The sequence below is a fragment of the Pilosibacter sp. NGB245 genome (assembly GCF_057397225.1).
Genome location: NZ_CM171584.1, coordinates 395,686 through 511,028 on the forward strand (window position 1 = coordinate 395,686; position 115,343 = coordinate 511,028).

Below are 115,343 nucleotides of genomic sequence, written 5' to 3' on the forward strand. Positions count from 1 at the left end.
GATCGGCGTGGCCGTTCTGGATACCGGGATCTTTCTTCACCGGGATTTTGACAGCCGGGTGACCGGTTTCGCGGATATGGTGAACCGGCGGAATTTTGCGTATGATGACTGCGGGCATGGGACGCATATCTGCGGGATCATCGGCGGCAGCGGGCGAATGTCCGGCGGGCGGTACAGCGGGATCGCACCGGGGTGTAATCTTATCATGGTGAAAGTCCTGGACCGAAAAGGAAATGGCTATTCTTCGGATGTTCTGGCGGGGATCTCCTGGGTTCTGGAGAGAAAGGAACAGCTTGGCATCCGGATCTTAAATATATCGGTGGGCGCCTGCTCGAAACGCGGGATGAGTGAGAATTCCGCCCTCGTGAAAGGCGTGAACCGGGCATGGGACGCCGGGCTTGTGGTCGTGGTGGCGGCCGGAAACAATGGGCCGCGGACCATGAGCATCACGACGCCGGGGATCAGCCGGAAGGTGATCACGGTCGGCTGTTCGGACGATGACCGGGAGGTACTGGTCGGTGGAAACCGGATGGTGGATTATTCCGGCCGCGGCCCCACGGCGGCCTGCATCTGCAAACCGGATCTCGTTGCACCGGGCTGCAGCGTTGTGAGCTGCTCCAGCAGAGCCGACAAGTATACGATCAAGAGCGGCACTTCCATGAGCACACCGATCGTCTCCGGAGCTGTCGCTCTTTTATTGGAACGCTTTCCGGACATGTCAAATAAGGATGTGAAACTGAGACTGCGGGAAAGTTCGGTGGATATCGGATTGCCGAGAAACCAGCAGGGATGGGGACTGTTGGATGTGGGGAAAATGCTTGAGAGATAAAGATAGCAAACGAAAACATATTGAAATGTTGTTGCGAGTATGTTATATTGTTTATAAAGAGGTGTCACCGATAGACGGGTGATCCTAGACATTAAGTAAAAAAATAACCGTTCGATTTGCTAGGTCGGGGCGGTTATTTTTTTGCATTTACAGTATCTTTTCCAAGCGTATACCCCAGTCCGAAACAAGCAAGACCGAAGCTCACGACCGCAATGAAATCAATAATGCTCATGGCATCCCCTCCTTTCCATAAGATTCCTTTACAGGTTCTATGTAATTCGGGGACCAACCGCCTACCGTTATGGTGACACCATGAGAAAATTCTACCATAATCTACAGATTCTATCAATCGACTCCAGTATAAAAACATCTCATTTTTTAAACACAATTTTACACAGATTTTACATAATCCCTGTCAAGCATTTTACATTTCCTTGATATTCTGATACATGGTAAGAAAGAAATGTAAAAAGTTAATGAATGATCAAAATTTTGAAGAGGGGAATTTTATGGACTTTTTTGGAGTATTGACGATGCTTGGCGGGCTCGCGCTGTTCCTTTACGGAATGGAGACCATGGGAAATGGTCTCGAAAAGCTTTCCGGCGGCAGACTGGAAAGAATTCTTGAAAAACTGACATCAAATCCGATCAAGGCGGTCCTTTTAGGTGCCGGAGTCACAGCGGTGATCCAGTCATCTTCCGCGACTACCGTCATGGTCGTAGGTTTTGTAAACTCGGGTATCATGAAGCTGACGCAGGCGGTCGGCATCATCATGGGCGCCAACATCGGAACGACTGCTACTTCCTGGCTCCTGAGCCTTACAGGAATTGAGAGCGGAAACTTTTTTGTACGTCTTTTAAAACCGACATCGTTCTCACCGGCCCTTGCACTCATCGGTGTCTGCCTTATCATGTTCTCCAAAAAGGAGAAGAAGAAAGATGCTGGAACGATCATGATCGGCTTCGCGATCCTGATGACCGGAATGGAGACCATGAGCGGTGCTGTAAAACCGCTTGCGAATGTACCGGAATTCACAGGGATCCTGACCATGTTCTCAAATCCGGTCCTTGGAATGATCGCCGGAGCTGTCCTCACTGCGATCATCCAGAGCTCTTCCGCATCGGTCGGAATTCTTCAGGCGTTATGTGCAACGGGAGCAGTCAACTTCGGCACGGCTCTTCCGATCATCATGGGACAGAATATCGGAACATGTGTGACTGCAATGCTTTCCGGTATCGGCGCCTCCAAAAATGCGAGACGTGCAGCGCTTGTTCACCTGTACTTTAATATTATTGGCACCGTGATCTTTATGATCGTCTTTTACACGATCAATGCGGTCGTTCATTTTTCGTTCCTCGATACAGCGGCAAATGCGATGGGGATCGCAGTGATCCACAGCAGCTTCAACATTGCGGCGACAATCCTGCTCCTTCCGTTTGGCAACGGACTTGTAAAACTGGCATGTCTCACGATCCCGGATGAGCAGAAGAAGGAAGTTCCTGTCGCAGAGCAGGAAAAGAGTGCGTTCCGTCTTCTCGACCCGCGTTTCCTCGACACTCCTGGTTTCGCAGTAGAGCAGTGCCGTCAGACAACGATCCAGATGGCAAAGCTGGCGAAGGAATGCTTCTTTACATCAGTAGAACTTTTAAAGGAATTTTCAGAAGAAAAGGCAGAGCGCGTGGAGGCGCTGGAGAACCTTGTAGACCGTTATGAGGATGAACTCGGAACCTATATGGTAAAGCTCGGCGGAAAAAATCTGTCCAGAAACGACAGCCATACGGTATCCCTGCTCCTTCACTGCATCGGTGATTTTGAGCGTATTTCCGATCATGGCATGAATTTAAAGGATTCCGCGAAGGAGATGCAAGAGAAAGAGATGCATTTTTCAAGCAAGGCAGACAAAGAGCTGGAAATCTTTTTAGATGCCGTCAAGGAGATCCTGGACATGTCCATTGATGCGTTCGAGACGAATAATACGGATGAGGCGTCAAAGGTGGAGCCGTTAGAGGAAGTCATCGACGATATCAATACCGTGGTGAAGGCAAATCACATCAAGAGACTCCAGAAGGGAAAATGTACGATCGAGCAGGGCTTTGTCCTCTCTGACATTTCTATGAATCTGGAGCGTGTTTCCGATCACTGTTCCAATATCGCGATCAGCGTGATCGAGATCGAGCGCGATGGTTTTGATGCCCACGGATATCTGGAAAATTTAAAGAGAGACGGAGATCCGCAGTTTGCGGCGATGGTGGAACAGTATCGTGATAAATACGCGCTTCCAGTCTAGGAAAATGTGTAGTAAGATAGTAGGAGAAAAGGGCGGTATGCCGTGGGAACGCATAGCTGCCCGGCACTATGGATCGTGAAATAAAAATCATGATCTGAATCAGGCCGATGACGGAAAATGACAGAAATTAAGACAGGAGGAGAAGAACATGGCTCTGATCTATGCAGTGGAAGATGATAAAAATATTCTGGAAATTGAGATGTTCGCACTGAAAAACAGCGGATATCAGGTAGAGGGCTTTGAGTGCGCTCATGATTTTTATAAAAAGCTGGAAGAGAAGCAGCCGGATCTTGTCCTCCTGGACATCATGCTGCCGGATGAGGACGGACTGGAGATCGTAGCGAAGCTCCGCCGCCGCCCGGAGACGAAGAAACTTCCGGTGATCATGGTGACGGCAAAGAGCACCGAGATCGACAAGGTGAAGGGACTCGATGTCGGCGCGGATGATTATCTGACAAAGCCGTTCGGTGTGATGGAGCTTATCGCGAGAGTGAAGGCGGTGCTCAGAAGAACGATGGAGGAGGACAAGTTCCTGACCCTGGGGGATATCTTCCTGGATGATGAGAAGCACATGGTGTATGTGAAGGATGCCCCATGCAGCCTGACCTTCAAGGAATATGAACTCTTAAAGCTGCTGCTCCACAATGCCGGGATCGTTGTGACGCGTGAGATCATCCTGGAGCGTGTCTGGGGCATCGATTTTGAAGGAGAGTCGAGAACTCTGGATATGCATATCCGGACGCTCAGACAGAAACTCGGCGAGGCGGGTTCCATGATCCGTACAGTGAGAAATGTGGGGTACATGATCGAATGAAAAGAAAAATCCATATAGAACTTCTTGCCACGGCAGTGTTTTCAATCTTGTTGACACTGCTGTGTGTTTTATTCGTTTTTTACGGGGTCTATCAGAAACAGGTGATCGGGGATCTGAAGGCGGATGCACTTGTCATGAAAAATATGCATATCTTTGACAGTATCTCGGATCTGCACCCGGATGCCTATGATCTGAATCCCGATACGCTGCGCATCACGGTGATCAACGCCAGCGGAAATGTGATCTTTGACAGCAATGCGGACTTTACCGCGATGGAGAACCATGAGGACCGTCCGGAGATCCATATGGCGCTGGAAAACGGGGAAGGAAGCGATACCCGCCGCTCGACCACACTGGATAAAAACATGTTCTATTACGCGATCCGTCTGGACAATGGCCGGATCCTGCGGATCGCAAGGGAAGGCGACAATATTTTTGCTCTGACCCAGAACATGATGCTGACAGTTGTCGGCGTGTTTGTGCTCCTGTTCTTCTTCTGTATCCTGATGTCCAATTACTTTACGAAGAATCTGGTGGCACCGATCGAGAAGATGGCGGAGAATCTCTCGGAACCCGGGACGCAGGCTGCCTACAAGGAGCTGGTCCCGTTTATGAACAAGATCCGGCAGCAGCATGAGGATATCTTAAAAAGTTCCCAGGTGCGCCAGGAATTCACGGCAAATGTTTCTCACGAGTTAAAGACGCCGCTCACGGCAATCTCCGGATACGCGGAGCTCATCGAACATGGGATGGCCGGGGACAACGCAGAGCGGTTCGCCGCGGAGATCCACAAGAATGCATCGAGACTACTCTCACTGATCAACGATATCATCCAGCTTTCCCAGCTCGATGGCGGGAAAAAGGATGTGGAGTATAAAGATCTGGATCTGTTCCCGCTTGCAAAGGAATGCGTGGACATGCTCCAGATGAACGCGAAGAAGCAGAATGTGACGATCAGCGTCCGCGGCGGGGCTGCCCCTGTCTTTGCGGACCGGCAGCTTATGGAGGAACTGATCTACAACCTGTGCGACAATGCGATCCGTTATAACAAGAAGGACGGATCGGTGACGGTGACGACGGGAACGGAGAACGGACATACCTTCCTCTCTGTAAAGGATACCGGGATCGGGATCTCGCCGGAGCATCAGGAGCGGATTTTTGAGCGTTTCTACCGTGTTGATAAGAGCCGCTCGAAGGCGACCGGCGGTACGGGACTTGGCCTTGCGATCGTCAAACATATCGTGGCACAGCACGGTGCGAAGCTTTCCCTGGAGAGCGAGGCAGGAAAAGGAACGGAGATCCGGGTGGATTTTTCGGAGACTTTGAAGCAGCAGGAGCTTGAGAAAGAAAGGCAGCAGGAAGAACAGAAGGAAAATACGGAAGAGTGAGAACTTGATCAGTTGCCGTGCGCGTGCAGTGAGTGTCCGCGTACGGCAACTTTTTATGATTTACGCGAACAACGAGCCAAAGTCCGCGCTTGCGCGAGAACCTGGCGACTGCCGCGATAACAAGGGGAAACTCGAGAAACGTGTTTTCACTTGTTCCCGGACGATGTCTGTGATCAGTGTGCAGGCCGGGTGAGAGTGATTGGAATCCCGTTCTCCGGCTGAAGGAAACGCAGCTGATCCGGGATCGTGCAGCTGAGAGATGTTGAATCCGGGCTGCACAGGAGATGAGGAGGCGAAGCGAAATCCACATTCGTCAGATTGCAGGAAATCACTTTTGATTTCTGCCATCATTGCATCACTTTTTACAAAAATTACAAAATTCATTAGTTTAGCTTAAAAATACGTTGATGTATAGAAGAAATTGTGATAGGATGTTATGCATAAGTGCAGTCCAGACGGACAAACGTCCGCATGGACACTCTGGAGAGTCTCCGAATGGAGCGCCGAAGGTGTAAGACCGGTTCATGTCCATGGTACCGGTTGATCTCTCAGGCAAAAGGACAGGGCATACAAATAACCACAATGGGGAAAATCCCCGTTGTATGCAAATGTTCTACTCTTTGGAGAGCTGATATCTTATCAGCTCTTATTTTTTGCGCGTGAGCCCGGGGAATTGATTGCAGGGGCCGCGGCTATGATCATGAAAGAGGAGGATAACAAAAATGGACACACTGATGCAGCTTGTAACAAAAGGAAATGATTTTCTGTGGAGCTTTCTCCTGATCATTCTCCTATGCGGAACAGGGCTTTACTACACGATCCGCTTAAGATTCATCCAGGTCAGAAAGTTCGTGGAAGGCGTCCGCCAGGTATTCGGACATTTCAGCATGAACGGCGAAAAGCACGAGAAAGGTGAGATGACCCCGTTCCAGTCCATCGCCACGGCGATCGCTGCCCAGGTAGGAACCGGAAACCTCGCAGGAGCGGCGACAGCCCTCATCGGAGGCGGACCTGGTGCGATCTTCTGGATGTGGGTCAGCGCATTCCTCGGAATGGCGACGATCTATGCGGAGGCAGTTCTGGCACAGACATATAAGACAGAGGTAAACGGCGAGGTGACAGGAGGCCCTGTCTACTACATCAAGGCGGCGTTCAAGGGCACATTTGGAAAAGTGCTCTCCACTCTGTTCGCGGTATTTATTATTCTTGCTCTGGGCTTTATGGGAAACATGGTTCAGTCCAATTCCGTCGGGGCAGCGTTTGTGGAAGCATTTCAGGTATTCCATGTGGAACTTTCGCCGGTGATCGTCGGCATTGTTGTCGCAGTGATCGCAGCGGTGATCTTCCTTGGAGGAACAAAGAGTCTGGCAACGGTAGTTGAGAAGATCGTTCCGATCATGGCCGGTGTTTATATCGTCGGCAGCCTGATTCTGATCTGCATGAACATCACGGCTCTTCCGGCAGCGTTCCTTTCCATTATTGAGGGGGCGTTTGCACCGGAAGCAGTTCTCGGCGCAGGCGCGGGAATCACAGTGCGCGAGGCGATCCGCTATGGTGTTGCCCGCGGCCTTTTCTCCAACGAGGCCGGTATGGGTTCCACACCGCACGCACATGCGAGAGCAAAAGCGGAATCCCCGCATCATCAGGGACTCTGCGCGATGGTCAGCGTCTTCATCGACACATTTATCGTCCTGAACCTGACTGTATTTTCCGTTCTCACGACAGGCGTTATGAGCAGCGGAAAGGACGGCACAGCGCTCACACAGGCGGCATTCATGAAAGGATTCGGCAGCGCCGGCATCATCTTCGTCGCGGTGTGCCTGTTCTTCTTCGCATTTTCCACGATCTTAAGCTGGCATTTCTTCGGACTTGTCAACGTGAAGTACCTGTTCGGTGAGAAAGCGTCAAAGCTTTACTCCATGATTGTTGTTGTCTGCATCGTGATCGGTTCCTGCCTGAAGCTGGAGCTTGTATGGTCTTTAGCAGACTTCTTCAACGGTCTGATGGTCATCCCGAACGTCCTTGCACTGCTGGCACTCAGCGGGCTCGTGGTGAGAGCATCGAAGGAGCGGTAGACGCAGAAGTCTTTTAAAATGAAATATTGACAGCCGGAAAGGCTGAGCGTAAGGCGGCAGACTGTGTATTGTGGGCATGGGCTGCCGTCTTTTTGATTTACGCGAACAAAGAGCCAAAGTCCGCGCTTGCGCGAGGCCTTGGCATTGTCGCGATAACAAGTGGTACATGTAAAAAAATCTCCCCGGAATTTGTGAAGGATGCCGATTGACAGCCGGATGGAAATCCGATATAGTACCCATATCTGAAATCTTTCCGGAGTTTATCCGGATCACCGATCTGATATAGTGAGCACGAAAAAATATGTGCTGCAGATCGTCACACCGGCGGGTCGCCGAAAGAATCGTGGAAAGCCAAATGAATAAAACGAAAGGAGACGGGAGGGAAGTATACTGCTTCGCAATGCGAAGAAACAACAAGAAATGGTTGACTTTTTACAGGGATTATATTATGATTAACGAGTACAGAACACTTGTTCGCGTCTAATGACTGATCGGGCGGCATCTGCGTTGATCCTGCAGATTTTACGGGAGACCGCCTGGATTCTGATCGATTTTGTTATCCGGAAAATAAAAAGTGCAGTTCCGGATTTTGGAGGAAAAATATGAATAAAGATGATAAATTAAAAGCCCTTGATGCGGCTCTCACACAGATCGAAAAAGCTTACGGAAAAGGTTCCGTTATGAAACTCGGAGATTCCGGCGCAAATATGAATATCGAGACGGTTCCGACCGGTTCTCTGAGCCTTGATATCGCTCTCGGCCTCGGCGGAGTCCCGAAGGGACGTGTTGTAGAGATCTACGGGCCGGAGTCCAGTGGTAAGACGACGGTCGCTCTCCATATGGTAGCGGAAGTACAGAAACGCGGCGGTATCGCTGGATTTATCGACGCGGAGCACGCACTTGATCCGGTATACGCGAAAAATATCGGCGTTGATATCGATAACCTCTATATCTCCCAGCCGGATAACGGCGAGCAGGCGCTGGAGATCACGGAAACAATGGTGCGCTCCGGTGCCGTCGATATCGTGATCGTGGACTCCGTAGCGGCGCTTGTTCCGAAAGCAGAGATCGACGGCGATATGGGTGACTCCCACGTCGGCTTACAGGCCCGTTTAATGTCCCAGGCGTTAAGAAAACTGACCGCGATCATCAGCAAGACAAACTGTATCGTGATCTTTATCAACCAGCTCCGTGAGAAGGTTGGCGTCATGTTCGGAAATCCGGAGACAACGACCGGCGGACGTGCGTTAAAGTTCTATTCCTCCGTCCGTCTCGATGTGAGAAGAACCGAGTCCTTAAAGCAGAGCGGAGAGGTGATCGGAAACCATGTCCGTGTAAAGGTCGTAAAGAACAAGATCGCGCCGCCATTTAAAGAAGCCGAGTTTGACATTATGTTCGGAAAAGGAATCTCCCGTGAGGGTGATGTCCTTGATCTCGCTGCCGATGCGAATATTGTTGAGAAGAGCGGTTCCTGGTATGCATACAAGGGCGCAAAGATCGGTCAGGGACGTGAAAACGCAAAGAATTATCTGCTGCAGAATCCGCTGATCTGTGAGGAGATCGAAAACCAGGTGAGAGAGCTCCACGGACTGGAAGCACAGCACGTTGTCCCGGGTGAGATGGCTGCAGAGACAGCTCCGGAGGAGACACTGGCGGCGGAGACAGAGGCAGACGAGTAAAAAGCAGGAACAGCGTTACCTTTCACGGAACGTCAGAAACAGCATTCCTGCAGACAGTACAGGGACTTCTCTGAATAACAGGGAGAAGAATAACTGTAGATAGAAAGATACAGGAAACACACGGATGAGAGAGTGGATACAGGAAGAACACCGGGAACATAAAATGTATGCCGGTGCAGATGGGGAGGCGATCCCGGAGGAGTTTCGGGAAGCCCGAAATAAGGGACTCTACTATCTCCAGTTTTCCGGAAAAACAGAAAATGAGATGCGTAAGAAGCTGGCGGAACAGGAGCTTTCGCCAGCCTCTGTTGAAGATGCGATCCTTTTTCTGAAACATTACCGGTATCTGGATGATGAGGACTATGCAAGGCGGTATGTAGAGAAAAACGGACATAAAAAGAGTATCCGCCAGATGAAATTTGACCTCCGCCAGAAAGGTGTCAGCGATGATCTGGTGGAAATGATATTCGAGGATATGGAAGTTGACGAGTCTGCCCAGATCCTCGGACTGCTGAGAAAGAAAAACTACGATCTGGAGGAACCGGACCCGGCAAAGCGTCAGAAGATCTACGCGTTCCTGGCGAGAAAAGGCTTTTCTTATGACGCGATCAACAGTGCGATGAAACAGTGGGAGTGAGAAGCTGTTTTTGATCGGTGAACAGGAACTGCAGTGCTGCTTTTCAGAGGCTGAGAGAGCCCGCGGACTGCAGTTCGACAACCTTCGTGGGGATGCACAGAAGTCCCCGGAATGCGGGCATTATACTTGACATAATGCATAAAACAGTTTAGAATTGAAGTGTTGTAATTAGTACAATGAAAACTAAATAAAGGAGGTGCTCCTGTGTCACCAATAATCAGCATGTTGATAGCAGCAATTATTGTGGCTCCTATTACCTGGAAGATAGCTGTGGCTCACCATAAAAAAAGTTACGAGAGTAAGATCGGAAGCGCAGAGGAAAAATCCAGAGAAATAATAGATGAAGCATTGAAGGTCGCCGAGACGAAGAAGAAAGAAGCTCTCCTGGAAGCGAAGGAAGAGAATTTAAAAGCGAAAAACGAGCTTGAAAAGGAAACCAGAGAACGGAGAGCCGAGATCCAGCGTTATGAGCGCCGCGTACTGAGCAAAGAGGAAAACCTTGACAAAAAATCTGAGGCAATGGAGAGAAAAGAATCCAGTCTTGCCGCGAAGGAAGAAACTTTAAGAAAACGTTCTTCCGAGGTCGAGGAATTATTTGCTAAGGAGCAGGAAGAACTGGAGAAGATCTCCGGACTTACCAGCGAACAGGCGAAAGAATATCTTCTGAAATCTGTTGAGGAAGATGTAAAACACGACACTGCAAAGCTTATCAAGGAATTAGAAGCCAAGGCAAAAGAAGAAGCAGACAAGAAAGCAAAGGAATACGTGGTTACAGCGATCCAGAGATGTGCTGCTGACCATGTTGCAGAGACAACAGTTTCTGTTGTACAGCTCCCGAGCGACGAGATGAAAGGCCGCATCATTGGACGAGAGGGACGTAATATCCGTACTCTTGAGACAATGACAGGTGTGGAACTCATCATCGATGATACACCGGAAGCTGTCGTATTATCCGGTTTTGATCCGGTAAGACGTGAAGTCGCAAGAATTGCTCTTGAGAGACTGATCGTGGATGGACGTATCCATCCGGCGAGAATTGAAGAGATGGTGGAGAAAGCGCAGAAGGAAGTTGAAAACATGATGCGCGAGGAAGGTGAAGCTGCGATCCTTGAGGTCGGCATTCACAATATCCATCCGGAGCTCGTCAAGCTCCTCGGCAAGATGAAGTTCAGGACCAGCTATGGTCAGAACGCATTGAAGCATTCCATCGAGGTCGCACAGTTATCCGGTTTACTGGCAGCCGAGATCGGTGTGGACGTCAGAATGGCAAAGCGTGCCGGCTTATTACATGACATTGGAAAATCCGTTGACCATGAGATGGAAGGTTCCCATGTACAGCTCGGATCGGAACTGTGTAAGAAATACAAAGAATCCCCGATCGTTATCAATGCTGTGGAATCTCACCATGGCGATGTTGAGCCGACGAACCTTATTTCCTGCATCGTTCAGGCAGCAGATACGATTTCCGCTGCAAGACCGGGCGCAAGAAGAGAGACGTTGGAGACATACACGAACCGCTTAAAGCAGCTTGAGGATATTACAAACTCCTTCAAGGGAGTTGATAAGTCCTTTGCGATCCAGGCGGGACGCGAAGTGCGCATTATGGTAGTGCCGGAGCAGATCAGCGATGACGATATGGTTCTTCTCGCAAGAGACATATCCAAGAAGATCGAAGAAAGCCTGGAATATCCGGGACAGATCAAAGTCAACGTGATCCGCGAGTCCAGAGTTACCGATTACGCGAAATAAAATTGAAAGCCGTTGCTGTGCAGAGAGGATCTGTATGGCTGCGGCTTTTTTATTTACGCGAACAACGAGCCAAAGTCCGCGCTTGCGCGAGACCTTGGTGACTGTCGCGATAACAAACAGGCACTGCGTGCCTAAGATGCGCACTCGCGCGAAGATGAGGATTGTCGCAAGCGACCGCGCTCGGCGCGAGAATGTGTCGAGATACATTTTTAGGAGGAAATTTCATATGGCAAAAATTGGTTTTATCGGCATGGGAAATATGGGAACCGCGATCATGCGGGGACTTTTAAAGACATATCAGCCGGAGGAGCTGCTTTTTACGAGCGCTCATGAAGCGAAGATGCAGAAGATCACAGAGGAGACGGGCGTTGCCCACGTTTTCACAGCAACCGAGTGCGCAGAGCAGGTAAAATATCTGGTCCTCGCGGTAAAACCTCAGGTTCTTCCGACTGTGTTTAAAGAATTAAACGGAAAGATCCGTAAAAATCAGGTTGTGATCTCCATCGCGGCCGGATATGCGATCGCGGATCTTCAGGCAGGACTCGGAGACGAGGCGAGAATTGTCCGCTCGATGCCGAACACCCCGGCGATGGTCGGCGAGGGAATGTCCGGTGTGAGCTATGATGAGAACCTGTTTACGGACGAGGAAAAACAGGTGATCGACGGTTTCTTCACTTCTTTCGGAAAGATGGAGAAGGTGGACGAGAAGCTGATGGATGTTGTGGGAAGCGCCAGCGGCTGTTCACCGGCATATGTATACATGTTCATCGAGGCGCTGGCTGACGGCTGCGTGAAGAACGGACTTCCTCGCCAGGCTGCCTACAAGATGGTTGCCCAGGCGGTGCTCGGCAGCGCGAAGATGGTCCTTGAGACAGGAAAACATCCGGGCGAATTAAAGGATATGGTATGCTCTCCGGGCGGAACAACGATCGAAGGACTTGCCGCCCTGGAAGAGAATGGATTCCGCGGTGCGATCATCAAGGCCTGCGATGCGAACTTTGAGAAGAATAAGAAATTAAAGGGCTGATTGCTGTAAAAAGAATTCTCCTATTATTCACAGATAATGAGATAAATTGCGAACAAGAAGCAAATCGCAGACAGTTCTATGCAGACATGTCGGATTTTGTGAAATGATTGACTGTGGATCAGAACAAAGCATAAAGTGAGAGGAAATGAAAGAAATATGGAAAAGACAATTCGTTTAAAACGTGAACTTGCCTATACAGGAATGATCTTAAAGATCTACCGGGACACCGTCGTTGCGAACGGGATCGAGGAGGTCTATGACTATATCCATCATGACGGCGCTGCCGCTGTTCTTCCGGTGACAAAGGACGGAAAGATCCTGATGGTGCGCCAGTACCGGAACGCCCTGGACCGCTTTACTCTGGAAATCCCGGCGGGAAAGCTGGATGCGCCGGATGAGCCGAAGATCGAGTGTGCAGCGAGAGAACTTGAGGAGGAGACGGGATTCCGCAGTGAAAATCTGGAATTCCTGATGACGGTCAATACAACGGTGGCATTCTGTGACGAGCGTATCGGTGTCTATATCGCGAAAGATCTGATCCCGTCGAAACAGCACCTCGACGCAGACGAGAGTATCGACGTGGAGGAGTGGGAAGTGAAGGACCTTCTGGATCTGATCTACAGCGGGAAGATGACGGACGCAAAGACGATCGCGGCGATCCTTGCGTATGCCCAGAAGGAAGGAATCCGGTAAGAGCCGGTACTGGAAGACTAAAAAATCAGAAACAATATTGTGGATAAAGCATGGGACTGTGCGCATACACTGTGAAAAAGGAACAGGGGCGGCAGCGCTATGACTGGGATCCGCAGACACCGGAGACTATTGGACAGTCAGTTGTTCTGGCTGTCCTTTTTTTTATTTGTTGGGACTGCAGCGGGAACGATTTTTTGCAATCACATGAGCATGGAGATGAAGAATACGCTGGAACAATGGTTTGCGGGGATCTTTGCGCCTGCGGAGCTGTCGTCAGTGGATTATTACAGCCTGTTCGCAGGCATTCTGAAGAAGCGCTTTGTGTGGATCCTGGTGGGGATCCTGATCTGCCAGACGTCGCTGTCCGGGATCATCTGCTATGCGTCGGCAGTCTGCGTATCGTTTCAGGCGTCAGTGATCGTCTGTGCCCTGACGATGCACAGCGGATTCAGCGGGATCCTGCTCTTTTTTGGGCTGGTCTTTCCACAGGGGATCTTTTATGCGCTGGCGGCGTATCTCTTGTGGATCGTGGTCCGGGAACCGGTGCGGGGGAATGAGCAATCCCGGATCTTGAGTATGATCTTATTGACAGCACTCGGAATCGCAGCAGAGACTTTGATCAATCCGGAAGTTTCAGCAGGAGTTTTTCGGTTCTTTTCGTAGACACAAGTGAGGATGAAGGCACGGAACTGCTGCAAAAAGGTACTGAAAAAGGTTTCCGGGCTGCATGAGTTCCCTGCAAAGGGATTCAAGTGGGAAAAATCCGTTTGATTTTGCCATAAAATGGGGATATAATGTAGAAAAATATTGGTTTTGCCGGGGAAAATAAGGGAACAGTGGATTACAGTGGCCGCAAATGAACGGGGAAAAGGTATGAGAGAGGAAATTCAGACCTTCATCCATTATATGGAGGAGGAAAAGCAAGCGTCAAAAAATACAACGCTTTCTTATCAGAGGGATCTTCTGAAGATGGCGGATTATCTGGAAGAGAACGGGATCACGGAGTGCGGAAAGGTAACAAAGACCGCGCTGAATTCTTATCTCCTTTTTCAGGGAAAAGAGGGAAAGGCGGCATCGACGGTCTCAAGGTCCCTGGCGTCCGCAAAGTCATTTTTCGGCTGGATGCATAGGAGAGGAATGATCCGGAGGGATCCTGCAGAATCGATCCATGCACCGAAGATCGAAAAGAAGGTGCCAGTGATCCTCACAGTAGATGAGGTGACGAGACTTCTGGACCAGCCGTCCTGTGCGAATCCGAAAGAGATCCGTGATAAGGCGATGCTGGAGCTTTTATATGCGACCGGGATCCGTGTGACGGAGCTTGTAAGCCTGAAGCTTTCAGACGTGAATATGGCGGTCGGCTTTATCACCTGCCGGGATGAGCATAAAGAGCGGATGATCCCGTTCGGCCATGCGGCGAAAAATGCGCTGGCGAAGTATCTGGAGGCCTCGCGGGAGACGTTCTTAAAGGGAATGAGTTCGGAACTTCTCTTTACAAACTGCAGCGGAGGAGTCATGAGCCGTCAGGGCTTCTGGAAGCTGATCAAATATTATGGGGAGCGGGCCGGGATCGAGGAGGACATCACACCGCACACCCTGCGCCACTCTTTTGCGGTCCATCTTTTGAGCAACGGCGCTGACATGCGCGCTGTTCAGACCATGATGGGGCATTCCGACCTGGCATCCACGCAGATGTATACGGCATATGCGACGGAAAATACAGTCCGGGAGGCGTACCAGGGGGCACATCCGAGAAAGTGAAAAAACATTTTGCGAATATACACATTCTTCGCAGACAATATACCGATATCGATCGAAACAAACGGCAGAGAACGGAGCCTTTGAGAAAATTTGTCGGCCTGCGCTGACTGGAACACAGAGGCTGAACTCGAATTGAACTAAGAAAAAGAGCACCTATCGTGTTACTGTACACGGTAGGAATTTTCTGAACTGAAAATTCCGTACAATACAGTTGTGGCAGCAGATTTTGCCGATTCGGAATGCGAAGCATCGGCAAAATCCTGTTACAGTGCGCGGGCATGGAGTGCCCGTGTACTGTAACCCTATCATCACAATGTCAGAAAGAAAAATCCCTGAAACATTGATCGTAAGGTGCTCTTTTTATCATTTATTTCTGATCCATTCTCGCCAAGATACTTCTCGCAACGGAAAGTCCATTCGCGGATGCCTGCTGAAGTCCGCGGGTTACGGACGCGCCGTCACCGATGGCGCGGAGACCGTGGATGTTTGTCTCAAAGTCCTTATCGACAACGACCTTGTTGGAATAGAATTTAACTTCCACGCCGTAAAGCAGTGTCTCGTCACTGGCGATACCCGGAGTTACCTTGTCCAGAGCTTTTAACATCTCCTTGATGTCGACCATGATGCGGTGCGGGAGAACTAAGGAAAGGTCGCCCGGAACAGCATCCTTTAAGGTCGGGATGATATTGTTTCTGCAGAGACGCTCCTCTGTGGTGCGGCGGCCTCTCTGGAAGTCTCCGAAGGTCTGGACGAGGATCTTTCCGTCGCAGAGCATGTTGGAGAGCTGGGCGATGTGTTTACCATACTCGATCGGGGTCTTGAACGGTTTTGTGAAGTTCTTGGATACCAGGATCGCGAAGTTGGTGTTGTTTGTCTTGTATTCTTTTGATTTATAAGCATGACCGTTTACGACAGCCAGACCGTTTTCGTAATACTCGGTCGCAACCTCACCGGACGGGTTCGTACAGAAGGTGCGGACTTTATCGTCGAAGGTCGGTGTGTAGTATACGAGTTTTGCCTCGTATAGGTTCTTGTTGAGGAATTCCATGACCTCGTCGCGGACCTCGACACGGACACCGATATCAACGGTGCCGACCTCGGTATCGATTCCGTGGTCGTCACAGATGTGGGAGAACCAGTCGGAACCTTCGCGACCGATGGCGGAGACGATCTCGTCTGCGTAGTATGCCTCGTCTTTATCGGTAATGACACCTTTTGCAGCTCCGTTTTCGATGATGATATCTTTTACCATCGTGTTGAATTCCATGTGGATGCCGTTTGCGAGGAGGTGATCCTGCAGGCGGGTATAAATCTTGTAGCCTTCCTCGGTTCCGAGGTGACGGATCGGGCATTCGATCAGTTTTAAGTTTGCATTGATGGCCTTTTTACGGATCTTGCGGATCTCCTGCTGTTTGTCAACACCGTATACGTTCTGATCAGCGCCGAACTGCAGATAGATATCGTCGGATTCCCTGATGAGCTCTGTCGCCTTATCGTATCCTAAGATCTCCGGCAGATTTCCTCCGACATCCGGGGAAAGGGAGAGTTTTCCGTCGGAGAAAGCTCCGGCTCCTGCAAAGCCTGTGGTGATGGAACATGGTTTGCAGCCAACGCATACTTTTGTTTTTCTCTTCGGACAGACACGTTTCTCGATCGGTCTTCCTTTTTCAATCATCAGAATGTTTAATTCTGGCTTTTCTTTGATCAGCTCATACGCGCAGAAGATTCCGGACGGGCCTGCGCCGATGATGATCACGTCAAAATGTTCTCCGGATTTCATATCACAAGTCTCCTTTCGGGTGAGCATATACGGACACCAGGACAGGGAGCGTTCCTTGCACACCATTCTTTATCGTATCATAGTTCTCCCCGACACGCAAGATGAGAGAAACGAAAATCAGATCATTGATATGGGAAAGAATACCGGCAAAATTGTCTAAAAATTAACGTTAAACAAAAGATTATTAAGTAAAGCACATAAAAGACTTGATTTATTTAATAATTACGTGATAGAATCGACAATATGTTAAGAAACAAATTCAATAAGCCATAGAGGGGAAAGCAGGCATACCTGCGTGAGCAGGTGTGACCGATGAAAAAATTGCAGAGGAGTGAATCATATGAGCAGATTGGAGATCATGTCCCCGACCCGCGCGCGGATCGTGATGGAGGGACTTTATAAAGATCTGGAGAGAAGAATTGAATCGAGCCCGCCTGGGCTCTGTCCTGTTGATATGGCGAGAGCGTTTCTGGAGCTCTGCCACGCGCAGACATGCGGAAAATGCGTTCCGTGCCGGATCGGTCTCGGGCAGTTAAACCAGCTGATCCGTGACGTATTAAACGGAAAAGCGACGATGGATACGCTGGATCTCATGGAGAAGACGGCGCTTTCCATCATGGATTCCGCGGACTGTGCGATCGGCTATGAGGCGGCGAACATGGTCTATAAGGGGCTGATCGGCTACCGCGATGACTATGTGGAGCACATCAAGAAAGGCCGCTGTACCTGTACATACAACCAACCGGTCCCGTGTGTCGCGATCTGTCCGGCCCATGTGGACATTCCGGGTTATGTGGCGCTCGTGGAAGAAGGAAGATATGCCGATGCGATCCGCCTGATCCGGAAGGACAACCCGTTCCCGACGACCTGCGGTTTTATCTGTGAGCATCCGTGTGAGGCGAGATGCCGGAGAAACATGGTCGACGATGCGGTCAATATCCGGGGACTGAAACGGTTCGCGGCAGATTACGCGGGTGTTGTGGATCCGCCGAAATGTGCTCCGTCGACCGGGAAAAAGGTCGCTGTCCTCGGCGGCGGTCCGGGAGGTTTAAGTGCTGCTTACTACTTACAGCTCATGGGACATCAGACGACCGTGTACGAGATGCTGCCGAAGCTCGGCGGTATGCTGCGGTACGGGATCCCGAACTATCGTCTCCCGAAAGATCGGCTGGATGACGATATCAACGCGATCTTAAAGACCGGCGTGGAAGTAAAATATGGCTTAAAGATCGGTGTGGATATCACGATCCAGGAACTGCGGGAACAGTATGACGCGGTGCTCATCACGATCGGCGCCAGCACGGATAAGAAGCTTGGACTTCCGGGTGAGGACGCGGACGGCGTTCTCTCCGCGGTACAGTTCCTGCGGAGTGTCGGAAAAGACGAGATCATCGACCTGACTGGAAAGAAAGTCGTTGTCATCGGCGGCGGAAACGTGTCCATGGATGCAGTCCGCACGGCAAAACGACTTGGAGCGAAGAAAGTCAGTATTTTATATAGAAGACGGAGAATCGATATGACGGCGCTGCCGGGTGAGATCGAGGGCGCGATCGCGGAGGGGATCGAGATCGTGACCTTAAAGGCTCCAGCGTCCTTAGATGTCGGGGAAGACCACAAGATCCATGGCATCTACGCGACCCCGCAGATGATCAGCGCGATCAGGGACGGCCGCGCCAGCGTGAAGCCGACCGGAGAGCCGGATGTCTACATTCCATGTGATGTCCTGATCAAGGCGATCGGACAGGATATCGAGTCCGGACATTTCGAGAAAGCCGGGATCCCGGTATCCCGCGGAAAGATCGTGACCTTAAAGAGCGGTGCATTTGAAAACATGCCGGGCGTCTTCGCGGGCGGCGACTGCTCAAGCGGTCCGGCATCTGTAATTAAAGCGATCGCAGCAGCGAAGGTTGTTGCGGCGAACATCGATGAATACCTGGGTTACCACCACGAGATCACGAGCGGAGTGGAAATTCCGGAGGCGAGCTTAAAGGACAAGACTCCGTGCGGACGTGTGAACTTAATGGAGCGGGAAGCAGGCGAGCGTGTCTGTGATTTCGAGGCAGTCGAGAAGTGCATGACCGAGAAGGAGGCGAAGCAGGAAGCCGGACGGTGCCTGCGCTGTGATCATTTCGGATACGGAATCTTTAAAGGAGGCAGGAGTACATTATGGTAAATATTACGATCGACGGAAAAAAGATTTCGGCAGAGGAAAATATTACGATCATGGAAGCTGCCGAGAAGAACGGGATCCCGATCCCGAAGCTCTGCTATTTAAAGGGGATCAACGAGATCGCGGCCTGCAGAGTCTGTGTTGTGGAGCTGGAAGGAAAGGAAAAACTGATCACCTCCTGCAACAACCTCGTGAAGGAAGGCATGGTCATCCATACGAACAGCCCGAAGGTCCGGAATCACAGAAGAAATACGGTCCAGCTGCTGCTGTCCCAGCATGATAACCGCTGCGTGGTCTGTCCGAGAAACGGAAACTGTGGTCTGCAGCAGGTGGCATATGATCTGAATATTCTGGAAATCCCGTTTAAGCAGGAACCGGAATATCAGCCGTGGGATAAGAATTTCCCGCTGGTCCGTAATTCCGCGAAGTGCATCAAGTGCATGCGCTGTGTTCAGGTCTGTGATAAGATCCAGGGACTCGGGATCTGGGATGTGGAAGGAACCGGTTCCAGAACGACCGTGAATGTCGCAGGACATAAGACGATCGGGGAAGCGAACTGCGCTCTCTGCGGTCAGTGTATCACCCACTGTCCGGTCGGCGCCCTCTCGGAGCGCGACGATACGGAAAAAGTCTGGGAAGCGATCGAAAATAAAGAGAAGATCGTTGTGGCGCAGGTTGCCCCGGCGGTGCGTGCGGCCTGGGGCGAGGAACTTGGACTCTCCGGCGCGGACGCTCCGGTCGGAAAGATCTTCGACGCATTAAAGAGAATGGGCGTCGATTACGCGTTTGATACGGTATTTTCCGCGGATCTCACGATCATGGAGGAGAGCACGGAGTTTATCAGCCGTTTCACAAGCGGCGAACTGAAAGACCGTCCGATGTTCACCTCATGCTGCCCTGGCTGGGTTCGATTTGCGAAGAGCCAGTTTCCGTATATGGTGAACTACCTCTCCACGGCGAAATCCCCGCAGCAGATGTTCGGTGCGGTCATGAAGACATATTTTGCGGAAAAACTCGGAGTTTCTCCGGATCAGATCTTTACGCTCTCCATCATGCCGTGCGTGGCAAAGAAAGGCGAGCGTGAGATGGACCTGTTCTACGGGGAGTATGCCGGACATGATGTCGATGCGGTCCTCACGACGCGAGAACTCGTGAAGATGATCCGCTCCGCCCATATCCGTCCGGATACGCTCGTTGAAATCCCCAGTGACAGTCCGATGCATGGGGGAACCGGAGCGGGCGTGATCTTTGGAGCGACCGGCGGCGTTATGGAAGCGGCCCTGCGCACCGCATATTTCACCTTAAAGGGCGAGAACCCGCCTGCAGACGCGTTCCGTGCGGTCCGCAGTGAAGGATTCCAGGAAAACGCAGGAGTCCAGGAAGCGGAGTTTGAGATCGGAGACATTAAGCTGCGCACGGCGGCAGTCAGCGGCCTTGGAAATACACGGAGACTGCTGCAGCAGATCGAGCGCGGGGAAGTCCACTACGACTTTGTCGAAGTCATGGCCTGCCCGGGCGGCTGCGTCGGCGGCGGCGGACAGCCGATCCACGACGGCGAGGAGCGGGCGTTTACGAGAGGCAGAAAGCTCTATGCGCTGGACGCAAAAGCAAAATTGCGCTACTCCCATGAGAACCCGGATATCAGGGAGATCTACAGCGATTTCTTTGGAAAGCCGATGTCCCATAAGGCGCATATGTTATTGCATACGGAGCATTGGAAAAATAATTAAAGTGTCAGTTAAATTACGGATATAGGAAAAGCACGCAGATGCAAAAACGTCTGCGTGCTTTTCCTGTATCGAAAGATCTTGGATGCTATGCCTTTTGGCGGCTCATGAATGAATATGCGGAGTTTATTTGGCTGCGCTCTGAAATACAGCGTTTATTGACTGAGCAGCCAATCTATGAGATTTTCGGATCTGATGCCGTCATAGGAAGCATCAAGCCCTGGTTCAAGCGATAAAACGATTTTTTCGTAGTTATCACGGATGTTTTGCAGCGGTGTAAGTTCCCGATTGCGTACATCCTCACTCATCATAGATTCTGTCACCTGGATATACTTTTTAGCATCGGCTTTCGTTGCAATAAAGTCTACTTCGGCGCTGCCGATCTTGCCGATCGCTACATCATAACCCCTGCGAAGCAATTCAAAGTAAACGACATTTTCGATGGCATGACCGCTGTCACGATTACGGAAGCCCAGCAGATAATTGCGAAGGCCGATGTCAACGATATAGTATTTTCCCAACGTGCGGAGGTATGCCTTTCCCTTGATGTCAAAGCGCTTGATCTCATAGAAAAAATAGCTTTCCAGAAGTGCATTCACATATGCCTGCACAGTATGTGCGCTAGGAGCGCCCTTGCGTTTACCATCATCAAGGAGCCCTTCGTTTATCAAAGTGTTGCCTATGGAGGAAATGGATACGCTGGAGCCGATATTGTCGGCAAGGAACAGGATGATCTTGCGCAGAAGCGTGGGGTCTGTGATCTGTTTTTGCCCCCTGCGTTTTTCACGTTCCAAAATATCACGGATGACTACCGTGGAATAGATACCGTCAAGAAGAGACAGTGCTTTTTCCTGATCCAGACCGACATCGGCGATTCCCGGCATTCCGCCGAATCTTATATAGGCATCAAATACCTCACGCAATTCATAATGTTCCCCGTTTTTGTCGAATACCTGTTTGCGGAGTCCCCCGAGCGCGCTTTGTATTTCATGTACTTCAAAGCCGTGAAAATCAAGAAATTCATGGAATGAGAGCGGCAGCATTCTGATTTCTACACACCGCCCGGAGAGGTAGGTGGAATACTCCGAAGAAAGAAGGTAAGCGTTTGATCCAGTAACATAGATGTCACAGTCAAAATCTACACGGAAGGCGTTTACCGCGTCCTCCCATGCTTCGATCCTCTGCAGCTCATCAAAGAAGAGATACATCCGCTTTCCGGGAACAATACGTTCTTTTACATAGCGATAAATATCGTCGGCATTCATCCTGCGAAAATCAAAGGATTCAAAATTCATTTCAAGGATCTGTTCCGGAAGAACACCGGTATTTTTCAAATGTTGAACCATCAGCTTTAACAGACTGGACTTTCCGCAGCGGCGAATACCAGTAATCACTTTGACCGGTTCTGTATCTTGAAAACCTATCAGCTTATTCAGGTAACTGTCACGCTGCCTGAGTTCATGGGAACCTATCATGTCTATCACCTCCTGCAGTATTAGTATGGCATAAACTGGTGAAATAATCAAGTAATTGCATTATAGTGCAAAAAACTTTTTACTTTCGACAGTTTTTGCAAACATAAACAAATAATAAAAAGATCCGGCAGGATATCTGGACAATATATCCTGCCGGAGAGAGGGGGATGAGCGAAAATTACTGCTTCTGTTTTTTAGTGAGTACGTTTTTTAAAACAGGAACCATTGCGAAACCAATGATTACAAGCAGGATGATGATTGCAATCGGGCGGGAGAAGAAATACGGGATGAGTCCGCCCTTCGGTGCAGCCATGATCAAGGTTCTGCGGAAGTTGGATTCCAGAATATCGGCAAGGACAACGCCGAGAACCAGAGGTGCCGGTTCAAATCCGTAGATTTTCATAAGGTATCCGATGAGACCGAACACGAGCATGATGATAACTTCGTACATGCTGTTACTCAGTGCATAAGTACCGATGCAGGATAATGCAACGATGATCGGAACGAGAACAGAGTTTGGAACGAGGCAGACTCTTGCCATCTGTCTTGCCATGGAAACTCCGATGATTCCCATCAGCACATTCGCGAAAAGGAAACCAAGGAAGATCGCATAAGTAGTTGGAGCCTTAGAACCTGTAAACAGGTCACTGCCAGGCTGTAAGCCATGCATGAGAAGCGCTCCGTAAAGGATTGCTGTGACCGGGCTTCCAGGAATACCTAAAGTGAAAAGTGGGATCATGGCACCGCCGCAGGCTGCGTTGTTTGCGGCCTCAGAGGCAGCAATTCCGACAATGGAACCTTTTCCGTATTCTTCCGGATTTTTAGAAGTCCGTTTGGAAAGACCATAACTGATCCATGCGGCGATGGAACAGCCGGCAGCAGGGATAAATCCGATAAATGCACCGATAACAGAACTTTTTAACATGGTAGGAGTTAATAGACCGGCATTGCCTTTTTCCCAACGCTTTCCCTTTAAGGCAGCTGCCGGGTCGTCAACAATGGTTGCACCGGTTCCTGTCATCAGCTTTTCAACGAGGATGAGAACCTGGGAGATTGAGAATAATCCGATCAGGATCGGTGTGGAGTCAAGACCATCCTCAAGCCAGAGCTGTCCGAACGTGAATCGAGACACACCGCTGATGGAGTCCATGCCGATGCAGCCGATCAGAAGACCTAACAGAGCGGCGAAGATTCCTTTTGCCTGGTTATCTCCTGTGAGTCCGGCAACGACGAGAACACCGAAGCAGGCAACGAGGAAATACTCAAGGCAGGAGAACATCTGACTGATTCTTCCGAGTGCCGGGGCAAATAAGATCAGGCAGATGGCACCAATGATACCACCGACAACGGATGCGATGGTTACGACGGACACGGCCTCCATGCCGCGGCCTTTTTTCGTCATTTCATAGCCATCCTGTGTGGTCGCCGCAGATGCCGCGGTACCTGGTGTATGGCACAAAACAGCAGTGATGGATCCGCCGTACACACCGGTTGTGTACATTGCGGTCATCATGACAAGGGCAGCTGTGGGACTCATGGAAAATGAGATCGGCAGCAGCAGGGCAATACCGACGGACGGTCCCAATCCGGGAATAATTCCGATGATCATTCCGCCTACAACACCGACGAGCAGTCCGAGAAAGACATCAATGGAGAGGAACGAACTCAATGCGAGTGATAAATATTCTGCCATTTTATAAGCTCCTTTCCTTAAATATAACGGAACAGTTGTCCGAGAATGCCGACTTTATAGATCGGGAGATGAAGAATGATAACGAAAACAACATAACAGATCAGGGTGTAGAGAACGGTGATCACAATGTTTACTTTCCAGGACTTCAGCTTTAAATATTTCATGGAAAGCAGCATAAAGATCGGTGTCGCGATCCAGTATGTGATATAGCGTAAGCCAAGGAAATAGATAAAAATAAAAAACATGAACAGGAATGCGTATTTACTGCTCTTTATAGTCATGGAGTAGTGGAAATCCCCATCCTGCTCCTTGGTGAGCCGGAGACCTTTCAGAATAATAAATACAGAACATAATCCCATTAACAGGGACAGAGTGATCGGAAGATAGGAAGCCTGTCCAGGAATCTGTACCGCAGTAAAGAACACTGCGATACAGAAGATGAGAAGAACGGTTCCTACCCATACGTCGCGATGAAACTTTTTTGCCATATGGATAAACTCCTTTTCTTATGTGGGAATGATCAGTTACTGTACGTTCCAGATCATTTTTCTGGTTTCAACCTGGCTCTCAAGAAGTTCTTTGAAGTCCTCACCGGAGGTATTGTCGAGCTGAAGACCAAGAGCAGCCATATTTTCGATATAGTCAGGATCTTCCATTGCTTTTAATAATGCGTCAGTGGTCGTGTCGACGATATCCTGTGGAACACCATTCGGATAGAAGTATCCGCGAGCTGCGAATGCGACAAAGTCTTCACCGGTTGCCTCTTTGATCGTAGGAACATCCGGTATGAAGTCACTGCGTTCGTCGGAAAAAATGCATGCAACCTTCATCTCACCAGACTGATAGGAAGCCATGACATCAGAGATGGATGCAAAAAAGATATCTGTGTCACCGGATAAGAACATTCCGCGGCTGTCGGAAGCTCCGTCTACCGGAACAACGGTGATCTGGGTTCCGAAGGTCTTGTTGAACCATTCAGCAGTTGTTGCGTCTCCGTCGGTAATTCCTGTTGCCTGGGCGGAAACGAGAACAGGATTGGATTTGGCGTACTCGATAAAGCTGTCAATATCGGAGAACCGTGTGTCATTAGAACGGATCGCCATGACATTGTAGTCGAGAGCCTGGTTTGCAAGGACAGTGATGTCATCGAGATTATATTTTCTAGGGTTATCCGGATCAAGCTCACCCATCGCATAGTTATGGTTGATCAGACCGATCGTATAACCGTCTTTGTAATCGCCCTGGATCAGATCGGTCCATGCGACCCATCCGCCAGATCCTGTCTGGTTTTCAACGACAACATTGACTCCCATTACTTTAGAAAGAGCCTGTGCAAGATTGCGGGCACCAATGTCGGTTCCGCCGCCGGCTGAGAACGGGCAGACGAGAGTGATCGTTTCGCTTGGGAAAGAACCATCGTTTTTGGCGGCTGCAGTATCAGTGGAATCAGCAGATTTTGTTGTGGTGTCTGTTGTCTGCTGGCTGGAAGCTTGGCATGCGCTAAGAGATAATGCTAAAGCTCCTGCGGTCATAAGTGCAAATATTTTTTTCATGTGAGATCCTCCTTTTATAGTAGAACTAAAAAATTTTGTCGTCATAATAGACTGGTCCAGCAAGAAACGCGTTTGCTTTTGTTACATTCATTCTAGTGAATTTTATGTCAGAAAACAAACAGCTTTTCCGTGTTATATCACAATATAATGACTGTAAAATGGATAAAAAAGAAAAAAATGAACAAAAAACATACCGAATTACAACTGAATGATTGTGAATAAAAGAACAAAACTTGTTAGACATTTGTAATCTGAATTCTTATACTGGCATCGAAAACAAAAACGTGAACGGCTAAAGGAGGTCGCTATATGATGACAAAGAAAGAGAGAATTCAGGCAGCTATTGCAGGGGAAAAACCGGACAAACTTCCATATTCATTCTGGACCCATCTTCCGGGAATCGATCTGAATCCGGAACTTTTAGCGGAAAAGACATATGAGTTTTATAAAAAGTATGATATCGACTTTATAAAGACTATGAATAACGGAATGTACGCCATCGAAGACTTCGGTTGTGAGATTGATTATTCAGATATTGCGAAAGGCGGAGTGGCGAAAGTCACAAAAACACCGATCCACGAAGCGAAGGACTGGTATGAACTGAAACCGTGTTCTGTAAAGGAAGGAAGTCTTGCGAGAGAATTAAAAGGATTGAAACTTGTTCTCGATAAGGTAAAGAATGAGGATGTGCCAGTCATTTTCACGATATTCAGCCCGTTGACAACAGCGAATAAATTGTCCGGAAATACACTTCTTCAGTATCTGGAAAATGGTGACGGGGATGCAGTTCATCATGCGCTGAAAGTGATTACGGAGACGACCTGCAATATGGCTCGGGCAGCGCTGGAAGCCGGTGCGGACGGAATCTTTTTTGCGGCGCAGAGCAGTACTTATAATTTTATGACTGCAGAACAGTATAAGGAATTTGGCGTTCCTTATGACTTGGAGGTCCTGAATGCGGCGAAAGATGGATGGATGAACACACTGCATGCCCATGGAAGTAATATCATGATGGAAATATTGAAGGATTATCCGGTACAGGTCTTCAACTGGCATGCATGGGAGACATATCCGTCAGTGGATGAGGCGGCGCTTGAGTCTGGAAAATGCCTTATGGGCGGACTAAACCGCACCGATATCACAAAAGATGACCGCAATGCCATCCATCATCAGATTTATGAGTGTTTTAAACTGATGGGTGGCTGCGGTCAGATCTTAACACCGGGTTGTGTGATCCGCTATCCGTTAAATGAGGAAACTTTAAAATTTATCCGCAAAGCGAAAGATGATGTGGAGGCGAAGATCCATCCGATCTACGCTTAGCAGGAAAACTTTTCCTGTGCCATCCGGATGAATTCATCGGCGGCTCGGCTGAGATAGTGGTCTTTCATGTAAGCGATTGTGATCGGCCGGTAGCCCGCCGGATAGTTTAACGGAAAGACAGACACCTGTTCTTTCCAGTCGAAGGAATTCCAGAATGTCATACGGCGGCTGACGAAGATTTCGGGAAGCACGATGGCACCGATTCCGGAAGAACAGAGGGAAACCATGGTGGACATACTGGTGGTCTCGAGGAGGATTTCCGGTTCAATGTTGTAGCTTTCACAACATTTTTCAAACATTTCGCCCAGCCAGGTCTGTTTCGGCATTTTGATAAACGGGCAGTCGGCAAAAATGTTGAAACTTTGAACAGAACCCGGAATCAAAGTGGAGTCTATCTTCAGATAGCGCGGCAAAAATGAGTTTGGAATAACGCAGACGAGAGATTCTGTATGGAGCAGTTCCTCGTGTACTTTTTCTGGATCATTGATCGCAAAACCGATGCAGAGATCTGCCCGTCCTTCAAACAATGCCTGGTTGATCTCTTTTGTTGTACCTTCTACAAGATTTAGTTTGATCTGGGGAAAGGCAGAGCGGAATTCTGGAAGTATCTTTGGAAGCATGACAGCTCCGCGGGAGGTACTGATTCCGAGAGTCAGTTCACCTTTTCGGAAGTCCCGGATATCCTGCATGCTTTTTTCAATCTGTTCTTTCTGATGAAGCAGAACCTTGGAACTTGCATAGAGGGATTTTCCGGCTTCGGTGAGTGTGATCGGTTGGGTACGGTTAAAAAGGATCACACCGAATTCGTTTTCCAGGCGGGAAATGTGGTTGCTGAGGGATTGCTGGGATATAAATAAACGCTTGGCAGCATTTGTGAAACTGAGTTCTTCAGCGGCCACGCGAAAGTAGTAGAGATTTAAAAAGTTCATAGTGTGCTCCTTAAATTTTTTCTGCAGTAACATTGATGAAAGATATGAATTATTATAGCAAAAATAATCGAAAAAGAAAGAACAGAAGGAGAAAAAGCGCTAAGAAACTGTTAAAAATATCATGAGGAAAAATAAAAAATGGACCAGAAATTATACACAAACCATCTTGAAATATTAAAAGACGAACTGATTATGGCGCTCGGCTGCACGGAACCGATCGCAATCGCCTACGCGGCAGCAAAAGCGCGGAAACTGTTAGGTCAGATGCCGGAGAAATGCGTAGTGTCCTGCAGCGGAAATATCGTTAAAAATGTCATGGGAGTGACGGTACCGAACTCCGGCGGATTAAAAGGAATCGATGTGGCAGCGGTACTGGGAATCGTGGGCGGAGATCCAGATATGGATCTGGCAGTGCTTGAGAGTGTGACAAAAGAGGATCAGGAGAAGACAAAAGAGCTTTTAAATCAGAAATTTTGTACCTGTAAACTGATCGAAGGCGTGGCGACTCTTTACATTGTAGTGGAACTGCGCGCCGGAGAGCATACGGCGCTGGTCGAGATTCAGAAGACCCATAAAAATATCACCCGGATGGAAAAAGATGGGATGAGTGTTCTGAAAAAGACTGAGGCAGATGAGGAAAATGGTCATAAGGCAGGTGACAAACAGCTTCTCACAGTGAAAAATATTCTGGAGTTTGCGGATAAAGTAAAAATTGAGGATGTTGAAGAGATCCTGAATCGCCAGATCGAGTGCAATATGGCGATCTGCCGGGAAGGCCTGGAACATCCGTATGGAGCAGAGGTTGGAAGAATCCTGATCGACGGAAACGAAAAGCCGACGGTGGGTCTGAAGGCACGTGCATTTGCGGCCGCAGGTTCGGATGCCAGAATGAACGGCTGTCCGATGCCGGTGGTCATCAATTCCGGAAGTGGTAATCAGGGGATCACGGTCAGCGTGCCGGTCATTGTTTACGCGAAGGAGAAAAACATCGAAAAAGAAAAACTTTTGCGTGGACTTGTAGTTTCGAATCTGATCGCAGTTCATCAGAAAAAATATATCGGAAGTCTGTCTGCATACTGTGGCGTTGTGAGTGCCGCATGCGGAGCAGCCTGTGGTATCTGCTACATGCTTGGATATCCATATGAAGTGGTCTGTGAGACAATTACCAACACCATCGCAACTGTTGGAGGTATGGTGTGTGATGGCGCGAAATCATCCTGCGCAGCTAAAATTTCGACAGCCCTTCAAACTGCGCTTCTTGGAATGAAAATGGGATTACATGACAGGGCATTCCAGCCAGGTGAAGGTCTGGTGGAGGATGATGTTGAAGAAACAATCCGAAGTATCGGACGCATGGGACGAGATGGTATGCACTCCACGGATTTGGAAATTTTGAATATTATGCTTGGAAATTAAAAAAGAGGATCTGCCAGCGGACATTGACTTCTGGTAGGTCCTCTTTTTTATGAAAAGTCTGATCCCTCAGCTATGCTGAGGAGAATGGAATCAGTGCAGATAGTAATAGTATATGCGATACCGTTCTTTGGGACGGGTAGTTCGGACTTCCGGGCGAGGACGCGGACGGCGTGCTCTCCGCAGTACAGTTCTTAAGAAGTGTTGGAAAAGACGAGATCATCGATCTGACCGGAAAAGAAGTCGTTGTCATCGGAGGCGGAAACGTGTCCATGGATGCGGTCCGAACGGCGAAGAGACTGGGTGCGAAGAAAGTCAGCATTTTATATAGAAGACGAAGAAACGATATGACAGCGCTGGCGGCGATCGATCCGGATCCGGCTCAGTATGAGGTTGTGGAGGACAGGGACAGCTTTGATTATATTTATTCCGGGGAGGAGATGCGTCTTCTTCCCGGAAGGAAATATTCAAAAATGAAAAACAGGATCTCCAGATTCCAGAGGGACTATGGAGACCGGGCAGAGTTTGTTCTTCTTGGACCGGAGGATGAACCGGAGATTTTACAGTTTCTGGATCGCTGGTCATCGAAAAAGGAAAGTGATGATGCTCTGAACCGTTTGGACAGTGAGGAGACCGGGATACGGGAAGCAATCCGATTCTGCCGGGAAGCGGAGATCACGATTGCCGGTGTTCGTGTGAACGGGATCCTGGAGGCATTTTCCATGGGAACGGAGTGTAAGGAGACCGATATGACGGTGACACATGTGGAAAAGGCAGATACTGAGCTTCGTGGTCTGTACAATTATCTGGAAAAAGAGTTTTTGCTCCATTCATATCCGGAGACAGGACTGGTGAACCGGGAAGATGATATGGGACTGGAAAATCTGAGACGGACGAAAGAGAGCATGCATCCGGTACGGATGGAGAAGAAATATACGATCCTGGAGCGGGAGAGAAATTAAAGTTTGTTAAAAAATATACAGACAAATTCCGAAAAAGCATACATATGACACATAAAACCCTGTATTTAATGGAATTGATTGCATTATATGAAGAAATATGATAAGCTATGGAGTATGAAATTCCGTACAACCGAATGGATGCTGGAGATAATGCGAAAGCATGATCCGGGGAAATGTACGGACGGTACTTAGGGGGTACCTGCCGGAGTATGAAAAGGTGAGTATATCACATAAAAACTGCCGTCAGCAGAGACGTTCCGGGAGATCAAGGGCGTGTCTGGTGGCGGCAGTTTTTGCTTACCGGCGAGTTCTTGTGGAACTTCCCGGCAAATAAAAGGAGCCGAAATCCTGCTCGTGTGTGGCGGCAGGATCTTTTTATGATGTGGCCAAGTTCAGCCTTGCGCAGACAAGGCAAAGCTGATAAAATGGAAAAACCGGGGGGACTGAAAAATCCCCCTTAAGTGCGTTGCAGAAAGAAACGAATGAAAGAATGGTAACTGCGAAGATATGGAACAGTTACGAACAGCGATAAAAACTTACTGCCGCGGAGAGCGGAGAAAAAAAGGAGATAAAAATGTTAATAATTGCAGGTCTCGGAAACCCGGGAAAGGAATATGAAAATACAAGACACAATGCAGGTTTTATGGTGATGGATGCTCTGGCGGAGAAGATCGGGGCGGACATCTCTGAGAAGAAGCACAAGGCGCTCTGCGGAAAAGGCGTGATCGGCGGGGAGAAAGTGATCCTCATGAAGCCGCAGACGTATATGAACTCCAGTGGGGAGAGTATCCGCGCGGCGGCCGATTATTATAAGGTGGATCCGGAAGATATCCTGATCGTGTACGATGATATCAGTCTGGCTCCGGGTCAGTTAAGGATCCGCGCAAAGGGAAGTGCCGGCGGTCACAACGGAATCAAGAGCATCATCGCACATCTCGGAACACAGGAATTCCCGCGCGTGAAGGTCGGAGTCGGTGAGAAACCGGCGAGAATGGATCTTGCAGATTATGTGCTCGGACACTTCTCAAAGGAAGAGCAGGCGACGATGGATGACGCCGTGAAGGAAGCGGCCGACGCAGTCTGCGAGATCGTGAATGTCGGAATCGCGCAGGCGATGAATGATCATAACCGGAAGAAAGAAGAAAAATAAAAGAAGTATTGGCAAAATTTTGCCGCAGTGTGCGTGCGGAGAATGCCTATGCACACTAACTGGAATAGAATCAGAAATATGATCGGACAGGAAACGAATAAAAACAGGAGGAACCATGGCTGAAGTTTTTGCAAATCCGCTCGCGGAGCTGGCGGAGTATACCGATATGAAACAGGATATGGATAAAGGAAAAGGTCCGATCCAGGTCAGCGGCGTGACGGATTCCCAGAAAGTTCATGTCATGCATGAACTCTCGAAGGAACATCCGTGGCGCCTTGTCGTGACGTACGATGACAACCGGGCGAAGGAAATCTATGATGATTTCAGCTATTTTGAGCCGAATACCTGGCTGTACCCGGCGAGAGACCTTCTGTTTTACAGCTCTGATATCCACGGAAATCTCCTGACAAGACAGCGGATGCAGGTGTTTAAACATCTTTTGGAGGACGAAGGCGGCGTTGTCGTGACGACCGTGGACGGTCTCATGGATCATCTTCTGCCGCTTTCCATGATCAGGGAGAGCTGCCTGAACATCATGGCGGGACAGACACTCGATATCGAGGAGATCAAGACACAGCTCACGAACATGGGCTATGAGCGGATGGGACAGGTCGATGGAATGGGGCAGTTTTCGGTCCGCGGCGGAATTCTTGATGTCTTTCCGCTCACGGAGGAGGTTCCGGTCCGGATCGAACTCTGGGGAGACGAGGTGGACTCGATCCGCTCGTTTGACGCCGAGAGCCAGCGCTCGATCCAGCAGATGGACGAGGTCACGATCTATCCGGCAGCAGAACTGATCCTCACGAAGGAACATATCGAGGACGGGATCCTGCGCCTGGAAGCGGAGGGAAAGAAGCAGGAAAAGACCTTCCGCGACCAGAAAAAGCCGGAGGAGGCGACGCGGATCAGGCGGGCGGTCGGGGAGCTTGTGGAATCCTTAAAAGAGGGCTTTGATGTCCAAATGCTGGATGCGTATATCAGGTATTTCTGTAAAGATACGGTTTCATTTCTTGACTATATGAAAGAAGTCGGCGCTAAGGTCACTTTGGTGTCTTCTGCGACAGAAACAGGAAAACAGGCGGAAGTGGGAGTTATTGAAACTGAAGCTGAAGAGGCAGGAAAGAAGACAGTAGAATCAGGCGGGAACGTAGATCAGAGTGATACTGGGACAGCTGGGACGAAGACATCAGGAAAGAAAACGGCAAGGGCGGCCGGAAAAACGGCCGAAAAGAAACAGGCATCTGGCCTGGCATTAATTTTAGATGAACCCCAGCGGATGAAGGAAAAAGCGGAGACCGTCGAGACGGAATTCCGGGAGAGTATGTCCCACCGTCTGGAGCAGGGCTATATCCTGCCGGGGCAGGCGGACCTCCTGTTTTCCTCGAAAACGATCCTGGCGGACGCGCACACGCCGCACACGATCTTCATGACAGGACTCGACCAGAGACTCCCCGGCATGACTCCGAAGGCGAAGTACAGCCTGACCGGAAAGAACTTAAATTCCTACCAGAACAGCTTCGAGATCCTGATCAAGGACCTGACGAGATGGAAGAAGGACGGATACCGCGTTGTCCTCCTCTCCGCGTCAAGGACCAGAGCGAGCCGCCTCGCAGGAGATTTAAGGGAGTATGACCTGCGGGCATTCTGTCCGGAAGACCCGGGACAGCCGGTCGCTCCGGGGGAGATCATGGTTACCTACGGAAAACTCCATAAGGGCTTTGAGTACCCGCTGATCAAGTTCGTCGTCATCACTGAGGGCGACATGTTCGGCGTGGAAAAGCGGAAGAAAAAGCGAAAAAAATATAATTACGAAGGAAAGAAGATCAGCAGCTTCTCCGAACTCTCTGTCGGCGACTACGTGGTGCATGAGAGTCATGGTCTCGGCATCTATAAGGGAATCGAGAAGATCGAGCAGGACCATGTCATCAAAGACTACATCAAGGTCGAGTACGGGGATGGCGGAAACCTCTATCTCCCGGCGACCCGTCTGGAGGGGATCCAGAAGTATGCGGGGGCTGACGCGAAGGTTCCGAAGTTAAACAAGCTCGGCGGGACCGAGTGGACGAAGACGAAGACGAAGGTCCGCACGGCAGTCCGCGAGATCGCGAAGGAGCTCGTGCAGCTCTATGCGGCGAGACAGGATGCGGAAGGATTCCAGTACGGGCCGGATACGGTGTGGCAGAAGGAATTCGAGGAGATGTTCCCCTATGATGAGACGGATGACCAGCTCACTGCGATCGACGATACGAAGCGGGACATGGAGAGCAAGAAGATCATGGACCGCCTGATCTGCGGGGATGTGGGATACGGAAAGACGGAGATCGCACTCCGCGCGGCGTTCAAGGCGGTGCAGGAAGGAAAACAGGTCGTGTACCTGGTCCCGACAACGATCCTGGCGCAGCAGATCTACAATACGTTCGTCCAGAGAATGAAGGATTTCCCGGTCCGCGTGGACATGATGTCGCGGTTCCGGACGCCCGGAGAGATGAAAAAGACGATCGAAGGTCTGAAAAAAGGATATGTGGACATCGTGGTCGGCACGCACCGGGTGCTTTCCAAGGATGTGCAGTTCAAGAGTCTGGGACTTCTGATCGTCGATGAGGAGCAGCGGTTCGGCGTGACACACAAGGAGAAGATCAAGCAGATGAAGCAGAACGTGGATGTTCTGACTCTGACGGCGACGCCGATCCCGAGAACGCTGCACATGAGTCTCATCGGGATCCGCGATATGAGTGTTCTCGAGGAGCCGCCGGTGGACCGTGTTCCGATCCAGACGTACGTCATGGAGTACAACGACGAGATGATCCGCGAGGCGATCCACAGAGAGTTAGGACGCGGCGGGCAGGTGTACTATGTATACAATCGTGTCAACAACATCGACGAGGTGGCAAACCATGTGGCGTCGCTCGTTCCGGAGGCAAATGTGGCATTCGCCCATGGTCAGATGAATGAGCACCAGCTCGAGAAGATCATGCTGGATTTCATCAACGGTGATATCGATGTGCTCGTCTCCACGACGATCATCGAGACGGGACTCGATATCCCGAATGCCAACACGATGATCATTCAGGATGCGGACCGGCTGGGCCTCTCCCAGCTTTACCAGATCCGCGGGCGGATCGGGCGTTCGAACCGGACATCCTATGCGTTCCTCATGTACAAGCGCGATAAGATGCTGAAGGAGGACGCGGAAAAGCGTCTCCAGGCGATCCGCGAGTTTACAGAGCTCGGCTCCGGCATCAAGATCGCGATGCGGGACCTTGAGATCCGCGGCGCGGGAAATATCCTCGGTGCGGAGCAGCACGGACATATGGAGGCGGTCGGATACGACCTCTACTGCAAGATGCTCAATGAGGCAGTCATCGCTCTGAAGGGCGGACAGGAGGAAGAGGAGACGTTTGAGACGGTCGTGGACTGCGATATCGACGCGTTTATTCCGGACGGATACATCAAGAACGAGTATCTGAAACTGGATGTGTATAAGAGAATTTCTGCCATCGAGACGGATGACGAGTACATGGATATGCAGGATGAACTGATCGACCGCTTCGGCGATATCCCGAAATCCGTCGACAATCTGCTCCGGGTTGCGGAGTTAAAGGCCATGGCACATCGGGCGTATGTGACCGAGGTGGATATCAATACCCAGGAAATCCGGATCGAGCTTTACCCGAAGGCGAAGCTCGATGTCACAAAGATCCCGGCGCTGATCGCGGAGTACAAGACTGCGCTCCGCTTCGCCCAGGGCGGCGAGAAACCGGTCCTGTTCTACCAGGAAAAAGGAAAGAAAAACAAGAACTGCGAACCGATGATCGAGAAGGCGAAGGAGATTCTTGGGAAGCTTGGGGAGCTGGCAGAGAGCAGAAAATAAAAGCATATGGTAAAAATAGCGCATTAAATATAATGCGCTATTTTTATAGGTAAATGCTCTTCATGTTGCTGGACTGGTTGGTGTATAATATAAATGTAAGTGAACATTATGATAAGTGTTATTGAAAAGAGGTGTTTCGAGAGAAGTAAAAAAGATGCAAAGAATAAACGACAACATATTGACAGCATGGTATGAAGTGGATTCTGGTAGATACATTGACACGAAACATAACATCTGATATATTTTACATTATAAATAATGTTATATTTTGGAGAAGCGACATGAAAAATTTGATTAAAAAAATCAGGTTTTATTTGAACATGAGTCAGACCGAGTTCGCAGAGCATATGAATGTGTCTTTTGCAACCGTGAACCGTTGGGAAAACGGCCGGGCTGTTCCTAATAAACTGGCGCAGATGAGATTGCATGAGCTGTGTAAGGCACGGGCAGTTCCGGTTTATGATATGACGTTGGAGAAAATTGCGGAGGCGGCAAAAAAAATAGAAGCTGTTCACGGAAAGGTGCTGCTTTATCATGGATCGAAATCCGGCATAGAAGGAGTTATTGAGCCGAAGAGCCGGAAACAGTGTGATTTTGGCAGAGGCTTTTATATGGAAACAGATCCAGGTCAGGCGTTGACACTGATTTGTGACTATGAAAAATCAAAATTTTATATCGTTTCTGTCGATGTGAATGAGCTTAAATTGCTGAATGTACCAGCAGATATTGAGTGGGCAATGCTTGTAGCATATAACAGGGGAAGAATGGAGAGCATAAAGGATACTGAATTTTATAACAAGTATCGAAATATGGCAGCCGGAAAAGATCTGCTTATTGGAAGCATTGCAAATGACAGGATGTTTTATGTGATTGATAATTTCTTTATTGGAAATATCACAGATGCAGCATTGGTACACAGTCTTTATGCATTGCAATTGGGAAGTCAGTATGTTGCGGTGTCACAAAGAGGATGTGATGCAATCCATATTGAAACGGAAATAGAGCTTTCATATTTGGAGAGAGCATTTATTAAGGAGGTTGCAGAGGAAAATCGTGCACGGGGAGTTTCTCTTGCAAACGATATCTGTAAGAATTATCGCCGTGAGGGACTATTTTTTGATGAAATTCTGGATAACGCCAAAGCCGGAGGAAAACAATGAATGAGATAGCTTTAAAACTCTGTGACATACAGGGAAGACTTTTCGAACTGTCAGCTGATCATAATTACAGTAGTATGGAATTTATTAAATTGTTCATGAATTCTGAGACGGCAAAAGCATTGGATTCTGAGTATAATCGTATGCAATGGGCAGGAGAAGAGTATCTTTTAGATGAGGTCATCGGAAATTCCAAGACAGAGAGTTTAGTTGGCGGAGAAGTATATTCAAAAGATGTTCTGTATTGGATCGGTTATATTTACCGTTATTGGCATTATTACAGCGGTGAGGACAGCAGAAAGATATATAAACAAGCGCCGGTCGAAGTTATGAAACGAAATTACATGATGTTTCATACGATGGATCCGGTTCTTGCGATTGAGAATCTGGAGGAAATTTATAATCAGAAAAGATAAAAGAAATACGTGAACAGCGAGCCAAAGTCCGCGCTTGCGCGGGACCTTGGCGACTGTCGCGATAACAAGGGGAAACTCGCAAAGCGTGTTTTCACTTGTTATGTGAGCAATAGTCAAAGCCTGTGTTTGCATGAGAGCTTGACGCTGACGGGAATCAAAGGCATTTGGTTGGAAAAACTTATTTCTGACACCCCAGGATTTCTTCCGCCCGCTTCACAGACTCTGCCGTCGGCGGCTCCACATCTTTCAAGGTGTAGGGGATTCCGAGAGTTTCCCACTTGTAGATCCCGAGCGTGTGGTACGGAAGAACTTCCACTTTTTTCACGTTGGAGAGTGTGTCTAAAAATGCGCGGATGCCGCGAAGATTCTCATCATCGTCGGTCACGCCGGGAACGAGGACATGGCGGATCCACATGGGTTTGCCGATTTCGTTTAAGTATCTGGCGAAGTCCAGGATGTTCTCGTTGGTGTGGCCGGTGAGCGCACGGTGTTTTTCCGGATCGATGTGTTTTAAGTCGAGCATCACAAGGTCCGTGTTCTCCATGAGAGACGAAAGTTTTGAGAAAAATGGTTCTGTTCTTGTAAACGGCTGTCCCGCGGTGTCAAGCACCGTGCCGACGCCGTTTTCTTTTGCCAGGCGGAAAAGCTCCGTCATGAAATCCAGCTGTAAGAGCGGTTCACCGCCGCTGACCGTGATGCCGCCCTCTTTGCCCCAGTAGCGCTTGTAGCGGAGCGCCTGCTTTAAAAGGGCGGACGGGGTGCTCTCTTTGTAATTGCAGCCGGAAGAGACGGAGTCAGGGCGGGTTTCTGACGCAGCGGAATTGTTCCCATGGGCAGCTTCTGAGGTCTGCGGACAGGCCGCAGCAGGATTCCCTGCCAGCTTCCACGTATCCGGATTATGACAGTACCGGCACCGCATATGGCAGCCCTGAAGAAAAGTCACAAAGCGGACGCCGGGTCCGTCTACGGAACCAAAACTGTCGATGGAGTGAACGTAGCCTGTTGTTTCCATATAAAAGTTTCCCTTCTCCCGGAATCTGTCGGGGATAAAAATAAAGATAAAATGAGCAGTGCGGTGCAAAAGTGCAAACATTAAAACCCTAATGCCAAGCCAGAAAAAACCCTCATAATTTAGACTCAGCCGGGAACAAACAACATTCCCGGCTGATTTTTAAATGGATAAATTTACATTGCCTCGTGGCAGGTTCTTGCGATGACATCAAGCTGCTGCTCTCTTGTCAGGTCGATAAACTTAACCGCATAACCGGAAACACGGATCGTGAAGTTCGCATACTCCGGTTTCTCCGGATGTTCCATCGCGTCTTTCAGCTTGTCGAGACCAAACACGTTCACGTTGAGATGATGAGCGCCCTGGTCAAAGTATCCGTCGAGAACATGAACGAGGTTGTTCTTTCTCTCGTCCTCGGAGTGTCCGAGTGCACCAGGAGCGATCGTCTCGGTGTTGGAGATTCCGTCGAGTGCGTACTCATACGGAAGCTTTGCGACAGAGTTTAAGGAAGCGAGAAGTCCGCTCTGCTCTGCACCGTAGGACGGGGTCGCGCCCGGGGCAAATGGAGTGAACGCTGCACGTCCGTCCGGAAGAGCGCCAGTTGCCTTACCGTAAACCACGTTGGAAGTGATCGTAAGGATGGAAGTTGTCGCCTCGGAGTTCCGGTAGGTATGGTACTTTTTCACTTTCTTTAAGAAAGTCTTTAACAGCCAAACTGCGATATCGTCGGCGCGGTCATCATCGTTTCCGTAGCGCGGGAAGTCACCCTCTGTGATGAAGCTGGACGCCATGCCGTTCTCGTCGCGGACAACCTTGACCTTTGCGTACTTGATCGCGGAGAGGGAATCCACCACATGGGAGAAACCTGCGATGCCGGTCGCGAAGGTGCGGCGCACGTCGGTGTCGATGAGAGCCATCTCGGCTGCCTCGTAGTAATATTTATCGTGCATGTACTGGATCAGGTTCAGGATATTCACATAGATTCCTGCAAGCCAGTCCATCATGAGATCATATTTGTGCATGACCTCGTCGTAGTCGAGATACTCGGAAGTGATCGGTGCATACTCCGGACCAACCTGCATCGGTTTGCCGTCTTTTGTCATGTACTTCTCGTCCTTACCGCCGTTGATCGCGTAGAGCAGGCACTTTGCAAGGTTTGCGCGGGCACCGAAGAACTGCATCTCCTTACCTGTCTGGGTAGCGGATACGCAGCAGCAGATGCTGTAGTCGTCGCCCCATACCGGACGCATCACGTCATCGTTCTCGTACTGGATGGAAGAAGTGTCAACGGAGATCTTCGCTGCGTACTTCTTGAAGTTTTCCGGAAGGCGGGAAGAGTAGAGCACGGTCAGGTTCGGCTCCGGGGACGGTCCCATGTTCTCTAAAGTATGGAGGAAACGGTAGTCGGTCTTTGTGACCATGTGGCGTCCGTCCTGTCCGAGACCTGCAACCTCGAGAGTCGCCCAAACCGGGTCACCGGAGAAGAGCTGGTTGTAGGACGGAATTCTCGCGAACTTCACCATACGGAATTTCATGGTCATATGGTCGATCAGTTCCTGTGCCTGGGACTCAGTGAGAGTTCCCTCTTCCAGATCACGGTTTACATAAATATCAATAAAGGTGGAGATACGTCCAACGCTCATCGCAGCGCCGTTCTGGGTCTTGACTGCTGCGAGGTAGCCGAAGTACAGCCACTGGATTGCCTCTTTTGCGTTTGTCGCCGGGCCGGAGATATCGTAGCCGTAGATCTTTGCCATCTCCTTCATGCCCTTTAACGCGCGGATCTGCTCTGCGATCTCTTCTCTCTGGCGGATGATCTCATCGTACATCGCACCGTTTCCGCAGAGATCCAGGTCTTTTTTCTTCTCCTCGATCAGGAAATCGATTCCATAGAGAGCCACACGGCGGTAGTCACCGACAATTCTTCCACGGCCGTAAGTGTCCGGAAGACCGGTTACGATATGGCAGTGGCGGGCAGCTTTCATCTCCGGAGTGTAGGCGTCAAAGACAGCCTGGTTGTGTGTCTTATGGTATTCGGTGAAGATTTTGTGGAATTTCTCGTTTACTTTATATCCGTAAGTCTCAGCGGCTTCCTCCGCCATCTTGATCCCGCCGTAAGGCATGAATGCACGCTTTAACGGCTTGTCCGTCTGGAGGCCGACGATGGTCTCGAGCTCTTTTAAGCTCTCGTCGATGTAGCCAGGACCGTAGGAAGTCAGGCTGGATACGACCTCAGTCTCGCACTCTAAAACGCCGCCTTTTTTGCGCTCCTCTTTCTGGAGTTCCTGAAGACGACCCCAGAGCTTATCGGTCGCCTCGGTCGGAGCGGCGAGGAAATCCTCGTTTCCGTCATACTGGGTATAGTTATTCTGGATGAATTCGCGGACATTGACCTCATCGGTCCATTTTGCACCCTGGAATCCTCTCCAGGCTTTTTTGAAAAGGTCAGCAGTACCGTTCGGGGTATTCTGTTCAGACATGATGGTTCCTCCTTATATGTTTCAATCTCATGTGCTGCGGAAATCCTGTGGTTGTCAGGGATTCCGGTTTCCCGGTCCGGGAAAAGCAGGTGATCATTCACCAGTACATTTTGTCGGATCGGATAAATTTTGAAATCTTCCGTTGTGAAGAAATGCTTTGCCATTATAACAGAGGGAAAAAAGAAAAACAATAGATCATATGAGAATGATTATCAAAATCATTTTCATAAGAAATTTTCTCATTACCTTGTATTTTTTAAAATACACGTGACTGTTCAGTACCTTCACATTTACAGGAACCTCCCCCGGAGCTTCCCTTCGGATACATGGCAGGTTACGAGCAAAAATCCATTCCAGATCGGCTTCGTCGATGGGATTTTTACCTTCAAGTCTGTGTTTTATGAGGCGGCGAGATCACTTTGGAAAATTTCGCTGTTACAGAATCACAGCGCGGTGCGAGAGACGTCGATAGACTGAAAAAGGGTAAAAAAATAACCCACAGTCTGCGCTATGATCGCCCAGACGGTCGGCTTTCTTCGATCATACTTCACGTGGTTCACCACTTATCCGTCAGTCATATGATCGGTATGACATATATATACCAGATGTTGTGGTATGTGTCAAGTGGGAAATAATGGTCAGACCAGATGTGGGGAAAGAGAATGCAGTACTTTTTTGGCAGACTTCAGCCGAAAAGCGTGAAGAGCGTCGCTTCATACCGGTTGACGGAATCATGCCCGGCGGGGTACAATAACCTTAATATGACTTTGGGGGAAACAGGGGGGAACGAGGATGTTAAAGGTACTGATCGCGGATGATGAGAGCAAGGTCTGCCAGCTGATCGAAAAGCTGGTGGACTGGGATGCTCTTGATATGGAGGTCGGAGCGGTCGCGGAGAACGGGATCGATGCGCTGGAAAAGATAAAGGAAGTTCATCCGGATATCGTGATCACGGACATCCGGATGCCGGGATATGATGGGCTGGACCTGATCCGGCTCGGAAAAGAGGAAGCTCCGAATGCGGAGTTTGTGATCATCAGCGGCTACCGCCATTTTGAGTATGCGCAGATGGCGATCCGGTACGGGGTGAATGCGTATCTCTTAAAGCCGATAAAAAAGGACGAGCTGACGGAGACATTAAAACGCCTCAGCACCCGTTTCCGGGCGCAGACGGAACAGCTGAGCCAGGAGGAGAAGACCAGACTGGCGATCAGGAGCGACGAGAAGAACCTGAGACAGGCCTTTTTACAGGATCTTGTGGGGAGAAGAAATAAGGAGACCCTGTCGCAGCCGCTTTTGGAGATCAACCGGGAATTTCACTATCGTTTTGAGCCGGGGGAATTCTGCATCGCCATCTTAAAACTGGATGGGCGTGTCTGCGATGAGGAGCAGAATGTCCAGTTTATGGCGGAGAAAGTCCAGTCTGCGGCGGAAAGATTTTTAAAAGACTATGTCATGGAGACAGAGAATACGGAGCTCAACGGATTCCATTTCTTTCTGCTGAACTATGACGCAGAGGACCGGATGCAGATCCGGAGACAGATGAAAGCCCTGCTCTCGGAGATCCGGGTCCAGGGGGATATTTTAAAGAACCTGTCGGTGACGCTGGCACTCGGCGAGGGTGTGGTGAGTCTCCCGGAGATCGGCAGTTCCTTAAAAAATGCCAGACTCCTCATCGAGGAGCGGCTGCTCGCAGGAACGGGAAAGCTGATGGAAGGAAAGATCGAAAGCGGGGAGTCCTTTGCGGACAGTGAGATCTTTGCAAAGTTTAATGACCGGATCGCCCACACGCTGGAGAGTCTGGATTCCTTTGCAGTGCGGGAAGAACTGATCTATCTGAAGACGAAAATGCTGGCTGAGAAGGAGATCAGCGGTCATGAGATCCTTCAGATGACGAAGGAGATCTGCAACCAGTACCTGTTTTTCATGAAAAAGTACCGTCTTCCGGTGGAAGAGAACTTTATGGAGAACTTCAGCGTCAGCGCCGACAACTGTGCAGATGCGGCGGAGCTTTTCGATTATCTGACGAGACGGATCACGATTTCCTACGAGAAGGCAGCAAGGTTAAAGCGGCAGGATGAAAACCGTCCGATCCGCGTGGTGAAAAAGTATGTGGAAGAACATTTTGGAGAGCCGCTGACGCTGGAAGAACTCAGTCGGGTTGTGGATCTCTCCCCGACGTACCTCAGCACGATCTTTAAGAAGGATACGGGGATGACGTTTCTGGAATACCTCTCGAAGGTTCGCATGGACATGGCAAAAAAGCTCTTAAAGGAGACAAATGACACGGTGGCCGATATATGCGGGAAGGTCGGCTACAGCGATGTGCGGTATTTCACGAAGACCTTTACAAAATATGCGGGCTTAAAGCCCAAGGAATACAGAAAGCTGTACTCATGATGGAGAAGAAACATACCGATGATAAAAATTACCTGTCCGTTCGGATCAAATGGTGCGCACTTCTCGCAGCCGGGCTGGTCGGGGCATTCCTCGTGAGAATGTGGGTGGTGTGCATCCGGGAAATGCAGTCCCTGATGGTCCCGGCTGTATTTACGGCGCTTTCCGCTGCTCTGGCGGTGATCGTTTACCGGACGGTGCTGATCCCATACCGGGAGACTCGGAAGATCTATGAGCAGTTTGTCATGGGCTATGTCATGGAGGACCTTTTTAAGGTCCGCTATCCGTTTTCACCGGAGAGCGAGCAGGCAGTCCTGCGCCTGAACGAGATCATCGACCGGAACAACCTGATCGCGATCTCGAAGAAACAGGCGGAGTATCTGGCGCTTCAGAACCAGATCAATCCCCATTTCCTCTACAACACGCTGGAGGGGATCCGGAGTGAGGCGCTGATCGCGGGGCTGGACAGCATCGCGGAGATGACGGAGGCGCTGGCGACCTTCTTCCGCTACACGATCTCAAACCTGGAAAATCTCGTGACGCTGGAGGACGAACTTGCCAATATCGAGAATTATTACTATATTCAACAGTTCCGATTCGGTTCTAAACTGGACCTGAAGATCCAGTATGACCGGGATCCGGACGACGATTTCACGGAGATGGATTTTCTGCAGTGCAAACTTCCGAAGCTGACACTGCAGCCGATCGTGGAAAATTCCATCTACCACGGGATCGAGCGAAAGATCGGAAAAGGTCATCTTGTGATCCGGATCAGTGCGAGTGAGGAACGGCTCTACATCAGGATTTCCGATGATGGGCGCGGAATGACGGACGAAAAACTGAAGGAACTGAATGAAAAACTGCGCCGTCTTGATGTGGAGACAGATGTCCCGGAAAAAGAGGAGGAGAAGAAGCCGGCCCGCGGCGGGATCGCGGTGGTGAACGTGAACAGGCGGATCAAGCTCCTCTTCGGCGAGGAGTACGGAATCCATGTCTACAGCAAAGAGGGGATCGGAACTGATGTCATAGTGGAGCTTCCGCTGGTGCGCGACGGGGATCGTCAGGGAGGATGGCGATGAGAAAAGAACTTCTTCGGATATCGCATGTTGATCTTGAACGGGACGGAGAGCTGCTCCTGGATGATCTGGAATTCCAGATGTTTGCCGGGGAGATCGTTGGCCTGGTGGCGCGGAACCGGAAAGGCCAGAAAGAGATGGTGGATCTGATCTGCCGGAACGATCCGATCAGCCTGGGATCCGTGTGGTATGACGGAAACGTTGTAAATAGCTACGCCTACAGCAGCGGGGCGTCCAATAAGGTGGCGCTCATCGAACAGAAGAGCCATCTCGTGCAGGGCTTAAGCGTTGTGGACAACCTTTTTATCCTGCGGGAAGGTTTCCGGAAATATTTTATCAATGAGCAGGTGATCTTCAGCCAGGCGATCCGCTTTTTTGAGGAAAAAGGGCTGAAAGTGGACCTGGAAAAGAGAGTGGAGAACCTGACAGAGCTTGAGAGATGCTTTGTGGAGCTCGGAAAGGCGCTGCTTTCGGGCTGTCATCTCATTATCGTGGACAACCCGGCGAACTATCTGAGCCAGTATGAGCTCTTCGAGTTCCAGCAGATGTTAAAGAAGATCCGGAAAGAGGGGATCTCCGTGCTCTATGTGGGAAACCACCACCAAGAGCTCTTTAAGATCGCGGACCGGACCGCACTTTTTTCGGACGGTCACATCTACAAGGTCTTTGAGCGGGATGAGATGACGGACGAAAAGATGGCACCGTACATCTCAGAATGGAAGATCATGTCCACGGAGAATGATCAGGATGCCGAGGATGACGGGATCCTGCACTTTCACACCGTGGGAGTCGGAAATTTAAATGGTATTCGCTTCATCCTGCACCGCGGTGAGTGTATGACGATCCTCGACAAGGAAAATAAGATCGCAGGGGACATGATGGATCTGATGACCGGAAAAAAGCGGTGCAGATCAGGATGGATCACGGTGGACCATGTGACCTACACACAGAAAAAAGCGGCGGATTATCTCGATGAGGGGATCGCCGTGATCCCGGCGGACGGGGTGAACCGGCTGCTGTTTCTGGATGAGAGCTACATGGAGAACCTGACATTTCTCCTGGACCGGAAACTCAGAAAAAGCCTGATCCCGCGGAAAATCTACAGGAGTATCCATTCAGAATATCTGCCGCTCGTGGGACCGGTGATCGATGCGCCCTGTGTGCGCGACATTCCGCAGGAAGACCAGTTTGCCCTGCTCTATCATAAGATGAATCTTCTGCGCCCGCGGATCATGGTCTGCATCCAGCCGCTCGCAAAGGGCGACATGTTCTGCCGGATGAGGATCTTAAATGTGCTGCGCCAGATCCAGAAACAGGGGACGGCGATACTCATGATCACCGCGAGTATCTCCGATACGCTTGATATCTCGGACCGCCTGCTCGTCGTGGAGCAGGGGAAGGTGGCGGCAGTATATGAGAAGAGTGAGTTTAAGAGAATTGTGAGGTAGGATTGGAGCTGCCCCGTCCTGTTGTATACATCAAAATATTGTCCCCCATAACCGTAGGATTGTCCTCTGTTATGGGGGACATTTTTCATGTAAGATGGAACTAACAGGGGAGGTCTATATGAACGAGTACATAGGAATCGATATCGGCGGGACGAAAACAGCCATCGTTCGTGGAGACGAGAACGGAACAATCCTTGAAAAGAAGCGATTCGCAACGACAACGAAGGAAGAAACTCTGGAAATGATCTTTCAGAGCGTTGCGGATCTGAAAACAGATCAGACGAAAGCAATCGGCGTCAGCTGCGGCGGGCCGTTAAACAGCAGGACGGGCGTGATCCTGGGACCTCCGAATCTTCCGGGATGGGACGAAGTTCCGATCACGGATATGCTGACGGAGCGGTTCGGACTTCCGGCATATTTAAGAAATGATGCGGATGCCTGTGCCGTGGCGGAATGGCAGTTCGGAGCCGGAAAAGGCGCGGAGAACATGATCTTTCTTACCTTCGGAACCGGGATCGGCGCGGGGCTGATCTTAAACGGAAAGCTTTACGAAGGAACATGCGGGATGGCCGGGGAGATCGGTCATGTACGGCTTTTTGAGGATGGACACGTTGGCTACGGAAAGTCCGGCTCGTACGAAGGATATGTGAGCGGCGGCGGGATCGCCCAGTACGGAAAAGGAACCGCGGCGGAGCTCGGAAAGCGGGCGGAAGAAGGAGATCCGGAGGCGCAAAAGATCTGGGCGCAGACAGGAGAACATCTTGGAAGCATGCTGTCGATCCTGATCGATCTGTTAAATCCGGAGGTGATCGTCATCGGAAGTATTTTCGTCCGGGCGGAGAAGTATCTGAGAGCTTCCATGGAAGAAAAGATCCGGAAAGAGGCACTGAAATCTGGCGCAGAGATCTGCCGGATCGTTCCGGCGGGACTCGGGGAATCGATCGGAGATATCGCGGCACTCTGTGTCGCTATGCATCCGTAAAAGGATGTGCAGGACACATTTTCGCACACATAAAAAATGAACCGGGAGACCGGATCAAAATAGAACTGGAAAGCGGGGGAGAAGATGGGCGAAGTAATTGTTTCAATGAAAGACATCGTCAAGACATTCCCGGGTGTCAAAGCCCTGGATCATGTAAATTTCGAACTCCGGTCGGGAGAGGTCATGGCGCTTCTCGGGGAGAACGGAGCAGGAAAATCTACACTGATGAAGATCTTAAGCGGTGTTTATACAAAAGACAGCGGAACGATGACCATATTCGGAACGGAATATGACAATCTGACACCGAAGCAGGCACAGGACGTCGGCGTTGCGATCATCCACCAGGAGTTAAACATGTGCCGCCACTTATCGGTTGCGGAAAACATGTTCCTCGGAAGAGAGAAGGTCAACGGGATCGTCTTAAATGACCGGGAGATGGAGGCAGAGGCGGCAAAGATCCTCGGAGATCTGAAGATCGACATCGACCCGAGACAGACCGTCGGCGATCTTCCGGTATCCAAACAGCAGATGGTCGAGATCGCGAAGGCACTTTCGATCCACGCGAAGATCCTGATCATGGATGAGCCGACTTCTTCCCTGACAGCGAAAGAGATCGAGGAGCTCTTCCGGATCATCCGCCAGTTAAAGGCAGACGGCTGCGGAATCGTCTATATCTCCCACCGCCTGGAGGAGCTGAAGGCTATCGTGGACCGGGTAACGATCATGCGTGACGGTCAGTATATCACAGATGGAAATTTCGCGGATATGACGATGGATCAGATCATCGCGAATATGGTCGGCCGTGAGATCAAAGAACAGTTCCCGAGAGTCTCCTGCCCGAAAGGAAAGAAGATCTTCGAGGTGAAAAACTTAAATGCCGGACATCTCGTCCGCGACATCAATTTCTCCCTCTATGAGGGCGAGATCGTCGGATTCGCGGGACTGATGGGAGCGGGACGTACCGAGACAACGAGAGCGATCTTCGGAGTTGACCCGAAGACCAGCGGGGAGATCTGGCTGGACGGAAAAGAAGTGAAAATCACCTGTCCGATGGACGCGATCAAAGCCGGGATCGTACTGGCGCCGGAGGACCGGAAAAAAGACGGTCTCTGCACGAAACTCAGCATCCGTCATAACCTGGCACTCCCGAACCTGGACCTCATCTGCAGCAAGCTCGGCGTGATCAGCAGTAAAAAGGAGGACGACCTCTGCGAGAAGGCGGTGAAGGACCTCCTGATCAAGACCCCGACGGTGGAGGTCAACGCGGGCAATCTTTCCGGAGGAAACCAGCAGAAAGTGGTTGTTGGAAAGTGGCTGGCGAGAAATTCCAGAGTCGTGATCTTCGATGAGCCGACACGAGGCATCGATGTAGGAGCGAAGGTCGAGATCTACAACCTGATGAACCAGTTAAAGAAGCAGGGCATTGCCGTTATGTTCGTCTCCTCAGAGATGCCGGAAGTCCTGGGGATCGCGGACCGCGTCATCGTCATGTGCGACGGAAAGATCACCGGCGAAGTCATGGCGAAGGAGACAAGCCAGAATGAGGTTCTGAAGTTCGCTACCGAATTTGAGAAGAAACAACAGGTTAGCTGAGGGAGGACAGGGGAATGAATGAAAAGAAGCACAGTACAGTAAAGCGGATCCTGGGGACACGCGGAATGGGCGCGGTCATCACGGCATTCGCGGGACTGATCATCATCTATGTAGCATTCGGTCTCATCGACCGTAAAGTATTTGCCGGACAGAACGTCATGAACCTTCTGCGTTCCATGTCAAAGTACCTTCTGATCGGCGTCGGACAGAGCTATCTTCTGATCACCGGAAACATCGATCTCTCGATCGGTTCCATGGTCGGAATGAGCGCCATGATCTCGGCAACCCTGATGGCGATGGGCGTCAATCCGTTCGTTGCGATGGCGGTTGCGATGGCGTGCTGCCTGGTTACCGGAGTGATCAACGGAATGTTAGTCGGAAAGTTCAAGCTTCCGCCGTTCATCGCGACACTCGGAACCATGTTCGTGACACGAGGCGTTGCCTACATGGTCAACAACAACCGAAACACGGACGCGATCGCGACCGGTATAGGAAAAGAGGCTGGCGATAAGTTCCAGAACTTCTTCTACTATGGAAAGACACTCGGTGTTTACAACACCTTCTGGATCGCGCTTGTGATCTTTCTGATCTTCTTCTTCCTGCTTTCCAAGACCCGCACAGGAAGACATATCTACGCGATCGGTTCCAACGTGGACGCTGCGAAATTATCCGGTGTCAATGTTGTAAATACAACAATTAAAGCGTACCTGGTCAGCGCTGTCTGCGCATGTGTCGTTGGTTACATCCTCTGCGCACAGGCCGGTATGGGCAACATGGAAGCAGGAAACATGTACGAGATGTACGGCGTTGCAGCCGGCGTTATCGGCGGCATCTCCCCGCTCGGCGGAACAGGACTTCTGCTCGGAACCTTTGCCGGTGCGGCTGTATGGCAGACACTGGAGAATGGTCTGAACATGATCGGTGCACAGGTCGGCATCCAGAGACTTGTCATCGGTATCATCGTTGTATTCTCTGTACTTCTTGATGTTGTCGTTCGTTCCGGAAACTTCGGAAAGAAAGCATCCAAATAAGACAGAAAAAAAAACTGTTTTGTGTCTGCGGCATTTTGCAGCAACAGTCGGTCCGCGGTCCTGCATGAGAATAAGCAGGACGCTGGTCCGGAAATATCGTTACATGGATATCTAACTCCTATGGTATACGGGGGTTACATATAAGAAATCTTAAGGAGGATTTTTATGAAAAAGAGATTGTTCGCACTGTTAAGCTGTGCAGCCCTTGCGGCAGCCAGCATCACCGGCTGTTCCAGCCAGAAACCGGCAGAATCCGCAGCAGCCAGCGCGGAAGCCACAGAGACTACAGGAGCTCCGTCCAAGGAGGTCGGCGACTGGAAGATCGCGCTGATCACGATGGACTCCATCGACCAGCACTGGGTAACCTTAAATGAGGGCGCTCAGGAAGCTGCAAAGGAACTTGGAGTAACCGTAAGTTTCATGTCCCCGAACACAAAGGACGATGCACAGCAGATCGAGTGCGTGAACAACGCAGTTGCAGGCGGTTACCAGGCGATCATCGTAGCGGCAAACGGTCCGGATGCGATCTCTTCCTCCCTGAAGGAAGCGAAGGACGCAGGTGTTAAGATCGTTTATGTTGACTCTCCGGCAAACGTGGAGGCAGAGGCAACCTTCTCTACCGATAACGAGGCAGCTGGTGAGACAGCCGGTAAAGAGATGCTCAAAGCTCTTGAAGAGTCCGGCATCACATCCGGTAAGATCGGTATCGTAAATGTAAACGCAGCAACAGACTCCACAGTCAAGAGAGAAGCCGGATTCCGTAAGGCATTCGAAGGAAAAGGCTTTGAGCTCATGGAGACCCAGTACGGCGAAGGCGATGCAGCGAAGTCCCAGACGATCGCTGAGAACTACATCACACAGGGCGTTGTCGGCATCTTCGGCTGTAACGAAGGTTCCACGACCGGTACCGGTAATGCGATCAAGGCATCCGGCAAGACTGATATCATCGGAGTCGGTTTCGATAAATCCGATGCGATCATGAACCTCATCAACGATGGATATCTCCTCTGCACAATGGCTCAGAACCCGGATCTCATGGGTAAAGACGGTGTTGATGCAGCAGTCAGAGCTCTTCAGGGTGAGACACTCGGCGGCTTAACAACAGACACAGGCGTTTCTGTCATCAAAGCAGACAATGCGGAAGATGCAGCAGGCACAACAGATGTGACAGCAACAAAAGACTGGAAAATCGCACTGATCACAATGGACTCCATCGACCAGCACTGGGTAACCTTAAATGAGGGCGCTCAGGCAGAGGCAAAGGCACTCGGCGTTACCGTAAGCTTCATGTCCCCGAACACAAAGGACGATGCACAGCAGATCGAGTGCGTGAACAACGCAGTTGCAGGCGGCTATGAGGCGATCATCGTAGCGGCAAACGGCCCGGACGCGATCTCTTCCGCATTAAAGGAAGCCGCTTCCACAGGCGTGAAGATCGTGTATGTTGACTCTCCGGCAAACGTAGAGGCAGAGGCAACCTTCTCCACAGACAACGAGGCAGCTGGTAAGACAGCAGGCGATGAGATGATCAAGGCTCTCGAGGCAGCAGGCATCACATCCGGTAAGATCGGTATCGTAAACGTAAACGCAGCAACAGACTCCACCGTTAAGAGAGAAGCAGGCTTCCGCTCTGCATTCGAAGGAAAGGGCTATGAGCTTATGGAAACTCAGTACGGCGAAGGTGATGCAGCGAAGTCCCAGACCATCGCTGAAAACTACATCACACAGGGCGTTGTCGGCATCTTCGGCTGCAACGAAGGTTCCACGACTGGTACCGGTAATGCGATCAAGGCATCCGGAAAGACAGATATCGTAGGCGTTGGCTTCGATAAATCCGATGCGATCATGAACCTCATCAATGACGGATATCTCCTCTGCACAATGGCTCAGAACCCTGATATTATGGGTAAAGAGGGCGTAAAGGCAGCTGTCAGAGCGTTAGAGGGCGAAGAGCTCGGCGGCGCTGTCAGCGATACAGGCGTATCTGTTCTGAAGAAGAATTAAGATCAGTGGTAACTGTGAAGGTACTGAACAGTTACGATCAGTGAAAATAAACTGTAACTAACTGAAAAAATGAATTAAAATAATGGCAGTTGGAAAGAAAACGGCTGCTGGACATGCAGGATCAGGGAACGCCGGGCCGAAAGGATCGGCGTTCCCTGCATATCAAGGACAGGAGGAATTTTTCATGAAACGCAGTGAGATCAACGCAGCTTTAAAAGAAATGGAACAGATGATTAGGGAGTATCGCTTCGCGATCCCGCCATTCTGCAATTTCACACCGGAAGAGTGGAAGGAAAAAGGCCATGATTACGATGAGATCCGCGACAACATGTTAGGATGGGATATCACGGACTACGGTCTCGGGGACTTCGATAAGGTCGGATTTTCCCTGATCACGATCCGCAACGGCAACCTGAAGATGAAGGACAAATACACAAAGACATATGCGGAAAAACTCCTGTACATCAAAGAGGGACAGTACTCCCCGATGCACTTCCACTGGTCAAAGATGGAGGACATCATCAACCGCGGTGGCGGAAATGTCCTGATCCGTGTATATAATTCGACAAAGGATGAGGACCTTGACAAGGTGAACGATGTCCATGTCCATGTGGATGGCAGAGAGATGGTCGTTCCGGCCGGCACCCAGGTGCGCCTGACTCCTGGCGAGAGCATCTCCATCTACCCGTACATGTACCATGATTTCGAGGTGGAAGAGGGCAGCGGCCCGGTTCTCTTAGGCGAGGTCAGCCAGTGCAACGATGACAACGTGGACAACCGCTTCTACGAGAAAATGGGAAGATTCCCGAAGATCGAGGAGGATGAGGCGCCGTACCGCCTGCTCTGCAACGAGTATCCGGAGGCAAAATAGATGGCGGATCAGAGAACACTGATGGCGGTCTGCGGGAACATGGAGCAGATCGCCGGAGTCCGCCGGATCGAATTTCAGGACGGGCGGGCGTCGGGACTCCGCTGTGCGCTTGTGGAAAACGGACCGGTGGAGATGTCGTTAATGATAGATAAATGCCTGGATCCGGCGTGGATCCGGTATAAGGGGATCAATTTAAGTCTTCTCACAAAACCGGGACTTCAGGGGCGGAATCCCTACGATACGGCGGGGGATGAGGCGGTGCGCTCGATCATGGGCGGTGCGATGTTTACCTGCGGTCTCGGGAACGTCCACGGAAACCGCGTGGTGGACGGTGTGGAATATCCGACGCATGGGAGAATGCGGACGACTCCGGCCGAGAAGGTGTCCATGGACGCATTCTGGGAGAACGGAACGTATAAGATCCGGGTGTCCGGGGAGATGCGGGAGGCGCGGATCTTCGGAGAAAATCTCGTGCTGAGGAGAACAGTGGAGACGGTTTACGGAAAGCGGGAGATCGTGTTCACGGACGAGATCGAGAACCAGGGATTTGAGGAGCAGCCACTCTGTTTTCTCTATCACTGCAATGCCGGATATCCGTTTCTTGTGCCGGGGCTGCGGATCGTGATGCCGTCGATCATGACCGGACCGCGCGACGCGGCTGCAGAGGCAGGAAAAAGCCGCTGGAACGTCATGGATGAGCCGGAACCGGGAGCTCCGGAGCAGGTATTCCAGCATGAGCTGGCGGCAGATCAGAACGGAAATACGTTCGCGGCTTTCGTGAACGAGGAGCTTCAGATCGGGCTCTGCATCCGGTTTGAAAAGTCAGCGATCCCCTACCTGACCCAGTGGAAGAGCACGGCGGCCGGGGATTTTGCGATGGCGCTGGAGCCGACAAACTGCGGATTTGACGGACGGGCCGGAAAGACGCAGATCTTAAAACCATTTGAAAAACATGAGAACCGGATCCGGTTCCAGATCCTGGACGGAAAAGACGAGATAAAACGACTGGAAGATGAGTGCAGGGAGGTATTGAAATGTACGATGTGATCGCTCTTGGTGAGCTTCTGATCGATTTTGCGGCGAAGGAGACGGATGCGGACGGATATCCGACGATGAAGGCGAATCCGGGCGGAGCGCCGGGAAATTTCCTTGCGGCATTGAATAAATATGGGGCGAAGACGGCATTTCTCGGAAAAGTCGGGGATGATGCGTTCGGAAAGCTCCTCTTAAAGACATTTGAAAAAGCTGGGATCGAGACGAAGGGAATCGTGACCGATCCGTCGGTGTTTACGACGCTGGCGTTTGTGACCTTCTCTCCGGAGGGAGACCGGTCCTTCAGCTTTGCGAGAAAGCCGGGAGCGGATACGCGACTGAGCTTTGAGGAGATCGACCTGAACATGATCGATGAGTCGTCGGTCTTCCATTTCGGAACCTTAAGTCTCACGGATGATCCGGTGCGCAAGGCAACGAAAAAGTGCGTGGAATATGCGAAGGAACACGGAAAACTTATTACCTTCGATCCGAACCTCCGTCTTCCGCTCTGGGAGACGCCGGATGCGGCAAAGGAGCAGATCTTATGGGGACTCGCCCATGCCGATGTGGTGAAGATCAGTGATGAGGAAGTGGAGTTCTTATGGGGCATCACGGATGAGAAAGAGGCGGCGAAGAAGCTACTTGATGAGTTCGGGATCCGTCTCGCGATGGTCACGATGGGACCGAAAGGGGCATACCTGGCGAACCAGGATGGCGCGGCGTACGCAAAGTGCCCGGAGGTAAAACCGATCGATACGACAGGAGCCGGGGATATCTTTGGAGGAAGTGCGGTTTCAAGACTCTTAAAGACCGGGAAAGCGCCGGAAAAACTGACGGAAGAAGAACTTGCCTTTATCGGTCAGTTCGCCTGCACGGCGGCGAGTTTTTCAACAACGCAGTCGGGCGGGATCCCGAGTATTCCGGAGGAAGAGGATGTTCTGGATTACTTTTCAAAGGTAGGAATTTTCTGAACTGAAAATTCCGTACAATACAGTGGTGGTAGCAGATTTTGCCGATTCGGAATGCGAAGCATCGGCAAAATCCCGTTACAGGGCACGGACACGGAGTGCCCGTGTGCTGTAACAGTTTTGGAGAGAATGCAGGCTTAAATGGAAAGCCGCATCTATGTGACGAAGCTGGTATTTAGAGCAGTTCTGGCTGGATAGGAATCCGGAACTGCCGGGATACCGGCTTTGTTGCTTTTGGGGAATTGTTTGGGAAATGCGCCCAGAAAGACCATGTTTAGGTGGAAGGTGATTCCCGGGATTTCCGACATCATTGAAATTGTCGGAATTTTGCTGGAAGAGATCACCAACTCATTGCTTCCGGTATTTGTTTGGCGTGCATCCAACGATCTTTTTAAAGCAGCTTGTAAAATAACTCTGTGAGGAAAAGCCGGTATTCTGGGCGATCTCAGCAATTGCGAGACTGGGATCTGCCAGGAATTCCCGGCTTTTTGTGATCCTGTATTCCAGGAGATACTGAAAGGTCGTCATGCCGGTCATGCGCTTAAAAAAGCGCTCACATTCCTCCGGGCAGAGACCGATGGATGCGGCGATCTCGGACAGGGTGAGCTTTTCTGAAAAGTGTGCATGGAGAAATTCCATGGTCTTAGTGAGCCGCTCGTTTGAGGTACTGTTTCCGGGCGTGTCCGGCATCACGGAACATCTGGCAAGTTTTAGAATGTCCGGCCAGGCAGAGAGAATCTCTCCATGGAGCAGGAGTTCCCAGCCATCGAAATGTTCGCCCTCTGAGATGTTCACGATCCGTCTTACGGTCCTGGTGAGGCGGACACCGGCAGGATGGCTGGCGTCAAAGAGAAAGGCCGGAGGCAGATTTCCGGATAAAAATGGGGCAATAACAGCCTGATAGAGAGCCTGATTGTCTTCCACGGCAATCAGGCTGGGAAGAAAATCAACACAATAGTAGGCAGAATCCGGTTCGACAGGTTCTACAAAATGAGCGGACCGGCTGTTGATAAAAAATCCATTTCCTTTGCTGACAAAATAAGACTTTCCGGCAGTCTGAAAACGAATTTTGCCTTTTGTGATAATACAGAGCTGGAAATCCTCATGCCAGTGCCAGCGCACAGTGGGATAATTCCGGTCTGAAAAATCGGTCATATAGACAGAGACTGGAAGCAGATCTGAAATCCGGATCGTATCTTCTTCCTGATTTTCTTTTATAGACAGTCTATTTCGGATCATAGGGAAAACCTCACGTTATAAAAAACGAGAATCTCAATATATTGATAAAATATATGGATATTTTGATATACAGAACCATTTAAACCCGATATACTGAAAAAGTCAAGTGAATCATACAATCGGTGAATGTGTGAAGAGTTACGATTGTGCCATGTGGAATTTTCAGAACAAAAATTACTGTTGATGAAAAGTAATATTACAACTAAAAAATTGGGAGGAACTTATGACAGAAACAAAGGAAAAGAACAGGCAGAAGCTGGGAATTTTCTGCTGTATTGCCGGTGGAGTCGGCTGGGGACTTTCGGGGACATGTGGGGAGGCGTTGTTTTCCCAGTATCCGATCGATACGTCCTGGGTGACGGCTGTGCGGATGACTGTGGCGGGAACGTTACTGTTACTCTTTGCGCTTGCGAAGCACAGTCTGGATTTTAAAGCGCTTGGAAAAGATAAAAAGGGGATCATGGAGATCGTTCTGTTCGCTCTGGCGGGACTTGCACTCTGTCAGTACGCGTACCTCAGTGCCATCAAATGGACAAACTCCGGAACGGCGACGGTGATCCAGAATCTCTCCATCGTATTTATCGCAGTTTATGTCTGCCTGACGACAAGAACGAAACCGGATAAGGAGACGGTATTCTGTATTCTGCTTGCACTCATCGGTGTCTGGCTCCTTGCGACAGGAGGAAAACCAAGAAATATGGAGCTGACACCGAGAGGACTCTTCTGGGGACTGATGGCGGGCATCGGCGCGGCGAGTTACTCGCTGCTTTCCAGAGCTCCGGTGGGACGTTTTGGAAGTATTCCGGTGACCGGACTTGGGATGTTGATCGGGGGAGTCGTGCTCTGTGGAATTGCCCAGGTATGGAAGGTTCCGGCTGGACTTGATGGGCGTGCGGTCCTCTATCTTGCGGTCATTGTTTTGGTCGGTACGGTCGGGGCGTTTACTTTATTTTTACAGGGAATTGCCCTGGTGGGACCGGTGAAGGCGGCGCTCTTTGCGTGTCTGGAGCCGCTGACAGCGGCAACGTTGTCGGTCGTCTGGCTGCATGCCAGTTTTACGGCGGCGGATCTGGTTGGGTTTGCGTGTATTCTGGCGACGGTGGTGTTGATGAGATAGGATATGTAGAATCAATGTACTCCTGCCCGGAAGCTCTCCGCTGGGGAATGGAAATGTGCTTTCCGGCAGGGAGGTCCTTTACATGATTTTTGCCATATTTTTACTTTACAATTCCCATAGAAAAATGTTATACTGCTGTGGGCGGAAATGGTATCCGCACACAGCAGTTTTTATGAAATTTAACGGAGGTGAATTGCATGGATAGTTGCGATAGTACAGGGCGAAGTACGAAATGCGGTGTAACATACAGACAGACGCAGAATGCGGCTATCGGTTTGCTTTTCACGGGTAGGAATTTTCTGAACTGAAAATTCCGTATGATCCGTTTTCCGGTAACTGTTCAGCAGATCCGCGCAGTGGATACGCAGACCTGCTGAATGGTTACAGATCCCGAAAGCTGGATTCCATATTGTTATGTCTTTTGAAACACCGCATGGGAACAGCCTGTCCATCACAGCGATGACGGTTGAACCCCGCCGGGGATATCCCCCGGGCGGTGTTCTTTTGTTGCCGGAATTATAGCGGCATGTAACCGGAGAAAGTAAAAAAGAGATGTTTCGTGAACGGAAGCAATCCGATGATTCACGAAAAAACAGCTCACTCCGGTAAAAAAAAGACCGGATCTTTATGAAACGGTCTTAAAAGAAAAGGAGGCAGACATGGAAACAGAAGTTTTAAAAGAACAACACTACGTGGAAGAACTGGTCGATATCATCCGCAGCGGACTTCCGAAAGAGGAACTGATCGACCGGTTATCCGATTATCATGATAACGATATCGCAGATGCGCTCACAAAGCTGACGCCGGATGAGAGACGGGAATTATACCCGCTGATCGGTGTGGAGCGTGTCGCAGAGATCTTCGCATATTTGGATGATGCGGAGCCGTATTTAAAAGAACTCCCGATCGAGAGTGCCGCAAAGATCGTCTCCGAGATGGACTCCGATGATGCGGTCGATGTCCTCGAAGAGATGGATGCGACGACGAAACACAAGATCGTCGGCATGTTGGATAAGGAAGCCAGCGATGACGTCAGACTCCTGTTCTCATACGATGATGACGAGATCGGTAGCCGCATGACGACCAACTTCATCATGATCCACAACCATCTGACGATCCGCCAGGCGATGCGCGAACTGGTCGAGCAGGCGGGAGAGAACGACAATATCTCGACGATCTATGTGATCGATGAGGAAGATAAGTTTTACGGCGCGATCGATCTGAAAGATCTGATCATTGCGAGAGAGTATACGGATCTTGAGGACATTATCAGTCACTCTTACCCGTATGTCATGGACCATGAAAAGGTCAGCGACTGTATCGATAAGATCAGGGATTATGCCGAGGATTCCATTCCGGTGCTGCAGGAAAACGGAACCATTGCCGGCATCATCACCTCCCAGGACATCGTTGAGGCAGTCGATGATGAGATGGGCGATGATTACGCGAAGTTAGCCGGCTTGACCGCGGAGGAAGACTTAAATGAGACGCTGCCGCAGAGTATCAAAAAGAGACTCCCGTGGCTGATCGTGCTGTTATTCCTCGGAATGATCGTCTCCTCGGTTGTCGGCGCATTTGAGTCTGTCGTAGCCGTGATCCCGATCGTCATGTGCTTCCAGTCCCTGATCCTCGACATGGCAGGAAACGTTGGAACCCAGTCCCTGGCTGTTACGATCCGTGTCCTGATGGATGAGCAGCTCACAACAAAGCAGAAGCTGATGCTGGTTGTGAAGGAGATGAAGATTGGTTTTGCGAACGGTCTGTTCCTTGGATTTATGGCATGGATCTTCCTGGGGCTTTACATCTGCGTGATCAAGGGATATCCGATTCATCACGCGATGATGGTTTCCGGCTGTGTTGGTATTTCACTTGTGACAGCGATGGTGATCTCCAGTATGGTGGGAACATTGATCCCGATGTTATTTAAAAAGATCAATATTGATCCGGCGGTCGCTTCCGGTCCGTTGATCACGACGGTGAATGACCTTGTTGCGATCATTGTTTATTATGGTCTTGCGATGCTGTTCCTGATCGATCTGCTGCATGTGTCGGGCTGATGAAAATGTCAGGAGAAACTGTCGGCAGGTAGAATGCCGGATTGTTATAAAATATGAATATTGACGGGAAAAAGGGCTATCCTAGGAATGTAGGGTAGTCTTTTTTATATGCCGGAAAGAGTTTACAGTCAGATTTTTAGGACGGCACATCAAGAGAAAACAGGCGTGGAGAAAGTTGTTGATGTAGGATTTCAGCATGGATTTTCTGTACTTATGACAATTTTTCTCAATCTCTCCTTTTTTAGATGCGCTCCCTTGAAATGAAAAATTGAGTATGATAAAATTATAACGGTTAGTATGTACTAACCTGTGCGCGATGCAGTATTAAATGCTTCATGCAAAATTCGCAGGCTCCTGCCGTGAGCAGAAGCTGCAGACAAGATCATGTCGGTGCGTGCCCGCCTGACTTGACAGGAGAGCGGCCTTCATGAATACCCGAAAGGAGTTTATGATGATGAATTATCTGGAAATCGAGAAAGTCATTGGAAGAGAAATTTTAGATTCCCGCGGAAATCCTACGGTGGAAGCGGAAGTATATCTGGCGGACGGAACGATCGGGAGAGGAACAGCGCCGAGCGGGGCATCCACCGGTGAGTTTGAGGCGTTGGAATTAAGAGACGGCGATAAGGCACGTTACGGCGGAAAAGGCGTGACAAAGGCGGTTGAAAATATCAATACGATCATCAATGAGACACTGACAGGAATGGACGCGTCCGATATTTACGCGGTTGACCGGGCCATGATCAAGGCGGACGGAACAAAAGACAAGTCAAAGCTCGGAGCAAACGCGATCCTTGCAGTATCGATCGCATGCGCACGTGCGGCATCGATCTCCTTAGATATCCCGCTGTACAGATTCCTCGGCGGGATCAACGGAAATCGTCTTCCAGTCCCGATGATGAACATCGTGAACGGTGGCTGCCATGCACTTTCTTCCGGACTTGATGTTCAGGAATTCATGGTCATGCCGGTCGGCGCTTCGTCCTTTAAGGAGGCGCTGAGATGGTGTGCGGAGGTTTTCCATGCGCTGGCTGCGATCTTAAAAGAGCGCGGACTTGCGACATCGGTCGGCGATGAAGGCGGCTTTGCTCCGGCGTTAAAGTCCGACGAGGAAGCGATCGAGACGATTCTTGAGGCGGTAAAGAAAGCCGGATATGAGCCGGGCAGTGACTTTCGGATCGCGATGGACGCTGCTTCTTCCGAGTGGAAGACCGGAAAAGTCGGTGAGTACAAGCTCCCGAAGGCGGGAACTGTTTACACATCCGAGCAGCTCATCGAGCACTGGAAGAAGCTTGTGGAGAAGTATCCGATCGTTTCTATTGAAGATGCGCTGGATGAGGAAGACTGGGAAGGATGGAAGAAGCTGACTGCAGAACTTGGAGATAAAGTGCAGCTGGTCGGCGATGACCTCTTTGTGACGAACACGGAGCGACTTTCCAAAGGGATCAAGCTCGGCTGCGGAAATTCCATCCTGATCAAACTGAACCAGATCGGCTCGGTATCCGAGACCCTAGAAGCGATCAAGATGGCACACCGTGCCGGATACACCGCGATCGCGTCCCACCGCTCCGGTGAGACCGAGGATACAACGATCGCCGATCTGGCCGTTGCTCTCAACACCTGCCAGATCAAGACTGGTGCTCCGTCAAGATCTGAGCGTGTCGCGAAATATAACCAGCTTCTGCGGATCGAGGAAGAACTCGGTGAGAGCGCTGTTTATCCGGGAATGGACGCGTTTCATGTAGAGTAAGGAAATAGCGGAAGATATGTCTGATCCGGGCGATCTGCCCGAAATTTCATTTCATAGATTGCACAGGGAGCTCCCCGGTGGCTGATGAGGCTGCCGGGGAGTTCTTTTATTACGCGAACAACGAGCCAAAGTCCGCGGTTGCGCGAGATCTTGGCGACTGTCGCGATAACAAGGGGAAACTCGCGAAGCGTGTTTTTACTTGTTTTATAGGAAATCCAGATGGAACTTACTATGAAATAAAAAGCACTGCGTGCCTAAGATGCGCACTCGCGCGAAGATGAAGATCGTCGCAAGCGACCGCGCTCGGTGCGAGAATGTGACGCGGCACATTTTTTTTAACTTTGATACAAAAAAGACACGATTATTAGAAAATTTAACACAATATTTTCACAGGATTTTCACAAACTGCTTTTAAGCTATAAAAATAACAGAATCAGGGAATGAGATCATTGTCCTGTGAATATATTGAGCATATTGGGCGTCAGAGACGCCTGTTTGAAATTGAGCAGAGAAACGCGCGGATGTGAGAGTGTGAAGTACGTCATGATCCGGTTTCAGAAACATGGAACATAATGATGTGGGAAAAGGAGAAAAGATCATGGTGAGAGTTGGAAGAAGGATCGGGTTATTCTTAGCGGCGGCGCTGGTATTGTCCGGATGCAGCAATAATGCTGCAGGAAACGGAAGCAGCGCGGCGCAGACGGAAACGGAGACGAGTCAGGCAGCGACTGAGCGGGCCGGGGAGACGGCGGTGACATCACTGCCGCAGATCGACTCTACGAAGTGGAAATATAATTCTGACGATAAGGTGTACTGGCAGACAGGGATTTCTTACTGTGCAGATCCGGCGGATGAGAAATATGAAACGCTGGGAATTTTTGTCCCGGCGGCATATATGAATGCGAAAGATAATGGGGACGGAACCTTTACATGTACGATCAATAACCAGGCGGCAGTCAAAGGATACACAGCGGATTCCGCACCGATCGTGATCCCGGTCAACACGCCGGGATATTCCGCGATGGCAGCTCCGACAGACTATGTGGCAGATTCCGCGTCCTACACGGATGCCGGATTTATCTATGTGGCAGCAGGATGCCGCGGACGCGATGCAGGAGCTCCGGCGGGTGTGACAGATCTGAAAGCGGCGATCCGGTACATTCGCTACAATGACGGCGTGATCCCGGGCGATGTGGACCGGGTATTCTCCTTCGGAATGAGCGGCGGCGGAGCACAGAGTGCACTTTTGGGTGCAACCGGCGACAGCGAAGATTATGAGTCGTATCTGACCGTAATCGGGGCAGTTTCCGGCGTCAGTGATGCAGTGACAGGTTCCATGTGCTGGTGCCCGATCACGGAACTTGACTACGCGGATGAGGCGTATGAGTGGAACCTTGGAAATACGAGAACAGACCTCACGGAGAAGGAACAGACACTGTCGAACGGAATGGCAGAGGCATTTGCGCAGTATATCAATGATCTGGGACTCAAGGATTCTTCGGGAAATGTGCTGACATTGACGGAGTCTGAGGAGGGAATCTATCAGTCTGGCACATATTATGAGTATCTGAAAGGTGTGGTGGAGACATCACTGAATAATTTTCTGGAAGATACCACGTTCCCGTATACGGTGGAGACGAAAAAAGGACGCCAGGGCGGCGGCAGAGGTCAGGGCGGACAGAAGCCGGATGGAGCGTTGCAGGACGGAAACGGAATGCCTGATGACATGCAGAAAGGCGATGCTCCGGCAGACGGAAAACAGAGCGGCAGACCAAACGGAAATGCTGGCCAGGGAACTCCTGACTTTTACGCCATGGACGGTGTTGACCGGAATCTCTCTACCGGAGGCGTGACACTTTCTGGCACCTATGAGACAGCACAGGATTACATCGATGCTTTGAATGCGGATGGAATATGGATCAACTATGACAGTGTGGCCAACACGGCAACGATTACCAGCATCGCAGATTTTACAAACGCATGCAAACGTGCCTCTAAGGGAATCGGCGCATTTGATGCCCTGGATGAGAGCCAAGCGGAGAATACCTTATTTGGATACGGCGATGGAACGACGTCCCACTTTGACGCTACGCTGGCAGACCTTTTAAAGAATGACGAGACCTACGGCGCGGCATTCACGGAAGCAATGGAGAAGACAGATTCTGAGGGAAAGACGGTGACTGAGAGGGGAAACATGTACAATCCGCTTTATTACCTCTCAGGCTATTATGATGGTTATCAGAAATCTGCGGTTGCCGATTACTGGCGTATCCGCACCGGAATCGCCCAGAGCGATACCTCTCTCACGACAGAAGTAAATCTGGCGCTGGCGCTGAAAAATTATGGCGCAGATGTGGATTTTGCGACGATCTGGGGGGAAGGCCATACGATGGCAGAGAGTGCCGGGGACTCTGTGACGAACTTTATTGAGTGGGTTAATAAGTGCTTGAAATAAAAGTCTTAGATTAGGATATGATCAAAAAGACTGATATGTCAAACCATTATGATGGAATGAGATATCGGTCTTTTATTTTCGCAGACATGCATCAGGTAGACGCTGCCAGTGGAAGGTTCTGCATGTGATTAACAAATCAGAGCCTAAGCCAGAGGAGGGGGTGTTAGTTATAAAAGCGCGATGAAATTTTGTGCATTAGAAATCCACCAGCAATCATGGATACGACATACAGCAGATTTCCCCAGAAGATACCAGCCGTACACGCGATCTCGTGGAAAACCGGCTGCGAGGACGGATGAAATGGGGATATGTAGAACATGTCAGCGTCAGCGGTGGGACCTACGGCGATGTTGATCACGCAGGCGATTACACAGCATAGGAAAAAGAACGGAAGAATATTCATATAATCCCGCCGTTCATGTCTGGCGATGCCTGACATACAGGATAAAAGTCCAAGGAAGAGCAGAATAAAATGCCACAGGAAGCCATGGAGCGTCATCGTCCAGTACGGATGCATGAGTCCTGGCGGCACAGCCAGAGCCATGATTCCACCCAGCAGCCCGAAATCCTGAAGGAAGGTAGCGGCGCGGCGAAGTGTTTTTTCGGAGTGAAGGAGCGGTGCAGCAAGACAGATGTACATGGGAATGCTGCATAGCTGGAATGGAAAATACCACCAGTCGAAATGCCCATGAAATTCGATGACATATAAAAATGCCTGCTTATAGAGTTCCATGAGTGCGAGAAGTACTCCACAGGAAAAGAAAATATGGCGGAAATACGGTTCAGGCGATGCCATGGACCGTATTTTTTTGCCGAACAACCGCGCAAAAAAGACCGCAAATCCTGCCCCAAAGACGGTCAGCAGAATGTGAAAGGCAGAATAAGGCACCGGGGGTGTCATCGGCCATGCGGTCATGCGCAGGATGGACTGGAGAAAAATGTACATATAAGGACCTTCTTTCAAAAGGATAGTTTTGAAAAACGCGCACCGCATTCTCGTTACTTCAGTGATGAGTTAGGTGCGCTATTTATTTACTAAGACTTCCCACACCGATACGGTGTGTTGAAGCTTGAAAAATGGCTGCTTGCACATGTTTGGGCGGGGATCAGGGTTAAAATCCTCCTGCAAGCAGGCTTGTGTCGGGCTTCGGACCTTTTGCCCCTGACATCACAAATATTAATGCGAAATGAGAGATCTGTCAAACCTCACGGACGTTCAACTTGATTTTGGATTCTTTGATAGTCTGTCTGGAAATGTCATATTTTATATGATAAGATAAAAGAAAACTGCGGGGAGTGCGTATGGTGACAGGAAGTGGAGAAAAACGATTTCATGACCAGATATCATGGCTGATGTTTCTATTCAGCATATTTGTGATATGGGTCCACTCTTATAATGTGGATCTGTTTTCCGGTGGGGCGCGGGATGGGATATGGAGTCTTGCGGACCGGATCGAAAATTTCGTGTCGGTGGGACTGGGACAAATCGCCGTTCCTGGCTTTTTCCTGCTGTCCTCCTACCTGTTTTTCCGGAATTTTTCCTGGGAGAAGCTGACCGGAAAATGGAAGAGCCGGGTATTCAGCGTCCTGATCCCTTATGTAGTCTGGAATATCATCTACTATCTGGGCTATATGGCAGCATCCCGGTTTCTCGCCATACGATCCGTGGTCGGACGTGACATCATTCCATTTTCCGTGCAGGAGATCTGGCGGGCGGTCTCACAGTATGCATACGCGCCGATTTTCTGGTATCTTTATCAGCTGATCTTCCTGATCATCGTGTCACCGCTGATCTACGCACTTGTTAAGAATCGGGCGATCGGTCTTTTCTGGATCGTGGGACTTGTATTTGCAGTTCATCTCCATCTGGATATGCGCCATCCGAATACGGACGCCCTGCTTTACTATTCGGTTGCTGCATACTTTGCAGTCCATCGGCGCGGGCTGGTGGAGAGAAGTATGGAGGAAGAAGCAGCCGGGTGGGAGGAAGATCATGGAACGAAAGAAAAGAAAGCTGCTCCAGAGGACAAAGATGGAAATACAGCCAGTGTCATCCCGGACTATGTGAGAAGGCGCTGTTTTGCAGAAGGTCTGGCGGGAGTCGTGATCTCTGTATTTTGTTACCGGAGGACGATGGCACCTGAAGCAGCCGTCCTTTGGACCTGCTTTTATCGTATGGCTGTGCCGATGACGTGCTGGGCCTTTGCCTGCGGAGTGCGTCTTCCGAAGATCCGTCCATGGATGCGCCAAAGCATGTTCCTTTATGCGATCCATTATATCGTTGTACGATTCGTAAACAAAGGAATAGCTGTTGCGGCAAGACAGCTTGCCGGATCTGTATCCGCTGCGGGAATCGCGTTGATTGTTTATTTCCTGCTTCCTGCGATCGCCGTGATGGTTTCTTACATCCTCGCCAAATTCTTTGTCCGCTTCCTGCCGGGAGTGTGGAGAGTGCTGTCGGGAGGGCGAAAGTTGGAAGGATAGGGAATAAGAAATGCAGAAAATCCGTTACTGTCGGCGTACCGCATGGACAGCAGCATGTAAAATTCAAGTGTTCTTTTTTGTAAAAAATGCTAATAGTATTTCGATAAGAAATCCATTATACTATCAGTGAAAGAGTTAATCTTTCCTTCGCAGATGAGACGAGTGACGGTTCCGACTCGTCGGTAAAATAAAAAGTGACCGAACAATGAGACGAGTGACGGTTCTGACTCGTCGGTAAAATAAAAAATGACCGAGCGAAGAATCTTTGAGGGAGGAGAAATCCTCCCTTTTCTATACCAGTCTATTTTTCTTAGGGGATTCTTACCATGAGTACATCAACTAAATTTTATATAAAGAACTATAAATGAGCAAATTTGAAAAACTGCACTATTAAGTCTATCACATGCAGACATAAAGAATACTAAGCGGACCAATGTCCATGTTACGTGCACAATAAGTTATAATTTTTGTGCACTTTTCGGTATTTGCTCATTTATAGTAAAGAAATTAAGCAAAGAATTCTATCAGAGGTATTCACCTAAAATATATGAGGAAATTTTAAGCAAAGAGGATAGACCATATTCATGGCTTCTTGTTAAACAACATGGATACTTTATATGTGTACCGTTTACGGACTGAAATACGTCATAAATATGCGTATCATTTCCAGGCATCAGAAAGATCGGGAAAGCATCATTCAGGGCTGGATTTTACAAAGTTGGTAATTGTCACCAATCAAGAATTTATAAATGAAGGTATCGTTGTTGTTGATCAGGACGAATACAAAGAAATTATATATAATATTGGAAAGATAGTAGATTCTGTGATAAAATTTGTTGATGATTATGTCGAACATATAAAAGGAATAAAAAAGCTTCATGAAAGAGAATTTGAACGTCGATATCATTTTTCATCATTAAAGTACTTTAAGAGAGAATTGGGACTCAGTCAGAAAAAAGAACCGGAGGAAGAGAATATGCTGAGAGATAACGTAAAAAAATACTATCTGGAACAGGATTATAATTGTGCGGAGGCGATCTTACGATGTATTGACGAGGAATACGGGATCGGTCTTACGGAAGACGATTTCAAGCTGGTCAGTGCGTTTGGCGGCGGAATGGGATGCGGATCATCCTGCGGCGCATTATGCGGTGCGATGGCAGCACTGGGACGGCTGACGGTAAATACCCGTGCCCATGCGACCGATGGTTTTAAGGATACGTGCGCGGACCTTGTAGAGGAATTCCGCAAGAAGCTTGGAAACACAGACTGCTCAGAGCTGGTAAAGATCTATAAGAAAGACGATGTGCGCTGTCTGGAAACCGTCTGTCTTGCAGCAGATGTATTTGAAGAGTTCTATAATACGTATATTGCAGAAAATAAGATTGGGAAAATTAAAGAAATGTGAACGGACGGAATAGGTTACTGCACACGGGTAGGAATTTTCTGAACTGAAAATTCCGTACAATACAGTGGTGGTAGTGGATTTTGCTGATTCGGAATGCGAAGCATCGGCAAAATCAGTTACTGTTTGCGCAAGGCGTGTACAGTAACCGGAATAGAACTGATATACTGTGAGAATTGTTCAGAGACTTGCAACATCAAAAACCATGTAGTATAATATATACGGTTAGCAAGAACTAACTTATATATTTTAAACATTTATAGTCCTAATAGATCAATACATGGTGAAAAAATGACATTACAACAACTGAAATACTACTGCATGGTCTGCGAATGCCACAGCATTACGCAGGCCGCGAAAAAATCTTTTGTGACGCAGCCCGCGGTCACGGCTGCGATCCGTGAACTGGAGAAGGAATATGCGGTCCGCCTGGTGGATAAGGAAGGAAAAAGTATCCGACTCACGAAGGCGGGGGAAGGATTTTACCAATATGCGTCTCAGATGCTGGATCACGCGAAGGAATTCGATGACCAAGTACATAGTATGGTAAAACTTACGAGAAATCTGCGGATCGGACTGACAAAATCTGCGGGTTCTGCCGTCTACATGGAGTATTTTTCAAATGAGGCCGAAAAGTATCAGAATGTGGAGATAAAAGTGACCGTGGATTCTACATCAGAGCTGATCGAGAAACTGCGGGACAAGAAGCTGGATGCCGTTCTGGTCCTGAATCACGGTGGAGATCCAATGGAAAATGATTTGGAATGGGCGGAACTTAAGACTACAGAAATGCTGTACTGTGTCTCGAAAAACCATGCGCTGGCACACGAAGAGCGGATCACAGTACCGATGATTGCGAAAGAAAAGATGGTATCCACAAAACACGATCATCACAAGACAGAGGCATTACGGCAGCTGTTCTTACAGGCAGGTTATGAGGAGGGGCCGCAGGTCTTATGGAGATACGATCAGCAGAGCACGGCGCTTCAGATGATCGCCGCAAATATGGCGACAGGGTACTTTCCGGCGGAGGCAATCTGTCAGAATGATGGAATCGTTGGAAAACAGCTGGAAGGCGATAAGTCTGTTCCAATCTGCATTGCCTGGACAAAAGATAGCTGGAAGCAGGAAGAAGTGCAGCAGTTTATAAAAGGAATCATGAAATTTTACGGGGCGGTCCGATAGCGGGCCGTCTTTTTTGATGCGCACTCGCGCAAAGATGTAGATTGTCGCAAGCGACCGCGCTCGGCGGAAGAATGTGCCAGGCTCATTTTTAATATATCATAGCTTTTATTTATAAATGAATAATTTAATTTATTTTACAAAATTCAGAAAATGATGTATAGTTAGCCATATCTAATTAGTCACAACTAACAGATAAGCCATGTGTAAGGAGACAACAATGGATCGAGGAATTCTGGAAAATAAAAAAAGACCGGCGATGTTCATCATGATCATCGCTCTGATCGCCCTGTTTCTGGTACTGATCTGTGTAGGACGCTATCCGATCAGTCCGTTTCGGGCATTCGAAATTATAGGGAGATCGTTCGTCGGAAAGACCGATGGAATGGATGTATACGAGTCAAGTGTGATACTGAGTATCCGTCTTCCGAGAATCCTTATGGGAATTCTGGTGGGAGCCGGGCTTTCTGTTTCCGGCGCGATTTATCAGGCCGTTTTCGGAAATCCGCTCGTAAGCCCGGATATTCTCGGAGTTTCTTCGGGAGCTGGATTTGGCGCGGCATTGGCGATCCTGTTATCGTGCGGCATGGCTGCCACACAGGTGACCGCACTCGGCTGCGGCCTTCTGGCAGTGGTGGTCGTTCTGAACCTGTCACGCATCAAGAGGCGCAGCGAACTGTTCGTGCTGGTGCTATCGGGCGTTATTGTGAAGTCCATGTTTGATGCGCTAGTTTCTTTTATCAAGTACATCGCGGATCCGGAGGACAAGCTTCCGACGATCACCATGTGGCTGATGGGAAGTCTGGCAAATGTCTCATACAGGGATGTCCTGCTCTGCGCAGCAATTGAGATTCCGTGTCTGGCAGTGGCCATGATCCTTCGCTGGAAGATGAACCTGCTTTCACTGGAACAGGAGGAAGCCAGATCTTTAGGAATCAACGTCAAAAAGCTTCGTCTCGCCGTGATCCTGATCGCGACGATCATGACTGCGGTCACCGTGTCCGTCTGCGGCATTATCGGATGGATCGGGCTGGTGATTCCCCATATTGCGCGACTTCTGATCGGAAATGACCACCGGACACTGATTCCGGCAAGTGCTCTTATGGGTTCGATCTACCTGCTGTTGATCGATACGGCAGCCAGGGCGGCAACAGCGGGAGAGGTTCCGCTATCCATTCTGACAGCGATGGTCGGCGCTCCATTTTTTGCCGTGATCCTCAGAAAAACGTCAGGAGGCAGGGAATGATACTGGAAGTAAACAATGGCAGTTTTTCTTATGGACAAAGGGAAATCTTGAGGAATGTCTCATTCTGCCTGGAGAAGCAGAAGATCATGACGATCTTAGGTCCGAACGGTGTGGGAAAAACGACTCTTCTAAAATGCATCATGGGTTTTTTGCCATGGAACAGGGGAGAGGCGCGGATCCTTGAGAAGAATTTAAACGCATATTCCGATAAAGAACTCTGGAAACAGATCAGCTATGTGCCGCAGGCAAAACGGAGCGCATTCTCCTATGGAGTTCTGGAAATGGTCGTCATGGGGCTCGACAAAGAGAACAGTTTCTTCTATACCCCGAAAAAAGATCATTTTGACCGGGCTAATGAGATGCTAAAGGAACTGGGTGTCGGAAAACTTGCTGGGAGGTACTGCAACGAACTGTCCGGCGGCGAGCTGCAGATGGTAATGCTTGCGCGGGCATTGGTCTCAGGACCGAAACTTCTGATCTTAGATGAGCCGGAGTCAAATCTGGACATGAAGAACCAGCTGCGGGTTTTGGACGCGATCTCGTATATCAATCAGGAAAAGAATACGGCCTGCATCATCAACACACATTTCCCGGCCCATGCGCTGCAGCTGTCAGATAAGACGTTGCTGCTGGGACAAAATTATCGGCAGAAGTTTGGAGACACGGCGGAGATCATTACCGAAAACAATGTGGAAGAATTTTTCCAGACGCATGCCAGAATTCTGGATTTTTCAGCGGAAGGAAGAACCTACCGAACGATCGCACCTTACCGGATCACTGACAATGACCGGGAAGATGAGGAAGAGAGGAGAGAAAAATGAAGTATACAGTTTTAGGACGTTCAGGAATTTCCGTGTCCAGAATTTCCATGGGGACCCATCATCTGAACGATCCGGCAGATATGGACAAACATGTTCAAAACTTCTTATATGCCTATAAAAAAGGAATCAATTTTTTTGAGACATCCGTCACCTACGGGGAAGGATATTCGGAACTGATACTGGGAGAGGCGGTAAAAGAAATGAAAAAGGAAGGCCGCCCGTTCTTCATCATGTCAAAGACACATGCAGGAGATCATGAAACATTTAGACGGGATCTGGAAAATTCCCTGAAACGGCTTGGTGTGGACAGCATCGATGCGTTTACCTGCCTCTGGGGCGTTAAAAGCGGCGTAGAATGGAGCGGCGCGAAGGCATATGGAGCACTCAAAGAGATGGAGAGGGCCAGAGAAGAGGGACTGATAAAACATATCGCGATCTCCGCGCATATGAAAAATCAGGAACTCGAACCGATCGTAAAAGAGTATCCCTTTGACTACAGTGTGCAGGGGTTCAATGTGGTCAACAGCGCGTACCGGGCGGACGGACTGAAAGCAACATGGGAAAGCGGGGCGGGAACCATAGCCATGAATCCGCTGGCAACGGGAGATATTCTGAAATATTCCCATATTTTTGACGCGATACGGATCCGGGAAGATCAGAGTCTCGTGCAGGCGGCTTACAGCTATGTGCTGTCGATCCCATGGGTACATTCCGTTCTGGGAACCTTTAATTCAAAGGAACAGATCGATGAGGCATTATCTGTTCTGGAAGAAGCGCCTTACAGTGAGGCGGAACTGAAAAAAGTGCAGACATGTCTGAAAGAGAGAATTAGAGGTACTTCTCTTAAAGAGCGGATCGACACTGGAAAAGGATTGCGCCAGAGACCGTATATCCTGCGGGAAGAGGCGGCAGATCTGATGGAGGTTTATCCTTTAAGTGTTTAAATAAGGTATTCATATAGCATTATAAATTTAGAAAACTAACGGAGGAATAAAGACATGAGAAAAATGATGGGATTCGTTTTAGCGGGAGCTGCTGCATTTGTGCTGACTGCCTGCAGCGGAAACAATGCCAGCCAGAGTACGGAGGCGGCTGCGACAACAGTTCCTGAGACGCAGACAGAAGCGGCAGCTGAGACGGAGAGCGGAAGCTATACAGTCACAGATGTGCGCGGAAAGGAGATCGAATTTGACGCGGTTCCGGAGCGTGTTGCCACAGTCGGCAAGCCGTTCCCGTCCATCTACTATGCGATCGAGGGCGCAACGGACAATATCGTCGGCTGCAACCCATCTTCCATCACAGCGTACAATGAAAGCGTGCTGAAGGATATGTACCCGCAGCTGGAAAATGCAGAGACAGACTGGTGCACAAAGGATTCCACCGTAAATGTTGAGGAACTCCTGAAACTGCGCCCGGATGTTGTATTCATCTATTCGACGAATGACAAGGAAATCGAGAAGATGGAAAACGCGGGACTTAAAGTTGTGGCACTTCGAAGTGCGGAACTGGACAGTGTAAAAGAAAATCTTCAGATCATTGCAGCTGTTTGCCAGAAAGAAGAGCGCGGAGAGCAGCTGGTGCAGTATATTGACGAGGGAATCGAGGAGGTCACCTCATGCCTTGCCGATGTGTCAGAAGAGGACAAACCGACAGTCGTAGAGCTTTACAGTGATATGAATGTGTCCGTAAAACAGTATGACCACTGGATGATTCCGAGCGGAGCTAAAAATCCGGCGGAAGATCTGACGGGAAAAATGGCAGAGGTTGATATGGAGCAGATGCTTTTATGGAATCCGGATATTATCTATATTGGAAACCATTCAGATCTGATGCCGTCTGATCTTCTTGAGAATAAACAGGAAGGAAGAGACTGGTCCGTTATCAATGCAGTGAAGAATCATCAGGTCTATAAAATCCCGATCGGCGCTTACCGTTGGGATCCAGCAGGTGTGGAGACACCGCTCATGGTCAAGTGGGCTGCAAAGATCCAGTACCCGGATATTTTCGCTGATATGGACATAAAAGAGGAAGTGAAGGAATTCTTCGAGCTTGTTTATCAGTATGAGTTGACAGATGAACAGGTCTCTGAAATTCTGGACAACAGACAGGAATAATACATGAGGAATCTTAAGAAAAAGGAGCAATAAAAATGGAAAAGATTACAGTGCTTGAAAAGGGACAGAAACTTGAATTCAGCTTTGAGGACCTGTTAAAGTATCACGGAGTAGGATATCCGGGCGGTGTAGCACACGCGTTTCAGGTCATGCAGAGAGCGTTTCCGCTGCTTGATGACGGAAAACTTCTGGAGCGCAGGGAAATCGAGCTCGTTACCGCATTTCCGGGTCCTGGAGGACGGGATGCTTTCGAGATGGTGACCCGCTGCGTTACTGACGGACAGATCCATGTGGACAAAGATCTGCCGGAGGCAGCAGGCATTCTGGAAAGCCCCCATGGAAGATATTATTTCCGGTTCAGCTACAGAGGAAAGACGGTGGTTGTCACCATTCGCCCGGGCTTTGTACGTCAGGATTTTATTGAGATGGCAAGAAAACCAAACCGCACCGAGGAAGAAGAGGTGATCCTGGCACAGATGAAGCGGGATATGGCAAAACGTCTTCTTGATGCAAAGCCGGAAGAGGTTTATGACGCAATGATTTTATAGGAAGGCAAAGGCTGGCTGCCGGTGGAAAACTCTGCCCGCGGTCTGCCTTAACCTGTTTTACGGGGAGATAATGGGGAAAAAGCAGGACTCGTGAGAACAATTGTGGATAATCCACTAAAATCACAAAAAATCAAGGAAAATCCACTTGCATTAGCAGTATGTATATGCTATAATTATTAAGCTGTTCTGGCGGAACAGGACATATGGCTGTAAAGCTGTATTATTTTTTATTAACGTAACGTGACTGTCAGTCATGTACCAAAAATTATAAAGAGGTGAAAATCATGAAACAGGGAATCCACCCAAATTACTATCAGGCCAAGGTCGTTTGCAACTGCGGTAATGAATTTGTAACTGGTTCTACCAAGAAAGACATTCACGTAGAAATCTGTTCCAAATGCCATTCATTCTATACTGGTCAGCAGAAGGCTGCTTCCGCTCGCGGACGTATCGAGATGTTCAACCGTAAGTATGGTATGAAAACAGACAAATAAGGTTTGATTAGTGAAAGGTTGAGCTTTTGGATAACTCTGAAAACTCAGCCTTTTTTGTCATACAGGGAATCGCGGGAGCACGCAGTGCGGAGCGATTCTGGTATGACACTATGAGACATATATGGAGGTAAAATCTTGAAATATTCCGGTATCGGGGGACAGGCAGTATTAGAAGGTATCATGATGAAGAATAAGGACAATTATGCCACGGCTGTCAGAAAGCCGGATGGTGAGATCGTCGTAAAAAAAGATACCTATGTGAGTATGACTGAAAAAGTAAAGTTTTTCTCCCTGCCGTTTGTGAGAGGAATCTTTAATTTCGCGGACTCCATGATCCTGGGAATGAGATCGCTGACTTGGTCGGCCAGCTTTTTTGAGGACGACGAGGAAGATGAGGAACCGGGAAAGTTCGAGAAATTTTTAATCGATACATTTGGCGAAAAAGTGGACAACATCGTCATGTCGGCGGTGATGGTATTCTCCGTCCTGATGGCGATTGCGATCTTTATGGTGCTTCCGCTCCTGATCGCGGGGATTTTCCGGAAATTTATCCACTCTGAGACTGTGATGGCAATCCTTGAGGGTTGTATCCGGATCGGGATCTTTATCACATATATCAAAGTGATCTCCCGGATGAATGACATCAAGCGGACGTTCATGTACCACGGGTCAGAACATAAATGCATCAACTGTCTGGAGCATGGACTCGTGCTCAACGTGGAAAACGTCAGAAAGAGCTCCAAGGAGCACAAGCGCTGCGGAACGAGCTTCCTTCTGATCGTCATGGTGATCAGTATCCTGTTTTTCATGGTGATCCGCGTGGACACGATCTGGCTGCGCATCGTCAGCCGTATCGTTCTGATCCCGGTGATCGCAGGCGTTTCCTATGAGGTTCTCCGCCTTGCGGGAACGAGCAACTCGAAGATCATGGACATCGTCAGCCGCCCGGGCATGTGGATGCAGGGACTTACGACGAAGGAGCCGGACGATTCGATGATCGAGGTGGCGATCGCTGCGGTGGAGGCAGTGTTTGACTGGAAGAAATATCTGGAAGAGAATTTCCCGGAGCAGTATCCGGACGGATACTTCGAAAAGGAAGGCCGGAGCGGAGAGAATGCGCAGGAGATCACGGCATGAGTGAGCACATAAAAAACATGGCGGACAGCTGTGGGCAGACCGCAGAAAACGAGAGCCTGGCGACGTTCCGAGATTCATTAAAAATCTGGGCTGATGTCCTGAATTACGGAAAGCAGGTTTTAAAGGACGCCGGGATCGCAGAGGCAGATCTCGACTCCTGGTACCTGTTTGAGCAGATCTTCGGGATCTCCAGGGCACAGTACTTTATGTGTGCGAGAGACCGGATCACGGATCGTGCAGCGCAGGGGAAAAGTGTGCCGGAACATAGTGCTGATCGTGTGAAATGTGGAAATAGCTCAGAAGAGAACCCGGATCCTCTGAAGCAGAAGCTGGACGCCTACGACGCGGCGTTAAAGAAGCGCGCATCCCACATCCCGCTCCAGCAGATCATCGGACAGCAGGAGTTCATGGGACTCACATTTTTCGTGAATGAGCATGTGCTGATCCCGAGACAGGATACGGAGACACTGGTGGAGCTTGTATTGAACGAGCAGAAAGACAGGAATTGTTCCATTCTTGACATGTGTACCGGCTCCGGGTGCATTGCGATCAGCTTGAAAAAACTCGGTGGATACCGGCATGTGGAAGGTGCGGATATTTCGGAGAAAGCGCTGAAGGTCGCAAAGAAAAATGCGGAAGATATCTTAGGGATGGACAGAGATACTGAGCTGGTCAGCGTCAAAAACTGTGCTGACACTCCAGAACAAAATTGGCAAAATTTATCAGACAGTCAAAATAAATATGATAATTTTGCAAATTCCAAGTTATCTGGAGCATTAGATATAAGCAACTCTTCGGAGACAGTAAATTTCCGCCGTACGGACATGTTCCGCGCATTCCAGCCGTCGGAGAAGTTCGATGTGATCGTCTCCAACCCGCCCTACATTCCCAGCTCTGTGATCGAGGAGCTGGAACCGGAAGTGCGGGACCATGAGCCGCGGGGCGCATTGGACGGAACCGCGGACGGACTTTATTTTTACAGGATCCTGGCAGAAGAGTGCGGAAAGCATCTGACGCCGGGCGGACATGTATATTTTGAGATCGGATATGACCAGGGAGCCGCAGTGAAGGAACTGTTGGATGCCCATGGTTTTCAGGATACAAAAGTGATCAAGGATCTGCCGGGAAAGGACCGCGTCGTGTGCGGAACCTGGCAGGCTGCAGGTGTATGAGGAGGTATATCAATGTTTGACCGTTTGGATGATATGCTGCGGCATTATGAGGAACTGATGCTGGAGTTAAACAACCCGTCGGTGGCGGAGGACCAGAGAAGATTCCGCAAGCTGATGAAAGAACAGGCTGATCTGGCACCGATCGTTGATGCGTACAAGCAGTACAAGCAGGCGAAACAGGATGTCGAGGACAGCCTGGCACTTCTCGACGAGGAGAGCGACGAGGAGATGAAGGAACTTGCGAAGGAAGAGCTTGCCGACGCGAAGAAGAGGATCGAGGAGCTGGAACAGGAGTTAAAGATCCTGCTTCTCCCGAAGGACCCGAACGATGAGAAAAACGTTATTGTTGAGATCCGTGCCGGTGCAGGCGGAGACGAGGCAGCGTTATTCGCTTCCGAGTTATACCGCATGTATGTGCATTACGCGGAGAGCCAGCACTGGAAGACAGAGATGATCAACGTCAGCGAGAGCGGGATCGGCGGCATGAAGGAAGTCGAGTTCATGATCACCGGTCATGGCGCGTACTCCAAGTTAAAATACGAGAGCGGTGTTCACCGTGTACAGCGTGTCCCGGAGACCGAGTCCGGAGGAAGAATCCATACGTCCACTGCGACGGTTGCAATCATGCCGGAGGCAGAGGAGTTCGATGTTGTGATCGATGACAAAGATATCCGTATCGATGTCATGCGTGCGTCCGGTAACGGCGGACAGTGTGTCAACACCACAGACTCTGCGGTTCGTCTGACCCATATCCCGACCGGAATCGTGATCTACAGCCAGACGGAGAAGTCCCAGCTGCAGAACAAGGAGAAAGCATTCCGCTTACTGCGTTCCAAGTTATACGATATGGAGCTTGAGAGACGCCAGAATGAGGAGGCGGAGGAGCGCCGCAGCCAGATCGGTACCGGCGACCGTTCCGAGAAGATCCGTACCTACAACTTCCCGCAGGGACGTGTGACCGACCACCGGATCAAGCTGACACTCTATAAGATCGACGCAATCATGGACGGCGATCTCCAGGAGCTGATTGACAGCCTGATCGCGGCTGACCAGGCGGCGAAGCTTGCGAAGATGAGCGAGAACTAAGAGATAAAAAAGACCTTTCGAGAGCAGATCATTTTATAAAAAATATCTGTTTCGAAAGGTCTTTTTACTTGTTATTTTTTTACGAGAAAATGATTTTCTGCCACCGCCCGCTCTTATACCGGCAGACAAAGAAGATCCCGCGCACGAGCCAGTCGATCGTCATCGCAACCCAGACACCGAAGATTCCCATATGAAACTCCATAGTCAGCAGATAGCTGAAACCGAACCGGAACACCCACATGGAGATGATGGAGAGGACCATGGTCACTTTCACATCGGCCGCGGCGCGCAGTGTGTTCGGCAGTGTGAAGGACAGCGGCCAGATCGTCACAACGCAGGCGGCATGGTACAGGATGATGTCATTTGTGTACATTGCAGCCTCATCGGAGAGGTTGTAGATCGAAAGGATGAACGGCAGGGACAGGATCACGATCAGGTTGGACGCGATCAGGCACAGATACTCGACGCGCATCATATGTTTGGTATAGTACTTCACCTGCTCAAAATCGCCGGCGCCGACGCACTGGGCGCAGACCGTGAGGAGTGCGAATCCGAAGGACATTCCCGGCAGGATCGCGAAGTTTGCGATATTGTTGCTGACTGCGTTTGCCGCGAGTGATGCAGTTCCGAGACCGGAGACAAGACTCAGCACGGCGATCTTTCCGAGCTGGAACATACTGTTTTCCAGACCGTTCGGGATCCCAATGTAGAGGATCTTTTTCAGCACATCCCATTTGATCTTAAACGGATACGGGTGCAGGATGTGGAGCGCATGTTCCTGGTTATTTAACAGGACAAGAATTACTACGCACGCCACGCCGCGGGATACGACCGTCGGGATCGCAACACCCTCAACGCCGCAGTGAAATCCGAAGATCAGGAGCGCGTTTCCGAACACGTTGATGGAGTTCATGAGGAGCGAAGTCTTCATCGCGATGTTGGAGTTTCCCATCGCGCGGAAGATCGCGGCTCCGGCGTTGTACATGGCGATCATCGGGATCGAGGCGAGAACGATCAGAAGATATGTGCGGCTGTCCTTCATGACTTCCGGTTCGATCTTTCCGAAAACATGGTACAGGATCACGTTCTGCCCGAGGTATCCAAGGATCATGATGAAGATCGAGAACAGGAACGTAAAGTTGAAGAGCTGGGCGGTCGCCTCACATCCGGTCTTCGGATCTTTTCTGCCGAGATACTGGCCGGCGATAACGGCGCCGCCGGTGGCGAGAGCCGTGAAGATATTGATGATGAGCAGCATGACCGTGTCGACTAAGGAAACTCCGGAGACGGCAGCTTCCCCGACACGCGCCACCATGATCGAGTCGGAAAGTCCCACGGCAACCTGAAGAAACTGATCTACGATCAGCGGGATGATCAGGCGCACCAGGTCTTTTCGGTTGAAAAGACGGTTATTCATATGTAGATACATCCTCCTGTAAATAAATGAAATTGCAGAACATGGAGATCTTTCCATGTAAAGAAAAAATATAATACACGTTTTAACATATTTTTTTAAGTTATGCAATTAGGAAAAGTTCTGATTTTTAAGCGGAAGATGGGGAAAATATTGTGACTGTTCAGCAGACGGAGCAATGTATGTAAGAAGAAAATACATCGCATGATCAGGAAAAGTGTCCAGCATTTTGGGTACAGCGTGTAAAATACAAGGTGGAGAGCGAAAACATGGAAAAGTGGGCGGTTTTCTGGTGAAAAATGTGGACACAGGGCGGACTGACAATATGTTAGCGGGAGCATGGAGGACTCTCGGCGGGCTCCAAAGCACATCATTTTGTAAAAACTAACAAAAATCTTCCTGTTTTTTAAGAGATTTATAAGAGGAAGTCCCTTTAAAATATAAGTCACTTATGCTATAATGTCCCTAGTATAGGGCGTAGTGTGCCCAAAAACAGATGAGAAAAGGAGAGCATATGAAAGGAATCATACTTGCCGGCGGAAGCGGCACAAGACTGTATCCGCTCACTAAGGTAACTTCCAAACAGCTTTTACCAATTTATGATAAACCAATGATCTATTATCCGTTATCCGTGCTGATGAACGCAGGAATCAGAGATATCCTCATCATCTCCACACCGGACGATACCCCGAGATTCGAGGCACTGTTAGGTGACGGAAAGCAGTTCGGCGTGAACTTATCCTACGCCGTACAGCCGAGCCCGGATGGACTTGCCCAGGCGTTCATCATCGGTGAAAAGTTCATCGACGGTGATTCCGTAGCGATGATCCTCGGCGACAACATCTTCCACGGACAGGGCTTAAAGAAACGCCTCCGTGCGGCAGCAGAGAAGGAGAAGGGCGCAACCGTATTCGGCTACTATGTTGATGATCCGGAGCGTTTCGGTATCGTTGAGTTCGATGAGACCGGAAAAGCGATCTCCATCGAGGAGAAGCCGGAGAAGCCGAAGTCCAATTACTGTGTAACCGGTCTTTATTTCTACGACAACCGTGTGGTTGAATATGCGAAAAACTTAAAACCGTCCGCAAGAGGTGAGCTTGAGATCACAGATCTCAACCGGATCTACCTTGAGAACGGCGAGCTTGACGTAACACTTTTAGGACAGGGCTTTACATGGCTTGACACCGGTACCCACGAGTCCTTAGTTGAGGCCACAAACTTTGTTAAGACCATCGAAACCCACCAGCACAGAAAGATCGCGTGTCTGGAAGAGATTGCCTACACGAATGGCTGGATCTCCAAGGAAGAAGTTATGGCCGCATACGAGATCTATAAGAAGAACCAGTACGGCCAGTACTTAAAGGATGTCATCGACGGAAAATATATCGACAAACTGCCGGGACACGCAGATAAGTAAAGAGAAAAGAAACAGCAGGATTTTCGCGTACTCACGCCCAAACACGAAGAGTGTGAGTGGAAGCTTCTGAAGTGATACAGGAAAGGATGGAACATGGGCTGAGTGTATTCCTGTATGGAAATTTTGCAGTCAGAATCATGTTCATGAAGGAGAAATAAAAACATGAAAATCATCGTAACAGGCGGCGCCGGATTTATCGGCGGCAACTTCATCCACCATATGGTAAACAAATACCCGGAGTACCAGATCGTAAACCTCGATCTCTTAACATATGCCGGAAACCTTGAGACATTAAAACCGGTCGAGAACAAGCCGAACTACAAGTTCGTAAAGGGTGATATCGCAGACCGCAAATTCGTATTCGACCTCTTCGAGAAAGAGAAACCGGATATCGTCGTAAACTTCGCAGCGGAGAGCCATGTAGACCGTTCCGTTGTAGATCCGGAGAGCTTTGTCCGCACAAACGTTATGGGAACCACAACGCTGCTTGACGCATGCCGCACCTACGGAATCAAGCGTTACCACCAGGTTTCCACCGATGAGGTTTACGGAGACCTTCCGCTTGACCGCCCGGATCTCTTCTTCACAGAGGAGACACCGCTCCACACATCCAGCCCGTATTCTTCCTCCAAGGCAAGTGCAGACCTCTTTGTTCTCGCTTACCACAGAACATACGGACTTCCGGTGACGATCTCCCGCTGCTCCAACAACTATGGTCCGTACCACTTCCCGGAGAAGCTGATCCCGCTGATGATCAGCCGCGCTCTTGCTGATGAGGCACTTCCGGTATACGGAACAGGCGAGAATGTCCGTGACTGGCTCCACGTTTCCGACCACTGCGAGGCGATCGACCTGATTATCCACAAGGGCCGTGTCGGTGAAGTATACAACGTCGGCGGACACAACGAGCGCACAAACCTTGAGGTTGTCAAGACGATCTTAAAGGCATTAAATAAGCCGGAGAGCCTGATCAAGTTCGTAACAGACCGTCCGGGTCATGACAGACGTTATGCGATCGATCCGACAAAGCTTGAGACAGAGCTTGGCTGGAAGCCGAAATACAACTTTGATACCGGTATTCAGCAGACGATCCAGTGGTATCTGGACAACGAGGACTGGTGGAAGCATATCTTAAGCGGAGAGTACAGCAACTACTTCGACAACATGTACGGCGACCGTCTTGGAAAAGATTTAAAGTAAGTAAGATCATAAATCAGCCCTGCACCGAGGATTCTGGGGCAGGGCTGATTTTTTACGAAAGGAACAGACAGATATGAGAGTTTTAGTGACAGGCGTAAAAGGCCAGCTTGGTCATGACGTAGTAAACGAGATGGAAAAACGCGGGATCACTCCGATCGGAGTGGACCTCGCTGAGATGGATATCACCGATAAAGAGGCATGTAACCGCGTGATCACGGAGGCCAATGTCGATGCAGTGATCCACTGCGCAGCTTACACTGCTGTCGATGCGGCTGAGGACAATGTGGACGTGTGCATGAAAGTCAACGCAGGCGGAACGAGAAACATCGCGGAAGTCTGCAAAAAACTCGGCATCAAGATGATGTACATCAGCACGGACTATGTATTCGACGGACAGGGAACCCGCCCGTGGGAGCCGGATGACGAGAGACATCCACTGAATGTCTATGGACAGTCCAAATATGAGGGAGAGCTTGCAGTCGAGGAGCTGGTAGAGAAATTCTTTACCGTCCGTATCGCCTGGGTATTCGGCGTAAACGGAAAGAACTTCATTAAGACCATGCTCCGGATCGGAAAAGAGCGCGGAGCTGCTTCGGTCGTTGACGATCAGATCGGTTCCCCGACCTACACTTACGACCTCGCAAGACTTCTCGTGGATATGATCCAGACGGACAAATACGGCAGATACCATGCGACAAACGAAGGACTCTGCTCCTGGTATGAGTTCGCCTGCGAGATCTTCCGTGCAGCAGGAATGGATGTCAAGGTGACACCGGTCCACTCCGATGAGTACCCGGCTGCAAAGGCAAAACGCCCGATGAACAGCCGTATGAGCAAGGAAAAACTCACAGAGAACGGCTTTGAGCGTCTTCCGGAGTGGAAGGATGCCGTTGCAAGATATCTGAAGGAAATTACCTGGTAGGAACTGCCGTTTTGTTACAGTACACGGCACTCCATGCCCACGCACTGTAACAGGTTGTTGCCTATAAAAGGCATATGGCTGCCGGCGATGATATATTTTCGGCAGCCTGCTTATCTGAGAAATAAAACATCAGAAAAGCAAAAGACTTTTTGCTCTCAGTAGAATAATCTGTATATAGATAGAAAACTGCGGACCTTATAGAGAACCGGGATATCAGACAACGGCAATATCCGGTTCTCTATAAGGTTCGCGGGTCATGGAGGATTGAGGAATGGGAAAATATTTTGGCACCGACGGCTTCCGCGGAGAGGCGAACGTAAATCTGACCGTGGAGCATGCATATAAAGTCGGAAGATTTCTTGGATGGTATTACGGAAAACAGGCAAAGGGAGACCGCTGCAGAGTCGTGATCGGAAAAGATACAAGACGTTCCAGCTATATGTTTGAGTATTCCCTGGCAGCGGGACTCACAGCGTCCGGAGCGGACACTTATCTCTTACATGTGACGACAACTCCGAGCGTGTCCCATGTGATCCGCACGGAAGATTTCGACTGCGGGATCATGATCTCTGCCAGCCATAACCCGTACTATGACAATGGCATCAAGGTCATGAACGGAAACGGTGAAAAGCTCGAGGAGAGCGTCATCGAGGAGATCGAGAAGTACTTAGACGGTGAGATGGAAGAAATTCCGCTCGCTAAGAGAGAAAATATCGGAAGAACCCAGGATTTCGCGGCAGGAAGAAATCGTTATATCGGCTACCTGATTTCCATCGCGACAAGATCTTTTAAGGGCAAAAAGGTCGGTCTCGACTGCTCCAACGGAAGCGCTTCCTCCGTTGCGAAGAGCGTATTTGACGCTCTCGGTGCAGACACTTATGTGATCAACGACCAGCCGGACGGCCTCAACATCAACCGCGACTGTGGATCCACGCATATCGGAAATCTTCAGAAATTCGTGAAGGAAAAAGGCCTGGATGTCGGATTTGCATACGATGGTGACGCAGACCGCTGCTTGGCGGTGGATGAGAATGGAAATGTCGTGGACGGCGACTTGATCCTCTACATCTGTGGAAAGTACATGAAGGAACAGGGACTTTTACGCAACAACAAGATTGTCACGACGGTCATGTCAAACCTCGGTCTCTACAAAGCGCTGGACCGCGAGGGTATCGGCTATGAGAAGACAGCGGTCGGTGACAAGTATGTGTATGAGAACATGTCAAAGACCGGAAACTGTCTCGGCGGTGAGCAGTCCGGACACATCATTTTCAGCAAGTATGCGACGACCGGTGACGGTATCTTAACTTCCTTAAAGATCATGGAAGTCATGCTGGAGAAGAAGGAGACACTTGGAAAGCTTGCTTCTGAGGTTACGATCCTTCCGCAGCTTTTAAAGAATGTCCGTGTAGCAGACAAAGCGGCGGCGTTAAACGACCCGGATGTGCAGGCAGCAGGAAAAGCCGTTGACGAAGCGCTCGGAAATGACGGAAGACTTCTTCTGCGCCAGAGCGGGACTGAACCGCTGATCCGCGTGATGGTCGAGGCGGAGACACCGGAGATCTGTGAGAAATATGTGGATCAGGTGATCGACGTGCTGAAGAAAAAAGGGCATGTGTCAGAAAGCTGATTGCTTGAAATATAAAAGATGAACGATGAGGCAGTGAGGAAATTCGCTGCCTCATTATATATATGGTTATAGTCTCAGAAAGGCTTGAGAGGTGTACAGTGACTTCGTAGTTACTTTTCATGGGTAGGAATTTTCTGAACTGAAAATTCCGTATGATACCGTTATGACCGCGGATTTTGCCGATTCGGAATGCGAAGCATCGGCAAAATCCTGTTACAGTGCGCGGGCATGGAGTGCCCGGGTACTGTAACACTGCATATCTCCCATATCTAAATGTTATGGTATAGATTCTTGCGATTCCTTTTTCGCAGTGATATAATGAAGAAACGAAAAGGAGGCGGTCGAAAAACGCGGCCGCCGCCAGAATTTCACAAAAAAGGACTGATGAAAATGGGGTTAGACCTAAAAGCGTAACATTGTTTATAATTGAGAAGTACAGCGTGGTTTACCGACTCCGTGGCCTGCGACTATGAAGCTGGAGGGAAACTGCAGTGCCTGGAATGACTGCATGATTACAAAAATTCATGAAATGCAGGGATGAAAATGACTTTTATCAGAAAAGCGGAGGAAAGAAACTATGATGAATTATAAGAGATATCAGAGAGTACCGGTCATGAATTACCCGGAGCGGGAGTGGCCGAATAAAGAGATCGAGAAAGCACCGATCTGGTGCAGTGTGGATCTGCGCGACGGCAATCAGGCACTTGTAGAGCCGATGGTCGTTGAAGAGAAGATCGAAATGTTCAATATGCTGGTGCAGATGGGCTTCAAGGAGATCGAGATCGGTTTCCCGGCCGCTTCCCAGATCGAATTTGACTTTTTAAGACAGCTCGTTGAACGCAGGCTGATCCCGGACGATGTGACGGTTCAGGTTCTGACCCAGTGCCGTGATCACCTGTTAAAGAGAACCTTCGAGTCCATTCAGGGAATCCCGAAGGCAGTTGTGCATATTTACAACTCTACATCCACCTTACAGCGTGATGTTGTATTCCATATGGACCGTGAGGAGATCAAGCAGATCGCAATCGACGGTGTCGATATGGTAAAGAAGTACATGAAAGATTATGACGGAAAAGTGATCCTGGAGTATTCCCCGGAGAGCTTTACCGGAACAGAGATGGACTATGCGCTTGATATCTGCAACGCGGTCCAGAGAGCATGGGGACCGACACCGGACAATAAGATGATCATCAACCTTCCGTCCACTGTCGAGATGACGACACCGAACGTGTTTGCGGACCAGATCGAGTGGATGAGCAAACATCTGGAGAACCGCGAGAGCATCGTTTTAAGTGTTCATCCGCATAATGACCGCGGAACAGGCGTTGCTGCGGCAGAACTTGCAATGCTTGCAGGCGCTGACCGCGTTGAGGGAACCCTGTTCGGAAACGGTGAGCGTACCGGCAACGTGGATATCCTGACCATCGCCTACAATATGTTCTCTCAGGGAATCGATCCGGAGCTTGAGATCGGCGATATCAAGAAGATCGCGGAAGTATACGAGCGCTGCACAAAGATGCATATCGATCCGCGTCATCCGTACGCTGGAAAGCTGGTATTTACTGCATTCTCCGGCTCCCATCAGGATGCTATCAACAAGGGAATGCATGCGCTTATGGAAAGCAAGAGCGAGATCTGGCAGGTTCCGTATCTGCCGATCGATCCGTCCGATATCGGAAGAGAGTACGAACCGGTGGTTCGCATCAACAGCCAGTCCGGAAAGGGCGGTGTTGCTTTCGTTATGGACAGCTTCTTTGGATTCAAGCTTCCGCGCGGCATGCACAAGGAGTTCGCGGATGTGATCCAGAAGATCGCAGAGAAGCAGGGTGAGGTTGCGCCGGATCAGATCATGGAAGAGTTCCGCATCGAGTATCTCGACCGCAAGGAACCGTACCACTTCCGCAAGTGTAAGATCACAGATTTCGAGTCCGGAGACCAGTTCACAACCGTTGCTGTTGTTACCTACTCTGACCACGGCGAGACAAAACAGTTTGAAGGTGTCGGAAACGGCCCGATCGATGCTGTGAAACGCGGACTGGAGGAGGAGCTTGGTATCTCAATCAAGGTTCTCGATTACAGCGAGCATGCGCTGACATCCGGTTCCGGGGCACAGGCGGCTTCCTATATCCACCTGATGGATCAGAAGACCGGCAAGGTGACATACGGTGTCGGCATCAGCTCCAACATCACGAGAGCATCCTTAAGAGGTATCTTTAGTGCAGTTAACCGTCTGTTTGGAGATGCAGAGTAAAATAAAAATGTCGGATATACGTTCAGTGCTGCGGTAAGACATAGGGAGAAACTGCAGTGTCCCGGCGGCAAATCATAAGAAAATTTTAAATGCGGCAGAAATGGGAATGCAATCCTGTTTTTGCCGCATTTTTGCGTCATATTTTTAATGAAATGTAAGGAAAAAGAGAAGAGTTTTTAGGAAGTTTTCTGTATAATACAAGTACAAACAAAAAACGAAAGATATCTAACGGAGATATCGAAAACAAATAGCCACCGTGGGAACGATGAAAAGGAAACCGGTGGGAAAGTGAAAAAGTATATTCCGGAAACGGAAATATTTAGAAGAGGAGGGTTTCTATGAAGAAGAGATATTTTGCAGGTGCAGCAGTTGCAGCGATGATTTTAACCGCAGGAATGGCGACGACTTCCTTTGCGGACTGGTCACAGCAGAATGGAAAATGGTATTACTACAATGACAACAACGGACGCCTCGTTCGGAATGACTGGGTATGCTCCAAAGATGCATGGTATTATATGGATTATAATGGAGTGATGCAGACAAACAGCCTGATCGATGATACCTATTATGTAAATGAGAATGGTGTCATGATCACAAACACATGGAAGTACATCAACAACAGCCGCTGGAACGAAAGCGGATGGAGATATTTCGGAGCAAACGGAAAGGCGTACACAAACGGCTGGAAACAGATCAATGACGTGTGGTACCACTTTACGGACTCCGTTTTGGATATCGGCTGGGTGGAGATCGATGGTAAGATCTATCATTTAGAAGATTCCGGAGCTATGACGACGGGCTGGAGAAAACTGGCGGACAGAGAGGATGACTGGGGTGAGTACTGGTACTACTTTAATTCCAGTGGAAAGCTGATCTATGATGGTGAACTGAAGATCTCCGGTGAGACCTATATCTTTGACCACAGCGGAAGAATGCTGACTGGCTGGGTAAATGAGTCTGATTACACATCTACAGGACGTGACGACCTCTCCAACAGCGATGTCAATGCCCTTCGCTACTTCCGCAGCGGCGGACAGCAGATGAACGGCTGGAGATATATGGCATCCCCGGATGACGCTGAGGAAAACTGGTACTACTTTAAAGATGGCCGCGCATATTCCACATCCTATAAAACAACGGAGGCCTGCGGATACGGAATAGCGAAGATCAAGGGAGAGACCTACTGCTTCGATAAGAAGGGCCGCATGAAGACAGGTCTTGTGGAGCTGAGTGATGGCAGAAAGTTCTACTTTGATAGTGACGGAAAGATGAAGACCGGACGGATCGTGGTCAATGACGATAACCATGACAACGAAGTATTCTACTTCACAACTTCAGGCAGTATCGGAAAGAGAGGCGACGGATTCACGGGTGTGAAGGACGGAAGTCTCTACGAGAACGGACGCCTTGTGAGTGCGGAAGAAGGAATGAAGTACGAGAAAGTCACCGTTGACGGAAAGACATATGTAGTCAATGAATCCGGTAAGGTAAAGACCAGCGGAACCGTGACAGACGCGGATGGCGTGAAATATAAGATCACGAAGGATCAGAACGGCGGATATCATGTGGAAGTTTCCTGGTAGGAATGAATACAAAAAGCTTGATGAGCTTATGATGTAAAATTTCATAGAACCCCATAAAGAGAGATCCCGGCAGTTTGCTGTCGGGGTCTCTTGCTGTTGTGCGTATTTTGTGAAAGGTGAATGATTTTACCTTCATATAAAAACGAACAAACGTTTGCATATAAAAACGAAATGTGATATACTGGGCGTAACAGGAAATAAGTCCGTAACATACGAGAATATCCGGATTTTCTGACGAAACGTATACTCAGGAAATTCCGTGAGAATGATAAAGCAAAAGCAGACATGGCAAAGAGGAGAGACACAATGCCGAAGCAATATATAAAAATACGAGGTGCCAACGAGCACAACTTAAAAAATATTTCCCTAAATATCCCGAGAAATGAGCTGGTGGTCCTGACCGGACTTTCCGGATCGGGAAAATCTTCCTTGGCGTTCGATACGATCTACGCGGAGGGACAGAGACGCTATATGGAGTCTCTGTCCTCCTATGCGCGTCAGTTCTTAGGCCAGATGGAAAAACCGGATGTTGAGAGCATCGAGGGACTTTCCCCGGCGATCTCCATCGACCAGAAATCCACGAACCGCAACCCGCGTTCCACCGTGGGAACTGTGACGGAGATATACGACTATATGCGTCTTCTGTACGCGAGGATCGGTATCCCCCACTGCCCGAAGTGCGGCAGGGAGATCCGCAAGCAGACCGTGGATCAGATGGTGGACCAGATCATGACACTGCCGGAGCGGACGAAGATCCAGCTTTTAGCGCCAATGGTCCGTGGAAGAAAAGGACGTCATGAGAAGGTTCTGGAACAGGCGAAACGCAGTGGTTACGTCCGTGTGATGATCGATGGAAATCTACATGAGCTGTCAGAAGAGATCACGCTGGAGAAGAACATCAAGCACAATATCGAGATCGTTGTGGATCGTCTCGTTGTGAAGCCGGGGATCGAGAAACGTCTGACGGACTCCATCGAGACTGTGATGAAGCTGTCCGACGGTCTGATGATCGTGGACGTGACGGGCGGCGAGCCGATCAACTTCAGCCAGAGCTTTTCCTGCCCGGACTGTGGGATCAGTATCGAGGAGGTGGAGCCGCGAAGCTTCTCCTTTAATAACCCGTTCGGCGCCTGCCCGGACTGTTTCGGTCTGGGATATAAGATGGAATTTGATGAGGATCTGATGATCCCGGATAAGTCCTTGAGTATCAACGAGGGAGCGATCGTCGTCCTCGGCTGGCAGTCCTGCGCGAAGCCGGGAAGCTTTTCGAGGGCGATTCTGGATGCCCTGGCGGCAGAGTATCACTTTGATCTTGATACTCCGTTTAAAGATTATCCGAAGGAGATCCATGATATCCTGATCTACGGAACCGGTGGAAAGGAAGTAAAGGTCCACTATACAGGACAGCGCGGAACCGGCGTTTACGACGTGGCCTTTGAGGGCCTGATCGAGAACGTAAACCGCCGTTACCGGGAGACGTTCTCCCAGGCCAGCAAGGCAGAGTACGAGAGTTTTATGCGGATCACACCGTGTACCACCTGTCATGGACAGCGCTTAAAGCAGTCTTCTCTGGCAGTGACGGTAGGTGGGCTGAATATTTACGAGGCTACGAATATGTCCATCGTAAAATTCAGGGAGTTTATCGATGATCTGAAGCTATCTGAGATGCAGAAGATGATCGGTGAACAGATTTTAAAGGAAATCCGGGCGAGGATCAGCTTCCTGATCGACGTGGGACTGGATTATCTGTCCTTATCCCGGGCGACGGGTACCCTTTCCGGCGGCGAGGCACAGCGGATCCGTCTGGCGACCCAGATCGGCTCCGGACTTGTGGGGGTTGCCTATATCCTTGATGAGCCGAGTATCGGACTGCACCAGAGAGATAACGATAAGCTGTTGAAAACGCTGGAACATCTTCGGGATCTCGGAAACAGTGTGATCGTCGTGGAACACGATGAGGATACGATGCGGGCGGCGGACTGTATCGTGGATATCGGTCCGGGGGCCGGGGAACACGGCGGAAATGTGGTCGCTGTGGGAACGGCAGCCCAAATCATGAAGTGTAAAGAATCGATCACCGGTGCGTATTTAAGCGGCCGGATCAAAATTCCGGTGCCGAAGGAGAGAAGAAGCCCCACGGGCTGGATCAAAATCCGTGGCGCGAGGGAGAATAACCTGAAAAATATCGATGTGGATGTGCCGCTTGGAATTATGACCTGCGTGACCGGTGTGTCGGGATCGGGAAAGAGCTCCCTGATCAACGAGATCCTCTATAAGGCACTGGCGAAAAAGCTGAACCGCGCCCGGACGATTCCCGGAGACCACGATGGAATCGACGGCGTGGAACAGCTGGACAAGATCATCGCCATCGATCAGTCTCCGATCGGAAGAACTCCGCGATCGAATCCGGCAACCTACACCGGTGTGTTTGACCTGATCCGTGATCTATTCGCGGCGACTACCGACGCGAAGGCGAAGGGATACTCAAAGGGACGGTTCAGCTTCAATGTAAAGGGCGGCCGATGCGAGGCTTGCAGCGGTGACGGAATCATCAAGATCGAAATGCATTTCCTGCCGGACGTCTATGTGCCCTGTGAGGTCTGCGGCGGAAAGCGGTACAACCGTGAGACCCTGGAAGTGAAGTATAAGGGAAAGAGCATTTACGATGTGCTGAATATGACTGTGGAGGAGGCGTTAAAGTTCTTTGAGAATGTGCCGTCTATCGCGAGAAAGATCGCGACATTGAACGATGTGGGACTTTCCTATATCCGTCTTGGACAGCCCTCAACGGAGCTTTCCGGCGGAGAGGCGCAACGGATCAAGCTCGCCACAGAGCTTTCCAGACGCGGAACCGGAAAAACGATCTATATCCTCGATGAGCCGACGACAGGACTCCATTTCGCGGATGTCCATAAGCTGGTGGAGATCTTAAGAAAGCTTTCCGAAGGTGGAAATACGGTGGTTGTGATCGAGCACAATCTGGATGTGATCAAGACCGCGGATTATATTATCGATATGGGACCAGAAGGCGGAGACCGCGGCGGTACCGTGATCGCGAAGGGAACGCCGGAGGAGATCGTGAAGGTTCCGGAGTCCTATACGGGGCAGTATGTCAAGAGGTATCTTGAGAACGGAGATACCGGTTCAGATGAGTAAAGGTTACTTTTCATGGGTAGGAATTTTCTGAACTGAAAATTCCGTATGATACCGTTATGACTGCGGATTTTGCCGATTCGGAATGCGAAGCATCGGCAAAATCCTGTTACCGTGCGCGGGCATGGAGTGCCCGTGTACGGTAACGAGTAAAGAAATGAAAGTTTTGAATCATCACTTGGAATACTTCCGGCGGTATGTTATACTAAAATAATAAGAAAATCATAATTGCCCGACAGTAATTTCTATTACAGTTCAGCCGTACGCTGGTTTGTCTGAACTGAATTTCCTGCTATCGGGTAGTTATGTAAAACAGGGATCACACAGGAGGAATAAGCCCATGCTGTTAGTAAAAAACGCAAAAGTTTACGCACCGGAATATCTCGGAGTGAAGGATATCCTGATCGCCGGAGGAAGGATCGAAAGAATCGCGGATCATCTGCCGGAGTATGAGGGATGTGAAGTAATCGACGGAACCGGAAAGATCGTGACTCCGGGTATTATCGACCGTCATGTCCATGTGACCGGAGGCGGCGGAGAAGGAAGCTTTCACACTCAGGCACCGCAGGTCCAGCTGTCCAGCCTGATCAAGGGTGGTGTTACAACTGTACTTGGACTTTTGGGAACTGACGGAATCAGCAGAAGCGTGGAGAATCTTTTAGCAAAGGTAAAAGCGTTGAAAGAAGAGGGAATTTCCGCTTATGCGATCTGCGGAGCTTATGGTTATCCGAGTACGACTGTGACCGGAAGTGTCAGCAAGGACATTATGTTTATCGATGAGATCCTTGGAGTGAAGCTTGCGATCTCCGATCACCGTGCGCCGAATATCACGACAGAAGAACTGATCCGTCTGGCCAGTGATGTCCGCACCGCAGGAATGCTGAGTGGAAAACCTGGATTTATCTGCCTTCACATGGGCGGAGATAAGAGAGCATTAAAACCGGTATTTGAGGCATTAGAGCGCACCTCGATCCCGCCGAAAACATTTCAGCCGACTCACGTGGGACGCGACGCGAACCTCTTAGAGGATGCGTTTAAGTTCGCGAAGATGGGCGGAACGATCGACCTCACCTGTGGGGAATCTGAAAGCAAGTTCCACTCTGTTGCAGACGCTGTCAAGAAAGCGAAAGAAGAAGGCGTTCCAATGGAGAAGGTGACCATGAGCTCCGATGGACAGGGAAGCTGGTCTAACTATGACGCAGAAGGAAAACTTGTGGAGATCGGTGTTTCCGATGTGGATACGATCTACCGTCAGATCGTCTACATGGCAAAAGAAGAAAATATGGATTTTGAGGAACTTCTGGCTCTCGGAACTAAGAATCCGGCGATGGCTCTGGAATTATATCCGAAAAAGGGTGCTGTGAAGGAAGAAAGTGATGCCGATATCCTGATCATGAATGAAGCTCTCTCTCTTGATACGGTGATCGCTATGGGCGTGCCTATGATGAGAGACGGAAAAATCCTTAAAAAGGGAACGTATGAGAAATAATGTTGCTGCCTGCGCGAGGTGCAAATGTGCCTGATTATGTACAGGAACCTTCATAGTTACTTTTCATGGGTAGGAATTTTCTGAACTGAAAATTCCGCACAATACAGTGGTGGTAGTGGATTTTGCCGATTCGGAATGCGAAGCATCGGCAAAATCCTGTTACAGTGCGCGGGCAAGGAGTGCCCGTGTACTGTAACCCTTCATACTCATTAAAGTACAGGTTTTGAGGGAAAGCACTTGCCAAGTTTCCATGAATCCCTTATAATTAGTTCCAAATAGGAAAATTTATATCTGTCCGGCATTCTAGGACAAATCGATGCGGATTGCCGGGCAGTTATCAAGAAGTACATGCACATATTTCAGGAGGCACCCGATGAATCAGGAAAAAATTATTGTTATCGACTTCGGCGGCCAGTACAATCAGCTGGTTGCCCGTCGTGTCCGTGAATGCCATGTATACTGTGAGATCTACTCCTACCGGACTCCGATCGAACAGATCAAGGCAATGAATCCGAAAGGAATCATCTTAACCGGAGGTCCGAACAGCGTTTATGAGGAAGGTGCTGCTACATGCAGCAAGGAACTGTTTGAGATGGGCGTTCCGGTACTCGGACTCTGCTACGGCGCGCAGCTGATGTCCCACGTTCTCGGCGGACATGTATGCAAGGCACCGGTCCGTGAGTACGGCAAGATCGAAGTGACTGTGGATAAGACAAGCAAGCTTTTCGGAGATGTATCCGAGAAGACGATCTGCTGGATGAGCCACAATGACTACATCGAGAAAGAAGCACCTGGATTCAGAATCGTCGCACATACTCCGGACTGCCCGGTTGCAGCCGCGGAATGTGCGGAAAAGAAATTATATGCGATCCAGTTCCATCCGGAGGTTCTTCATACTCAGGAAGGTACAAAGATGCTCCACAACTTCATCTACGAAGTCTGCGGATGTGCCGGAACATGGAAGATGGATGCATTTGTCGAGAACAGCATCAAGGCGATCCGTGAGAAGGTTGGAAACGGAAAAGTTCTTTGCGCGTTATCCGGTGGAGTTGACTCTTCTGTTGCAGCCGTTATGCTCGCAAAGGCAGTCGGCGACCAGCTCACCTGTGTATTCGTTGATCACGGTCTTCTCCGCAAGAACGAGGGAGACGAGGTCGAGGAAGTATTCGGACCGAACGGCCCGTATGATCTGCACTTTATTCGCGTAAATGCCCAGCAGCGTTTCTACGATAAATTAGCTGGCGTTGAGGAGCCGGAGAGAAAGAGAAAGATCATTGGCGAAGAGTTTATCCGCGTATTCGAGGAAGAGGCAAAGAAGATCGGCGCCGTTGACTTCCTGGTACAGGGAACAATTTATCCGGACGTTGTTGAGAGTGGCCTCGGCGGAGAGTCCGCAGTGATCAAATCCCACCACAATGTCGGAGGACTTCCAGATTATGTTGATTTCAAAGAGATCATTGAGCCGCTCCGCGACCTCTTCAAAGACGAGGTTCGTAAGGCCGGTCTGGAACTCGGAATTCCGGAGAAGCTCGTATACCGTCAGCCGTTCCCGGGCCCGGGACTTGGTATCCGTATTATCGGCGCCGTAACACCGGAGAAAGTAAAGATGGTACAGGAGGCTGACGCGATCTACCGCGAAGAGATCGCAAAGGCAGGAATCGACCGCAATATCGGTCAGTACTTCGCAGCACTGACTAATATGCGCTCCGTAGGCGTTATGGGTGATGAGAGAACTTACGACTACGCGATCGCGCTGAGAGCCGTAAATACGATCGACTTCATGACCGCAGAGGCAGCAGAGATCCCGTGGGATGTCCTCGGAACCGTCGCAAGCCGAATCGTCAACGAAGTGCCGCACGTAAACCGCGTACTGTATGACTGCACGGGGAAACCGCCGGCTACGATTGAGTTTGAATAATTAAAAATTTCTGGAAAGCCTTATAAACAGGGCGTTTTAGAGCAGATAAAGTTCTATTTGATAACAAAATGATAACGCAAGAGATTTTGGCATTATTTATCCGGAATCTTGTGGTTGTCAGGTAATATGTGTGAAACCGACAAAAAAGGTCTTACTGAATTGAGTGAAATCAATTTGGTAAGGCCTTTTTTCGTCGGCTTTTATTTTGCGTTATTTGGATAGTTGTAACGCCACTGGTCATATTCTTCCTGAGTAATCTCGCCGGATTTGAGTTTTTCTGCCTGTTCCTGCCATGCATGGAACATATCAAACATAGAAAGGTAGGTGGTTCCCTTGGACTTGTCCAGCCGGAGACAAAGTTCTCCGTCAATCTCATCAATGTGAAGTCCGTAAAGGTCTTCTAAGGTAAATAAGGTATGCATCAGTCCAACGTAACTGTCAATATCCGGGACAGCCAGAGCATGAGGGGATACTTCAAAAATATCAGCCAGTGCGTTCAGGTATTTTTCCTTTGGACTGCGTGCCCCTTTTTCATACTGTGCAATGCGGACATCAGCCTGTGAATCACTGAATCCCAGCTGTTGCCCCAAATATTTCTGCGTGAAACCACGCAGAAGTCTGAAATGGTGGATTCTTTCGCCTATTGCCATATGCTATATCTCCTGTCTTTTTCTTGATAGGTTGAGTATAGCATATCCAAATGGTAGAGACAAGAAAATCCATACAAAAAAGTATGGGTAAATGTATTGGAAGTACTTGACCCATACAGAATAGTATAGTATAATTCAACCCATACAAAATAGTATAGTAAAAGAAAGGAGAAATTTTCTATGAGTAAAATGTTTATGAATGTGAAAGAGGTCATGGAAGTCCTGGAAGTATCAGAATCCTACGCATACAAGCTGATGAAAAGGCTAAACAGGGAGTTACAGGCGATGGGATGTCAGACCATTGCAGGAAAGGTTGACCGGAAATATTTCTATGAGCAGTTCTATGGAACAAGATCGAATGATGGGAGGAATTAAAAATGGCAATTTATAAGAATGACAATGGCACCTGGTATGTGATGATCCGGTATCAGGACTGGACAGGTGCAAGAAAACAGAAATGCAAACGAGGATTTTCTACAAGAAAAGAAGCTGCGGACTGGGAGTTACAATTCAAATTACAGAAGAAAGCAAGCGTGGATATGACAATGGAAAGCTTTTGCACTATGTATGAAGAAGATATCAGACCTTCTTTGAAGCAGAGTACTTGGCTTACGAAAGAAAATATTATTCAGAAAAAGATTCTTCCGTATCTTGGAAAGCGAAAAGTATCAGAAATTACAGCGAAAGATGTGATGGACTGGCATAATCAGATGAGAAAACTGAAAACGAAGACAGGAAAACCGCTTTCGCCAACGTATCTGAAAACGATACATGGACAGTTAAGCACCATTTTCAATCATGCAGTGAAATATTACGACCTTAGCACTAATCCTGCGAGAAAAGCAGGGGCACTGGGAGAAGAAGAAGGCAAGGAAATGTTGTTCTGGACAAAAGAAGAATATAAGCGGTTTGCAGAAGAAATGATGGACAAACCTCTTTCCTACTATGCTTTTCAACTGCTTTACTGGTGCGGGATTCGTTCCGGTGAGCTGCTTGCTTTAACACCGGCAGATTTTAATTTCAAAAAGAAAACGCTTCGGATCAATAAGTCCTATCAGCGTTTGAAAGGAGAAGATGTAATCAGTACGCCAAAGACAAAGAACAGTGTACGGACAGTCATAATGCCACAGTTTCTGTGTGATGAAATGCAGGACTGTCTAAAAATATATTACAGCTTACAGCCTGACAACCGTATTTTTCCGGTAACAAAATATTATCTGAATCACGAGATGGAAAGAGGCTGCAAAGCGAGTGGGGTAAAGAAAATCAGAGTTCATGATCTCAGGCATAGTCATGTATCCCTGTTGATCAATATGGGGTATACCGCACTAGCAATCGGAAAAAGGGTTGGACATTCAGCAGAAAAGATTACTTATCGGTATGCACATCTATTCCCGTCGGTACAGCAGGACATGGCAGAGCAGCTGGATGCGGAAAATATGGAAGAAGAATTAAATGAAGTGGAAGGAGAACTTGCAAATGTCGGCTAAATGTCTGGATCAGCAGGGACGTTGGAGAAATAAAGTTGTAGCATTTCGGATGTCACCGGAAGAAGATGAACTTCTGGAGACGGCAGTACGGCTATCGGGACTAACCAAACAAGAATATATTATCCGAAGACTGCAGGAAAAAGAAGTTGTGGTTACAGGAAATCCCAGGGTGTATAAAGCTTTGAAGAAGGAACTTGAAAAGGTACTGAGTGAGCTGAAACGTCTGAAAAAGGGAGAAGATGTGCCGGAGGATTTATTGGAAGTGATTCGGCTTATCACAATAACAATGGCTGGAATGAAAGCGGAATAAAAGAGCCTTTAAGTGTCGGAAAACACCTAAAGGCAGGGATTTGGTAGAATACTCTTCCAAAAAACTTCTATGAGTATTCTATCAAAAACCACTCTTTCTTTCAACGGGAAAATAAGGAGGATTTGATGGAAAACAAAAGAACAGAAACAAATAAAACAGTACAGAAAAGGCTGGAACCGGAACTGAAACTCATCAACATGGATGCGGTGGAAGTGGAGCAGATTGAATGGCTGCTTTATCCATTTATTCCCTATGGAAAAGTAACAATTATACAGGGAGATCCGGGAGAAGGAAAGACGACAATGGTGCTTCAGATTATTGCAAAACTGACCAGAGGAGAGACTATTCTTCCAGCTGATTCAACAAAAGATAAAAGGATAGATATTGATAGTGAAAGCGATATGGTAGATGCAGAAAATATTGAAAACAATGCGTCAACACAGCATTTGGAGGCACCAGTAAATGTAATCTACCAGACTGCAGAAGATGGTCTTGGAGATACCATAAAACCAAGATTACTTGCTGCAGGTGCAGACTGTACAAAGGTCATGGTCATCGATGACAGTGAGCAGCCACTGACGATGGCAGATGTCCGGTTGGAAGAAGCAATTGTGCAGACAAAAGCCAGAATGGTTGTGCTTGACCCGATTCAGGGCTTCCTTGGATCAGAGGTGGATATGCACAGGGCTAATGAAATCCGTCCTTTGATGAAACGTATAGCAGTCCTGGCAGAAAAATATCATTGTGCGATTATTCTGATTGGACACATGAACAAGAACAGTAACGGAAAATCTTCTTATCGGGGACTTGGTTCTATTGATTTCCAGGCAGCTGCAAGAAGCGTTTTGATTGTCGGACGAATTAAGGACGAACCGGAAGTAAGAGTTGTGTGCCATACAAAGAGTTCCTTGGCACCGGAAGGCAAAGCTATTGCGTTCCGTCTGGATAAAAACAACGGATTTGAATGGATTGGTGAATATGACATTAGTGCAGATGAATTGCTTAATGGAGAGGGAAAAGGACAGAAAACCCGGAAAGCAAAAGAATTTCTGCTTGAGATACTGGCTGATGGAGGTATGGCACAAAAGAAAATAGAGGAAGAAGCAGAAAAACTGGGAATTAAAAAGAAAACACTGAGAAATGCCAAAATGGAACTGGGAATAGATTCTGTAAAACGTGGAAATCAGTGGTATTGGATGTTGTCAGAGTAGAAAAAGGAAGATGGCAAGATGACCATAACTTAAGAATAGGGCATCTTGCCACCTTGAAAGGAAATCAGATGAAAAATAGAAATGTGCAGATTCCATACGAGTTATTCTTTCAGCTTTTGCAGTATTTTTTGATGGAGAATTACGAGGGCGAAGAAAGAATAAGGAAAGGATTAGAAAAGAAACTGAATGCAATGGTAGATCGGGAGCTATACAGCAAGTACAAAACAGCACCAACAGAGGAAGAAAGAGAAAAGTCCAGGCAGGAATACCTGGAAAGGAAGGGAATACCGGAAAACTTTCGTTGGTAGAGATTCTTGCTGATCACTTTATAACAGGAGCGTGTCACGCACCTGTAAATATCAGACAAGGCGAAAGCATGTAAGGTGCAGCCGGGAGGTTATAGATTACCCGATTATTTATAGGCGAATTACAAGTTGCGAAAGGGAGCCCTGAATCAGGGCCTCCTTACAGCAGGATAATAGAAAGGAGCATAAAGCAATGAGAGAAGGAAGATTAGGTTATAACAGCAGTAATGACAGATATGGTTTATTGTCATCAGATTTATGGATTGATACAGGATTTCATTGTGGGGAATGCCTGGAAGTACTGATTGATGATCAGTGGGTGCAGACCAGAATGGAGATGAATCCGGCAAGGGAATGGTATCTGGTAGGAACACCGTACTGCGGAGATCTGGAATATATCCGGGCGAGAATACAGTAATAGATTAGTTAAGTGAGTAACGCAGAAGCAATCCGACCAGCGGGAGGAATAATGCCCCCGGCAGGGCGCAAGGGTACTTTTGATGGACGGTACGGCTGTCGAAAGTGCTTTTGCGTTACTTTTGACAAAAGTAACAAAACCGCCGTATCCGGCGAAGATTTCTTATAATCGCCATAATTGGCGGAAGTACAAATTATGTGCCATATCTAGCACGCTTTTTAGAAGGAGAGGTGAGGAGCATAATGATGAGAAGAACGATTAGCGGCATGATTGGAACTGGATCGCTGGCTCATAACAGACGGGATTTTATAGCTGAAAATGTAGACCCGGACAGAGTACACCTGAATATCTGTTACCAGAATGAAAACCTGAAAGAAGTATATAAAGAGCTGTTTGATGATTCTGTGGAACGGTACAATGTGGGAAAAAGAAAGGACCGACAGATTACAAATTACTATGAAAAAATCCGTCAGGGAAAGCAGGAAAAGCTGTTCCATGAAGTGATTTTCCAGATTGGAAATCGAGAAGATATGGCTGTGGGAACGACAGAAGGAGACCTGGCGGTAAAAGTACTAGATGAGTATGTAAAGAATTTTCAGCAACGAAATCCAACACTTCATGTATTTAGCTGTTATCTGCACCAGGATGAAGCTACACCGCATCTGCATATTGATTTTGTCCCTTATGTGACTGGCTGGAAAGGGAAAGGAATGGATACTAGGGTTTCTCTGAAGCAGGCATTAAAAAGTCTGGGATTTCAAGGCGGGAACAAACACGATACAGAGTTGAATCAGTGGATCAACCATGAAAAAGAATTGCTTGCAGAGATTGCACGACAGCATGGAATTGAATGGGAGCAGAAAGGGACACATGAGGAGCATCTGGATGTTTATAATTTTAAGAAGAAAGAGCGTAAAAAGGAAGTGCAGGCACTGGAACAGGAGAAAGAATATCTCACTGCTGAGAATGAAGGACTGACTGCACAGATTGCGGAAGCAAGAGCTGATATCCAGCTTTTAAAAGATGATAAGGAGCAGGCAGTTAAGGATAAAGAGGAAGCTGAGAAGCGTGTGGAAAAAGTCGAGAAAGATCTGCACAGCCTGGAAGAACGCAGAGAACGGTTGCAGCCTGTTATGGATAATGTCAGTAAGGAAATAAAGGAATATGGGACAGTGAAAGCAATTCTACCGGAAGCTGGGACATTAGAACGTGCAACAACTTACCGGGATAAAAAGATAAAACCACTGTTTACCCAGATGAAAAATAAAATTGCTGCAATGGCTGCCCAGGTCAAAGAACTTACCAAAGAAGTAGAAAAATGGAAACACAAATATCAGGAAACAAAGCAGGCATATAACCGAGTACAGAGAGAGTTAGATACAGTGCGTCAAGAAAAACAGCAATTGCAGGATGTTTCCAACAGATATGACCGGGTAGTGCGTGTCCTTGGGGAAAATGTCGTAGAGAATGCGGTACAGCAAGATATACAAGAGCAGAAAGCATTAGAAGAAAAACAGCAAATGGAGCAAATGCCCAAAGGAAGTATTCACGAAAGGTTGGCATGGGGTACCCGTAAAAGTGAAATGGAGAATCAACAGAGTAAGAAAAATAAAACAAAAAATAAAGGAATGGAGAGATAAGACGATGAAAAAGCACGTTTATGATGAAAGTAATGGATTAAGCTACACACTGCATGGAGACTATTACCTGCCGGATTTGGCAGTGAATGAGGAAGAACCGACCTATGGTAAATATGGAATGCTGCGGAAGCAATTCCTGAAAGAGCATAGACCGGCACGATACCAGTATTTATTAATGACTGGGGAGTTGATAGCACACTTGAATCGAGTTGATCAGGAGGTCAGAGAGCAGGTAGAAACCTTGGTAGAGCAGATGGGGGAAAGACAGGGTGTGACGGAGAACTTGAAAATACAGGATCAGATGAAATGGATTGGTTTGATGAATAATATCAAAGCCTGTGCAGAAGAAATTGTGCTAAAAGATATGGTGTATGGACAGTAACGGATTAATACTGAGAGTGTTTTTGGTAATTTATAGAAATTTTTGCTTAAAAGATATACACAATATACCCATTATAGAAAAGTTACGGAAATGATTGAGTTTACTGGCTTTTTTTGAATAAAATGAAAAAATGATGAATGATACATTTTAAATAAAAAACACTGGATATTGGTATAGAAACATGCAAATAGCACTATATAATGTATAATGAAAGAAAAATATATAACTCGTATAATTGGTTAATTATTGACTTTTCCATTAGAGAGTAGTAATATAAAATCAATGAACTATACGAGGAGGTAATTACGATGATTAATTACAACGTTGATTCTTATGGAAAAATGCTTGGTAATATTACTGAAAAGACGATTCAGAGTGCTGCATCTTGCATATCTCAGTGTACGGGTTGTATGTGCAATTGTCGTTGCTCTTGCTCTGGTGGTATTATTGCAGATGTAGATTGGGAGGAAATGTAAAATGAGTGCAAATAATGTAGAATACGCTAAGATGTTTGGTACAATTTGTGACGAAGCTGTGGTAATGGCTAGATGTGCTTGTGTAGCATGTAATTCTTGTACATGTGCATGTTCATGCCGTAATATTCCAGATTTAGATGAAATTGACTGGGAATAGTATTCATATATTAAAGGTGTGATACAGCTTTTATAATTAAATTGATTTAGGCGTGTATGACAGTAAATAGTACATTATTATTTGAAAATATGTGGCATGATTGCTGTCGCAAATGTCGAAATGTAAATACGATGGAGGAGATAGAATGGTAAGATTATCACGTTATGCTCATGTTTATGATTTGGGAGATGATGTGGCATTATATCATTCACTCAGAATGAAACCAGTGTATTTGAATAAAAAGGCTTACGAGGACTTGCAGGCATGGCTTGCAGGTCCTTTTTGCAATGATTATGAAGATGCACCGGAAGATATCAGAAATGAAGTGAATGAATTAGTAAAATTTAAAATTTTAAATCATTCAGAGGAAGATGATGAGAAGGTTTTAAAATTTGTAAGAAGTAGGATTCCAGCTCCAGCAGTAAATGTATGTTATATGATTACCAGTGAGCAGTGCAATCTTGCATGCAAATACTGTTTTCTTGGAAACAACGATGCATGCAAGAGGAGTAAATTCTCATTAGAAAATATGTCTGTTGAAACAGCAGATAAGGCTGTTGATTTCTTTATTAAGCAAATTAAGTTGTCTGGTATGGATTTTGAAGAAAATAAACCTGTTATTATTTTCTATGGTGGTGAACCTCTTGTAAATTATGAGGTATTAGTTTATATTGCAGAGAAGATTAATAGTCTTAGAGAAGTTGAAAAATGTGTGAAGAATTTGGAAATGTCTATGGTTTCTAATGGCTTGCTTCTTACTGAAGAAAGAGCACTTAAATTGAAAGAATTAGGAGTTTCTATTGCAATTTCAGTTGACGGATTTACCGAAGAAGCAAATGCGATGCGAGTTGATGTTGCGGGGAAGAATGTATTTAACAAAATTCTCAGGACACTTGATATGTGCAAGAGAATTGGGGTTGAGGTGTCGTTATCTGTTACATTAAGTGAAGAGACAATTAAGGATACAAAAAATATTCTTAAACTTGTCGATAATTATGGAATTAAATCATTCGGATTTAATATTATGATGTCAGATGAAAACTTTGTTCTTCCACAAGAATATAATGAAAAGGCGGCTCAATTTATTATTGATGAGTTTGTTGAACTTAGAAAACGTGGAATATATGAAGACCGTATAATGAGAAAATTAAAGTCTTTCTCAAAAGCACAGATTTACTTTTCCGATTGTGCAGCAACAAGTGGTGGACAAATTGTAATTGCACCTAATGGACAAGTTGGCATTTGCCATGGTTGTTTGCATAATAAGCAGTATTTTGTTTCAAATGTCGACGATGCAAACTTTAATGCATCAAAGCATAAAGATTTTATTGAATGGTCTCAATTGACTCCGATAAATAAGGATGAGTGTCAAGAATGTCCTGCTCTAGGTATTTGTGGCGGTGGGTGTCCTATAAATGCAATGCATTTAAAAAAAGGAAATACTATACATGATTTAGATGAACGCTTCTGTGTTCATTCAAAAATGACTTTGGAGTTTTTGATTAAAGATCTGTATAGAATAATAAAGGAAGGGTGATAGAATGATTGATGACATTGTTATTGAAGGTATAGAAACAAACAACCTGAAAAATATTGATGTTGAAATTGTAAAAAAGGGAATAAATTTGATTATAGGACCTTCTGGCAGTGGCAAATCATCTTTAGCTTATGATACGATTGCGCAAATTGGTCAACATGAGTTTATGGCTATGTTTGCTGATGAAGTAAGTGAACCTTCCTATAAAGTTAAATCATTTTCTAATATGGTGGCTGCAGTTCCAATTAAGCAGTCAAATCATAATAACAATATTAGATCAACAATTGGAACATACTTTGGTCTAAATAGAAGTATCGGATTGATCTATGCAATAATGCTAGATCTTTCCGAGGACTTCTTTGTCCTTAATAAGGAAAGCAATTTATGTGAAAACTGTCATGGACTTGGTTTTGTAAGTAAACTTGATTATAATAAAATTATTGATTTTAATGTTCCGTTGAAAAAAGTGCCTTTTAGGTGTTGGACTAGATATAAAGATTTTTATGCACAGATGATTATTAATTTTTGTGCAGAACATAATATTGATAGCAATCAAAATTTTAGGGAATTAAATGAAGAAGAAAAAAGTTTGATACTTTATGGTGAAAGTGCAGGTAAGTATTCAGTAAGGTATAAAAAAGTTAATTCTTTTTCGAGAAGAACTTCTAAGTATTATGGTGTACTGACTGGAATACCTATGCTACCGAATTGCAGAATTGGAAAAGCGTATTATTCAGAATTTGAATGTGAGTGTTGCCATGGAAAAAAATATGGAAAACAATACGACGAATATAAGATACATGATCTTTCGATAGGCGAATTTATGACTACTGATTTTGCATTTTTAAAAGGTGTTGTAGATCAATTATTTAGAGAAATACAGGATGATAGGCTCGTTTTTACGATTAAAAATTTGAAAGCATTTATAGATAAATCTATTGAACTGAATTTAGGACATTTATGTTTTCACAGGGCGATACCTACATTGTCTGGGGGAGAGTTACAACGATTACGAATGGTTCAAGTATTTACAACTCAGCTCTCAGATTTGATCATTGTTCTTGATGAACCATTAGCTGGCTTATCTGGTGAGGAAAAGAAATCAATTTATGATAATGTTGTATCTCTGGCGGATAAACATACAGTAGTGTTGGTAGATCATGGTGAGACCTTTTATAAAGTAGCCGATAAAATAATTGCTTTGGGTGAAAAGGGCGGTAACGCAGGTGGATATTTAGTTGACGTCAATGCATTTTTAAAAAAACAACGAGATATAAAAAAATACGTTCCAGTTGTTGCAAAAAAACAAATTAGAATATTGTTAAATAGTTCTATATATAAATATAAAGGGGTTGATTTGGCAGTAGCAGAAAATTGTATGAATTTGATTACTGGATATTCAGGTGTTGGTAAATCTACTTTGTTAAGGGAATATTTCCCGCAGTATTTCAATAGTTATTTATATATAAATCAGAAACCGCTTCTCGGAAATAAGAATTCTTGTGTGGCTACTGTGTTAGATTTATCAAATAAAATCTCAGAATTGTACGCAAAGAAGCACAAAAAGGACAAGAAGTTCTTTTCAAACTTGACTGGAAATGATGGTATGTGTCCTGTGTGTTTAGGGGCGGGATATATTGAATATGGTGGTGATTATCATCAGAGTATGCGAGTTGAATGTAGAGAGTGTGAAGGTACAGGCTTTAACAAAAATCTTAAAAAATATAAAATTAAGGGCAAATCAATTTTTGATGTTTGGAAGATGACATTAGATGAGGCAATAGATTTTTTTGAGGATATCGACAAGTCGATTACAAAAGTGTGTATAACTGCGTCTGAAATTATGTTAGGTCATTTACAGATTGGACAAGCAACTGCTACATTGTCTGGAGGAGAAAATATTCGAATAAAAATTATGAAAGCATCAAAATCAACCGCAAAAGTTATTGGTGTTGACGAGCCCTTCAAAGGCTTAAGCAATATAGAAATTGATGCAGTCGCAAACTATTTAAATAGAATAAGAGAAAAAGGCAAGACGCTTATTGTGATTGATCATTCAACAGGTGTAGAAGATTATTTTTCTCAATGGATTCAAATAGAAAATATCGATAATAGATTAATTGGAAAACAGTTTAAGTAATGCAAGTAGATACATTTTAAGTGAATTGGTTAATCTGCGATATATTACCATAATAAAAATATTCGGAATGAGAACACTTTTAAGCTGTAAAAATTTACGTTGAATTTTACAGCTTTTTGTGTATAATAGAAGTAACAGAAACAATTTAAAATCAAAGGAAGGAGCTGAAAGAATATGGCAAATATTTTACCAGTATCTGATTTGAGAAATTATAACGAAGTCCTGAAGAACTGTCACAAAGGAGAACCAGTATATCTGACCAAGAATGGTAGAGGACGTTTCGTAGTCCTGGATATTGAAGACTATGAACGTGACCGGGCAGAGAAAAAGCTTCTGATGAAGCTGCAGGAAGCTGAAGAAGCAGTGAAAGACGGAGAAGGCTGGCTGGATTTGGATGAATTAAAAGCACTTGTGGGGGAATAAGATGTTAAAACTGCGGATCAATCCGATTGTTGCAAAGGATTTGAAGAACATCCGGGATTACATTGCTGAGGATAATGAAGAATATGCGGCAAAGACGATAAAAGAGATTTATGGTAAATTTGAAAATCTTCAGATGTTTCCTGGAATGGGGGCGGATCTCTCCAAACGGGTCAGCTTTCGGACAGATTATAAATATGCGATATGGGAAGATTATGTTATTATCTACAAGGTCGGTAACGAATATGTAGAGATTTATCGTGTAGTTAACCGATATCAGGATATCACGAGAATCTTTGATTGATAACAGAGATGTGATAACAAATTGATAACACCATTCAGTACAGTCTGTGGACTTTGGACAGTGGAACACATATAAAACCAGATAGAACCATAATCCCTATACAAAAGTGTATAGTGATAAGATTTTATTTGCGAGTTTGAATAATTTTCAAAAGCTCGCAAAGCCTAGTAAAATGGGCATTTGCGAGCTTGTTTTTTGCCTTGTGGTACTATTTTGGTACTAAAGTGAGCTGTGCAGGAATAGAAAATTGATGGCTTGGAATGCTTGCATTCCACAGACAGCAGATTTCTATTCCTATAGGGCGAACGCCCTACATCGAGATGAATCGAAGCGGAATCGAGATGGTGCACATCGGATGGCATTATGTTTCACGCATGAGGCCATGTTATTTTCTACTCAAAATATTCATTTGGAGAAATCTCTCCGTTATTTAATTTCGTTTTCATTTCACACCATTCCGAAAGGAAATCATTTACCAATCAATATTCAAAAGTTAATGCAACAGGTGCACCTGTACAGTCATAATCATCTTCGTTATAAGTTGGTCTGACTGTTTCAGATGGTTTTGCCGGAGTCATTGCAGTTAAGTGAATCAAATTGCCAGGAGCAGTGTACTCAGGAAATCTTGTACCTTTTCCTCTTGCTGGAAGTGAAGCTGCACTTTCTTCAAGCCAGAAAAGAGTTTCAATGATATCCTCTGCAGCACCAAGGCTGTAATCAGAAATAGCTTTGTAATTGCAGTGCATCGGCGAGCTTCAAAATCATATCTTCGCCGGGAATACGTGCACCAGTTTCGTATTGTGATATACGGACTGACATATTTTTTCCTTCAAAGCCAAGTGCACCGCCTAGATCATCCATTGTCATTTTACGGAATACCTGTATTTTCTTTATTCTTTCACCTATTGTCATAGTGTAGTTACCTCCATTTTGTGATCCTGTATGGGCTGTTGAACACCAAGTTATCTGACATGTCAGATAAAGTAGTTGTCACCATTCCAGAAAAAGTTTTATGCAAAGCTATACAGATTAAGGATTGTAGAGCAGAAGCGTTTTGTGGTTGGTGGAGCAAAGTATACAGAGAAAGCTCGAGCCGGAAACGGAATATTGAGAACGAGGAGCAGTATCATGAGTATCAGATATGGCATGTGGGAGTGCAGGAAGAACTGGACGAATTGAAGCAGGAGAAACGGAATATTAAGAAGCAAATACAGCTTGCTGATGGAATTGTGAAAGAAGATTTGTATACGGCTTATTATGCAGTGTCGGAGAAAGAAGAAATCGTTGCAGACAGGGATGTTGAGATATCGGGGATGGAAGATGAGGCAGTGTCAGAGAAAGATGTGGCTGTTGAGCCGGAGACGAATGTTGTGGTAATAAATCCAGACAATAATCAGAATGAAATAGGCAGACAGAAAGAGCAAGCTGATAGTGCGAGAAAACAACAGACTGATTTAGAGGGAATAGGAATACCAGAGATTCTTAATTTGTCTGATGTGAATATGACAAGAATGGACGAAAGTATAATTAATGTGACAAGTAAAAGTGAATTGGTGAACATGAAGAAAAAGAGCCTGTGGACGAAGTTGGCTGGATTGTCAGGAGAATATCAGAGCTTGGTGGTTTTGAGAATGTCAGTGATTCTGTTAAGGCAGATGTATTCGGATTTGATATTGCTGATGTGAGTGGAAGCATAAGGATGTTTTCAGATGTGATGAAAAGGTTGGGGATAAAACTGGATGGAGATGAACTTTATGAGGAATTTCAGAGGATTTATGATGAAAGTGTTGGTAGAGATGTTGATAAAGGAAAGATGGAAGATAAGATGAGGAATAGGGACAGAGGAAGATGATTCCTCTGCATATCCACGATTCACTTTACGCACCCGAAATATATATTGCAAACTAGGAAACAATCGCAAGAAGTTGCGATTGTTATTGATGATGTAGTGATTCTGTGATATCATATAAAAATATGGTACATGAAAACGGAGGTCAAAATGAAAGTATTGGTAACGAATTGTAGTCCTGTAAGAAATGGAGCAAGCGAAGGAACAGGGCGTATTACAGATTGCGTTGGAAGCGACGGATATGGGACGACCTTTGTATGAAAGACATGGATTTGTGAAAATGGAAGATGAAATGGAGCTGATCAAATGACAAGAGTTTATTTCGTACGTCACGCACAACCGGAGCATGATTGGGAAGAAGACAGAACAAGACCTTTGACGGAAGAAGGGAAGAAAGATTCAGTAGTTGTGTTAGAATTTTTGAGTAACAAGAAAAAAGATGCGTTTTATTGTAGTCCATATAAACGTAGTATGGATACTATTGCAGAGGCAGCAGATTTTTTTACAAAAGAGATTATAACAGATGAGAGATTGAGGGAGCGAGAAAAAGGTCCTGATGGAAACAACTACGGAATGTTTCAGAAACGCTGGGCTGACCATGATTATCATGAAGATGGTGGAGAATCCATTGCTATGGTTTAAAATCGTAATATAGAGGCGTTGAACGAGATTTTAGCAGATAATACAGATAAAGAGAGTGTTATAGGAACCCATGGTACTGCCCTTAGTACGATATTGAATTCTTATGACAATAGTTTCGGGTGCGAAGAATTTCTGCGAATTATAGATTGGATGCCATATATTATCGAACTGGATTTTGAAGGCGATAAGTTGGTTGGCAAACATGAACATTGCTATGTGGAGAAGGAATTCAAGGGCAATCAGCGTGCGGATAAGAAGTAGTGAGGAATAGATGAATACACGATATTATATGGTCATTATCAAGGGTGAAATAAAGACATCCGAAATAATGTCATGTGGTTATAATAGAAATACCCAAAAATGGGATGTAAAATTCAATAATGGAAAAACATACTCGTATGCATATTTGAATGTGGAAAAGTTGACTGATCCGGAGGTTTTGAATCCTAACATGTATCGGATTAGCAGAGAAGGACGAGAGTTCTTTGATGTTAATGCAATATATGTATTTAGAAGCGGAAGTGAGTCTTATTGGCACATTTGTTTTGGCGATGGTAGTGAAAGAGATTATCGTCGGAACGACTTGCATATTATAGAGTCATGTCTTGCCCAGAGTCAGTCATCAAATGTATTTGAATATATAAAGCAAATTGCAGGTTTGAGTAATCTTAAGAATGAAGAGACTGGTGAAAAATTATTGTCTAAGAAGTTTGCCAAGATTTCTTTTGTGGGTAGTGATGTAGCTTTAGCAAAGTATTTGAATCCATCGTCATTGCAAGGAAAAAGAACAGGACGCGAATACATTCCAATTTTCCCATTTGGATGCAATAACAGTCAGTATAAGGCTGTAAAAAATGCCATGGAGAATCAGATTAGTGTTATACAGGGACCTCCAGGAACGGGGAAGACACAAACGATATTGAATATTATTGCCAATATATTAATGCAAGGGAAAACGGTACAGATAGTATCCAATAATAATTCGGCAACGGAAAACGTATATGAAAAATTATCTTCTCCAAAATACAATTTGGGTTTTATTGCTGCGACATTAGGAAGTTCTAAAAATAAGAAATTATTTGTTGAGCATCAGGATGCCGCTTATCCCGATTTTTCGTCGTGGAAAACGGGAGAAGATCAAAGTGTTTTGCAGAAGGAAATAGCAGAGCAATCCAGTCAGTTAAAAAGTGTTTTTGATAAGCAGGAAAAACTGGCGTGTTTAAGGCAGGAACTTTCACAGTTGGTTACTGAACAGGAATATTTCAATCAATATGTTAAAGAATCAGATGTTCATACAGATAGTATTAAGTTCAAGAAAAAACTATCTTCAAAGCAATGGATGGTATTGTGGCAGGAGTGCCAGTTGATTTCAGAAGAGAAAACGGCAATAGGATTTTGGTTTAAGATAAAAGCCTTATTTAAATATAGAGTAACCGATTGGAGCATTTATAAGCAGGATATTTCAAAGATAATTACAACCTTTCAAGCAATGTATTATCGTGCGAAGCAGGCGGAGTTGTCTGGGAAAATTGCAGATATTGAAAAGTATTTAAATAGTGTTAATAAGAATTTGCTTGAGGATTTATGCGATCAGTCAATGGTTGTCCTAAAAGACAAACTGGCAAGGAAATATGAAGGTAATAGTAGTAGGAAAACTTTTAGTGAAGATAATTTGTGGAAGGAACCATACGATGTATTGGCTGAGTATCCGGTTATATTAAGTACAACATTTTCATCAAGAAACAGCCTGAATTCAGATGTGGTGTATGATTACCTTATCATGGATGAGGCATCACAGGTAGATATTGCAACTGGTGCGTTGGCATTGTCCTGTGCAAGGAATGTTGTTATTGTAGGGGATACCAAGCAACTTCCCAATGTTGTTACAGGTGATATAAAAGCCAAAGCAAAAGTTATATTTGACAGCTTTAATGTGAGTGAAGGATATCAGTATACAAACAGTTTTCTGCAATCCATTTTGGATGTTATGCCAAATGTAACACAAACATTGTTGCGGGAACATTATAGGTGTCACCCCAAAATAATCAATTTCTGTAACCAGAAATTCTATCGTGGTGAATTGATTATTATGACAACGGATAAGGGTGAAGAGGATGTTTTATCGGTAGTAAAAACGGTAGTGGGAAATCATGAGCGTAACCATTATAGCCAGCGCCAGATAGATGTTATTAAAAATGAGATTATACCAAAATATGTTTCAAATCCGGAAGAAACCGGAATTATTGCACCGTACAAAAATCAGGTAGAAGCTTTAAGCAAGGAGATTACAGATATTGATGCTGCTACAGTGCATAAGTTCCAGGGCAAGGAGAAAGAGAATATTATTATATCTACCGTGGATGATGAAATATCTGATTTTGCAGATGATCCATATTTAATCAATGTTGCTGTATCAAGAGCCAAAAAGAAATTGATGTTGGTTGTAACTGGAAATGAGCAATCAAAAGAGCGCAATATAACAGATTTGATTGATTATATTCAATATAATAATTTTGAAGTTACTGAAAGCAAGATTTATTCGATTTTTGATTACCTTTACAAGCAGTATACTGAGGAAAGAAGGGCATACTTGCAGAAGCACAAAAAAGTATCAGAATATGATTCGGAAAATCTGATGTATTCATTGATAGAGGACATTATCTCCGCTAACAAGTATTCAAGCTTGGATGTTGTTTGTCATTTTCCGTTGAATATGTTGATTAAGAATCCAGAACTATTAAATGAGCAGGAATGTCAGTATGCAATGAATCCAGCAACACATTTAGATTTTCTGGTTTATAACAGAATTGGTAAAAAGCCTGTGTTGGCGATCGAGGTTGACGGATATGAATACCATAAAGAGGATACTGTTCAGGCTTCAAGAGATTTGTTGAAAAATCATATTATGGAGTTGTATGAAATTCCATTACTGAGATTTATGACTAATGGTAGTGGCGAGAAAGAAAAGATTATAGAGATGCTGGATAAGTCGGTTGGGTAACGAAAGGAAAGCTGCGTATGGAGATTATAAGAAGGGACGAGTTACAGGAACTTTTAGATGTTGTCAGGATGAAACCATATGGCAAAATCTTGATAACAGGTGCGGCAGGAAGTGGTAAAACTTTTTTGTTAAATATAATTGGAAAGATATTAGAGGAACAAGGAAGAAAAATCTGGTATGAAACGATGGTTTTTTCACAGATGGGAAATAAAATATGGAAACATTCATCTGATTTTACAGATGTTGTTTGTTTAGTGGATGGTTTGGACGAAATATATAGATATAAACAACAAATGGTAGAGAACATTAAAAATGCTAGAGGGTGTTATATATGCACTGCTAGAGAAAATAAGTTTGATATAAATTTTGATTATGAAATAAGGTTAAAGCCATTAACAGATAAACAGATATTATTGTTTATTAGTGATTATCTTGGTGCCCGTATCTCGAGTGACAGTATTGTAGAAGGTATTTTTAAAGAACTTGATAAGCAAAATTTAACGCCTAGAACGATAGCTGAAAAGCTTCATACAAAACTAAAGGGCGAGGGGCTTAACGAATATTTTCTTGATTTTGAAAAGGATATACATCAAATATATACATATAAAGGTGGTGTATCTCTACAACATCCAGAGATAGTTGTTCCAGAACGAAAAATTATTAGAGTACCAGACGAAATAAAAAATGATATAAAGGTAGTAACGCATTCGCTTGTGGATAAAGTTGCATTAAGACCAGAAATACTTCAAGAAATTACTCCTAGACAGTTTGAGGAACTGGTTTGTGAATTGTTTGAAAGAAAAGGATATAATGTGCAACTTACGAAACAGACAAGAGATGGTGGTAAGGATTTGATTGTTCTTAATAATTCAGTGTTAGGCGATTTGGTGATTTATGCTGAATGTAAAAAGAAAGCGCCTAGGCATCCTGTGAATGTTGGACTTGTTAGACAACTATATGGAACTGTTGAAGCGGACAGGGTTACAGCAGGAATAATGGTAACTAACTCATATTTCTTAAAGGATGCTCGTAGATTTCAACAGACGATAAAAAGTAGAATGAATTTAATAGACTATTCAGAGTTAATGAAACAGATAATGGATTGCAGATAGGAAATTGATAATTATTGAAGGTGAATGGAGACATTGTTATGGCAGTATCATACAATAAATTATGGAAATTATTAATAGATAAAAAAATGAGTAAATCGGATTTGCGTAAAAAGGCAGAAATTGCCCCTAACACGATGACAAAGCTTCGACGTGATGAAGAGGTAAGCCTTACAATTCTTAGTAAAATTTGTAAAACTTTACATGCAGACTTTGGGGATATTGTGGAGTATGTGCCGGATGCAGAAATATGGGATTTGTATAATGAGAACCGAGAGCTTCTGGGAAAAGACCATATCAGAGGAGAACAGTTACCGATAGACGGCTACCATTTGGTGGTGCATGTCTGGATTCGTAATTCCAAGGGCGAGTACCTTATCTCGCAGCGTTCTGCAAACAGACCAACACATCCTTTGATGTGGGAATGTGTGGATGGTTCTGTAGTAAAAGGAGAGGACAGTCTGCAAGGAGCGCTTAGAGAAGCCAAAGAAGAGATTGGAATAGATTTATTGCCAGAAAAAGGTCAAGTTGTTTTGTCAGACATTAAGAAAATCGAGTTTGGAAAAGTGGCTAATAAAATTGTTGATGTTTGGCTGTTTGATTACGATGGAGAGGTTGATTTAGGAAATGCCACAACAGATGAAGTGGCGCAGGTTGCATGGATGAATCGGGAGCAAATTAAGGAATTGTTTGAGCATAATATGTTTGTGGATACATTGGAATACTTCTTTACGGAAGTGGACAAGCAGTGATTTGGAAAGTTGGTGGATATATGAAGGAAAAAGAACATCAATCCATAGAGTGGAAGGAATCATGGCAGGATGAGTATTTAAAATGGATTTGTGGATATGCCAATGCCTACGGTGGAACAATATACATAGGTACGGATGACAATGGTAATGTTGTAGGTATTGATAATGCAAGAGATTTATTAGAGCGAATTCCTAATAAAATTACGGACACAATGGGAATCATTGCAGATGTGAATTTGTTATATAAAGGCGAACTTGAGTATTTGCAGATAATTGTTGATAAATATCCATCTTTAATAAGTTTTCGTGGAAAATATTATTATCGTTCCGGAAGTACCATGCGTGAGATTACTGGAAAGGAATTGGAAAGAGCTTTGTTAAAAACGCAGGGAAGAACATGGGATGGTGTGCCTCTACCAAAACTGACAGTATCTGATTTAAAGCAGGATGCAATACAGCTATTCAAAGATAAGGCAGTGAAAAGAGGAAGGCTTACGAAGGAAGAAGTCAGTGTGGAAGATACTATCTTGATGGATAACCTGCACCTAATTGATGAAGATGGATATTTGATAAGAGCAGCAATGCTTGCGTTTTATAAGGATCCAGAGAAGTGGGTAACAGGTTCTTATATCAAAATCGGTTATTTTGGAAAATCGGATTCGGATTTGGTGTATCAGGATGAGGTGCACGGGCCTTTGATAGAGCAGGTAGATAAGACTGTAGATTTGGTATACACGAAATATATGAAGGCATTGATTGATTATGAGGGTGTCCAGAGAATTGAGCAATTTATGTTCCACAAGGACGCATTCCGTGAGATTTTGTTGAATGCCATTGTTCATAAGGATTACAGCGGTTGCAATCCAATTCAGATTAGCGTTTACGAGGACAAGATATATATTTGGAATGATGGAGAGATGCCTCCAAATCTGGATTCTACTGACAAGTTGTTTATGAAGCATTCATCAAAGCCTTATAATCCGAAATTGGCTAATATCTTTTTCAAAAGCGGTATGATTGAAGCTTGGGGAAGAGGATTTGAGAAGATTAGGGAAGCCTGTGCGTTGTATGATGGACCATTGCCGGAATACGAGATTAATGAGGCTGGAATTATGGTTCTTTGCAAGGCTTGTGATAGGTATTTGAGGTTATTGAGAGATGATGGTCAGCATCCTGACCATCATCCTAACCAAAATGGTCAGGATGTGAATAAGCTGATTATCGATTTTTGTAAAGACCCGAAGTCGGTCCAAGAAATAATGGATGAATTTGATTTTGATAGCAGGACAAGCTTTAGAAGAAAGTATTTAACTCCTATGCTGAAAAATAGTGTGTTAAAGATGACTATACCGGAAAAGCCATCAAGTAAAAATCAGAAATACTTTTCGTAAGAAAATAAGCTAACCACATCTTAACCAATGTGGTTAGGATAAGAATACAAGAATTAAGAGAGAAGGTAATTGACGAATGGATCTAATGGCGGCAATTGGATTGCTTAGCTCTATTGTTACTTTAGAAGAGGCAGGAAGAAGCTGGGTATTAATTGTAAAAGACAAGTTAAAAAGAAAAGAGATTGATATCAATAATTGGGATTCAGATGATCCTTTAGTTCAGACTTGCCTTGATAGATTTAAAACTGATATGGGGGATAAATATAAGAATCATATTTTTTCAGAGGAAGAAATACAAGAAATCATTCGGGGCTTTTTTGAGCAGAATAGAGAGCTGCGTATAGGGAATGAGGAAAAGAAGCAAATGACTCAGATTATTGAGGATATTTTATACGCATATAATGAGTATACGAAGTCCCTTATGTCAAGCGGTGAAAGAACACTACATAACACGCTATCATCGGATTTTTCCAAGATAATGGATAAGCTGGGGGTGATAGAAGAACAACCTCATAAGGAAAACATTAAAAAGTTTTTGCGTGCGATTGAAATAAGTAAAGAAATTGAACTTGAAAATATTGAAGAGCTTATTAACGGTAAATATGAAATTGACAGGTCAGAAATTATTGAAACGATACAGGCAGGACGAGAAAAATTAGTATCGATACAGGGAAATGCTGGTTCTGGTAAATCAGTTGTATGCAAAAAACTGTTAAAGGGAAAAGAATACGTATTAGTCACGCGAGCAGAGAATTTGTCCACAGGAAAGAAAGTAAACGAATTGTGGGATTGTGATGTAGAGGATGCAATCCTGTGGTTAGAAAATAAACCGCTGTATATATTTATTGATGCTATCGAATTTATTGCAGATTGTGGTGACAATGCATTTACGTTGTTGCAGGAGATATATAGGCTTGCAGATAAATACAGCAATGTATATATTATTACTTCGTGTAGAACTACTGATAGTTCTGCGTTTATGAAGATTAATACAAAATATAGAATCAAAACATACGAGATTCCGGATTTGGCGAAAGAGGAGATTGATAAGGTTGCTAAAAGTTATCCCATTATTTTATCCTTACAGCAAAATAAAAAATATTCGGATTTATTATGTGTGCCATTTTATCTCAATTTAATTGTATCGGGAGGATTTGTAGAAGAAAATATTAACGACGAGAATAATTTTAGAAATCTCATATGGGAAAGAATCATCTGCTTAAAAGACAAGTGCAAAAAATATGGTGTCTTACAAAGTGATGTTAGAAACACTGTTGAGCGTATTGTTTTTGAACGTGCTAGTCGTTTTGTTGTTGGTGTTGATAGTGATATTGTAGATAGCGATATTCTAGAAGCATTGAAATCAGAAGAAATTATTGTCGAAAGCAGGAATAAGATACGTTTGAAATATGATATTTTCGAAGATATTTGTTTTGAACGATATATAGATAAGGCGTTTGATGTATGTCATGGATCGTATAATGTTTTTTTTGATGAAATAGAGAAAATCGGGCGTTGCATATATAGGCGATACCAAATTTGGATATCTAACAAACTGTTTGTACAGGAGGCTCGCGAGAAATTTGTATATACACTGTTAACGGATAATAGTATTGAGGCAAAATGGAAAAAGCAAACAGAAATTGGAATAGTAAAATCAAAATACTGTGGATTGTTTTTCAAGGAATTTCAGGAGTTGCTCGATGAAACAGTGGTTGAAGAATTGTTAGATATAACAAACTTATATGCATTTGAGGCGAAAATTAATCATTCACCAGCATTAATAATGAATGTAACACCGATAGGAGCGGCACGTAAAAATTTAATTGGTATGGTTTTTGAAGAACGCATAAGTCTAGATAAAAATAGAACTTCTATTATTAAGCTGTGTGATGATTATGCAAATTGTTTTTATAAAACTGCGGATACTGAAGAAAAAGCATACAAAATAATAATTAGATATATTGACGAGCTAATAGAAAAGAGTAAAGAGGAAAAATCATATTATCAACATGATGAAGAGATTGTGCAGCTTTTTCTTATTGTTGCCAAAATGGCCAAGTCATCTAAGTCATGGCTGAAAGAATTTGTTGAAAATATGATAGTAGAATATTGCTCTGGAACTAGTAGAAGGGACAGTGTTGCTGAAGAGATTCTAAAGGCGGTTGTGAAAAAATGTCCACTTTTATTTGTTATGGAATTACCCGAATTGGCATGCAAATCAGCGGAAACATTATGGGGACAAAGAGTGTCAAGAAAGCATTTTAGGTATGATGGATATGACCATAATAATGTGAGAGCGTATGGTCTATCTGACAATGCAGATCACTTCGACAATAATGAAAACGGCGTGTATAATAACACTTTTTTTTGGTATGTTATGAGATGTGACTTCGTAAAAGGCCTTGAGTGGGCAATATCATTT

The 115,343-nt window shown here is 47.2% G+C and carries 93 protein-coding genes, 2 pseudogenes and 2 riboswitches (2 of these 97 only partly in view); of the genes and pseudogenes, 81 read left to right on the forward strand and 14 right to left on the reverse strand.

The features are described 5' to 3' along the window. From ACXMYH_RS01720 to xerD, 12 genes are all read left to right on the forward strand, one after another. A protein-coding gene (locus ACXMYH_RS01720; RefSeq protein ID WP_118298300.1) for a S8 family peptidase crosses the window boundary here: on the forward strand, window positions 1-829 show its 3' portion. Its footprint begins 65 nt before the window's first position; 829 of the gene's 894 nt are visible here — the last part of the coding sequence; its start codon lies beyond the left edge, outside the window; its stop codon occupies window positions 827-829. A gap of 509 nt (window positions 830-1,338) precedes the next feature. Continuing rightward, the gene (locus ACXMYH_RS01725; protein WP_118530258.1) at window positions 1,339-3,117 is read left to right on the forward strand and encodes a Na/Pi cotransporter family protein; all 1,779 of its coding nucleotides are present in this window, start codon (window positions 1,339-1,341) and stop codon (window positions 3,115-3,117) included. A 148-nt stretch (window positions 3,118-3,265) separates the two neighbouring features. Next, on the forward strand, window positions 3,266-3,931 hold the full coding sequence (locus ACXMYH_RS01730; RefSeq protein WP_405579083.1) for a response regulator transcription factor: 666 nt from the start codon (window positions 3,266-3,268) through the stop codon (window positions 3,929-3,931). Continuing rightward, a complete protein-coding gene (locus ACXMYH_RS01735; protein WP_215702169.1) occupies window positions 3,928-5,319 on the forward strand; it encodes an ATP-binding protein in 1,392 nt (463 codons plus the stop codon). Before ACXMYH_RS01730 ends, ACXMYH_RS01735 begins: the two co-directional genes overlap by 4 nt. 470 nt (window positions 5,320-5,789) lie before the next feature. Beyond that, a riboswitch (glycine riboswitch) is annotated at window positions 5,790-5,893 on the forward strand. A gap of 148 nt (window positions 5,894-6,041) precedes the next feature. Beyond that, the gene (locus tag ACXMYH_RS01740) at window positions 6,042-7,394 is read left to right on the forward strand and encodes an alanine/glycine:cation symporter family protein (protein ID WP_486555402.1); all 1,353 of its coding nucleotides are present in this window, start codon (window positions 6,042-6,044) and stop codon (window positions 7,392-7,394) included. 602 nt (window positions 7,395-7,996) lie between these two features. Continuing rightward, window positions 7,997-9,073 carry a recombinase RecA gene (recA, locus tag ACXMYH_RS01745; protein WP_118530250.1) on the forward strand — a complete coding sequence of 359 codons (1,077 nt, stop codon included), beginning with the start codon at window positions 7,997-7,999 and terminating at the stop codon, window positions 9,071-9,073. Between the two features lie 124 nt (window positions 9,074-9,197). Continuing rightward, complete coding sequence (locus tag ACXMYH_RS01750; protein ID WP_486555403.1) at window positions 9,198-9,710, forward strand: regulatory protein RecX; 513 nt, start codon at window positions 9,198-9,200, stop codon at window positions 9,708-9,710. Between the two features lie 222 nt (window positions 9,711-9,932). Continuing rightward, window positions 9,933-11,459, forward strand: coding sequence for a ribonuclease Y (gene rny / locus ACXMYH_RS01755; RefSeq protein WP_118299048.1), 1,527 nt, complete (start codon window positions 9,933-9,935; stop codon window positions 11,457-11,459). A gap of 226 nt (window positions 11,460-11,685) precedes the next feature. Then, the gene (gene proC / locus ACXMYH_RS01760; RefSeq protein ID WP_405579096.1) at window positions 11,686-12,486 is read left to right on the forward strand and encodes a pyrroline-5-carboxylate reductase; all 801 of its coding nucleotides are present in this window, start codon (window positions 11,686-11,688) and stop codon (window positions 12,484-12,486) included. A 156-nt stretch (window positions 12,487-12,642) separates the two neighbouring features. Further along, window positions 12,643-13,179, forward strand: a complete 537-nt coding sequence (locus tag ACXMYH_RS01765) for an NUDIX hydrolase (protein WP_118321973.1) — start codon at window positions 12,643-12,645, stop codon at window positions 13,177-13,179. Window positions 13,180-13,395: 216 nt separating this feature from the next. Then, window positions 13,396-13,842: a hypothetical protein gene (locus ACXMYH_RS01770; RefSeq protein WP_329752146.1), complete on the forward strand. Its 447-nt coding sequence runs from the start codon at window positions 13,396-13,398 to the stop codon at window positions 13,840-13,842. Window positions 13,843-14,052: 210 nt separating this feature from the next. Then, the gene (gene xerD / locus ACXMYH_RS01775; protein ID WP_486555404.1) at window positions 14,053-14,940 is read left to right on the forward strand and encodes a site-specific tyrosine recombinase XerD; all 888 of its coding nucleotides are present in this window, start codon (window positions 14,053-14,055) and stop codon (window positions 14,938-14,940) included. Window positions 14,941-15,307: 367 nt separating this feature from the next. Here xerD and ACXMYH_RS01780 read toward each other — a convergent pair whose 3' ends face one another. Then, complete coding sequence (locus ACXMYH_RS01780; RefSeq protein WP_486555405.1) at window positions 15,308-16,720, reverse strand: NAD(P)/FAD-dependent oxidoreductase; 1,413 nt, start codon at window positions 16,718-16,720, stop codon at window positions 15,308-15,310. Between the two features lie 340 nt (window positions 16,721-17,060). Between ACXMYH_RS01780 and ACXMYH_RS01785 the strand changes: the two genes are divergently transcribed. Beyond that, entirely contained in the window at window positions 17,061-18,893 is a 1,833-nt protein-coding gene (locus tag ACXMYH_RS01785; protein WP_486555406.1) for an NAD(P)-binding protein, read from the forward strand. Then, a complete protein-coding gene (locus ACXMYH_RS01790; RefSeq protein ID WP_405579108.1) occupies window positions 18,887-20,620 on the forward strand; it encodes a [FeFe] hydrogenase, group A in 1,734 nt (577 codons plus the stop codon). The genes ACXMYH_RS01785 and ACXMYH_RS01790 overlap by 7 nt, the downstream gene beginning before the upstream one ends. Before the next feature lie 152 nt (window positions 20,621-20,772). Here ACXMYH_RS01790 and ACXMYH_RS01795 read toward each other — a convergent pair whose 3' ends face one another. The 4 genes from ACXMYH_RS01795 to ACXMYH_RS01810 all read right to left on the reverse strand — a co-directional run bounded on the left by ACXMYH_RS01795 (window position 20,773) and on the right by ACXMYH_RS01810 (window position 25,338). Beyond that, complete coding sequence (locus ACXMYH_RS01795) at window positions 20,773-22,092, reverse strand: ATP-binding protein (protein WP_215702162.1); 1,320 nt, start codon at window positions 22,090-22,092, stop codon at window positions 20,773-20,775. A gap of 178 nt (window positions 22,093-22,270) precedes the next feature. After that, a complete protein-coding gene (locus tag ACXMYH_RS01800; RefSeq protein ID WP_117471324.1) occupies window positions 22,271-23,785 on the reverse strand; it encodes a tripartite tricarboxylate transporter permease in 1,515 nt (504 codons plus the stop codon). Window positions 23,786-23,802: 17 nt separating this feature from the next. After that, complete coding sequence (locus tag ACXMYH_RS01805) at window positions 23,803-24,273, reverse strand: tripartite tricarboxylate transporter TctB family protein (protein WP_215702161.1); 471 nt, start codon at window positions 24,271-24,273, stop codon at window positions 23,803-23,805. Between the two features lie 36 nt (window positions 24,274-24,309). Next, on the reverse strand, window positions 24,310-25,338 hold the full coding sequence (locus ACXMYH_RS01810) for a Bug family tripartite tricarboxylate transporter substrate binding protein (RefSeq protein ID WP_486555407.1): 1,029 nt from the start codon (window positions 25,336-25,338) through the stop codon (window positions 24,310-24,312). 309 nt (window positions 25,339-25,647) lie between these two features. On the opposite strand from ACXMYH_RS01810, the gene ACXMYH_RS01815 reads away from it, so the two are divergent. Further along, window positions 25,648-26,661, forward strand: a complete 1,014-nt coding sequence (locus ACXMYH_RS01815) for a uroporphyrinogen decarboxylase family protein (protein WP_242990637.1) — start codon at window positions 25,648-25,650, stop codon at window positions 26,659-26,661. Here ACXMYH_RS01815 and ACXMYH_RS01820 read toward each other — a convergent pair. Beyond that, window positions 26,658-27,590 (reverse strand): LysR family transcriptional regulator, encoded by a 933-nt coding sequence (locus ACXMYH_RS01820; RefSeq protein WP_158553099.1) that lies wholly within the window; start codon window positions 27,588-27,590, stop codon window positions 26,658-26,660. The two genes, ACXMYH_RS01815 and ACXMYH_RS01820, sit on opposite strands and share 4 nt — an antisense overlap. A gap of 138 nt (window positions 27,591-27,728) precedes the next feature. On the opposite strand from ACXMYH_RS01820, the gene ACXMYH_RS01825 reads away from it, so the two are divergent. From ACXMYH_RS01825 to ACXMYH_RS01850, 6 genes are all read left to right on the forward strand, one after another. Then, window positions 27,729-29,006, forward strand: coding sequence for an L-cysteine desulfidase family protein (locus ACXMYH_RS01825; protein ID WP_117471328.1), 1,278 nt, complete (start codon window positions 27,729-27,731; stop codon window positions 29,004-29,006). Window positions 29,007-29,176: 170 nt separating this feature from the next. Then, window positions 29,177-29,965 carry a phosphatidylglycerol lysyltransferase domain-containing protein gene (locus ACXMYH_RS01830; RefSeq protein ID WP_118530220.1) on the forward strand — a complete coding sequence of 263 codons (789 nt, stop codon included), beginning with the start codon at window positions 29,177-29,179 and terminating at the stop codon, window positions 29,963-29,965. Between the two features lie 574 nt (window positions 29,966-30,539). Next, window positions 30,540-31,115 (forward strand): aminoacyl-tRNA hydrolase, encoded by a 576-nt coding sequence (gene pth / locus ACXMYH_RS01835; RefSeq protein ID WP_117470477.1) that lies wholly within the window; start codon window positions 30,540-30,542, stop codon window positions 31,113-31,115. Between the two features lie 115 nt (window positions 31,116-31,230). Then, window positions 31,231-34,986: a transcription-repair coupling factor gene (gene mfd, locus ACXMYH_RS01840; protein WP_486555408.1), complete on the forward strand. Its 3,756-nt coding sequence runs from the start codon at window positions 31,231-31,233 to the stop codon at window positions 34,984-34,986. Between the two features lie 281 nt (window positions 34,987-35,267). After that, the gene (locus ACXMYH_RS01845; RefSeq protein ID WP_486555409.1) at window positions 35,268-36,146 is read left to right on the forward strand and encodes a DUF3990 domain-containing protein; all 879 of its coding nucleotides are present in this window, start codon (window positions 35,268-35,270) and stop codon (window positions 36,144-36,146) included. After that, complete coding sequence (locus ACXMYH_RS01850) at window positions 36,143-36,559, forward strand: hypothetical protein (protein ID WP_486555410.1); 417 nt, start codon at window positions 36,143-36,145, stop codon at window positions 36,557-36,559. The genes ACXMYH_RS01845 and ACXMYH_RS01850 overlap by 4 nt, the downstream gene beginning before the upstream one ends. A gap of 178 nt (window positions 36,560-36,737) precedes the next feature. On the opposite strand, the gene ACXMYH_RS01855 is transcribed toward ACXMYH_RS01850, so the two are convergent. Beyond that, window positions 36,738-37,571 (reverse strand): radical SAM protein, encoded by an 834-nt coding sequence (locus ACXMYH_RS01855; protein ID WP_486555411.1) that lies wholly within the window; start codon window positions 37,569-37,571, stop codon window positions 36,738-36,740. A gap of 173 nt (window positions 37,572-37,744) precedes the next feature. Beyond that, complete coding sequence (gene pflB, locus ACXMYH_RS01860; protein WP_486555412.1) at window positions 37,745-40,048, reverse strand: formate C-acetyltransferase; 2,304 nt, start codon at window positions 40,046-40,048, stop codon at window positions 37,745-37,747. A 509-nt stretch (window positions 40,049-40,557) separates the two neighbouring features. Next, a riboswitch (ZMP/ZTP riboswitch) is annotated at window positions 40,558-40,636 on the reverse strand. Window positions 40,637-40,840: 204 nt separating this feature from the next. On the opposite strand from pflB, the gene ACXMYH_RS01865 reads away from it, so the two are divergent. From ACXMYH_RS01865 to ACXMYH_RS01910, 10 genes are all read left to right on the forward strand, one after another. Then, the gene (locus ACXMYH_RS01865; protein ID WP_486555413.1) at window positions 40,841-42,448 is read left to right on the forward strand and encodes a response regulator transcription factor; all 1,608 of its coding nucleotides are present in this window, start codon (window positions 40,841-40,843) and stop codon (window positions 42,446-42,448) included. After that, the gene (locus tag ACXMYH_RS01870; protein WP_486555414.1) at window positions 42,445-43,524 is read left to right on the forward strand and encodes a sensor histidine kinase; all 1,080 of its coding nucleotides are present in this window, start codon (window positions 42,445-42,447) and stop codon (window positions 43,522-43,524) included. The genes ACXMYH_RS01865 and ACXMYH_RS01870 overlap by 4 nt, the downstream gene beginning before the upstream one ends. Further along, the gene (locus tag ACXMYH_RS01875; RefSeq protein WP_243022245.1) at window positions 43,521-44,969 is read left to right on the forward strand and encodes an ATP-binding cassette domain-containing protein; all 1,449 of its coding nucleotides are present in this window, start codon (window positions 43,521-43,523) and stop codon (window positions 44,967-44,969) included. Before ACXMYH_RS01870 ends, ACXMYH_RS01875 begins: the two co-directional genes overlap by 4 nt. A 118-nt stretch (window positions 44,970-45,087) precedes the next feature. After that, entirely contained in the window at window positions 45,088-45,951 is an 864-nt protein-coding gene (locus ACXMYH_RS01880) for an ROK family protein (RefSeq protein ID WP_486555415.1), read from the forward strand. 84 nt (window positions 45,952-46,035) lie between these two features. Continuing rightward, window positions 46,036-47,544, forward strand: a complete 1,509-nt coding sequence (locus tag ACXMYH_RS01885) for a sugar ABC transporter ATP-binding protein (protein ID WP_329752164.1) — start codon at window positions 46,036-46,038, stop codon at window positions 47,542-47,544. A gap of 14 nt (window positions 47,545-47,558) precedes the next feature. Beyond that, a complete protein-coding gene (locus ACXMYH_RS01890) occupies window positions 47,559-48,575 on the forward strand; it encodes an ABC transporter permease (RefSeq protein ID WP_142411936.1) in 1,017 nt (338 codons plus the stop codon). A gap of 165 nt (window positions 48,576-48,740) precedes the next feature. Then, window positions 48,741-50,579, forward strand: a complete 1,839-nt coding sequence (locus ACXMYH_RS01895) for a substrate-binding domain-containing protein (protein WP_405579146.1) — start codon at window positions 48,741-48,743, stop codon at window positions 50,577-50,579. A gap of 184 nt (window positions 50,580-50,763) precedes the next feature. After that, entirely contained in the window at window positions 50,764-51,450 is a 687-nt protein-coding gene (locus tag ACXMYH_RS01900) for a D-lyxose/D-mannose family sugar isomerase (RefSeq protein ID WP_118530200.1), read from the forward strand. Then, entirely contained in the window at window positions 51,451-52,497 is a 1,047-nt protein-coding gene (locus ACXMYH_RS01905) for an aldose 1-epimerase family protein (protein ID WP_329752165.1), read from the forward strand. Beyond that, on the forward strand, window positions 52,485-53,453 hold the full coding sequence (locus ACXMYH_RS01910) for a carbohydrate kinase family protein (RefSeq protein ID WP_486555416.1): 969 nt from the start codon (window positions 52,485-52,487) through the stop codon (window positions 53,451-53,453). Before ACXMYH_RS01905 ends, ACXMYH_RS01910 begins: the two co-directional genes overlap by 13 nt. A gap of 345 nt (window positions 53,454-53,798) precedes the next feature. Here ACXMYH_RS01910 and ACXMYH_RS01915 read toward each other — a convergent pair whose 3' ends face one another. After that, window positions 53,799-54,689: an AraC family transcriptional regulator gene (locus ACXMYH_RS01915; protein ID WP_486555417.1), complete on the reverse strand. Its 891-nt coding sequence runs from the start codon at window positions 54,687-54,689 to the stop codon at window positions 53,799-53,801. A 223-nt stretch (window positions 54,690-54,912) separates the two neighbouring features. On the opposite strand from ACXMYH_RS01915, the gene ACXMYH_RS01920 reads away from it, so the two are divergent. From ACXMYH_RS01920 to ACXMYH_RS01935, 4 genes are all read left to right on the forward strand, one after another. After that, the gene (locus ACXMYH_RS01920) at window positions 54,913-55,806 is read left to right on the forward strand and encodes a DMT family transporter (protein ID WP_486555418.1); all 894 of its coding nucleotides are present in this window, start codon (window positions 54,913-54,915) and stop codon (window positions 55,804-55,806) included. Window positions 55,807-56,465: 659 nt separating this feature from the next. After that, a complete protein-coding gene (gene mgtE, locus ACXMYH_RS01925; protein ID WP_215702147.1) occupies window positions 56,466-57,863 on the forward strand; it encodes a magnesium transporter in 1,398 nt (465 codons plus the stop codon). Window positions 57,864-58,317: 454 nt separating this feature from the next. Continuing rightward, the gene (gene eno, locus ACXMYH_RS01930) at window positions 58,318-59,613 is read left to right on the forward strand and encodes a phosphopyruvate hydratase (protein ID WP_118530385.1); all 1,296 of its coding nucleotides are present in this window, start codon (window positions 58,318-58,320) and stop codon (window positions 59,611-59,613) included. Between the two features lie 598 nt (window positions 59,614-60,211). After that, window positions 60,212-62,068, forward strand: coding sequence for a subtype A tannase (locus ACXMYH_RS01935; protein ID WP_486555419.1), 1,857 nt, complete (start codon window positions 60,212-60,214; stop codon window positions 62,066-62,068). Between the two features lie 163 nt (window positions 62,069-62,231). Here ACXMYH_RS01935 and ACXMYH_RS01940 read toward each other — a convergent pair whose 3' ends face one another. Then, entirely contained in the window at window positions 62,232-63,062 is an 831-nt protein-coding gene (locus tag ACXMYH_RS01940; protein WP_483879997.1) for a TMEM164 family acyltransferase, read from the reverse strand. Between the two features lie 308 nt (window positions 63,063-63,370). On the opposite strand from ACXMYH_RS01940, the gene ACXMYH_RS01945 reads away from it, so the two are divergent. The 13 genes and pseudogenes from ACXMYH_RS01945 to prfA all read left to right on the forward strand — a co-directional run bounded on the left by ACXMYH_RS01945 (window position 63,371) and on the right by prfA (window position 75,757). After that, window positions 63,371-64,552, forward strand: a complete 1,182-nt coding sequence (locus ACXMYH_RS01945; RefSeq protein ID WP_215702144.1) for an acyltransferase family protein — start codon at window positions 63,371-63,373, stop codon at window positions 64,550-64,552. 604 nt (window positions 64,553-65,156) lie between these two features. Beyond that, window positions 65,157-65,432 (forward strand): annotated as a pseudogene (locus tag ACXMYH_RS01950) (hypothetical protein); the annotation flags it as partial. A gap of 96 nt (window positions 65,433-65,528) precedes the next feature. Next, window positions 65,529-65,960, forward strand: a complete 432-nt coding sequence (locus ACXMYH_RS01955; RefSeq protein WP_215702143.1) for a C-GCAxxG-C-C family (seleno)protein — start codon at window positions 65,529-65,531, stop codon at window positions 65,958-65,960. 288 nt (window positions 65,961-66,248) lie between these two features. Beyond that, complete coding sequence (locus ACXMYH_RS01960) at window positions 66,249-67,142, forward strand: LysR family transcriptional regulator (RefSeq protein WP_405579163.1); 894 nt, start codon at window positions 66,249-66,251, stop codon at window positions 67,140-67,142. A gap of 217 nt (window positions 67,143-67,359) precedes the next feature. Next, window positions 67,360-68,385, forward strand: a complete 1,026-nt coding sequence (locus ACXMYH_RS01965; RefSeq protein WP_118600149.1) for a FecCD family ABC transporter permease — start codon at window positions 67,360-67,362, stop codon at window positions 68,383-68,385. Beyond that, window positions 68,382-69,206 (forward strand): ABC transporter ATP-binding protein, encoded by an 825-nt coding sequence (locus ACXMYH_RS01970; RefSeq protein ID WP_215702141.1) that lies wholly within the window; start codon window positions 68,382-68,384, stop codon window positions 69,204-69,206. Before ACXMYH_RS01965 ends, ACXMYH_RS01970 begins: the two co-directional genes overlap by 4 nt. Further along, window positions 69,203-70,150, forward strand: coding sequence for an aldo/keto reductase (locus ACXMYH_RS01975; RefSeq protein ID WP_118600147.1), 948 nt, complete (start codon window positions 69,203-69,205; stop codon window positions 70,148-70,150). The genes ACXMYH_RS01970 and ACXMYH_RS01975 overlap by 4 nt, the downstream gene beginning before the upstream one ends. A 54-nt stretch (window positions 70,151-70,204) precedes the next feature. Beyond that, entirely contained in the window at window positions 70,205-71,320 is a 1,116-nt protein-coding gene (locus ACXMYH_RS01980; protein WP_486555420.1) for an ABC transporter substrate-binding protein, read from the forward strand. Between the two features lie 35 nt (window positions 71,321-71,355). After that, window positions 71,356-71,868, forward strand: coding sequence for a hypothetical protein (locus ACXMYH_RS01985; protein WP_486555421.1), 513 nt, complete (start codon window positions 71,356-71,358; stop codon window positions 71,866-71,868). A 284-nt stretch (window positions 71,869-72,152) separates the two neighbouring features. After that, a complete protein-coding gene (rpmE, locus tag ACXMYH_RS01990) occupies window positions 72,153-72,362 on the forward strand; it encodes a 50S ribosomal protein L31 (protein WP_015552500.1) in 210 nt (69 codons plus the stop codon). A 135-nt stretch (window positions 72,363-72,497) separates the two neighbouring features. Continuing rightward, window positions 72,498-73,499, forward strand: coding sequence for a DUF1385 domain-containing protein (locus ACXMYH_RS01995; RefSeq protein ID WP_118530175.1), 1,002 nt, complete (start codon window positions 72,498-72,500; stop codon window positions 73,497-73,499). Beyond that, window positions 73,496-74,671 carry a N5-glutamine methyltransferase family protein gene (locus tag ACXMYH_RS02000; RefSeq protein WP_486555422.1) on the forward strand — a complete coding sequence of 392 codons (1,176 nt, stop codon included), beginning with the start codon at window positions 73,496-73,498 and terminating at the stop codon, window positions 74,669-74,671. Before ACXMYH_RS01995 ends, ACXMYH_RS02000 begins: the two co-directional genes overlap by 4 nt. A 12-nt stretch (window positions 74,672-74,683) precedes the next feature. Then, window positions 74,684-75,757 (forward strand): peptide chain release factor 1, encoded by a 1,074-nt coding sequence (gene prfA / locus ACXMYH_RS02005; RefSeq protein ID WP_118530173.1) that lies wholly within the window; start codon window positions 74,684-74,686, stop codon window positions 75,755-75,757. 79 nt (window positions 75,758-75,836) lie between these two features. On the opposite strand, the gene ACXMYH_RS02010 is transcribed toward prfA, so the two are convergent. After that, window positions 75,837-77,174 carry an MATE family efflux transporter gene (locus ACXMYH_RS02010; RefSeq protein ID WP_486555423.1) on the reverse strand — a complete coding sequence of 446 codons (1,338 nt, stop codon included), beginning with the start codon at window positions 77,172-77,174 and terminating at the stop codon, window positions 75,837-75,839. Between the two features lie 511 nt (window positions 77,175-77,685). Here ACXMYH_RS02010 and rfbA point away from each other — a divergent pair. The 9 genes from rfbA (at window position 77,686) to guaA (ending at window position 92,734) form a co-directional block, all read left to right on the forward strand. Further along, window positions 77,686-78,588 carry a glucose-1-phosphate thymidylyltransferase RfbA gene (gene rfbA / locus ACXMYH_RS02015; RefSeq protein ID WP_021905619.1) on the forward strand — a complete coding sequence of 301 codons (903 nt, stop codon included), beginning with the start codon at window positions 77,686-77,688 and terminating at the stop codon, window positions 78,586-78,588. Window positions 78,589-78,750: 162 nt separating this feature from the next. Beyond that, complete coding sequence (rfbB, locus tag ACXMYH_RS02020; RefSeq protein ID WP_117483303.1) at window positions 78,751-79,788, forward strand: dTDP-glucose 4,6-dehydratase; 1,038 nt, start codon at window positions 78,751-78,753, stop codon at window positions 79,786-79,788. Window positions 79,789-79,861: 73 nt separating this feature from the next. Beyond that, window positions 79,862-80,710 (forward strand): dTDP-4-dehydrorhamnose reductase, encoded by an 849-nt coding sequence (gene rfbD, locus ACXMYH_RS02025; protein ID WP_486555424.1) that lies wholly within the window; start codon window positions 79,862-79,864, stop codon window positions 80,708-80,710. Window positions 80,711-80,981: 271 nt separating this feature from the next. Next, entirely contained in the window at window positions 80,982-82,340 is a 1,359-nt protein-coding gene (glmM, locus tag ACXMYH_RS02030; RefSeq protein ID WP_118530169.1) for a phosphoglucosamine mutase, read from the forward strand. A gap of 577 nt (window positions 82,341-82,917) precedes the next feature. After that, window positions 82,918-84,591, forward strand: a complete 1,674-nt coding sequence (gene leuA / locus ACXMYH_RS02035; protein WP_486555425.1) for a 2-isopropylmalate synthase — start codon at window positions 82,918-82,920, stop codon at window positions 84,589-84,591. Window positions 84,592-84,929: 338 nt separating this feature from the next. After that, the gene (locus tag ACXMYH_RS02040; protein WP_118530167.1) at window positions 84,930-86,174 is read left to right on the forward strand and encodes a PspC-like choline-binding domain-containing protein; all 1,245 of its coding nucleotides are present in this window, start codon (window positions 84,930-84,932) and stop codon (window positions 86,172-86,174) included. 306 nt (window positions 86,175-86,480) lie between these two features. After that, on the forward strand, window positions 86,481-89,330 hold the full coding sequence (gene uvrA, locus ACXMYH_RS02045) for an excinuclease ABC subunit UvrA (RefSeq protein ID WP_486555426.1): 2,850 nt from the start codon (window positions 86,481-86,483) through the stop codon (window positions 89,328-89,330). Window positions 89,331-89,667: 337 nt separating this feature from the next. After that, complete coding sequence (iadA, locus tag ACXMYH_RS02050; protein WP_486555427.1) at window positions 89,668-90,816, forward strand: beta-aspartyl-peptidase; 1,149 nt, start codon at window positions 89,668-89,670, stop codon at window positions 90,814-90,816. A 373-nt stretch (window positions 90,817-91,189) separates the two neighbouring features. Further along, window positions 91,190-92,734 (forward strand): glutamine-hydrolyzing GMP synthase, encoded by a 1,545-nt coding sequence (guaA, locus tag ACXMYH_RS02055; protein WP_118530161.1) that lies wholly within the window; start codon window positions 91,190-91,192, stop codon window positions 92,732-92,734. 200 nt (window positions 92,735-92,934) lie between these two features. Here the strand turns inward: guaA and ACXMYH_RS02060 are convergent, their stop codons facing one another. Further along, on the reverse strand, window positions 92,935-93,384 hold the full coding sequence (locus ACXMYH_RS02060; RefSeq protein ID WP_486555428.1) for a helix-turn-helix domain-containing protein: 450 nt from the start codon (window positions 93,382-93,384) through the stop codon (window positions 92,935-92,937). 180 nt (window positions 93,385-93,564) lie between these two features. Between ACXMYH_RS02060 and ACXMYH_RS02065 the strand changes: the two genes are divergently transcribed. The 14 genes from ACXMYH_RS02065 (at window position 93,565) to ACXMYH_RS02130 (ending at window position 104,174) form a co-directional block, all read left to right on the forward strand. Continuing rightward, window positions 93,565-93,759: a hypothetical protein gene (locus ACXMYH_RS02065; protein WP_005611072.1), complete on the forward strand. Its 195-nt coding sequence runs from the start codon at window positions 93,565-93,567 to the stop codon at window positions 93,757-93,759. A gap of 2 nt (window positions 93,760-93,761) precedes the next feature. After that, complete coding sequence (locus ACXMYH_RS02070) at window positions 93,762-94,874, forward strand: site-specific integrase (protein WP_486555429.1); 1,113 nt, start codon at window positions 93,762-93,764, stop codon at window positions 94,872-94,874. After that, window positions 94,864-95,184 carry a plasmid mobilization protein gene (locus tag ACXMYH_RS02075; RefSeq protein ID WP_072522729.1) on the forward strand — a complete coding sequence of 107 codons (321 nt, stop codon included), beginning with the start codon at window positions 94,864-94,866 and terminating at the stop codon, window positions 95,182-95,184. Before ACXMYH_RS02070 ends, ACXMYH_RS02075 begins: the two co-directional genes overlap by 11 nt. A 125-nt stretch (window positions 95,185-95,309) precedes the next feature. Then, a complete protein-coding gene (locus ACXMYH_RS02080; RefSeq protein WP_270623378.1) occupies window positions 95,310-96,395 on the forward strand; it encodes an AAA family ATPase in 1,086 nt (361 codons plus the stop codon). Next, window positions 96,377-96,703, forward strand: a complete 327-nt coding sequence (locus tag ACXMYH_RS02085; protein WP_486555430.1) for a complexin-2 — start codon at window positions 96,377-96,379, stop codon at window positions 96,701-96,703. Before ACXMYH_RS02080 ends, ACXMYH_RS02085 begins: the two co-directional genes overlap by 19 nt. A 190-nt stretch (window positions 96,704-96,893) precedes the next feature. Then, complete coding sequence (locus ACXMYH_RS02090) at window positions 96,894-97,118, forward strand: DUF5348 domain-containing protein (protein ID WP_072446749.1); 225 nt, start codon at window positions 96,894-96,896, stop codon at window positions 97,116-97,118. Between the two features lie 242 nt (window positions 97,119-97,360). After that, the gene (locus ACXMYH_RS02095) at window positions 97,361-98,758 is read left to right on the forward strand and encodes a plasmid recombination protein (RefSeq protein WP_486555431.1); all 1,398 of its coding nucleotides are present in this window, start codon (window positions 97,361-97,363) and stop codon (window positions 98,756-98,758) included. A 4-nt stretch (window positions 98,759-98,762) separates the two neighbouring features. Continuing rightward, complete coding sequence (locus ACXMYH_RS02100) at window positions 98,763-99,140, forward strand: TnpV protein (RefSeq protein ID WP_486555432.1); 378 nt, start codon at window positions 98,763-98,765, stop codon at window positions 99,138-99,140. 308 nt (window positions 99,141-99,448) lie between these two features. Then, window positions 99,449-99,616, forward strand: coding sequence for a FibroRumin family radical SAM-modified Cys-rich RiPP (locus ACXMYH_RS02105; protein ID WP_373218924.1), 168 nt, complete (start codon window positions 99,449-99,451; stop codon window positions 99,614-99,616). Window positions 99,617-99,647: 31 nt separating this feature from the next. Continuing rightward, window positions 99,648-99,773 carry a FibroRumin family radical SAM-modified Cys-rich RiPP gene (locus ACXMYH_RS02110; protein ID WP_486555846.1) on the forward strand — a complete coding sequence of 42 codons (126 nt, stop codon included), beginning with the start codon at window positions 99,648-99,650 and terminating at the stop codon, window positions 99,771-99,773. Window positions 99,774-99,918: 145 nt separating this feature from the next. Beyond that, window positions 99,919-101,310 carry a FibroRumin system radical SAM peptide maturase gene (locus ACXMYH_RS02115; protein WP_486555433.1) on the forward strand — a complete coding sequence of 464 codons (1,392 nt, stop codon included), beginning with the start codon at window positions 99,919-99,921 and terminating at the stop codon, window positions 101,308-101,310. Between the two features lie 4 nt (window positions 101,311-101,314). Further along, complete coding sequence (locus tag ACXMYH_RS02120; RefSeq protein ID WP_486555434.1) at window positions 101,315-103,450, forward strand: ATP-binding cassette domain-containing protein; 2,136 nt, start codon at window positions 101,315-101,317, stop codon at window positions 103,448-103,450. A gap of 174 nt (window positions 103,451-103,624) precedes the next feature. Next, entirely contained in the window at window positions 103,625-103,873 is a 249-nt protein-coding gene (locus tag ACXMYH_RS02125; RefSeq protein WP_486555435.1) for a type II toxin-antitoxin system prevent-host-death family antitoxin, read from the forward strand. 1 nt (window position 103,874) lies between these two features. Next, window positions 103,875-104,174 (forward strand): type II toxin-antitoxin system RelE/ParE family toxin, encoded by a 300-nt coding sequence (locus tag ACXMYH_RS02130; protein WP_117824677.1) that lies wholly within the window; start codon window positions 103,875-103,877, stop codon window positions 104,172-104,174. Between the two features lie 479 nt (window positions 104,175-104,653). Here ACXMYH_RS02130 and ACXMYH_RS02135 read toward each other — a convergent pair whose 3' ends face one another. Together ACXMYH_RS02135 and ACXMYH_RS02140 are read right to left on the reverse strand one after the other, a co-directional pair. Beyond that, window positions 104,654-104,920, reverse strand: coding sequence for a hypothetical protein (locus tag ACXMYH_RS02135; RefSeq protein WP_329751771.1), 267 nt, complete (start codon window positions 104,918-104,920; stop codon window positions 104,654-104,656). Next, entirely contained in the window at window positions 104,892-105,086 is a 195-nt protein-coding gene (locus ACXMYH_RS02140) for a helix-turn-helix domain-containing protein (RefSeq protein ID WP_486555436.1), read from the reverse strand. Before ACXMYH_RS02140 ends, ACXMYH_RS02135 begins: the two co-directional genes overlap by 29 nt. Before the next feature lie 59 nt (window positions 105,087-105,145). On the opposite strand from ACXMYH_RS02140, the gene ACXMYH_RS02145 reads away from it, so the two are divergent. The 10 genes and pseudogenes from ACXMYH_RS02145 to ACXMYH_RS02190 form a co-directional block, all read left to right on the forward strand. Then, window positions 105,146-105,859, forward strand: coding sequence for a hypothetical protein (locus ACXMYH_RS02145; protein WP_486555437.1), 714 nt, complete (start codon window positions 105,146-105,148; stop codon window positions 105,857-105,859). A 14-nt stretch (window positions 105,860-105,873) separates the two neighbouring features. Next, the gene (locus ACXMYH_RS02150; protein WP_015552546.1) at window positions 105,874-106,026 is read left to right on the forward strand and encodes a hypothetical protein; all 153 of its coding nucleotides are present in this window, start codon (window positions 105,874-105,876) and stop codon (window positions 106,024-106,026) included. Window positions 106,027-106,329: 303 nt separating this feature from the next. Further along, on the forward strand, window positions 106,330-106,665 hold the full coding sequence (locus ACXMYH_RS02155; protein ID WP_337495046.1) for a histidine phosphatase family protein: 336 nt from the start codon (window positions 106,330-106,332) through the stop codon (window positions 106,663-106,665). 18 nt (window positions 106,666-106,683) lie between these two features. Beyond that, complete coding sequence (locus ACXMYH_RS02160) at window positions 106,684-106,926, forward strand: hypothetical protein (protein WP_243121999.1); 243 nt, start codon at window positions 106,684-106,686, stop codon at window positions 106,924-106,926. A 10-nt stretch (window positions 106,927-106,936) separates the two neighbouring features. Next, window positions 106,937-109,666: an AAA domain-containing protein gene (locus ACXMYH_RS02165; protein WP_329751776.1), complete on the forward strand. Its 2,730-nt coding sequence runs from the start codon at window positions 106,937-106,939 to the stop codon at window positions 109,664-109,666. Window positions 109,667-109,683: 17 nt separating this feature from the next. Further along, window positions 109,684-110,778, forward strand: a complete 1,095-nt coding sequence (locus ACXMYH_RS02170; protein WP_486555438.1) for a restriction endonuclease — start codon at window positions 109,684-109,686, stop codon at window positions 110,776-110,778. A 38-nt stretch (window positions 110,779-110,816) separates the two neighbouring features. Continuing rightward, window positions 110,817-111,017 (forward strand): annotated as a pseudogene (locus ACXMYH_RS02175) (helix-turn-helix domain-containing protein); the annotation flags it as partial. Further along, window positions 111,009-111,527 (forward strand): NUDIX hydrolase, encoded by a 519-nt coding sequence (locus ACXMYH_RS02180; protein ID WP_486463569.1) that lies wholly within the window; start codon window positions 111,009-111,011, stop codon window positions 111,525-111,527. The pseudogene ACXMYH_RS02175 and the gene ACXMYH_RS02180, both read left to right, overlap by 9 nt. A 20-nt stretch (window positions 111,528-111,547) precedes the next feature. Next, window positions 111,548-112,918 carry an ATP-binding protein gene (locus tag ACXMYH_RS02185; protein ID WP_329751778.1) on the forward strand — a complete coding sequence of 457 codons (1,371 nt, stop codon included), beginning with the start codon at window positions 111,548-111,550 and terminating at the stop codon, window positions 112,916-112,918. Between the two features lie 76 nt (window positions 112,919-112,994). Further along, window positions 112,995-115,343: the 5' portion of a hypothetical protein gene (locus ACXMYH_RS02190; RefSeq protein WP_329751779.1), read on the forward strand. Its footprint extends 2,325 nt past the window's final position; only the first 2,349 of its 4,674 coding nucleotides appear in the window; the start codon lies at window positions 112,995-112,997; the stop codon falls past the right edge of the window.

Bases quoted from the DNA above. Each gene is read 5' to 3' on its own strand.
- ACXMYH_RS01725 (WP_118530258.1), top strand. From the start codon at position 1,339: ATGGACTTTTTTGGAGTATTGACGATGCTTGGCGGGCTCGCGCTGTTC.
- ACXMYH_RS01730 (WP_405579083.1), top strand. From the start codon at position 3,266: ATGGCTCTGATCTATGCAGTGGAAGATGATAAAAATATTCTGGAAATT.
- ACXMYH_RS01735 (WP_215702169.1), top strand. From the start codon at position 3,928: ATGAAAAGAAAAATCCATATAGAACTTCTTGCCACGGCAGTGTTTTCA.
- ACXMYH_RS01740 (WP_486555402.1), top strand. From the start codon at position 6,042: ATGGACACACTGATGCAGCTTGTAACAAAAGGAAATGATTTTCTGTGG.
- recA (WP_118530250.1), top strand. From the start codon at position 7,997: ATGAATAAAGATGATAAATTAAAAGCCCTTGATGCGGCTCTCACACAG.
- ACXMYH_RS01750 (WP_486555403.1), top strand. From the start codon at position 9,198: ATGAGAGAGTGGATACAGGAAGAACACCGGGAACATAAAATGTATGCC.
- rny (WP_118299048.1), top strand. From the start codon at position 9,933: ATGTTGATAGCAGCAATTATTGTGGCTCCTATTACCTGGAAGATAGCT.
- proC (WP_405579096.1), top strand. From the start codon at position 11,686: ATGGCAAAAATTGGTTTTATCGGCATGGGAAATATGGGAACCGCGATC.
- ACXMYH_RS01765 (WP_118321973.1), top strand. From the start codon at position 12,643: ATGGAAAAGACAATTCGTTTAAAACGTGAACTTGCCTATACAGGAATG.
- ACXMYH_RS01770 (WP_329752146.1), top strand. From the start codon at position 13,396: ATGAAGAATACGCTGGAACAATGGTTTGCGGGGATCTTTGCGCCTGCG.
- xerD (WP_486555404.1), top strand. From the start codon at position 14,053: ATGAGAGAGGAAATTCAGACCTTCATCCATTATATGGAGGAGGAAAAG.
- ACXMYH_RS01780 (WP_486555405.1), bottom strand. From the start codon at position 16,720: ATGAAATCCGGAGAACATTTTGACGTGATCATCATCGGCGCAGGCCCG.
- ACXMYH_RS01785 (WP_486555406.1), top strand. From the start codon at position 17,061: ATGAGCAGATTGGAGATCATGTCCCCGACCCGCGCGCGGATCGTGATG.
- ACXMYH_RS01790 (WP_405579108.1), top strand. From the start codon at position 18,887: ATGGTAAATATTACGATCGACGGAAAAAAGATTTCGGCAGAGGAAAAT.
- ACXMYH_RS01795 (WP_215702162.1), bottom strand. From the start codon at position 22,092: ATGATAGGTTCCCATGAACTCAGGCAGCGTGACAGTTACCTGAATAAG.
- ACXMYH_RS01800 (WP_117471324.1), bottom strand. From the start codon at position 23,785: ATGGCAGAATATTTATCACTCGCATTGAGTTCGTTCCTCTCCATTGAT.
- ACXMYH_RS01805 (WP_215702161.1), bottom strand. From the start codon at position 24,273: ATGGCAAAAAAGTTTCATCGCGACGTATGGGTAGGAACCGTTCTTCTC.
- ACXMYH_RS01810 (WP_486555407.1), bottom strand. From the start codon at position 25,338: ATGAAAAAAATATTTGCACTTATGACCGCAGGAGCTTTAGCATTATCT.
- ACXMYH_RS01815 (WP_242990637.1), top strand. From the start codon at position 25,648: ATGATGACAAAGAAAGAGAGAATTCAGGCAGCTATTGCAGGGGAAAAA.
- ACXMYH_RS01820 (WP_158553099.1), bottom strand. From the start codon at position 27,590: ATGAACTTTTTAAATCTCTACTACTTTCGCGTGGCCGCTGAAGAACTC.
- ACXMYH_RS01825 (WP_117471328.1), top strand. From the start codon at position 27,729: ATGGACCAGAAATTATACACAAACCATCTTGAAATATTAAAAGACGAA.
- pth (WP_117470477.1), top strand. From the start codon at position 30,540: ATGTTAATAATTGCAGGTCTCGGAAACCCGGGAAAGGAATATGAAAAT.
- mfd (WP_486555408.1), top strand. From the start codon at position 31,231: ATGGCTGAAGTTTTTGCAAATCCGCTCGCGGAGCTGGCGGAGTATACC.
- ACXMYH_RS01845 (WP_486555409.1), top strand. From the start codon at position 35,268: ATGAAAAATTTGATTAAAAAAATCAGGTTTTATTTGAACATGAGTCAG.
- ACXMYH_RS01850 (WP_486555410.1), top strand. From the start codon at position 36,143: ATGAATGAGATAGCTTTAAAACTCTGTGACATACAGGGAAGACTTTTC.
- ACXMYH_RS01855 (WP_486555411.1), bottom strand. From the start codon at position 37,571: ATGGAAACAACAGGCTACGTTCACTCCATCGACAGTTTTGGTTCCGTA.
- pflB (WP_486555412.1), bottom strand. From the start codon at position 40,048: ATGTCTGAACAGAATACCCCGAACGGTACTGCTGACCTTTTCAAAAAA.
- ACXMYH_RS01865 (WP_486555413.1), top strand. From the start codon at position 40,841: ATGTTAAAGGTACTGATCGCGGATGATGAGAGCAAGGTCTGCCAGCTG.
- ACXMYH_RS01870 (WP_486555414.1), top strand. From the start codon at position 42,445: ATGATGGAGAAGAAACATACCGATGATAAAAATTACCTGTCCGTTCGG.
- ACXMYH_RS01875 (WP_243022245.1), top strand. From the start codon at position 43,521: ATGAGAAAAGAACTTCTTCGGATATCGCATGTTGATCTTGAACGGGAC.
- ACXMYH_RS01880 (WP_486555415.1), top strand. From the start codon at position 45,088: ATGAACGAGTACATAGGAATCGATATCGGCGGGACGAAAACAGCCATC.
- ACXMYH_RS01885 (WP_329752164.1), top strand. From the start codon at position 46,036: ATGGGCGAAGTAATTGTTTCAATGAAAGACATCGTCAAGACATTCCCG.
- ACXMYH_RS01890 (WP_142411936.1), top strand. From the start codon at position 47,559: ATGAATGAAAAGAAGCACAGTACAGTAAAGCGGATCCTGGGGACACGC.
- ACXMYH_RS01895 (WP_405579146.1), top strand. From the start codon at position 48,741: ATGAAAAAGAGATTGTTCGCACTGTTAAGCTGTGCAGCCCTTGCGGCA.
- ACXMYH_RS01900 (WP_118530200.1), top strand. From the start codon at position 50,764: ATGAAACGCAGTGAGATCAACGCAGCTTTAAAAGAAATGGAACAGATG.
- ACXMYH_RS01905 (WP_329752165.1), top strand. From the start codon at position 51,451: ATGGCGGATCAGAGAACACTGATGGCGGTCTGCGGGAACATGGAGCAG.
- ACXMYH_RS01910 (WP_486555416.1), top strand. From the start codon at position 52,485: ATGTACGATGTGATCGCTCTTGGTGAGCTTCTGATCGATTTTGCGGCG.
- ACXMYH_RS01915 (WP_486555417.1), bottom strand. From the start codon at position 54,689: ATGATCCGAAATAGACTGTCTATAAAAGAAAATCAGGAAGAAGATACG.
- ACXMYH_RS01920 (WP_486555418.1), top strand. From the start codon at position 54,913: ATGACAGAAACAAAGGAAAAGAACAGGCAGAAGCTGGGAATTTTCTGC.
- mgtE (WP_215702147.1), top strand. From the start codon at position 56,466: ATGGAAACAGAAGTTTTAAAAGAACAACACTACGTGGAAGAACTGGTC.
- eno (WP_118530385.1), top strand. From the start codon at position 58,318: ATGAATTATCTGGAAATCGAGAAAGTCATTGGAAGAGAAATTTTAGAT.
- ACXMYH_RS01935 (WP_486555419.1), top strand. From the start codon at position 60,212: ATGGTGAGAGTTGGAAGAAGGATCGGGTTATTCTTAGCGGCGGCGCTG.
- ACXMYH_RS01940 (WP_483879997.1), bottom strand. From the start codon at position 63,062: ATGCGGTGCGCGTTTTTCAAAACTATCCTTTTGAAAGAAGGTCCTTAT.
- ACXMYH_RS01945 (WP_215702144.1), top strand. From the start codon at position 63,371: ATGGTGACAGGAAGTGGAGAAAAACGATTTCATGACCAGATATCATGG.
- ACXMYH_RS01955 (WP_215702143.1), top strand. From the start codon at position 65,529: ATGCTGAGAGATAACGTAAAAAAATACTATCTGGAACAGGATTATAAT.
- ACXMYH_RS01960 (WP_405579163.1), top strand. From the start codon at position 66,249: ATGACATTACAACAACTGAAATACTACTGCATGGTCTGCGAATGCCAC.
- ACXMYH_RS01965 (WP_118600149.1), top strand. From the start codon at position 67,360: ATGGATCGAGGAATTCTGGAAAATAAAAAAAGACCGGCGATGTTCATC.
- ACXMYH_RS01970 (WP_215702141.1), top strand. From the start codon at position 68,382: ATGATACTGGAAGTAAACAATGGCAGTTTTTCTTATGGACAAAGGGAA.
- ACXMYH_RS01975 (WP_118600147.1), top strand. From the start codon at position 69,203: ATGAAGTATACAGTTTTAGGACGTTCAGGAATTTCCGTGTCCAGAATT.
- ACXMYH_RS01980 (WP_486555420.1), top strand. From the start codon at position 70,205: ATGAGAAAAATGATGGGATTCGTTTTAGCGGGAGCTGCTGCATTTGTG.
- ACXMYH_RS01985 (WP_486555421.1), top strand. From the start codon at position 71,356: ATGGAAAAGATTACAGTGCTTGAAAAGGGACAGAAACTTGAATTCAGC.
- rpmE (WP_015552500.1), top strand. From the start codon at position 72,153: ATGAAACAGGGAATCCACCCAAATTACTATCAGGCCAAGGTCGTTTGC.
- ACXMYH_RS02000 (WP_486555422.1), top strand. From the start codon at position 73,496: ATGAGTGAGCACATAAAAAACATGGCGGACAGCTGTGGGCAGACCGCA.
- prfA (WP_118530173.1), top strand. From the start codon at position 74,684: ATGTTTGACCGTTTGGATGATATGCTGCGGCATTATGAGGAACTGATG.
- ACXMYH_RS02010 (WP_486555423.1), bottom strand. From the start codon at position 77,174: ATGAATAACCGTCTTTTCAACCGAAAAGACCTGGTGCGCCTGATCATC.
- rfbA (WP_021905619.1), top strand. From the start codon at position 77,686: ATGAAAGGAATCATACTTGCCGGCGGAAGCGGCACAAGACTGTATCCG.
- rfbB (WP_117483303.1), top strand. From the start codon at position 78,751: ATGAAAATCATCGTAACAGGCGGCGCCGGATTTATCGGCGGCAACTTC.
- rfbD (WP_486555424.1), top strand. From the start codon at position 79,862: ATGAGAGTTTTAGTGACAGGCGTAAAAGGCCAGCTTGGTCATGACGTA.
- glmM (WP_118530169.1), top strand. From the start codon at position 80,982: ATGGGAAAATATTTTGGCACCGACGGCTTCCGCGGAGAGGCGAACGTA.
- leuA (WP_486555425.1), top strand. From the start codon at position 82,918: ATGATGAATTATAAGAGATATCAGAGAGTACCGGTCATGAATTACCCG.
- ACXMYH_RS02040 (WP_118530167.1), top strand. From the start codon at position 84,930: ATGAAGAAGAGATATTTTGCAGGTGCAGCAGTTGCAGCGATGATTTTA.
- uvrA (WP_486555426.1), top strand. From the start codon at position 86,481: ATGCCGAAGCAATATATAAAAATACGAGGTGCCAACGAGCACAACTTA.
- iadA (WP_486555427.1), top strand. From the start codon at position 89,668: ATGCTGTTAGTAAAAAACGCAAAAGTTTACGCACCGGAATATCTCGGA.
- guaA (WP_118530161.1), top strand. From the start codon at position 91,190: ATGAATCAGGAAAAAATTATTGTTATCGACTTCGGCGGCCAGTACAAT.
- ACXMYH_RS02060 (WP_486555428.1), bottom strand. From the start codon at position 93,384: ATGGCAATAGGCGAAAGAATCCACCATTTCAGACTTCTGCGTGGTTTC.
- ACXMYH_RS02065 (WP_005611072.1), top strand. From the start codon at position 93,565: ATGAGTAAAATGTTTATGAATGTGAAAGAGGTCATGGAAGTCCTGGAA.
- ACXMYH_RS02070 (WP_486555429.1), top strand. From the start codon at position 93,762: ATGGCAATTTATAAGAATGACAATGGCACCTGGTATGTGATGATCCGG.
- ACXMYH_RS02075 (WP_072522729.1), top strand. From the start codon at position 94,864: ATGTCGGCTAAATGTCTGGATCAGCAGGGACGTTGGAGAAATAAAGTT.
- ACXMYH_RS02080 (WP_270623378.1), top strand. From the start codon at position 95,310: ATGGAAAACAAAAGAACAGAAACAAATAAAACAGTACAGAAAAGGCTG.
- ACXMYH_RS02090 (WP_072446749.1), top strand. From the start codon at position 96,894: ATGAGAGAAGGAAGATTAGGTTATAACAGCAGTAATGACAGATATGGT.
- ACXMYH_RS02095 (WP_486555431.1), top strand. From the start codon at position 97,361: ATGATGAGAAGAACGATTAGCGGCATGATTGGAACTGGATCGCTGGCT.
- ACXMYH_RS02100 (WP_486555432.1), top strand. From the start codon at position 98,763: ATGAAAAAGCACGTTTATGATGAAAGTAATGGATTAAGCTACACACTG.
- ACXMYH_RS02105 (WP_373218924.1), top strand. From the start codon at position 99,449: ATGATTAATTACAACGTTGATTCTTATGGAAAAATGCTTGGTAATATT.
- ACXMYH_RS02110 (WP_486555846.1), top strand. From the start codon at position 99,648: ATGTTTGGTACAATTTGTGACGAAGCTGTGGTAATGGCTAGATGTGCT.
- ACXMYH_RS02115 (WP_486555433.1), top strand. From the start codon at position 99,919: ATGGTAAGATTATCACGTTATGCTCATGTTTATGATTTGGGAGATGAT.
- ACXMYH_RS02120 (WP_486555434.1), top strand. From the start codon at position 101,315: ATGATTGATGACATTGTTATTGAAGGTATAGAAACAAACAACCTGAAA.
- ACXMYH_RS02125 (WP_486555435.1), top strand. From the start codon at position 103,625: ATGGCAAATATTTTACCAGTATCTGATTTGAGAAATTATAACGAAGTC.
- ACXMYH_RS02130 (WP_117824677.1), top strand. From the start codon at position 103,875: ATGTTAAAACTGCGGATCAATCCGATTGTTGCAAAGGATTTGAAGAAC.
- ACXMYH_RS02135 (WP_329751771.1), bottom strand. From the start codon at position 104,920: ATGCACTGCAATTACAAAGCTATTTCTGATTACAGCCTTGGTGCTGCA.
- ACXMYH_RS02140 (WP_486555436.1), bottom strand. From the start codon at position 105,086: ATGACAATAGGTGAAAGAATAAAGAAAATACAGGTATTCCGTAAAATG.
- ACXMYH_RS02145 (WP_486555437.1), top strand. From the start codon at position 105,146: ATGTCAGATAAAGTAGTTGTCACCATTCCAGAAAAAGTTTTATGCAAA.
- ACXMYH_RS02150 (WP_015552546.1), top strand. From the start codon at position 105,874: ATGTTTTCAGATGTGATGAAAAGGTTGGGGATAAAACTGGATGGAGAT.
- ACXMYH_RS02155 (WP_337495046.1), top strand. From the start codon at position 106,330: ATGACAAGAGTTTATTTCGTACGTCACGCACAACCGGAGCATGATTGG.
- ACXMYH_RS02165 (WP_329751776.1), top strand. From the start codon at position 106,937: ATGAATACACGATATTATATGGTCATTATCAAGGGTGAAATAAAGACA.
- ACXMYH_RS02170 (WP_486555438.1), top strand. From the start codon at position 109,684: ATGGAGATTATAAGAAGGGACGAGTTACAGGAACTTTTAGATGTTGTC.
- ACXMYH_RS02185 (WP_329751778.1), top strand. From the start codon at position 111,548: ATGAAGGAAAAAGAACATCAATCCATAGAGTGGAAGGAATCATGGCAG.